This window comes from Pseudomonas caspiana, assembly GCF_002158995.1.
GTDB lineage: Bacteria > Pseudomonadota > Gammaproteobacteria > Pseudomonadales > Pseudomonadaceae > Aquipseudomonas > Aquipseudomonas caspiana.
In genome coordinates this window covers 293,421-399,612 of the sequence record NZ_LOHF01000003.1, presented here as the reverse complement: position 1 = coordinate 399,612, position 106,192 = coordinate 293,421, and the positions used below count along the sequence as shown (strand labels likewise).

General features: G+C 57.6%; 96 protein-coding genes, 1 tRNA gene and 1 pseudogene. 42 read left to right on the top strand and 56 right to left on the bottom strand.

All coding sequences use genetic code 11. The features are described 5' to 3' along the window. Positions 1 to 251: 251 nt before the first annotated feature. Positions 252 to 608 carry a 6-carboxytetrahydropterin synthase QueD gene (queD, locus tag AUC60_RS06605; protein ID WP_080238016.1) on the bottom strand — a complete coding sequence of 119 codons (357 nt, stop codon included), beginning with the start codon at positions 606 to 608 and terminating at the stop codon, positions 252 to 254. Between the two features lie 198 nt (positions 609 to 806). Between queD and AUC60_RS06600 the strand changes: the two genes are divergently transcribed. From AUC60_RS06600 to AUC60_RS06575, 7 genes and pseudogenes are all read left to right on the top strand, one after another. Further along, positions 807 to 1,115, top strand: coding sequence for a PepSY domain-containing protein (locus AUC60_RS06600; protein ID WP_087265274.1), 309 nt, complete (start codon positions 807 to 809; stop codon positions 1,113 to 1,115). Further along, positions 1,115 to 1,420, top strand: a complete 306-nt coding sequence (locus AUC60_RS06595; RefSeq protein ID WP_087265273.1) for a PepSY domain-containing protein — start codon at positions 1,115 to 1,117, stop codon at positions 1,418 to 1,420. Before AUC60_RS06600 ends, AUC60_RS06595 begins: the two co-directional genes overlap by 1 nt. After that, positions 1,420 to 2,091 carry a response regulator transcription factor gene (locus AUC60_RS06590; protein WP_087265272.1) on the top strand — a complete coding sequence of 224 codons (672 nt, stop codon included), beginning with the start codon at positions 1,420 to 1,422 and terminating at the stop codon, positions 2,089 to 2,091. The genes AUC60_RS06595 and AUC60_RS06590 overlap by 1 nt, the downstream gene beginning before the upstream one ends. Next, the gene (locus AUC60_RS06585) at positions 2,088 to 3,425 is read left to right on the top strand and encodes a sensor histidine kinase (protein ID WP_087265271.1); all 1,338 of its coding nucleotides are present in this window, start codon (positions 2,088 to 2,090) and stop codon (positions 3,423 to 3,425) included. Before AUC60_RS06590 ends, AUC60_RS06585 begins: the two co-directional genes overlap by 4 nt. A gap of 153 nt (positions 3,426 to 3,578) precedes the next feature. Next, positions 3,579 to 4,400, top strand: a pseudogene (locus tag AUC60_RS28450) (cache domain-containing protein); the annotation flags it as partial. Between the two features lie 36 nt (positions 4,401 to 4,436). Beyond that, the gene (locus tag AUC60_RS28445) at positions 4,437 to 5,258 is read left to right on the top strand and encodes a methyl-accepting chemotaxis protein (RefSeq protein ID WP_405623128.1); all 822 of its coding nucleotides are present in this window, start codon (positions 4,437 to 4,439) and stop codon (positions 5,256 to 5,258) included. Between the two features lie 296 nt (positions 5,259 to 5,554). Beyond that, positions 5,555 to 6,619, top strand: a complete 1,065-nt coding sequence (locus tag AUC60_RS06575; protein WP_087265269.1) for an AI-2E family transporter — start codon at positions 5,555 to 5,557, stop codon at positions 6,617 to 6,619. A gap of 77 nt (positions 6,620 to 6,696) precedes the next feature. On the opposite strand, the gene nuoN is transcribed toward AUC60_RS06575, so the two are convergent. The 23 genes from nuoN to cspD all read right to left on the bottom strand — a co-directional run bounded on the left by nuoN (position 6,697) and on the right by cspD (position 33,438). Then, complete coding sequence (gene nuoN / locus AUC60_RS06570; RefSeq protein WP_087265268.1) at positions 6,697 to 8,160, bottom strand: NADH-quinone oxidoreductase subunit NuoN; 1,464 nt, start codon at positions 8,158 to 8,160, stop codon at positions 6,697 to 6,699. A 7-nt stretch (positions 8,161 to 8,167) separates the two neighbouring features. Then, positions 8,168 to 9,700, bottom strand: a complete 1,533-nt coding sequence (gene nuoM / locus AUC60_RS06565) for an NADH-quinone oxidoreductase subunit M (RefSeq protein WP_087265267.1) — start codon at positions 9,698 to 9,700, stop codon at positions 8,168 to 8,170. A 39-nt stretch (positions 9,701 to 9,739) separates the two neighbouring features. Further along, positions 9,740 to 11,593: an NADH-quinone oxidoreductase subunit L gene (gene nuoL / locus AUC60_RS06560; protein WP_087265266.1), complete on the bottom strand. Its 1,854-nt coding sequence runs from the start codon at positions 11,591 to 11,593 to the stop codon at positions 9,740 to 9,742. Beyond that, positions 11,590 to 11,898: an NADH-quinone oxidoreductase subunit NuoK gene (gene nuoK, locus AUC60_RS06555; protein ID WP_087265265.1), complete on the bottom strand. Its 309-nt coding sequence runs from the start codon at positions 11,896 to 11,898 to the stop codon at positions 11,590 to 11,592. The genes nuoL and nuoK overlap by 4 nt, the downstream gene beginning before the upstream one ends. Further along, positions 11,895 to 12,404, bottom strand: a complete 510-nt coding sequence (nuoJ, locus tag AUC60_RS06550; protein WP_087265264.1) for an NADH-quinone oxidoreductase subunit J — start codon at positions 12,402 to 12,404, stop codon at positions 11,895 to 11,897. Before nuoJ ends, nuoK begins: the two co-directional genes overlap by 4 nt. Positions 12,405 to 12,414: 10 nt before the next feature. Beyond that, complete coding sequence (gene nuoI, locus AUC60_RS06545) at positions 12,415 to 12,963, bottom strand: NADH-quinone oxidoreductase subunit NuoI (protein WP_017123831.1); 549 nt, start codon at positions 12,961 to 12,963, stop codon at positions 12,415 to 12,417. A gap of 11 nt (positions 12,964 to 12,974) precedes the next feature. Next, positions 12,975 to 13,982, bottom strand: coding sequence for an NADH-quinone oxidoreductase subunit NuoH (gene nuoH, locus AUC60_RS06540; protein ID WP_087265263.1), 1,008 nt, complete (start codon positions 13,980 to 13,982; stop codon positions 12,975 to 12,977). Beyond that, positions 13,979 to 16,693 carry an NADH-quinone oxidoreductase subunit NuoG gene (nuoG, locus tag AUC60_RS06535; protein ID WP_087265262.1) on the bottom strand — a complete coding sequence of 905 codons (2,715 nt, stop codon included), beginning with the start codon at positions 16,691 to 16,693 and terminating at the stop codon, positions 13,979 to 13,981. Before nuoG ends, nuoH begins: the two co-directional genes overlap by 4 nt. Positions 16,694 to 16,825: 132 nt before the next feature. Then, the gene (gene nuoF, locus AUC60_RS06530) at positions 16,826 to 18,181 is read right to left on the bottom strand and encodes an NADH-quinone oxidoreductase subunit NuoF (RefSeq protein WP_087265261.1); all 1,356 of its coding nucleotides are present in this window, start codon (positions 18,179 to 18,181) and stop codon (positions 16,826 to 16,828) included. Beyond that, positions 18,178 to 18,675: an NADH-quinone oxidoreductase subunit NuoE gene (nuoE, locus tag AUC60_RS06525; protein ID WP_027899395.1), complete on the bottom strand. Its 498-nt coding sequence runs from the start codon at positions 18,673 to 18,675 to the stop codon at positions 18,178 to 18,180. Before nuoE ends, nuoF begins: the two co-directional genes overlap by 4 nt. Positions 18,676 to 18,683: 8 nt before the next feature. Further along, complete coding sequence (nuoC, locus tag AUC60_RS06520) at positions 18,684 to 20,465, bottom strand: NADH-quinone oxidoreductase subunit C/D (RefSeq protein WP_087265297.1); 1,782 nt, start codon at positions 20,463 to 20,465, stop codon at positions 18,684 to 18,686. Positions 20,466 to 20,538: 73 nt separating this feature from the next. Further along, a complete protein-coding gene (locus AUC60_RS06515) occupies positions 20,539 to 21,213 on the bottom strand; it encodes a NuoB/complex I 20 kDa subunit family protein (RefSeq protein WP_087265260.1) in 675 nt (224 codons plus the stop codon). A gap of 10 nt (positions 21,214 to 21,223) precedes the next feature. Next, complete coding sequence (locus AUC60_RS06510; protein ID WP_027899398.1) at positions 21,224 to 21,637, bottom strand: NADH-quinone oxidoreductase subunit A; 414 nt, start codon at positions 21,635 to 21,637, stop codon at positions 21,224 to 21,226. Between the two features lie 528 nt (positions 21,638 to 22,165). Then, the gene (aceA, locus tag AUC60_RS06505) at positions 22,166 to 23,491 is read right to left on the bottom strand and encodes an isocitrate lyase (RefSeq protein WP_027899399.1); all 1,326 of its coding nucleotides are present in this window, start codon (positions 23,489 to 23,491) and stop codon (positions 22,166 to 22,168) included. Between the two features lie 518 nt (positions 23,492 to 24,009). Next, the gene (locus AUC60_RS06500) at positions 24,010 to 24,750 is read right to left on the bottom strand and encodes a secretin N-terminal domain-containing protein (RefSeq protein WP_087265259.1); all 741 of its coding nucleotides are present in this window, start codon (positions 24,748 to 24,750) and stop codon (positions 24,010 to 24,012) included. Positions 24,751 to 24,903: 153 nt separating this feature from the next. Further along, positions 24,904 to 25,329 (bottom strand): GNAT family N-acetyltransferase, encoded by a 426-nt coding sequence (locus AUC60_RS06495; RefSeq protein ID WP_087265258.1) that lies wholly within the window; start codon positions 25,327 to 25,329, stop codon positions 24,904 to 24,906. Beyond that, complete coding sequence (locus AUC60_RS06490) at positions 25,322 to 26,488, bottom strand: ribosomal protein uL16 3-hydroxylase (RefSeq protein ID WP_087265257.1); 1,167 nt, start codon at positions 26,486 to 26,488, stop codon at positions 25,322 to 25,324. Before AUC60_RS06490 ends, AUC60_RS06495 begins: the two co-directional genes overlap by 8 nt. Positions 26,489 to 26,572: 84 nt before the next feature. Further along, positions 26,573 to 27,943 carry an adenylosuccinate lyase gene (purB, locus tag AUC60_RS06485; protein ID WP_027899403.1) on the bottom strand — a complete coding sequence of 457 codons (1,371 nt, stop codon included), beginning with the start codon at positions 27,941 to 27,943 and terminating at the stop codon, positions 26,573 to 26,575. 130 nt (positions 27,944 to 28,073) lie between these two features. Then, on the bottom strand, positions 28,074 to 28,694 hold the full coding sequence (gene hflD, locus AUC60_RS06480) for a high frequency lysogenization protein HflD (protein ID WP_087265256.1): 621 nt from the start codon (positions 28,692 to 28,694) through the stop codon (positions 28,074 to 28,076). Next, on the bottom strand, positions 28,694 to 29,824 hold the full coding sequence (mnmA, locus tag AUC60_RS06475) for a tRNA 2-thiouridine(34) synthase MnmA (protein ID WP_087265255.1): 1,131 nt from the start codon (positions 29,822 to 29,824) through the stop codon (positions 28,694 to 28,696). The genes hflD and mnmA overlap by 1 nt, the downstream gene beginning before the upstream one ends. Before the next feature lie 60 nt (positions 29,825 to 29,884). After that, on the bottom strand, positions 29,885 to 30,331 hold the full coding sequence (locus AUC60_RS06470) for an NUDIX hydrolase (protein WP_087265254.1): 447 nt from the start codon (positions 30,329 to 30,331) through the stop codon (positions 29,885 to 29,887). Between the two features lie 184 nt (positions 30,332 to 30,515). Beyond that, a complete protein-coding gene (locus AUC60_RS06465; RefSeq protein WP_087265296.1) occupies positions 30,516 to 32,744 on the bottom strand; it encodes an NADP-dependent isocitrate dehydrogenase in 2,229 nt (742 codons plus the stop codon). Positions 32,745 to 33,165: 421 nt separating this feature from the next. Then, on the bottom strand, positions 33,166 to 33,438 hold the full coding sequence (cspD, locus tag AUC60_RS06460; protein ID WP_087265253.1) for a cold shock domain-containing protein CspD: 273 nt from the start codon (positions 33,436 to 33,438) through the stop codon (positions 33,166 to 33,168). Positions 33,439 to 33,658: 220 nt separating this feature from the next. Between cspD and clpS the strand changes: the two genes are divergently transcribed. Both clpS and clpA read left to right on the top strand, forming a co-directional pair. Beyond that, positions 33,659 to 34,021: an ATP-dependent Clp protease adapter ClpS gene (gene clpS / locus AUC60_RS06455; protein WP_087265252.1), complete on the top strand. Its 363-nt coding sequence runs from the start codon at positions 33,659 to 33,661 to the stop codon at positions 34,019 to 34,021. Between the two features lie 30 nt (positions 34,022 to 34,051). Beyond that, positions 34,052 to 36,322, top strand: a complete 2,271-nt coding sequence (gene clpA / locus AUC60_RS06450; RefSeq protein WP_087265251.1) for an ATP-dependent Clp protease ATP-binding subunit ClpA — start codon at positions 34,052 to 34,054, stop codon at positions 36,320 to 36,322. Between the two features lie 263 nt (positions 36,323 to 36,585). On the opposite strand, the gene infA is transcribed toward clpA, so the two are convergent. The 3 genes from infA to aat all read right to left on the bottom strand — a co-directional run bounded on the left by infA (position 36,586) and on the right by aat (position 38,354). After that, positions 36,586 to 36,804 (bottom strand): translation initiation factor IF-1, encoded by a 219-nt coding sequence (gene infA, locus AUC60_RS06445; RefSeq protein ID WP_002553999.1) that lies wholly within the window; start codon positions 36,802 to 36,804, stop codon positions 36,586 to 36,588. Between the two features lie 100 nt (positions 36,805 to 36,904). Further along, complete coding sequence (locus AUC60_RS06440; protein WP_087265250.1) at positions 36,905 to 37,612, bottom strand: arginyltransferase; 708 nt, start codon at positions 37,610 to 37,612, stop codon at positions 36,905 to 36,907. Positions 37,613 to 37,643: 31 nt separating this feature from the next. Beyond that, a complete protein-coding gene (aat, locus tag AUC60_RS06435; RefSeq protein ID WP_087265249.1) occupies positions 37,644 to 38,354 on the bottom strand; it encodes a leucyl/phenylalanyl-tRNA--protein transferase in 711 nt (236 codons plus the stop codon). Between the two features lie 537 nt (positions 38,355 to 38,891). Between aat and ftsK the strand changes: the two genes are divergently transcribed. From ftsK to cysG, 6 genes are all read left to right on the top strand, one after another. Continuing rightward, a complete protein-coding gene (gene ftsK, locus AUC60_RS06430) occupies positions 38,892 to 41,294 on the top strand; it encodes a DNA translocase FtsK (protein ID WP_087265248.1) in 2,403 nt (800 codons plus the stop codon). 73 nt (positions 41,295 to 41,367) lie between these two features. After that, complete coding sequence (gene lolA, locus AUC60_RS06425; RefSeq protein ID WP_087265247.1) at positions 41,368 to 41,991, top strand: outer membrane lipoprotein periplasmic chaperone LolA; 624 nt, start codon at positions 41,368 to 41,370, stop codon at positions 41,989 to 41,991. 19 nt (positions 41,992 to 42,010) lie between these two features. Further along, positions 42,011 to 43,333 carry a replication-associated recombination protein A gene (locus AUC60_RS06420; protein WP_087265246.1) on the top strand — a complete coding sequence of 441 codons (1,323 nt, stop codon included), beginning with the start codon at positions 42,011 to 42,013 and terminating at the stop codon, positions 43,331 to 43,333. After that, positions 43,333 to 43,707: a fluoride efflux transporter CrcB gene (crcB, locus tag AUC60_RS06415; RefSeq protein ID WP_027899218.1), complete on the top strand. Its 375-nt coding sequence runs from the start codon at positions 43,333 to 43,335 to the stop codon at positions 43,705 to 43,707. Before AUC60_RS06420 ends, crcB begins: the two co-directional genes overlap by 1 nt. A 16-nt stretch (positions 43,708 to 43,723) precedes the next feature. Beyond that, a complete protein-coding gene (serS, locus tag AUC60_RS06410) occupies positions 43,724 to 45,004 on the top strand; it encodes a serine--tRNA ligase (protein ID WP_087265245.1) in 1,281 nt (426 codons plus the stop codon). Continuing rightward, complete coding sequence (gene cysG, locus AUC60_RS06405) at positions 45,005 to 46,399, top strand: siroheme synthase CysG (RefSeq protein WP_087265244.1); 1,395 nt, start codon at positions 45,005 to 45,007, stop codon at positions 46,397 to 46,399. Between the two features lie 227 nt (positions 46,400 to 46,626). Here the strand turns inward: cysG and AUC60_RS06400 are convergent, their stop codons facing one another. The 7 genes from AUC60_RS06400 to AUC60_RS06370 all read right to left on the bottom strand — a co-directional run bounded on the left by AUC60_RS06400 (position 46,627) and on the right by AUC60_RS06370 (position 50,886). Further along, positions 46,627 to 47,634 carry a glutathione S-transferase family protein gene (locus AUC60_RS06400; RefSeq protein WP_087265243.1) on the bottom strand — a complete coding sequence of 336 codons (1,008 nt, stop codon included), beginning with the start codon at positions 47,632 to 47,634 and terminating at the stop codon, positions 46,627 to 46,629. Between the two features lie 94 nt (positions 47,635 to 47,728). After that, the gene (locus AUC60_RS06395; protein ID WP_087265242.1) at positions 47,729 to 48,730 is read right to left on the bottom strand and encodes a glycosyl transferase family protein; all 1,002 of its coding nucleotides are present in this window, start codon (positions 48,728 to 48,730) and stop codon (positions 47,729 to 47,731) included. Further along, positions 48,727 to 49,062: a TusE/DsrC/DsvC family sulfur relay protein gene (locus AUC60_RS06390; protein WP_087265241.1), complete on the bottom strand. Its 336-nt coding sequence runs from the start codon at positions 49,060 to 49,062 to the stop codon at positions 48,727 to 48,729. Before AUC60_RS06390 ends, AUC60_RS06395 begins: the two co-directional genes overlap by 4 nt. Beyond that, positions 49,059 to 49,355 carry a sulfurtransferase complex subunit TusB gene (gene tusB / locus AUC60_RS06385; protein WP_087265240.1) on the bottom strand — a complete coding sequence of 99 codons (297 nt, stop codon included), beginning with the start codon at positions 49,353 to 49,355 and terminating at the stop codon, positions 49,059 to 49,061. Before tusB ends, AUC60_RS06390 begins: the two co-directional genes overlap by 4 nt. Further along, positions 49,355 to 49,717: a sulfurtransferase complex subunit TusC gene (gene tusC / locus AUC60_RS06380; protein ID WP_087265239.1), complete on the bottom strand. Its 363-nt coding sequence runs from the start codon at positions 49,715 to 49,717 to the stop codon at positions 49,355 to 49,357. Before tusC ends, tusB begins: the two co-directional genes overlap by 1 nt. A gap of 1 nt (position 49,718) precedes the next feature. Continuing rightward, positions 49,719 to 50,111 carry a sulfurtransferase complex subunit TusD gene (gene tusD, locus AUC60_RS06375; protein WP_087265238.1) on the bottom strand — a complete coding sequence of 131 codons (393 nt, stop codon included), beginning with the start codon at positions 50,109 to 50,111 and terminating at the stop codon, positions 49,719 to 49,721. A 103-nt stretch (positions 50,112 to 50,214) separates the two neighbouring features. Then, a complete protein-coding gene (locus tag AUC60_RS06370; RefSeq protein ID WP_087265237.1) occupies positions 50,215 to 50,886 on the bottom strand; it encodes a Bax inhibitor-1/YccA family protein in 672 nt (223 codons plus the stop codon). A gap of 122 nt (positions 50,887 to 51,008) precedes the next feature. On the opposite strand from AUC60_RS06370, the gene AUC60_RS06365 reads away from it, so the two are divergent. Beyond that, positions 51,009 to 51,096, top strand: a tRNA-Ser gene (locus tag AUC60_RS06365). 112 nt (positions 51,097 to 51,208) lie between these two features. On the opposite strand, the gene AUC60_RS06360 is transcribed toward AUC60_RS06365, so the two are convergent. Next, on the bottom strand, positions 51,209 to 53,605 hold the full coding sequence (locus AUC60_RS06360; RefSeq protein WP_087265236.1) for a membrane-bound PQQ-dependent dehydrogenase, glucose/quinate/shikimate family: 2,397 nt from the start codon (positions 53,603 to 53,605) through the stop codon (positions 51,209 to 51,211). Between the two features lie 240 nt (positions 53,606 to 53,845). Next, positions 53,846 to 54,715 carry a hypothetical protein gene (locus AUC60_RS06355; RefSeq protein ID WP_144443235.1) on the bottom strand — a complete coding sequence of 290 codons (870 nt, stop codon included), beginning with the start codon at positions 54,713 to 54,715 and terminating at the stop codon, positions 53,846 to 53,848. Positions 54,716 to 54,856: 141 nt separating this feature from the next. On the opposite strand from AUC60_RS06355, the gene AUC60_RS06350 reads away from it, so the two are divergent. The 5 genes from AUC60_RS06350 to AUC60_RS06330 all read left to right on the top strand — a co-directional run bounded on the left by AUC60_RS06350 (position 54,857) and on the right by AUC60_RS06330 (position 60,885). Continuing rightward, positions 54,857 to 55,825: a 5'-nucleotidase gene (locus tag AUC60_RS06350; RefSeq protein ID WP_087265234.1), complete on the top strand. Its 969-nt coding sequence runs from the start codon at positions 54,857 to 54,859 to the stop codon at positions 55,823 to 55,825. Positions 55,826 to 56,193: 368 nt separating this feature from the next. After that, complete coding sequence (locus tag AUC60_RS06345) at positions 56,194 to 57,801, top strand: ABC transporter permease (protein WP_405623125.1); 1,608 nt, start codon at positions 56,194 to 56,196, stop codon at positions 57,799 to 57,801. Positions 57,802 to 57,811: 10 nt separating this feature from the next. After that, positions 57,812 to 59,116: an ABC transporter ATP-binding protein gene (locus AUC60_RS06340; protein WP_087265295.1), complete on the top strand. Its 1,305-nt coding sequence runs from the start codon at positions 57,812 to 57,814 to the stop codon at positions 59,114 to 59,116. A 73-nt stretch (positions 59,117 to 59,189) separates the two neighbouring features. Continuing rightward, on the top strand, positions 59,190 to 60,260 hold the full coding sequence (locus tag AUC60_RS06335) for a sensor histidine kinase (RefSeq protein ID WP_087265294.1): 1,071 nt from the start codon (positions 59,190 to 59,192) through the stop codon (positions 60,258 to 60,260). Continuing rightward, positions 60,253 to 60,885, top strand: coding sequence for a response regulator transcription factor (locus AUC60_RS06330; protein ID WP_087265232.1), 633 nt, complete (start codon positions 60,253 to 60,255; stop codon positions 60,883 to 60,885). Before AUC60_RS06335 ends, AUC60_RS06330 begins: the two co-directional genes overlap by 8 nt. A gap of 42 nt (positions 60,886 to 60,927) precedes the next feature. Here AUC60_RS06330 and AUC60_RS06325 read toward each other — a convergent pair whose 3' ends face one another. Beyond that, positions 60,928 to 62,040, bottom strand: a complete 1,113-nt coding sequence (locus tag AUC60_RS06325; RefSeq protein WP_087265231.1) for an endonuclease/exonuclease/phosphatase family protein — start codon at positions 62,038 to 62,040, stop codon at positions 60,928 to 60,930. A 440-nt stretch (positions 62,041 to 62,480) separates the two neighbouring features. On the opposite strand from AUC60_RS06325, the gene AUC60_RS06320 reads away from it, so the two are divergent. Further along, positions 62,481 to 62,975, top strand: coding sequence for an NUDIX hydrolase (locus AUC60_RS06320; RefSeq protein WP_238599523.1), 495 nt, complete (start codon positions 62,481 to 62,483; stop codon positions 62,973 to 62,975). 13 nt (positions 62,976 to 62,988) lie between these two features. Here the strand turns inward: AUC60_RS06320 and AUC60_RS06315 are convergent, their stop codons facing one another. Together AUC60_RS06315 and AUC60_RS06310 are read right to left on the bottom strand one after the other, a co-directional pair. Continuing rightward, on the bottom strand, positions 62,989 to 64,692 hold the full coding sequence (locus tag AUC60_RS06315) for an amidase (RefSeq protein ID WP_087265229.1): 1,704 nt from the start codon (positions 64,690 to 64,692) through the stop codon (positions 62,989 to 62,991). Positions 64,693 to 64,703: 11 nt separating this feature from the next. Then, entirely contained in the window at positions 64,704 to 65,267 is a 564-nt protein-coding gene (locus AUC60_RS06310; protein ID WP_238599522.1) for a TetR/AcrR family transcriptional regulator, read from the bottom strand. Between the two features lie 130 nt (positions 65,268 to 65,397). Here AUC60_RS06310 and AUC60_RS06305 point away from each other — a divergent pair, with 130 nt between their 5' ends. Beyond that, a complete protein-coding gene (locus AUC60_RS06305) occupies positions 65,398 to 65,988 on the top strand; it encodes an NAD(P)H-dependent oxidoreductase (protein WP_087265228.1) in 591 nt (196 codons plus the stop codon). 26 nt (positions 65,989 to 66,014) lie between these two features. On the opposite strand, the gene AUC60_RS06300 is transcribed toward AUC60_RS06305, so the two are convergent. Both AUC60_RS06300 and AUC60_RS06295 read right to left on the bottom strand, forming a co-directional pair. Next, entirely contained in the window at positions 66,015 to 66,884 is an 870-nt protein-coding gene (locus AUC60_RS06300) for an isocitrate lyase/PEP mutase family protein (protein ID WP_087265227.1), read from the bottom strand. A 457-nt stretch (positions 66,885 to 67,341) separates the two neighbouring features. Then, positions 67,342 to 68,733: an aldehyde dehydrogenase family protein gene (locus AUC60_RS06295; RefSeq protein ID WP_087265226.1), complete on the bottom strand. Its 1,392-nt coding sequence runs from the start codon at positions 68,731 to 68,733 to the stop codon at positions 67,342 to 67,344. Positions 68,734 to 68,833: 100 nt separating this feature from the next. Between AUC60_RS06295 and ptrR the strand changes: the two genes are divergently transcribed. Together ptrR and AUC60_RS06285 are read left to right on the top strand one after the other, a co-directional pair. After that, complete coding sequence (gene ptrR / locus AUC60_RS06290) at positions 68,834 to 69,709, top strand: putrescine utilization regulator PtrR (RefSeq protein WP_087265225.1); 876 nt, start codon at positions 68,834 to 68,836, stop codon at positions 69,707 to 69,709. Positions 69,710 to 69,936: 227 nt separating this feature from the next. Next, on the top strand, positions 69,937 to 70,278 hold the full coding sequence (locus AUC60_RS06285) for a hypothetical protein (RefSeq protein ID WP_087265224.1): 342 nt from the start codon (positions 69,937 to 69,939) through the stop codon (positions 70,276 to 70,278). A gap of 215 nt (positions 70,279 to 70,493) precedes the next feature. On the opposite strand, the gene AUC60_RS06280 is transcribed toward AUC60_RS06285, so the two are convergent. Continuing rightward, a complete protein-coding gene (locus AUC60_RS06280) occupies positions 70,494 to 71,393 on the bottom strand; it encodes an AEC family transporter (RefSeq protein ID WP_087265223.1) in 900 nt (299 codons plus the stop codon). A gap of 329 nt (positions 71,394 to 71,722) precedes the next feature. On the opposite strand from AUC60_RS06280, the gene AUC60_RS06275 reads away from it, so the two are divergent. The 8 genes from AUC60_RS06275 (at position 71,723) to AUC60_RS06240 (ending at position 81,470) form a co-directional block, all read left to right on the top strand. Further along, a complete protein-coding gene (locus AUC60_RS06275) occupies positions 71,723 to 72,643 on the top strand; it encodes a LysR substrate-binding domain-containing protein (protein WP_087265222.1) in 921 nt (306 codons plus the stop codon). Between the two features lie 121 nt (positions 72,644 to 72,764). After that, positions 72,765 to 73,691, top strand: coding sequence for an N-carbamoyl-D-amino-acid hydrolase (locus AUC60_RS06270; RefSeq protein ID WP_087265221.1), 927 nt, complete (start codon positions 72,765 to 72,767; stop codon positions 73,689 to 73,691). A gap of 155 nt (positions 73,692 to 73,846) precedes the next feature. Beyond that, positions 73,847 to 74,701 (top strand): D-amino-acid transaminase, encoded by an 855-nt coding sequence (locus tag AUC60_RS06265; RefSeq protein ID WP_087265220.1) that lies wholly within the window; start codon positions 73,847 to 73,849, stop codon positions 74,699 to 74,701. 165 nt (positions 74,702 to 74,866) lie between these two features. Beyond that, positions 74,867 to 76,453 carry an ABC transporter substrate-binding protein gene (locus tag AUC60_RS06260; protein ID WP_202973066.1) on the top strand — a complete coding sequence of 529 codons (1,587 nt, stop codon included), beginning with the start codon at positions 74,867 to 74,869 and terminating at the stop codon, positions 76,451 to 76,453. A 113-nt stretch (positions 76,454 to 76,566) separates the two neighbouring features. Beyond that, positions 76,567 to 77,508, top strand: coding sequence for an ABC transporter permease (locus AUC60_RS06255; RefSeq protein ID WP_087265218.1), 942 nt, complete (start codon positions 76,567 to 76,569; stop codon positions 77,506 to 77,508). A 10-nt stretch (positions 77,509 to 77,518) separates the two neighbouring features. Next, the gene (locus tag AUC60_RS06250) at positions 77,519 to 78,394 is read left to right on the top strand and encodes an ABC transporter permease (RefSeq protein ID WP_087265217.1); all 876 of its coding nucleotides are present in this window, start codon (positions 77,519 to 77,521) and stop codon (positions 78,392 to 78,394) included. Further along, a complete protein-coding gene (locus AUC60_RS06245; protein ID WP_087265216.1) occupies positions 78,391 to 80,025 on the top strand; it encodes an ABC transporter ATP-binding protein in 1,635 nt (544 codons plus the stop codon). Before AUC60_RS06250 ends, AUC60_RS06245 begins: the two co-directional genes overlap by 4 nt. Further along, on the top strand, positions 80,022 to 81,470 hold the full coding sequence (locus tag AUC60_RS06240; RefSeq protein ID WP_087265215.1) for an N-acyl-D-amino-acid deacylase family protein: 1,449 nt from the start codon (positions 80,022 to 80,024) through the stop codon (positions 81,468 to 81,470). The genes AUC60_RS06245 and AUC60_RS06240 overlap by 4 nt, the downstream gene beginning before the upstream one ends. Here the strand turns inward: AUC60_RS06240 and AUC60_RS06235 are convergent. After that, a complete protein-coding gene (locus tag AUC60_RS06235) occupies positions 81,467 to 81,820 on the bottom strand; it encodes a RidA family protein (RefSeq protein ID WP_087265214.1) in 354 nt (117 codons plus the stop codon). The two genes, AUC60_RS06240 and AUC60_RS06235, sit on opposite strands and share 4 nt — an antisense overlap. 116 nt (positions 81,821 to 81,936) lie before the next feature. On the opposite strand from AUC60_RS06235, the gene AUC60_RS06230 reads away from it, so the two are divergent. The 3 genes from AUC60_RS06230 to AUC60_RS06220 all read left to right on the top strand — a co-directional run bounded on the left by AUC60_RS06230 (position 81,937) and on the right by AUC60_RS06220 (position 86,250). Next, positions 81,937 to 83,184 carry a D-amino acid dehydrogenase gene (locus AUC60_RS06230; protein ID WP_087265213.1) on the top strand — a complete coding sequence of 416 codons (1,248 nt, stop codon included), beginning with the start codon at positions 81,937 to 81,939 and terminating at the stop codon, positions 83,182 to 83,184. Positions 83,185 to 83,609: 425 nt separating this feature from the next. After that, the gene (locus AUC60_RS06225; protein ID WP_087265212.1) at positions 83,610 to 84,917 is read left to right on the top strand and encodes an LLM class flavin-dependent oxidoreductase; all 1,308 of its coding nucleotides are present in this window, start codon (positions 83,610 to 83,612) and stop codon (positions 84,915 to 84,917) included. Positions 84,918 to 85,299: 382 nt separating this feature from the next. Next, positions 85,300 to 86,250, top strand: coding sequence for a D-isomer specific 2-hydroxyacid dehydrogenase family protein (locus AUC60_RS06220; RefSeq protein ID WP_087265211.1), 951 nt, complete (start codon positions 85,300 to 85,302; stop codon positions 86,248 to 86,250). A 143-nt stretch (positions 86,251 to 86,393) separates the two neighbouring features. Here AUC60_RS06220 and AUC60_RS06215 read toward each other — a convergent pair whose 3' ends face one another. Both AUC60_RS06215 and AUC60_RS06210 read right to left on the bottom strand, forming a co-directional pair. Then, positions 86,394 to 87,080: a peroxiredoxin-like family protein gene (locus tag AUC60_RS06215; RefSeq protein WP_087265210.1), complete on the bottom strand. Its 687-nt coding sequence runs from the start codon at positions 87,078 to 87,080 to the stop codon at positions 86,394 to 86,396. 217 nt (positions 87,081 to 87,297) lie between these two features. Further along, entirely contained in the window at positions 87,298 to 88,194 is an 897-nt protein-coding gene (locus AUC60_RS06210) for a TauD/TfdA dioxygenase family protein (protein ID WP_087265209.1), read from the bottom strand. 308 nt (positions 88,195 to 88,502) lie between these two features. Here AUC60_RS06210 and AUC60_RS06205 point away from each other — a divergent pair, with 308 nt between their 5' ends. From AUC60_RS06205 to AUC60_RS06195, 3 genes are all read left to right on the top strand, one after another. Further along, on the top strand, positions 88,503 to 89,312 hold the full coding sequence (locus AUC60_RS06205) for a class II aldolase/adducin family protein (RefSeq protein ID WP_087265208.1): 810 nt from the start codon (positions 88,503 to 88,505) through the stop codon (positions 89,310 to 89,312). 186 nt (positions 89,313 to 89,498) lie between these two features. After that, positions 89,499 to 90,359 (top strand): ABC transporter permease, encoded by an 861-nt coding sequence (locus AUC60_RS06200; protein ID WP_087265207.1) that lies wholly within the window; start codon positions 89,499 to 89,501, stop codon positions 90,357 to 90,359. Positions 90,360 to 90,361: 2 nt separating this feature from the next. Next, entirely contained in the window at positions 90,362 to 91,177 is an 816-nt protein-coding gene (locus AUC60_RS06195) for an ABC transporter ATP-binding protein (RefSeq protein WP_087265206.1), read from the top strand. 234 nt (positions 91,178 to 91,411) lie between these two features. On the opposite strand, the gene AUC60_RS06190 is transcribed toward AUC60_RS06195, so the two are convergent. The 6 genes from AUC60_RS06190 to AUC60_RS06165 form a co-directional block, all read right to left on the bottom strand. Next, the gene (locus tag AUC60_RS06190) at positions 91,412 to 92,125 is read right to left on the bottom strand and encodes an ABC transporter ATP-binding protein (RefSeq protein ID WP_087265205.1); all 714 of its coding nucleotides are present in this window, start codon (positions 92,123 to 92,125) and stop codon (positions 91,412 to 91,414) included. A gap of 2 nt (positions 92,126 to 92,127) precedes the next feature. Further along, a complete protein-coding gene (locus AUC60_RS06185) occupies positions 92,128 to 92,961 on the bottom strand; it encodes an ABC transporter permease (RefSeq protein ID WP_144443234.1) in 834 nt (277 codons plus the stop codon). A gap of 160 nt (positions 92,962 to 93,121) precedes the next feature. Further along, the gene (locus AUC60_RS06180; protein WP_087265204.1) at positions 93,122 to 94,117 is read right to left on the bottom strand and encodes an aliphatic sulfonate ABC transporter substrate-binding protein; all 996 of its coding nucleotides are present in this window, start codon (positions 94,115 to 94,117) and stop codon (positions 93,122 to 93,124) included. Positions 94,118 to 94,519: 402 nt separating this feature from the next. Then, positions 94,520 to 95,437 (bottom strand): aliphatic sulfonate ABC transporter substrate-binding protein, encoded by a 918-nt coding sequence (locus AUC60_RS06175; RefSeq protein WP_238599527.1) that lies wholly within the window; start codon positions 95,435 to 95,437, stop codon positions 94,520 to 94,522. Positions 95,438 to 95,567: 130 nt separating this feature from the next. Further along, positions 95,568 to 96,656 (bottom strand): LLM class flavin-dependent oxidoreductase, encoded by a 1,089-nt coding sequence (locus AUC60_RS06170; RefSeq protein ID WP_087265202.1) that lies wholly within the window; start codon positions 96,654 to 96,656, stop codon positions 95,568 to 95,570. A 196-nt stretch (positions 96,657 to 96,852) separates the two neighbouring features. Beyond that, complete coding sequence (locus AUC60_RS06165) at positions 96,853 to 98,019, bottom strand: alpha-hydroxy acid oxidase (RefSeq protein WP_202973065.1); 1,167 nt, start codon at positions 98,017 to 98,019, stop codon at positions 96,853 to 96,855. Between the two features lie 403 nt (positions 98,020 to 98,422). Between AUC60_RS06165 and AUC60_RS06160 the strand changes: the two genes are divergently transcribed. The 3 genes from AUC60_RS06160 (at position 98,423) to AUC60_RS06150 (ending at position 101,416) form a co-directional block, all read left to right on the top strand. Further along, the gene (locus AUC60_RS06160) at positions 98,423 to 99,739 is read left to right on the top strand and encodes an OprD family porin (RefSeq protein WP_087265200.1); all 1,317 of its coding nucleotides are present in this window, start codon (positions 98,423 to 98,425) and stop codon (positions 99,737 to 99,739) included. Positions 99,740 to 99,758: 19 nt separating this feature from the next. Beyond that, a complete protein-coding gene (locus AUC60_RS06155) occupies positions 99,759 to 100,577 on the top strand; it encodes a transporter substrate-binding domain-containing protein (protein ID WP_087265199.1) in 819 nt (272 codons plus the stop codon). 167 nt (positions 100,578 to 100,744) lie between these two features. Beyond that, the gene (locus AUC60_RS06150; protein ID WP_087265198.1) at positions 100,745 to 101,416 is read left to right on the top strand and encodes an RraA family protein; all 672 of its coding nucleotides are present in this window, start codon (positions 100,745 to 100,747) and stop codon (positions 101,414 to 101,416) included. A 1-nt stretch (position 101,417) separates the two neighbouring features. Here the strand turns inward: AUC60_RS06150 and tauD are convergent, their stop codons facing one another. The 5 genes from tauD to AUC60_RS06125 all read right to left on the bottom strand — a co-directional run bounded on the left by tauD (position 101,418) and on the right by AUC60_RS06125 (position 106,103). After that, entirely contained in the window at positions 101,418 to 102,251 is an 834-nt protein-coding gene (gene tauD / locus AUC60_RS06145; protein ID WP_087265197.1) for a taurine dioxygenase, read from the bottom strand. Positions 102,252 to 102,409: 158 nt separating this feature from the next. Next, positions 102,410 to 103,246 carry a taurine ABC transporter permease TauC gene (gene tauC / locus AUC60_RS06140; RefSeq protein ID WP_087265196.1) on the bottom strand — a complete coding sequence of 279 codons (837 nt, stop codon included), beginning with the start codon at positions 103,244 to 103,246 and terminating at the stop codon, positions 102,410 to 102,412. Beyond that, positions 103,243 to 104,034, bottom strand: a complete 792-nt coding sequence (tauB, locus tag AUC60_RS06135; protein ID WP_087265195.1) for a taurine ABC transporter ATP-binding subunit — start codon at positions 104,032 to 104,034, stop codon at positions 103,243 to 103,245. The genes tauC and tauB overlap by 4 nt, the downstream gene beginning before the upstream one ends. A 14-nt stretch (positions 104,035 to 104,048) precedes the next feature. After that, positions 104,049 to 105,026, bottom strand: a complete 978-nt coding sequence (gene tauA, locus AUC60_RS06130) for a taurine ABC transporter substrate-binding protein (RefSeq protein ID WP_087265194.1) — start codon at positions 105,024 to 105,026, stop codon at positions 104,049 to 104,051. Between the two features lie 147 nt (positions 105,027 to 105,173). Further along, positions 105,174 to 106,103: a sulfonate ABC transporter substrate-binding protein gene (locus AUC60_RS06125; RefSeq protein WP_087265193.1), complete on the bottom strand. Its 930-nt coding sequence runs from the start codon at positions 106,101 to 106,103 to the stop codon at positions 105,174 to 105,176. Positions 106,104 to 106,192: the final 89 nt, after the last annotated feature.

Here is a 106,192-nt window from a genome sequence, read left to right as displayed (position 1 = left end):
GTAGGCTCACGCGTTCCGGCGCATACACCGTTTCGCAGCCTTCGGCAGCTCCTACAAGTTCTCCGCGATTCAGGGGGAGCGAATTTATTCGCGAAGAGGCCGGTACCAACGCCGCATGTCTATCGGCCGATACACCTTCCCGGATAAATCCGGTCCCTCAGCTTTCAGTGTGTAGCTATACAGCGCAGATTCCACCAGCCACAAAAAAGCCCCCCTTGCGAACAAGGAGGGCTTTTTTTCAGTATCAGCGACTATTCACCGCGATAGATACAACCACTGGTGCAAGTCTCATGAATGCGAATAGCTGACAACTCTGGCAGTAGCGGCTTGAGCTCAGCAAAGATCCATTTCGCCAGGTTTTCGCTGGTTGGGTTTTCGAGTCCCGGAATGTCATTCAAATAGTGGTGATCAAGGCGTTCATAGAGCGGCTTGAAGATCGCTTTGATTTCAGAGAAGTCACGGATCCAGCCGATATGTGGATCGACCTCACCTTCGAGATGGATGGCGATGCGGAAGGAGTGGCCATGCAGGCGTCCGCATTTATGTCCCTCAGGAACATGAGGTAGGAAGTGGGCTGACTCGAACGTAAATTCTTTAAAAATTTCCACAATCTTCAACTCTAAAAATGGCGATCGTCGCAGCGACGCATGCAGGCCGAGAGTTTATCAGCATTGGTTTGTGCTTGGCGCTAAAACCAGGTAGTTCGTATGCACTGATGGCATCTAGCCAGACTAATTCAGCTTGAGTTAAGTTCGGTTGTTTATCCTCGGTCTGTAGGAAATAAAAACTCTCAACGGAGATTGATAGTGAACACTCTGACTGCGCTTGCTGCCTCTGCTCTTCTATTGCTCACCAGTGGCGTAGTCAGCGCTCGCGACATTTCCCTCGACGAAGCTGCTACATTGCGCGCCGCAGGCATTATTCAAAGTTCAGAGCGGCTTGATGCCATCGCCTTGGCGATACACCCCGGTGCAACCATCAACGATACCGAGCTTGATGAAAGGTACGGCAAACATATTTACCAGGTTGAGCTTACGGATACTCACGATATTGAATGGGACGTGGATATCGATGCGGCAACTGGTAAGGTTCTCAAGAACCATCAGGACCGATAATGAAGTTACGTAAGCGTCGTGGCACTCTTCTATGCCTTGTGTTGGTATGCGTCACTGTGCAGGCGAGAGACCTTGATCAGGATGAAGCGCTGAGCTTGCGCCAGTCAGGCACTATTCTTCCCCTTGAGCAATTGATGGAGATGGCATTGGCTCGACATCCGGGTGCCAGGCTACTCGAGGCAGAACTTGAGGAGAAGCATGGTGTGTACGTTTATGAGTTTGAGATTTTGACCCCGGAGGGTGTCGTTCGAGAGTTGAAGTATGACGCTCGGGACAGTCGATTATTGAAGGATGAGGAAGACTGATGCGCCTGCTATTGGTAGAGGACCATGTCCCGCTGGCGGATGAATTACTTGCCGGTCTTGGCAGGCAGGGCTATGCAGTCGACTGGCTTGCAGACGGGCGTGATGCGGTACACCAAGGCGTTACCGAGCCTTATGACTTGATAATTCTCGACTTGGGCTTGCCGGGCCTTCCTGGATTGCAAGTATTGGAGCAATGGCGCGCCGGGGGCTTGGCAACGCCGGTCCTTGTACTGACCGCGCGAGGTTCGTGGTCCGAGCGCATCGAAGGACTCAAGGCCGGCGCTGACGACTACCTGACCAAGCCTTTTCACCCTGAGGAATTGCAACTGCGCATTCAGGCGCTACTGCGCCGCTCCAAGGGGCTCGCTAACCAGCCACGTCTTGAGTCTGCAGGTTTGCATCTGGATGAGGGGCGTCAATGCGTCACTCAGAATGGTGTTGATATTCAGCTCACCTCCGCAGAATTCAGGCTGTTGCGATATTTCATGCTGCATCCTGAACAAATTCTTTCAAAGAGCCATTTGGCTGAGCACCTATACGACGGAGAAAATGAGCGGGATTCCAACGTCATTGAAGTGCACGTGAATCACCTCAGGCGCAAGCTGGGTAAAACTGTTGTCGAAACCCGGCGCGGTCAGGGTTATCGCTTTGGCGGGGAGCCCGCTGCTTGAGATCTATACAGCGGCGCCTGAGCCTGGGGCTCATCAGCGTCATGGTTCTGGTATGCGTGGTCCTGGCCCAAACCAGCCTGTGGCTGTTTGAGCTGGGTTTACAGCGTTATCTGGAAGCAGGGCTGCGCAACGAAAGTGAAAGCCTGCTGATCGCGCTGGTTCGCGGGCAGAATGGTTTGCAACTGGATGAGCATCGTTTGTCGCCGGCCTACCAGCGGCCTTACTCCGGGCACTACTTCCGCATTGATTTTCCTGAAGGGCATTGGCGCTCCAGATCACTGTGGGATCTGGAAATTCCCGATCCCGGTTCGGGCGGGTTACACGCCAGCTATGAGCTGGGCCAGACAGGACAGTCCTTGCTACTGCTAAAGGCGGATTACCGAAAGTTTGGTCAGGACATCTCGATAACGGTTGCGCAGGACTACACCCCCGTCAGAGCAAGTTTTCTTCGCGTTCAACAAATTGGTCTCGGCCTGGGACTCGCGGCTCTTTTACTTATCCTGGCTCTGCAGAGAGTGACGGTGCGTCGTGCGCTGCGACCATTGGACCGTGCCCGGGAACAGCTGGTCCAGCTCCAGCAAGGGAAGCGTTCCCAGCTCGATGAACAAGTGCCGGTAGAGCTGGAGCCTCTTGTTTCGCAGATCAACCATCTGCTGGAGCATACCGAGGACAGCCTGAGGCGCTCGCGTAACGCGCTAGGCAACCTCGGGCACGCGCTGAAAACGCCACTGGCGGTTCTCTTCAGTGCTATCGCCGGCCCCCAGTTTGATGCTCATCCCGCGTTGCGAAATATTCTTCGCGAGCAACTGGAACAGATCCAGCAACGTCTGACGCGTGAACTCAATCGCGCGCGACTGTCGGGTGACGCGTTGCCCGGTGCGCATTTCGACTGCGATGCCGAGTTGACTGGATTGTTTGCCACGTTGCGGATGATCCACGGTGGGCATCTAAATCTTGAGATGCAGGTCCAGCCGGGTTTGTCTCTCCCTTGGGATCGTGAAGATATTCTGGAGCTGCTGGGCAACTTGCTGGATAACGCATGCAAATGGGCAGACAGCGAAGTACTGCTGATTATGAATCGGCAAGAGACCCGGTTCTGTATTGTTGTAGAAGACGATGGGCCCGGTATTCCGGAAGCCAGACGCGAAGAAGTGTTCGGTCGTGGCGCGCGTCTTGATGAACAAATTACCGGCCACGGATTGGGTCTCGGCATTGTGCGAGATATTGTCCAGGCGTGGGGCGGCAACCTGCAATTGGAGGCTAGCCACTCAGGTGGGCTTAGAGTATGTATCGACCTGCCTGACCGATCAGTAAGTGAGCAGACTATCAACTAAGCCGCTTTTGTTTACGCATTTCTTATTCGTGTCCGGCTTTACTTGCAAGCGCTCGGGACGCTCGCAACATCCCTTACTCAACTTTTCAGCCAAATTGCCGTTATAGAGCCAAGATCGGAATTCAAAAACAACAATTCGATACCCTGGGGTTCTATGCGCATTAGCCTGAAAGCCAAAGTACTCTCACTGGCGATTCTGCCGGTGCTGATATTCGCGCTTATCATTAGCGTGACCACCGTAATCATGCTGCGCGAGCAGGCCAAACGAGAGGTCAGCGAGACGCGCGAGCGTCTCTTGCAAGAAGCCAAGACCACGCTTAAAGATCAGGTGTCCATTGCCCTGACGACCATTAAGCCGATATACGACGCCGCGGCTCCCGGCGATGATGCGCCTCGTGCCCAAGTCATAAAGCTGCTCTCCAGCATCAGCTTTGGCAAAGACGGCTATTTCTTCGGCTACGACTCCCAGGTTATTCGTCTGTTTCGCTCCACCAATCCCGACGGCGTAGGCAAAAGCTTCAAGGATGCCAAAGACCCGAACGGAGTGATGGTCAATACCGAACTGGTTGCTGTTGCCAAGGCCGGTACTCACTTCCTGCTTTACTCCTCGACGCTGCCGGGCAAGACCGAGTTGGTTCCTAAACTGGGCTACACCGAATACCTGCCCAAATGGGACCTGGCGTTTGGTACAGCGGTGAATATTGACGGCATTGACGCGCAGGTCGCTGCGCTCCAGCAAAGTGTCGAGGCCCGCCTGGAAGAAATGCTGCTCAGCATCATTGGTGTCGCGCTTCTGGTGTTGATATTGATCAGTATCATTGGCGTAGTGCTGGCCGGTACGTTGCTTCGTCCGTTACGCCTGATGAAAGACAACCTTGATGATATTGCCGCCGGTGAAGGTGATTTGACCCGTCGCCTGGCTGTGACCAGTCAGGATGAGTTGGGTGATCTGGCCATATCGTTCAACCGTTTTGTCGACAAGATCCATAGCCTGGTCACCCAGATATCGGGTATGACCGGGCAACTGACCGGCCTGGTCGGCGAAGTCTCAAGTCAGGCGCAACGCTCCGAGCAAGCTATGGAGCGTCAGCGTCACGAGACGGATCAGGTGGCTACCGCCATCAACGAGATGTCCGCCGCTGCTCAGGAAGTGGCGAAGAGTGCTCAAGGTGCTTCGGTCGCTGCACAGAGGACGGACGAAGAGGGCCAGTCGGCCAAGCGCGTCGTTGACGGCAGTATCAAGCAGATCCACGCGCTGGTGGATGACATCCGTAACAGTGGGGCGTCTCTGGATAGCCTGCAGCAGGACGTATCCTCAATTGTCAGTGTGCTGGGGGTGATTCGCTCCATTGCTGAACAAACCAACCTGTTGGCGCTCAACGCTGCTATCGAAGCTGCGCGTGCAGGAGAGGCCGGTCGTGGGTTTGCGGTAGTGGCCGATGAGGTGCGTGCGCTGGCCAGTCGGACCCAACAGAGTACCCAGGAAATTCAAGGCATGATCGACCGCCTGCAAAAAGGTACCCAGACTGCAGTGGATGCCATGCGTCGCTCCAGCGAGGCGGGCGATGGTACTTCTGAACAGGCCAATCAGGCAGGTTCTTCACTGGATGCCATTGGCGAGCTGATCACGACCATCAATACCATGAACGCGCAGATCGCCAGCGCCGCAGAAGAACAAACGGCTGTTGCTGAGGAGATCAACCGCAGCGTGCATCAGATTGCTTCTGCTGTAGATACGGTCGCCGATGAAACCCGCCAGAGCGCACAGACCACCCGGAGCTTGAATGATCTCGGCCAGCGCCTCGGTGCATTGGTTGGGCAGTTCCGGGTTTAACTCATGTGAGGGATTGACCTGTAGGAGCTGCCGAAGGCTGCGATGCATTTATCCTGATACACCGCGATCGCAGCCTTCGGCAGCTCCTACAGGTTTTCCAATGTTTGCTGTGAGAAGCTGCTGTGTCATCGACACTGTGCAGTTTCCTGCAACCCTACGGCCAGACGCATTTTCTGCTGTACTTCCCTTTCCAGAGCCTTCATTTGCCTGACAAGCAGAATGATGGCACTCGTCCGTTGATTGGCTGACTAAGGATCAGGTCAAGCGAGTTGCTTGCCTACTGACATGGAAAGGACATGAACGAAACTACGCTGCAATACAAAACCCTGATCCTGCTGTTGGTGTTGGTGACCATCGCGTTCATATGGATCCTGTTGCCGTTCTACGGCGCGGTGTTCTGGGCGGTGATTCTCGGCATCATCTTTGCGCCGGTACAGCGTCGCTTGCTGCTGAAATTTGGCTGGCAGCGAAATCTGACGTCGCTTTGCACCTTGATGATCTGTCTGGTGATCGCGATTCTACCGGTCATTGTCATCAGCGCCTTGCTGGTTCAGGAAGGTGCCACGCTCTACAAGAACGTCGAAAGCGGGCAGCTCGATATCGCCAGCTATCTGGCCGAGTTTAAAGGCTTGTTGCCGCATTACGTTCAGGGCTGGCTGGACAGACTGGGGATGGGCGATCTCGATGGTCTGCGCGACAAGATCGCCAAAGGCGCGATGCAGGGAAGTCAGTACCTGGCAACGCAGGCATTCAGCTTCGGTCAGGGCACCTTCGACTTCGTCGTGGGTTTTTTCATCATGTTGTACCTGCTGTTCTTCTTCCTGCGTGATGGTCAGGAACTGGTGCGCAAGATGCGTATTGCTGTGCCTCTGGCTGAACCCCAGAAGCGTCGCCTGCAACTGAAGTTCACTCGTGTCGTGCGTGCCACCGTCAAAGGCAACGTTGTCGTCGCGATCACCCAAGGTGCTCTCGGTGGCTTCATCTTCTGGTGTCTCGACATTCCCAGCGCTCTGCTATGGGCGGTCATCATGGCGTTTCTGTCGCTGCTGCCAGCGGTAGGGGCGGGGATTGTCTGGGCACCAGTCGCGGTTTACTTCCTGTTGAGCGGGATGATCTGGCAGGGCGTAGTGCTAGCGCTGTTCGGCGTGTTCGTGATTGGGCTGGTCGACAACGTGCTGCGACCTATTCTGGTCGGCAAAGATACCAAAATGCCTGACTACCTGATTTTGATCTCGACCCTGGGCGGCATGTCGGTATTCGGCCTGAACGGTTTCGTGATCGGGCCGATGGTTGCTGCGCTGTTCATGTCCACCTGGGGCTTGTTCGTCAGTGCCAAGAAGACGGTACGTTTGCCGGGTTGAGATTCTCCAGGCGAAAAAAAACCTGCTCAATCGAGCAGGTTTTTTTATGCGTCTCGTCGTGTCTGATCCTTGAGAGATCAGCCCATCAGACCTGCATGCTGGACCAGATCCAGCAGAGGCTGCGGATAGACACCCAGTACGAAAGTCAGAATGGCGATGGCCAACAGCATCACGCCACCAGTACGTTGCGCCCAGTTGAAGGCCGCGTCGTGGCGTGGCAGCTTGGAGTCCACCAGGTACAGGGTCACCATCACGCGCAGGTAATAGAACACACCGATAGCGCTACCGATGATCAACGCACCAATCAACCACCACAGCTTCGACTCGACACCGGTCGCGATGATGTAGAACTTGCCGATGAAGCCAGCGGTGAGCGGGATGCCCGCCAAAGACAGCATCATCAGGGTCATCACAGCTGTCAGGTACGGACGACGCCAGAACAGGCCGCGGTACTCGAACATCGCATCGGTATCACGGCCGCTGTACGGCGACGACATCATGGTGATCACACCGAAGCTGCCCAGGCTGGTCAGTACATAGGTGACCAGATACACGCCGATAGCTTCAACGGCCATGCCTTCGCTCGCCACCAGGGCGATCATCAGGTAGCCGAAGTGCGCGATGGACGAGTAACCCAGCAGACGCTTCAAGTTGTTCTGCATCAGTGCCAGCAGGTTGCCAACGAGGATCGACGCGACGGCGATGACCGCCAGTACGTCATGCAGTACACCGCTGCTGGCAGCCGGGGAAATCTGGAACAGCCGCACCAGCACCGCGAACACCGCAACCTTGCTGGCGGTGGCCAGAAAAGCCGCTACCGGGGCAGGGGCGCCCTCGTAAACGTCCGGAGTCCACAGGTGGAAAGGCACCAGCGACAGTTTGAACGCCAGACCTACCAGCATCATGCCCAGACCCAGGCTGGCAATCGGGCTTGGCAGACCGCTTGCAGCCAGTGCCTTGCCAATACCATCGAAGCTGAGCGAGCCCGCTTCGGCATACAGCAGCGCCATACCGAACAGCAGGAACGCCGAACCGGCTGCCGACAGCACCATGTACTTGATACCGGCTTCCAGCGAGCGCTTGTTGAAGAACGCATAGGCAACCAGACCATAGACCGGCACCGACAGCAGCTCCAGACCGATGAACAGGCCTGCCAGGTGCTGAGCGCTGACCAGTACCAGACCGCCAGCTGCCGCCAGCAGGATCAACAAGTAAAGTTCTTCACGATTGCCGGGGTAGCCCGCCTTGCCATCGCCGAGATAGGCGTGAGCCATGGTTACACAAGCCAGAGTCGACGCCAGGATCAGCGCCATGTAAAGGCAAGCGAAGCTGTCGATCTGCAACAGTGGAGTCACTACCAGAGGAGCGACTTTCAATGCCGGGTAGATCGACAGCAGGGCGAGGTTAAGCCCCGCCACGCTGAGCAGGAAGGTTTGCGAGTGATTGCGGCGCCATGCGATTGCCAACATCACCACAACAATGGTGAGGCTGGTAATCAGCAGTGGGGCAAGCGCAATAAAGTGTTGAATCGTCAGGTCCATAGCGCTCTTACCGGGCCGAAGCGAGTTGAGTGAAGGCAGTGCCGAGCCATTGCTGCACGCCGTGCATGGTCGCTGCGGACGTATCGAGGAATGGTTGCGGGTAAACCCCGACCAGTACCAACAACACGGCCAGGCCGAGCACCATAATCATTTCTCGTCCATCCATGCCCTTGAGCGGCTCGTCGGATTTGGACGGGCCGAAGTAGGCGCGGTGGATCATGATCAGCGAGTAGACAGAGCCAAACACCAGACCGGACGTGGCGATTGCAGTGATCCATGGCGCGCTGACAAAGCTGCCCAGCAGGATCAGGAACTCACCTACAAAGTTACCGGTACCCGGCAGACCCAGCGAGGCCGCCGCGAAGAACAGGCTGATCGCTGGCAGGTAGGCGATACGCGACCACAAACCACCCATTTCACGCATGTCACGCGTATGCAGACGCTCGTACAACTGACCGCTGAGGATAAACAGCGCAGCAGCCGACAGACCGTGAGCAATCATTTGAATCACGACGCCTTGCAGCGCTTGCTGGCTGCCGGAGTAGATACCGATCAGCACGAAGCCCATGTGCGAGACGCTGGAGAAGGCGATCAGACGCTTGATGTCGGTCTGCGCGAACGCCAGGAAGGCACCGTAGAAAATACCGATCAGGCCCAGAACCATGGCGATAGGCGCGAACTCGGCCGAAGCGTTCGGAAACAGCGGCAGAGCAAAACGCAGCAGACCGTAAGCAGCGGTTTTCAGCAGAATACCCGCAAGGTCAACCGAGCCCGCTGTTGGCGCCTGGGCGTGAGCATCCGGCAGCCAGGAGTGGAATGGCACCACTGGCAGCTTCACCGCAAAGGCAATGAAGAAGCCCAGCATCAGGATGTATTCGGTGCCCGGTGCCAGTTGCGTCTTCAACAGTGTGGCGTAATCGAATGTGATCACTCCGGTCTGATTGAAGTTGACCAGTACCAGACCGAGGATCGCCACCAACATGATCAGACCGCTGGCCTGAGTGAAGATGAAGAACTTGGTCGCGGCATAGATTCGTGTCTTCTTGCCGTCTGCCGAGCTGTGACCCCAGAGCGCGATGAGGAAATACATCGGCACCAGCATCATTTCCCAGAAGAAGAAGAACATGAACAGGTCGATGGCCAGGAACACGCCAATCACGCCACCGAGGATCCACATCAGGTTGAGATGGAAGAAACCAACGTTACGCTGGATCTCTTTCCACGAACACAACACCGACAGCACACCGAGCAGGCCGGTCAGCAGGATCATCAGCAACGAAAGACCATCGAGGGCCAGGTGGACGCTGATGCCGAAGCGGGCGATCCACATGTGCTTGAATTCGATAGCCCAGGTTGGGTCGACGCCGGGCGCTGGTGCGTAACTGTAGTTGCCAGTACTCCACAACCAGAGGCCCAGGGCCAGTTCGAGGGACATGGTCAGCAGCGCGATCCAGCGTGGCAGGGTAGGGCCGAAGCGCTCACCTTGCCAGCACAGCAGGCCACCGATAAAGGGGATCAGGATTAGCCAAGGCAGAATCATGACGGGCTCAATTCCTTTCGCAAATTCGCAAGGTTCATGTCAGACCGCAACCACAACGACGGCGCCGAGTACCAGCACGGCACCTACAGCGATCGAAGCGGCATACCAGCGCAGTTGACCGGTTTCGGTACGGGTCATGCTGCCATGACCTGCCTTGACCAGACGTGGGATCAAACCAATGGTGTGGTCCAGCGGGTCGCTACGCAGCAACTGGCAGATAGCCAGATACGGCTTGACGAACAGCTTGTCGTACACCCAATCGAAGCCCCACGCCGCGAACCACCAGGCCGACAGGAAACGACCCGGTGCACTGTTGGCGATGGAGGTGACGAAGCGGCGCTTGCCGAGGAACAGCAAGGCAGCCAGCAGGATACCGGCCAGAGCGATAGCACCCGAGGCGATTTCCAGACTGTGCTTGGCATCGCCACCGGCGTGGCCGACGCTTTGCGGCAGCACACCCGCCAGTGGCGGAGTGATCAGCGCGCCGATGAAGGTCGACAGCACGATCAGCACACTCAATGGCAGCCAGTGGGCGATACCGTGACCTGCGTGGGCTTCAGTCTTGGCTTCACCGTGGAAGGTGATGAAGATCAAGCGGAAGGTGTATAGCGAAGTCATGAACGCGCCGACCAGACCTGCGTACAGCAGACCTTGATTGCCGCTGGCGAACGCCTCCCAGAGGATTTCGTCCTTGGAGTAGAAGCCCGCCGTCAGCAATGGCAAGGCCGCAAGTGCTGCGCCGCCGACAATGAAGCTGGCATAGGCCAGAGGCAGTTTCTTCCAGAGGCCGCCCATCTTGAAAATGTTCTGCTCGTGGTGGCAGGCAACGATCACCGCACCGGATGCAAGGAACAGCAGCGCTTTGAAGAAGGCGTGAGTCATCAAGTGGAAGATCGCGCCTTCCCAGGCACCGACGCCCAGCGCCAGGAACATGTAACCGATCTGGCTCATGGTCGAGTAGGCGAGGATACGTTTGATGTCGGTTTGCACCAGTGCCGCGAAACCGGCCAGAACCAGTGTCACGCCGCCGACGATGCCTACCAGATGCAGGATGTCCGGCGCCAGGGCAAACAGGCCGTGGGTACGGGCAATCAGGTAAACACCTGCGGTTACCATGGTTGCGGCGTGGATCAGTGCCGAAACCGGCGTCGGACCCGCCATCGCATCGGCCAGCCAGGTTTGCAGCGGCAGTTGCGCGGATTTACCGACAGCACCACCGAGCAGCAGCAGCGTAGCCAGCACAATCCAGAAGTCACCGACCTTGAAGTGCTCAGGGGCACGCACCAGCAATTCCTGAACATTCAGCGTACCCAGTTGCTGGAACAGGATGAACAGGCCGATGGCCATGAACACGTCGCCGATACGGGTCACGATAAAGGCTTTGAGTGCGGCGTTACCGTTGTTGCGGTTGCTGTAGTAGAAACCGATCAACAGATAGCTGCACAGGCCTACGCCTTCCCAACCGAAGTACAGGAACAACAGGTTATCGCCGAGTACCAGGAACAGCATGCTGGCGATAAACAGGTTGGTGTACGCGAAGAAGCGCGAGTAACCGGCTTCGCCACGCATGTACCAGGAAGCGAACAGGTGGATCAGGAAGCCGACGCCAACCACCACGCCCAGCATCGTTACGGACAGGCCGTCCAGATACAGTGCGAAGTTAGGCTCGAAACCGTCCACGGCCATCCAGCGCCACAACACCTGGGTGTAATGACCCCCTTCAGGCGGTGCGACGTTGAATTGCCAGATGACCCAGGCGGTGACAATGGCCGATAGGCCGATAGAGCCAACGCCGATCAGTGCCGCGAGATTTTCCGAGATGCGTCCACGAGAGAACGACAGCAGCAGAAAACCGATCAGGGGAAATACGAAAGTCAGAAAGAGTAGGTTCATCCGCGCATCTCACTGGCAGCGTCGATATCGAGCGTGTGGAAGCGGCGATACAGCTGCATCAGGATCGCCAGGCCAATACTGGCCTCGGCAGCAGCCAGGGTGATCACCAGAATGAACATGACCTGTCCATCCGGCTGAGCCCAGCGGCTACCGGCAACGACGAACGCCAGAGCCGATGCGTTCATCATGATCTCCAGGCTCATCAACACAAAAAGAATGTTACGGCGCACCATCAGACCTACGAGGCCGAGAACGAACAGGACTCCGGCAACCGCCAGACCGTGCTCCAGAGGGATAGCATTCATTGGCTTGGCTCCTTCGCTTCGTTGCGGCCCAGATGGAATGCCGTCACTGCTGCTGCAAGCAGAAGCATCGAGGCCAGCTCGACGACCAGCAGGTAAGGCCCGAAGAGGCTGATGCCGACTGCCTTGGCGTCGACGGTGGTGTGGCCGATAGCGGCGCCTGTCTGATTGGCGAACAGCACATACAGCAGTTCAGCCAACAGCAGTGCACCGAGAATCACCGGGCCGACCCATATACCGGGTTTCAGCCAGGTGCGTTCCTGCTGAACCGAGGCCGGGCCAAGGTTGAGCATCATCACCACGAAAACGAACAGGACCATGATCGCGCCAGCGTAAGCGATAACTTCCAGTACCCCTGCGAATGGAGCGCCAAGGCTAAAGAACGTCATCGCCACAGCGATCAGCGAAATGATCAGGTAGAGCAGGGCGTGCACCGGGTTCGTGTTGGTGATCACCCGCAGGGTGGACACTACAGCGATGCCGGATGCGAAATAGAAAGCGAATTCCATCTTTACTTCCTTAAGGCAGCAAGCTCTTGACGTTGATCGGCTCGGCTTCGTTCTGTGCAGAGCCCTTGGGCTTGCCAGCGACGGCCATACCGGCGACGCGATAGAAGTTGTAGTCAGGGTTCTTGCCGGGGCCGGAGATCAACAGATCTTCTTTCTCGTAAACCAGGTCCTGACGCTTGAACTCGGCCATTTCGAAATCCGGTGTCAACTGGATCGCGGTGGTCGGGCAGGCTTCTTCGCACAGGCCGCAAAAAATGCAACGCGAGAAGTTGATGCGGAAGAACTCTGGATACCAACGGCCGTCATCGGTTTCGGCTTTCTGCAGCGAGATGCAGCCGACCGGGCAGGCCACGGCGCACAGGTTGCAGGCTACGCAACGCTCTTCACCATCAGGGTCGCGGGTCAGCACGATACGACCGCGATAGCGCGGCGGCAGGTACACCGCTTCTTCCGGGTACTGCAGGGTGTCGCGTTTGCGGAAGCCGTGACCGAATACCATCACTAGGCTTCGCAATTGGGTACCAGTACCCTTAACGATGTCGCCAATATATTTGAACATGGGTCAAATCCTCACTGAACCGAGCCGGCTGGTGTGTTCAACAGCACAACCGCAGCAGTCACCAGCAAATTGATCAGGGTCAGCGGCAGACAGAATTTCCAGCTGAAATCCATGACCTGGTCATAGCGTGGGCGCGGGATGGATGCACGCAGCAGGATGAACAGCATGATGAAGAATGCAGTCTTGATGGCGAACCAGAAGAACGACAGCGAAGGCAGGATATCGAACGGGCCGTGCCAGCCACCGAAGAACAGCGTCACCAGCAGTGCCGAGATCAGAATGATCCCGATATATTCGCCAACGAAGAACATGCCCCACTTCATGCCTGCATATTCAATGTGGTAACCGTCAGCCAGTTCCTGCTCCGCTTCCGGCTGGTCGAACGGGTGACGGTGAGTCACGGCGACACCAGCAATGAAGAAGGTACAGAAGCCGAAGAACTGCGGAATGATGAACCACAGGTTCTGCGCCTGGTATTCAACGATGTCGCGCATGTTGAACGAGCCAACCTGAACCACGATGCCCATCAACGCCAGGCCCATGAACACTTCGTAGGACACGGTTTGTGCCGACGCACGCAGCGCACCGAGCAGGGCGAACTTGTTGTTGCTCGACCAACCGGCGAACAACACCGCGTACACCGAAAGACCGGCCATGGCGAAGAAGAACAGCAGACCGATGTTCAGATCCGCCACGCCCCAGCTTGGGGTGATCGGGATAATCGAGAACGCGATCAGCAGGGCGCTCATGGCAACCACCGGGGCCAGGGTGAAGATCACCTTGTCGGCAAACGGCGGGGTCCAGTCTTCCTTGAAGAACATTTTCAGCATGTCGGCAGCAATCTGGAACATGCCGAACGGGCCAACGCGGTTCGGACCGTAACGGTCCTGCCACCAGCCCAGCAGACGACGTTCCACAAAGCTCAGCAGTGCGCCGCAGACCACAATGGCCAGCAGCACAACGATTGCCTTGACGACAGCAATGATCGCGTCGATCACATCAGGGGTGAACCAACTCATTGCGCTGCCTCCTGCAGACCGTCAACGGACTTGCCGAAAATCGCGGGCGGGATACCGGCCAGACCGGCAGGCAACGCCACCAGACCTGCGCCCAGTTCTTCGTTGATGCGCAACGGCAGACGCAAGGTCTGACCCGCAACGTTCAAGGAGAGCAGTGCGCCTTCGTTGACACCCAGGCGATCGGCTTCCGATTTGGCCAGAGCAACGTAAGGGGCAGGAATGCGTTCTTGAACCGGACCGGCTTTCGAAGAATTCTCTTCGCTGCCGAACAGGTGATAGAACGGCACTACTTGCCAGGTCCCTTGAGCCGGGGAGAAGGCGCGAGGTGCGCTGGTAAACCAGCTCAGGTTATCGCCCTGGGTTTCGATCAGACGGGTACCTGGATCACCGGCACGCAAGTGACCGCCGACTTCGTCCTGGAACTTGTTCCACGCTTGTGGCGAGTTCCAGCCCGGAGACCAGGCGAAAGGCACTTGTTGGCGTGGTTCAACCGAGCCCGAGTAACCTTCCATGGAGAAGGCGAACGCGGTGTCGTTGTCCTGAGAGGTACGCGGTTCATGTACGCTGATGTTGGCGCGCATTGCCGTACGGCCGCTGTAGCGCAGTGGTTCGCGAGCCAGTTTCAGACCTTTGATACGGAACGCAGCCGATGGCGCGGCGTTGACGATGGCGGCCAGTTGCGGGTTGCTTGCAGCGCAGGCAGCCGTCACGTGGTCGAGCAATGTCCAGTCCACCGGCTTGTTCAGCAGGGTCGCGCGCAGGGCGTGTAGCCAGCGCCAGCCTTCATGAACCAGGATGCTTGCATCCAGATAAGTCGGGTCGAACACCTGGAAGAAGCGCTGAGCACGGCCTTCCTGGCTGACCAGAGTACCGTCGCCTTCAGCAAAGCTCGCAGCAGGCAGCACCAAGTGAGCACGGTCACCGGTCGGGGTTTTCTGATGATCAGCCACGATCACGACTTTCGCCGCGCTCAGAGCTGCATCGACCTTGGCGGCGTCAGTACGGGTGTATAGATCGTTTTCCAGCACCACAATGGCATCGGCCTTGCCGTCGATTACTGCTTGCAGCGCGGCATCGACAGAGTCGCCACCCAGCAGGGCCAGACCGAGGCTGTTGGCTTCCGGCACGATCAGACTGATGGAGCCTTCTTTTTCGCGCAGCTTCAGGGCTTTCGCAATGTTGGCGGCGGCTTCTATCAGCGCTTTGGAACCCAGCGAAGTACCGGCGATGATCAGTGGACGCTTGGCAGCCAGCAGGGCATCGGCAATACGTTGTGCCAATTCCAGCGCCTCAGTCTCAAGGCCTTCAACGGCTGGCGCACTGGCGTCCAGCGCGTGGGCGACCGCGAAGCCGATACGCGCCAGGTCGTCTGGAGCGGCATGCACGCATTCTTCGGCAACGTCATCGAGCTTGGTCTCGGCCAGGCTGGCGATGAACAGCGGGTTCAGCTCGTGCTGACCGATGTTCTTCACTGCTGCGTCGAGCCATGGCTGGACTTTCATTGCTGCGGCCATGTCTTCGGCCTTGCCTTTCACCGCTTGACGCAGGCCCAAAGCCAGACGTGCAGCGGTCTGGGTCAGGTCTTCACCTAGGACGAAAATGGCGTCGTGATCTTCGATGTCACGCAGGGTCGGGATTGGCAGCGGGCTGTTTTTCAACACCTGGGCCACCAGACGGATGCGCTCCAGCTCGGAGGCTTCGATACCCGAATAGAAGTGTTCTGCGCCGACCAGCTCGCGCAGCGCGTAGTTGCTTTCCAGGCTCGCGCGTGGCGAACCGATACCGACGATGTTGCGACCGCGCAGCAGATCCGCAGCATTATCCAGCGCCTGATCCAGGCTCAGTTTGCTGCCATCAGCCAGGTGCGGCTGACGTGGACGGTCTTCGCGGTTGGTGTAGCCATAACCGAAGCGGCCACGGTCGCACAGGAAATACTGGTTCACCGAACCGTTGTAGCGGTTCTCGATGCGACGGATTTCACCATAACGCTCGCCCGGGCTGATGTTGCAACCGCTGGAGCAGCCATGGCAGATGCTCGGCGAGAATTGCATGTCCCACTTACGGTTGTAGCGCTCGGAGTGCGTCTTGTCGGTGAACACGCCGGTCGGGCAGACCTCGGTGAGGTTGCCGGAGAACTCGCTTTCCAGAACGCCGTCTTCAACGCGACCGAAGTACACGTTATCGTGGGCGCCGAAAACACCGAGGTCAGTGCCGCCTGCGTAGTCTTTATAGAAACGTACGCAACGGTAGCAGGCGATGCAGCGGTTCATCTCGTGAGCGATGAACGGGCCGAGTTCCTGATTCTGGTGAGTCCGTTTGGTGAAGCGATAACGACGCTCGTTGTGGCCGGTCATTACCGTCATGTCTTGCAGGTGGCAATGACCGCCTTCCTCACAGACCGGGCAGTCGTGGGGGTGGTTGGTCATCAGCCACTCGACAACACTGGCCCGGAAGGCCTTGGATTCTTCATCTTCGATGGAAATCCAGGTGTTATCGGTGGCTGGAGTCATGCAGGACATGACGATACGACCACGGGTGTCGTTCTCGTCCGTGTACTGCTTGACCGCACATTGGCGACAGGCGCCAACGCTGCCGAGGGCGGGGTGCCAGCAGAAATACGGGATGTCGAGGCCTAGCGACAGACATGCCTGTAACAGGTTGTCTGCCCCATCGACTTCGAGCGCTTTGCCGTCTACGTGGATAGTGGCCATGGTTCAAAGGTCTTCGTTGGCCCGGTGTCAGCGGGCGTGGCTAATGGAATCTTGTTATTCGCGCGACTCTAAACAGCCTTCAGGGCGTCATCACGCGATGGACCGGAGGCATTCCCCCGGCCTTGCAAACGGTTATGCGCCGACGATGATCGGTCTTGCCAGAGGCGGGACGGCTGCGCTGGTGGGCGCGATACCGGCCTCGAACTCCGGGCGGAAATATTTGATCGCACTGCCCAACGGCTCCACGGCACCCGGCGCGTGAGCACAGAAGGTCTTGCCCGGGCCAAGGAAGCCCACGAGTCCCAGCAGGGTTTCGATATCTCCCGCCTGACCATGGCCTTTTTCCAGGGCGCGCAGAATCTTCACGCTCCATGGCAAACCGTCACGGCAGGGGGTACAGAAACCGCAAGATTCCTGAGCGAAGAACTCTTCCATGTTGCGCAGCAGCGAGACCATGTTGACCTTGTCGTCAACGGCCATGGCCAGCCCGGTACCCATCCGCGTACCGACCTTGGCGATGCCACCGGCATACATTTGTGCATCGAGGTGTTCCGGCAACAGGAAGCCGGTACCGGCGCCGCCTGGCTGCCAGCACTTGAGCTTGTAGCCGTCGCGCATGCCACCTGCGTAGTCTTCGAACAACTCACGGGCCTGCACACCGAAAGGCAGTTCCCACAGGCCAGGGTTTTTCACCTTGCCGGAGAAACCCATCAGCTTGGTGCCGTGGTCTTCGCTGCCTTCGCGGGCGATGGATTTGTACCAGTCGTTACCGTTACCAACGATGGCCGGTACGTTGCACAGCGTCTCTACGTTGTTCACGCACGTCGGCTTGCCCCACACGCCCACAGCGGCAGGGAAGGGCGGCTTGGAACGCGGGTTGGCGCGACGGCCTTCCAGGGAGTTGATCAGTGCGGTTTCTTCACCGCAGATGTAACGCCCGGCACCGGTGTGTACGAACAGTTCGAAATCGAAGCCGGTACCCAGAATGTTCTTGCCCAGCAGGCCAGCTGCCTTGGCTTCTGCGACGGCACGGTTAAGGTGCTTGGCCGCCGTAACGTACTCGCCGCGCAGGAAGATGTAACCGCGGTAGGCTTTCAGTGCACGAGCACTGATCAGCATGCCTTCCACCAACAGGTGTGGCAGCTGCTCCATCAGCATCCGGTCTTTCCAGGTATTGGGTTCCATTTCATCCGCGTTGCACAGCAGGTAGCGGATGTTCATGGATTCGTCTTTGGGCATCAGGCCCCACTTCACGCCAGTGGGGAAGCCTGCACCGCCGCGGCCTTTAAGGCCGGAATCTTTCACGGACTGGACGATGTCGTCAGGCGATTGCTGGGTGAGCGCCTTGCGCGCCGCCGCATAACCGTCTTTGGCCTGATACTCGTCAAGCCATACCGGCTCGCCGTCATCGCGCAGACGCCAGGTCAGCGGATGGGTTTCAGCCGTGCGCGCAATGCGGTTGGCAGGGCCGAAGGAAGTGATGGTCATGGGTAACCCTCCAGCATCTTGGCCACAGTGCCGGGTTGCACGTCGCCAAAGGTGTCATCGTCGACCATCACGGCCGGGGCTTTGTCGCAGTTGCCCAGGCAGCAGACCGGCAGCAGGGTGAAACGCCCGTCGGCCGTGGTCTGGCCAGGAGCGATGCCCAGCGAATTCTGGATCTCTTCGACAACCGATTCGTGACCGGCGATGAAGCAGACCATGCTGTTGCAGACGCGAATGATGTGACGGCCGACCGGCTGACGGAAGATCTGACTGTAGAACGTTGCTACACCTTCTACGTCACTGGCAGGAATGCCGATCAGCTCGCCGATGGCGTAGATCGCACCGTCCGGCACCCAGCCGCGTTCTTTCTGAACGATCTTCAGGGCTTCGATGGACGCCGCGCGCGGGTCCTCGTAGTGATGCAGCTCGTGCTCGATGGCCGAGCGCTCGGTTTCGCTCAGGGCGAAACGGTCTGTCTGGATAAGCGTGCTGTTCATGCTCATGCTTAGCGGTCCACGTCGGCCATAACGAAATCGATACTACCCAGGTACGCGATCAAGTCCGCGACCATGCTGCCTTTGATCACCGAAGGGATCTGTTGCAGGTGCGGGAAGCTTGGGGTGCGGATCCGGGTACGGTAGCTCATGGTGCCGCCGTCGCTCGTCAGGTAATAACTGTTGATGCCCTTGGTCGCTTCAATCATCTGGAAGGATTCGTTGGCCGGCATGACCGGGCCCCACGAAACTTGCAGGAAATGCGTGATCAAGGTCTCGATGTGCTGCAGCGTGCGCTCTTTCGGCGGCGGCGTTGTTAGTGGGTGATCCGCCTTGTACGGGCCTTCCGGCATGTTGCGCATGCACTGGTCGATGATCTTGATGCTCTGGCGCATCTCTTCGACGCGAACCATGCAGCGGTCGTAGGCATCACCATTGGCGGCCAGCGGGACTTCAAATTCGAAGTTCTCGTAACCGGAGTAAGGACGCGCTTTACGCAGGTCGAAATCGCAACCGGTGGAACGCAGGCCTGCACCGGTGACACCCCATTCCAGGGCTTCCTTGGTGTTGTAGGCAGCGACACCGATGGTCCGGCCTTTCAGGATGCTGTTTTGCAGCGCCGCTTTGGTGTACTCGTCGAGACGCTTCGGCAACCAGTCAACGAAGTCCTTGACCAGTTTTTCCCAACCGCGTGGCAGGTCGTGGGCAACACCACCGATGCGATACCAGGCCGGGTGCAGACGGAAACCGGTGATGGCTTCGATCACGGTGTAAGCGCGCTGACGGTCGGTGAAGGTGAAGAACACCGGGGTCATGGCGCCGACGTCCTGGATGTAAGTACCCAGGAACAGCAGGTGGCTGGTGATCCGGAAGAACTCGGCCATCATGATGCGGATGGTGTCGACCTTCTCCGGCACCTTGATGCCCGCCAGCTTCTCGACCGAGAGCACGTACGGAAGGTTGTTCATCACGCCGCCCAGATAATCAATCCGGTCGGTGTATGGAATGAAGCTGTGCCACGACTGACGCTCGGCCATCTTCTCGGCACCACGGTGGTGGTAGCCGATGTCCGGAACGCAATCGACGATCTCTTCACCGTCCAGTTGCAGAATGATGCGGAACGCACCGTGGGCCGAAGGGTGGTTCGGACCCAGGTTGAGGAACATGTAGTCTTCGTTGGTCCCGGAACGCTTCATGCCCCAGTCTTCCGGATTGAAGCGCGCGGCTTCTTCTTCCAGTTGCTGCTTGGCCAGGGTCAGGCTGAATGGATCGAACTCGGTAGCGCGCGCCGGGAAGTCCTTGCGCAGCGGGTGACCTTCCCAGGTCGGCGGCATCATGATGCGGCTCAGGTGCGGGTGACCGCGGAAGTCGATACCGAACATGTCCCAGACTTCACGCTCGTACCAGTTGGCGTTGGGCCAGATGCTGGTCACGGACGGCAGGCTGAGGTCACTTTCGGACAGCGCTACCTTGATCATGACGTCGCTGTTACGTTCAATCGACAGCAAGTGGTAGAACACGCTGAAGTCAGCACCTGGCAAGCCGTGGCGCTTGGTGCGCAGACGCTCGTCCACACCATGCAGGTCGTACAGCATGACGTAAGGTTTAGGCAGCTGACGCAGGAAGGTCAGCACCTCGATCAGGCGCGCACGCTCGACCCAAAGCACCGGCATGCCAGTGCGGGTCGATTGGGCGGTGAACGCCTCGGCGCCAAAACGGTTGTTCAATTCTACGACGACGTCTTGGTCGTCTGCCTTGTAAGGCGGGATGTACAGAGCACTGCCTGTAGTCATGGTTTTTTTATCGCTTTCGGTCAACGTAAAGAATGAAGCCAGCTATTCGTTCTTTAAAGAGAACAGTTCTGGATCAGACTTCGTCGGGGCTGCGCAGATTGGTGACTGCAATTCGCTGTTCGCGGCGCTGTTCCTTTTGCGACGGCATTTCGGCGCGGTACACGCCTTGATCGCCGACGACCCAGGAAAGAGGGCGACGCTCCTGGCCGATGGATTCCTGCAACAGCATCAAGCCTTGCAGGAACGCTTCGGGGCGGGGCGGGCAGCCGGGCACATAGACATCCACAGGAAGGAACTTGTCCACGCCCTGAACCACGGAATAAATGTCGTACATACCACCGGAGTTGGCACACGAACCCATGGAGATAACCCATTTAGGTTCGAGCATTTGCTCGTAGAGACGCTGAATGATCGGCGCCATCTTGATGAAGCAAGTACCGGCAATAACCATGAAATCCGCCTGTCGCGGCGATGCCCGGATAACCTCGGCGCCGAAGCGGGCGATGTCGTGGGGCGCCGTGAAGGCGGTTGTCATTTCCACATAGCAGCACGACAAGCCGAAGTTGTATGGCCACAGGGAGTTTTTACGTCCCCAGTTGACCGCACCACTCAGCACGTCTTCCAGCTTGCCCATGTAGATGTTTTTGTGGACTTGATCTTCTAGCGGGTCGGAAACAGTTTCCCGTTTGCCGATTGGATACTCTTCATTAGGAGCATCCGGGTCGATCCTGGTGAGATTGTATTGCATCGCCAAAGCCTCATTGTTTTAGCTTCGCTTGCCGATTACGGCGACCTTCAGGAGCCCAATCCAGCGCTCCAACCCGCCATAGGTAGACAAGACCTGCCAACAGAATTGCTATGAAAACGAGTGCTTCGACGAATCCGGTCCAGCCGCTTTCACGGACGGACACAGACCAGGCAAAGAGATAGAGGGCTTCAATGTCGAAGATCACGAAGAGCATCGCGACCAGATAGAATTTTGCCGAAAGGCGAAGGCGGGCGCTGCCGGTAGGCAGCATGCCGGATTCAAACGGTTCGTTTTTGCTGCGGCCCCAGGCTTTGCTGCCCAGAAGGCTGGAAACACCGAGCATGAAGGCGCACAGGCCGACTACACCCAAAAGGAAGATGGCGAAGCCCCAGTTGTGGGCAATCAAACCTGTCGATTCGGACATGCTGGCATTCCTTGACAGAGATCAATGGTCTCTGAGCTTGAAAATAGTATATGCAGCGACGATATGTCGCAGCGAAATCAATTTCGGTGATTTTATGTGCAAAAACAGGGCAAGTAAATTTTCTATATCAAATTAATTTGTGCAATTAATCACTTACGGGCCTGGGGTGAGGGTTTGGAGCAGGCAGGGCGGGGGTTGGCGGGGTTTAAGCTAATTATGTTTCGTTCTAAAAAGTTACGGAAGAAGGACTGTTTTCTAAATGATAATAAGTATCATTTGTTGTTGAGGGTAGTTAGTTGGGGTGTTTTGCGATTTACCTATAGATTTCCGTTAATACCTAAGTCATAGGCGTTCTGCTGTGACTCCATGAATGTGGGTCTTGCTGTGACCAGAATGACGCCATCGCGAGCAAGCTCACTCCTACAGTTGTAATGCCAGTAACTGTAGGAGTGAGCTTGCTCGCGATGGCAATTTGTCAGGCGAAACAGGCCGCCCAATGTCGGCGGCCTGATGAGGTCGGCGCGGATCTTAATGAAACTGCTCTTCCTCAGTAGATCCCGTCAGCGCCGTTACCGAAGACACGCCACCTTGAATCACGGTCGTCACGTCATCGAAGTAGCCGGTGCCCACTTCCTGCTGGTGCGCCACAAAGGTGTACCCCTTGGCGGCATCGGCGAACTCCTGCTCCTGCAGCTTCACATACGCAGTCATGTCGTTGCGGGCGTAGTCGTGCGCCAGGTTGAACATGCTGTGCCACATGTTATGGATACCGGCCAGGGTAATGAACTGATGCTTGTAGCCCATGGCCGAAAGCTCGCGCTGGAATTTGGCGATGGTCGCGTCGTCCAGATTCTTCTTCCAGTTGAAGGACGGTGAGCAATTGTACGAGAGCAACTGATCCGGGTATTCCTTCTTGATTGCCTCGGCAAAACGGCGAGCTTCGTCCAGATCGGGTTTGGCGGTTTCGCACCAGATCAGGTCGGCATAAGGCGCGTAGGCCAGGCCGCGAGCAATGGCTTGATCAAGCCCGGCACGGACCTTGTAGAAACCTTCGTGCGTGCGGGTGCCGGTTACGAACGGTTTGTCATACGGATCGCAGTCAGACGTCAGCAGGTCAGCAGCGTTGGCGTCGGTACGCGCCAGAATGATCGTCGGTACACCGGCAACGTCTGCCGCCAGGCGAGCGGCCACCAGTTTTTGTACGGCTTCCTGGGTGGGCACCAGGACCTTGCCGCCCATGTGACCGCATTTCTTGACCGATGCCAGTTGATCCTCGAAGTGAACGCCAGCGGCGCCTGCTTCGATCATGCTTTTCATCAGTTCGTAGGCGTTGAGTACACCGCCAAAACCGGCCTCGGCGTCCGCTACGATGGGCGCGAAGTAATCGATGTAGCCTTCGTCGCCCGGACCTTTCCCGGCTTTCCACTGAATCTGGTCGGCACGGCGGAACGAGTTATTGATGCGCTTGACCACGGTCGGCACAGAGTCCACCGGGTACAGCGACTGGTCGGGGTACATCGACTCGGCCGAGTTATTGTCGGCGGCCACCTGCCAGCCAGACAGATAAATCGCCTGAATACCGGCTTTGACCTGTTGCACTGCCTGTCCGCCGGTGAGGGCGCCCATGCAGTTGACGAAGTCTTTGTCAGGACGGAAGGAAGGCTTGGCACCTTGAGTGACCAGATTCCAGAGCTTTTCCGCGCCATTCCTGGCGAATGTGTGTTCAGGTTGAACCGAGCCACGCAGGCGGACGACATCAGCGGCGGAATACGTACGGGTCACATTTTTCCAGCGCGGATTTTCAGCCCAGTCTTTCTCGAGCGCTGCTATTTGTTGTTCGCGTGTCAGTGCCATGAGCGAAACCCCTTTCACATAGGTTTTGTTGGAATGTCCTGCTCCGCCAAAACGCCCCGGATATCGAAGGCACATGGATGGCTGCTCGCTGATCAGATGTCTGGTTATGAGCCTGATTTGCGCGGTGGCGGTGAAAGGAGGTCGTTCGAGGCGGGAAGAGCGAGTTCAAGGCGTAGCTGTGGCGTGCAGTCGGGCACTCAAGGGCCTGTCGCGTCACTTGGCAGCTTTGCCGATGGACCGTAATACGCTTCCGTCCCTCAGGACAACTTCGTTCCAGTCGCAACCTCGTCAAACTGCCTTGTGGGCGATACAGACACGAATCGGCTCGTAGGATTTGAGCGCGACCCGAAGGCTCTTTTCAGGGCCTCTGATTAGCGGGAGCGAGGCAATCATGCCTCGCCATTTTTGACCCGTCAAACGTTTTGTAGTGCTTTTCTGTTGTCACTACATTTTGGCTCTGTCGCGACCAGTCAGTCAGTTAAAGGCCCTTTGGTACCCGATTTTGCTTGAGCCTTTGTTCAGTCGAGGGTTTGCACCATTACGCGCAATGTCATGTCTTCTCGACCCTGAGTCGAATACTGCCGCGTATTGCCTTGGCGGTCAGCAACTGACTGATCGCTCACGCCCGCCAGAGTGATCCATTCGCCGAGGCGGCCGCTGACCTGACTGTCGGTACTTTGTACTTTGAAGGTGTCGGACCGTTCCTGGCTCACTCGATCCCGATTGGTGCTGATGTTCAAGTGCACAATGTCACCGGTAATACTGGCTGTGACGTAAAAGCCTTGGGTCACGTTGCGGTATTCGGTGTTGCTCTGGGCGTAGCCATAGTTATCAGTTCGGGTGGTGGTGACCGGCACGCTCTGGCCGACTTGTATCAGCGCTGGCGCGCCTTCACTGGCTTGCACCTGTTGTACGCCACCTTCGCGGCTGGCAGTGCCGTAGTTGATGACGCGGCTCTGGTTTACGCCAATGCTGCTGCGTGACGCGCTATCACTGGTGTCGACGCTGATCAGCAGACGCTTGGGCGCTGTGTCGAGTTGCGAGAGCAGGGCGCGCAGTTCTTCGATCTTGCGCGGCTCGGCATTGACGATCAGCTGGTTGTTGTAAGCACTGACCGAACCGTCCGGTCCGAGGAAGGATTTAGCCACTGGCAGCAGGTCCTCACTGGTCCGGTAATTAAGGGGAACCACTTCGGTAGCGGCCATGGCGCCGACACTACATATCAGCAGCAGCGAGGTGAGCAGGGTGCGCAGGAACATAGATCCAATCTCCTGGAACATCTAAAAGAGCTGAGTTTGCCAGTTTGTCGGCCTGCAGACGCGCAAGTTGAATCGTCGAATGCAAAACGCCCTGCCAGCCTGTACCAGCATAGACAAGCTGGAGCAGGCGGGCAGGGCGTTTAATCGGGCGTTTCAGCCTGAATGGCGGGTCATGTTCACGTGAGGCAAGCCTGCCTCAAGAAACTCTTCACTGACCACGGTAAAGCCGAAGCGCTCGTAGAACTCGACGGCTTGTACCTGACCGCTGAGTTTCTGTTGCTTGAGGTCGCGTCGCTCGGCTTCGTTGATGACGGCACTGAGCAGTGCTTCACCGACTTTCATGCCGCGCCAGTCCTTGAGTACCGACAGTCGACCTATTTCACCATCTGGCAGCAGGCGGGCTGTGCCAATTGCAAAATCACCCTCCAGGGCCAGGAAGTGAATGGCGTCGATGTCTTCAGCGTCCCATTCCAGCTCTGGCGGCACCGACTGCTCGGCGACAAACACAGCATCGCGTACGCGACGGATGTCAGCATTGTCTTTGTGCCAGTCGGCGACACGCACGTTGGTTCTATTCATCGGCAAACCCCAGGCTTCCTTGTTTTACCAGCTCACAGAGCAGGTTGCGTCCTTCTTCATCGGCCAACCACTGGCCGAGGTTGTCACTGTGCAGGGCATCGGCAGCGCAGATCATTTTCAGCAGTTCGCGCAGGCTACCCGGCAGCAGACGGCTCTGACCACTGGCAAACAGTAGCAGGTCGTCGTCGACTTCGGACCATGCCAGACGTGCGCTTGGGTTGCGAATGAGAACTGCGCCCTGTTCCAGGCTGCTCAGCAGGTCTTCTTCCTCCAGTTCCGGGCCTGTCACCAGTTCCGGATAGCGTGGCTCGGTCATGAACTGGCCAAACCAGGTCAGCAGCAGGCGCTCGTCGCCCATGTGTTCGGCCAGCAAGGCTTTCAGACGGTCGAGGGCGTCGTGCTGGATCTGATGCGGATCGTTGGCCGGTTGCGCGTCGGCATCGGTATAACGCTCTTCATCAGGGGTGAACTGGCTGAGGAAGTCGGTGAAGTGGGTCAGCACTTCGGCAGCGCTTGGGGCGCGGAAGCCGACCGAGTATGTCAGGCAGTCATCAACGGCGACGCCGCAGTGGGCCAGGCGCGGCGGCAGGTAGAGCATGTCGCCGGGTTCCAGGGTCCACTCTTCGGTCATCTGGAAGTCAGAGAGGATGCGCAGATCGGCGTGTTGCAGCAGCGGGCTGTCGGAGTCGCACATCTGACCGATCTGCCAGTGGCGCTTGCCGTGACCTTGCAGCAGGAACACGTCGTAGTTGTCGAAATGCGGGCCGACACCGCCACCCGGGGCGGCGTAGCTGACCATCACGTCATCGATGCGCCAGCTCGGCAGGAAGCGGAAGTTCTCCAACAGTTCACCGACTTCCGGTACGAACTGGTCAACGGCCTGAACCAGCAGAGTCCAGTCCTTTTCCGGCAGCTTGCTGAACTCGTCTTCCGCGAACGGACCGCGACGAAGTTCCCATGGGCGCTCGCCATTCTCGATGACCAGTCGCGATTCGACTTCTTCTTCCAGGGCCAGGCCAGCCAGCTCGTCCGGGTCGATCGGGCTCTGAAAGTCCGGCAGGGCCTGACGGATCAGCAGTGGCTTTTTCTGCCAGTAGTCACGCAGGAAGACGCGCGCACTGATGCCGCCCAGAAGTTGAAGAGGAATATCAGGATTCATGTGTAACCTATTGAAAAATTGTCTTTTCGGGACTGCAATAAAAACGCCCGGCACTGCCGGGCGTGTGCAATGGTGTTATGCAGCTCAGATGCGCTTGGCTTGCGCCACTGCATTGCCGATGTAGTTGGCCGGGGTGAGTTTGTTCAACTCGGCCTTGGCTTCGGCAGGCATATCCAGAGTATCGATGAAGGTCTGCAGTGCTTCAGGGCTGATGCCCTTGCCGCGTGTCAGTTCTTTCAGCTTCTCATATGGGTTTTCGATGTTGTAGCGACGCATGACGGTCTGAATCGGCTCAGCCAGGACTTCCCAGCACGCGTCCAGATCGGCGGCGATTTTCTGCTCGTTGAGCTCCAGCTTGCTGATGCCCTTGAGGGTGGCTTCATAAGCAATAACGCTGTGAGCGAAGCCGACGCCCAGGTTGCGCAGCACGGTTGAGTCAGTCAGGTCCCGCTGCCAGCGTGAGATCGGCAGCTTGCTCGCCAGATGCTGGAACAGTGCGTTGGCGATACCCAGGTTGCCTTCGGAGTTTTCGAAGTCGATCGGGTTGACCTTGTGCGGCATGGTCGACGAACCGATTTCGCCAGCAATAGTGCGCTGCTTGAAATAGCCCAGGGAGATGTAGCCCCAGATATCGCGGTCGAAATCGATCAGGATGGTGTTGAAGCGTGCGATGGCGTCGAACAGTTCGGCGATGTAGTCGTGCGGCTCGATCTGCGTGGTGTAAGGGTTGAAGCCCAGACCCAGCTCGTCTTCGATGAAAGCGCGAGCGTTGGCTTCCCAGTCGATGGACGGGTACGCGGAGATGTGTGCGTTGTAGTTGCCGACTGCACCGTTGATCTTGCCCAGCAGTGGCACTGCAGCGATCTGGGCGATCTGACGCTCCAGACGATAAACGACGTTCGCCAGTTCTTTACCCAGAGTAGTCGGGGAGGCTGGTTGACCGTGGGTGCGCGACAACATCGGAACGTCAGCGAAGCGGATGGCCAGTTCGCGGATCGAGTCAGCGATCTTGCGCATCAATGGCAGCATCACGTTATCGCGGCCTTCGCGCAGCATCAGGGCGTGGGACAGGTTGTTGATGTCCTCGCTGGTGCAGGCGAAGTGGATGAACTCGCTGACCTTGTCCAGCTCAGGCAGCTTGGCAGCCTGTTCCTTGAGCAGGTACTCCACGGCCTTGACGTCGTGGTTGGTGGTGCGCTCGATTTCCTTCACGCGCTCGGCGTGAGTGATCGAGAAGTCTTCCGCCAGGGTGTTGAGAATGGCGTTGGCTTCGGCTGAAAACGCTGGAACTTCAGTGATTTCAGGGTGTGCGGCCAGACGCTGGAGCCAGCGTACTTCAACCATGACGCGAAAACGGATCAGACCGTATTCGCTAAAAATTGGGCGCAAGGCCTCGGTTTTACCGGCGTAGCGGCCGTCAACAGGGGAAACCGCAGTGAGCGAAGAAAGCTGCATGGGGTGCTCTCGGACAGTCAGGCAACGAAAAGGGGCGCATATCATACATGAAAACCAGGTCGAACCGGGGCGGCCTGACCAGCGTATGTCACGCGGTGTTTGTCAGCAGTGTCTGCAAATGCCTGGCAAGTCAGCCATGCATCAATGGATACAGTTCTTTCAATAACTTGCGACGGCTTACGACCAGTTGCCAGCGATGGCCGCCATTTTGTCGCCACAGGCGAGCAGAGCGAATACCGGCCAACAGCAGGGCGCGGATTTTCGAGGCGTTGCTCGGCTGTTGCAGGTTGCGCATGTCGCCATGCACCTGAATGCGTTGGCGCAGGGTGCTCAGGGTGTCCTGATACAGCGCGCCACAGGCTGCGATGACGTTTTCGTGGGCGATGCCGAAGTGTTCAACCTGTGACTGGATTTGCGGCAGGCGATTGCCCACGGTTTCCAGCATGTCGTCGCGTTTGGCCAGTTGTCGTTCCAGACCGAGCATCGACAGAGCGTAGCGCAGCGGCTCGCGCTGCAGCGTCGATGGATCGCGTTCCAAAGCGCTGGCCAGCGCGCGGTAGCCTTCGCGCAGGTTCAAATCGTCGCCACCGTAAACGTCCAGCGTGTCTTTGGGGTCCTGCACCAGCAGGCTGCCGAGCATACAGCCCAGCACTGCTTCGCTGCTCTGGCCGGTCTTGGCGATACGGTCTACCAGTACGGCGGCCTGAAATACGCCAGCCAGTGCGACCAATTGCTCCTGAATCGGGGTCATCAACGCTTGTCCTTGCTGTGCCAGGCTTCGGCGATTTCGATCACGCCGCCGCCCAGGCAGATTTCGCCATCGTAGAACACCACGGACTGGCCGGGAGTGACGGCGCGTTGCGGTTCGTCGAAGGTGGCGCGATAGCCGTCGGCGGTCTGCTCCAGCGTGCAGAGCTGATCGCTTTGGCGATAGCGCACTTTAGCGGTCAGGCGACGCGGTGTGCTCAGGTCGATGGGGTTGACCCAATAGATCTGTGAAGCCACCAGGGCGCGGGAGAACAGCCAGGGATGGTCGTTGCCCTGACCCACGATCAGTTCGTTGTTCTCAAGGTCCTTGACCAGCACGTACCACGGATCATCGCTGGCGTCTTTCAGGCCGCCAATGCCCAGGCCCTGGCGTTGGCCGATGGTGTGGTACATCAAGCCGCTGTGGCGACCGATGACTTCCCCCTCGGTGGTCTTGATCTCGCCGGGCTGAGCGGGCAGATACTGGCGCAGGAAGTCGGTGAAACGACGCTCGCCAATGAAGCAGATGCCCGTGGAGTCTTTTTTCTTGGCGGTCGCCAGGCCGTGCTTCTCGGCAATAGCTCTTACTTCGGGCTTTTCCAGTTCGCCGACCGGGAACAGTGTCCGGGCGATCTGATCGCCACCGACGGCGTGCAGGAAGTAGCTCTGGTCCTTGTTCGGGTCCAGGCCCTTGAGCAACTCTGTGCGTCCGTCGATATCCCGGCGGCGCACATAGTGACCGGTGGCAATCAGGTCGGCGCCGAGCATCAGGGCGTAGTCGAGGAACGCCTTGAATTTGATTTCGCGGTTGCAGAGGATGTCCGGGTTCGGCGTGCGACCGGCCTTGTATTCGGCCAGGAAGTGCTCGAACACGTTGTCCCAGTATTCAGCGGCGAAGTTCGCGGTATGCAGTTTGATACCAATCTTGTCGCACACGGCCTGGGCGTCGGCCAGGTCTTCACGAGCGGTGCAGTATTCCGTTCCATCGTCTTCTTCCCAGTTCTTCATGAACAGGCCTTCCACCTGATAGCCCTGCTCCATGAGCAGAACGGCAGAAACCGAAGAGTCTACGCCGCCGGACATGCCGACGATGACGCGCTTCTGTGCAGTATCGGAAAGGGTTGAATCAGGCATAGGAATTCAATGGGTAGCTTCGAAAAGGACGCGATTCTAACAGGCCCGGCCGCGCGAGTCTCACGCCTTGTCGCGTAGCAGGTCGAGACTGAAGTGTTCACCGTTGAGGTAATCGTCCACGCAACGCAGTACCAGCTCGCTGCGCCAGCGGTCCTGTTGGGCCACGAGTTCATCACGAGTGAGCCACAGCGGGCCGATAATCCCGTCGTCCAGTTGATAGTCGGCATGGTGGCGCAGGGCTTTGGCGGCGAAGCAGATGCGCTGATAGGTCACACCATTGCTCGGTGCTGTGTAGAGATAAATGCCGATGACACTGGTCAGCTCAACATCCCAGCCGGTTTCTTCGAGGGTTTCACGCACGGCGGCGCGTTGCAGGGATTCATCTGGGTCAAGATGCCCGGCAGGTTGGTTGAGTACCGCTTTGCCGCCCTTGAGTTCTTCTACGAAAAGGAATTTGCCTTGATCTTCGACGATCGTGGCAACGGTGACGTGGGCTTGCCAGTTCATAAGGGAAGTGCTCGGTAGGTTGGGCGCGCAATCCCCTGTAGGAGCTGCCGAAGGCTGCGAATGGCGTGGTGTCAGGCACAATGCTATCGCAGCCTTCGGCAGCTCCTACAGAAAACCGCTTCATGCATGAAGTGCAGGTGCACAAACCCCGGCGCAAGGCCGGGGTTTGTGTGCAGCCAAAACCTTAGTTCAGCGAAGCGATCGCTGCGTTCAGGGTTGCGCTTGGGCGCATGACTTTGCTGGTCAGCTCAGGGTTCGGGTAGTAGTAACCGCCGATTTCCGCTGGCTTGCCTTGTACGGCGTTCAGTTCGGCAACGATTTTGGCTTCGTTGTCGGTCAGGGTTTTCGCCAGTGGGGTGAACTGTGCCTTGAGAGCCGCGTCGTCATTCTGGGCAGCCAGAGCCTGAGCCCAGAACAGTGCCAGATAGAAGTGGCTGCCACGGTTGTCGATGTTGCCGACTTTGCGTGATGGCGACTTGTTGCGGTCCAGGAACTCACCGGTAGCCTGATCCAGAGTCTTGGACAGGACCAGCGCTTTCGGGTTGTTGTAGGTGTTGCCCAGGTGCTCCAGAGAAGCGGCCAAGGCCAGGAACTCACCCAGGGAATCCCAACGCAGGAAGTTTTCTTCGACCAGTTGCTGGACGTGCTTCGGAGCCGAGCCACCTGCGCCGGTTTCGAACAGGCCGCCGCCGTTCATCAGGGGCACGATGGACAGCATCTTGGCGCTAGTGCCCAGTTCCATGATCGGGAACAGGTCAGTCAGGTAGTCGCGCAGTACGTTGCCGGTGACCGAGATGGTGTCCTTGCCAGCGCGAGTACGCTCCAGAGTGAACGCCATGGCTTCAACCGGCGACATAACGCGGATGTCCAGGCCTGCAGTGTCGTGATCGCCTAGGTACTTCTGGACTTTCTTGATCATCTCGGCGTCGTGAGCGCGAGCCGGGTCCAGCCAGAACACAGCTGGGGTATCACTGGCGCGAGCACGGTTGACGGCCAGTTTGACCCAGTCCTGGATCGGCGCGTCTTTGGCCTGGCACATGCGCCAGATATCGCCTTCTTCGACGTTCTGTTCCATCAGCACTTTGCCATCGCTGCCGGTCACGCGGACAACGCCTGGAGTAGTGATCTGGAAAGTCTTGTCGTGGGAGCCGTACTCTTCAGCTTTTTGCGCCATCAGGCCAACGTTCGGCACGCTGCCCATCGTGGTCGGATCGAAAGCGCCATGTTTCTTGCAGTCTTCGATCACAGCTTGATAGATGGTCGCGTAGCAACGATCAGGGATCACGGCCTTGGTGTCCTGCAGTTCGCCAGCAGCGTTCCACATTTTGCCCGAGTCGCGGATCATGGCCGGCATCGATGCGTCGACGATCACGTCGCTTGGCACGTGCAGGTTGGTGATGCCTTTGTCCGAGTTGACCATCGCCAGCGGGGCGCGAACAGCGTAGACAGCCTGGATGTCAGCCTTGATTTCAGCCTGTTTGTCGGCTGGCAGGGCGCTGATACGGTCGTACAGGTCGCCGATGCCGTTGTTCAGGTTGAAGCCGACTTGCTTGAGCGCATCAGCGTGCTTGGTCAGCGCGTCCTTGTAGTACTCGGCAACGATCTGGCCGAACATGATCGGGTCGGAGACTTTCATCATGGTGGCTTTCAAGTGGACTGAAAGCAGCACGCCTTGAGCCTTGGCGTCTTCGATGGCCGATGCGATGAAGCTGCGCAGGGCTTTGGTGCTCATGACCGAGGAATCGATGATCTCGCCTTCTTTGACGGCGGTCTTTTCTTTCAGAACGGTGGCTGTGCCGTCTTGAGCGATCAGTTCGATTTTTACGTTATCGGCAGCGCCGATCAGTGCGGCTTTTTCGCTGCCGTAGAAATCGCCATTGCTCATGTGGGCAATGTGGGATTTCGAGTCAGCAGCCCAGGCGCCCATTTTGTGCGGGTGCTTGCGAGCGTAATTCTTGACTGACAATGGTGCGCGACGGTCGGAGTTGCCTTCACGCAGAACCGGGTTCACGGCGCTGCCTTTGGTCTTGTCGTAGCGAGCGCGGACGTCTTTTTCCGCGTCAGTGCTCGGCGACTCAGGGTAGTCAGGAATCTTGAAGCCCAGATCTTGCAGCTCTTTGATGGTCGCCTTGAGTTGCGGGACCGAGGCGCTGATGTTCGGCAGCTTGATGATGTTGGCTTCTGGTGTTGTGGCCAGCTTGCCCAGCTCGGCGAGGTGGTCGCCGATTTGCTGATCAGCGCTCAGGGATTCAGGGAAGCTGGAAAGAATGCGGCCCGCCAGAGAGATGTCTCGCGTTTCAACGTCGATATCAGAGGAGGCAGTGAAGGCTTCGATGATAGGAAGAAGCGAGTAGGTGGCGAGTGCTGGAGCTTCGTCGGTGAAGGTGTAGATGATCTTCGAACGGTTGGACATTTCGTATGAACTCTCTGTTTTGCTGAGCATGCACAAAATCTCGATACGCGCAGCGTATGCACTTTGCTCGCAGTCTCTTTAGTGAGCCTGAGTCGAGGTTTATTCGCGATGATGATGGTGGGTGCATCAGTCGAGCGTCAAGCAACGCATACAAGGGCGCAGAGTCTCTTTCCAGACTGGTCGGCCCCTATGACCCATTAGTCACGCCGGGAGTATATCAAACCCATCGCGCTAAGCATTAATGCTAAGCGTTCCAAGTCGTCGAGGGTATTGGCCGTTGGTCGAGGTTTGCAGGCGGGCGGGGTGGATAACGAAGGGTCGGAATGTCTGGCAAGCAGTCTTGTACAAACGAAGACGGCCGGTTCAGATGACTGAGCCGGCCGTTTCTTCAAGGTTGGCGCATTGTAGCGGAGCGTTCTGGTCAGGCCGTTACATCCTCGGGCTTGCCCGCAGTAGCCTTGGTAGACTCATTTGGCGAATGTGTGTTGCCTGCGGCCGCGCTGATATTTACAGCATGCAGGCCTTTAGGCCCTTGGATGATTTCAAAGGTCACCGGCTGACCTGCCTTGAGGGTTTTGTAGCCGTCCATTTTGATAGCAGAAAAATGAGCGAACAGGTCCTCGGTTTTCCCATCTTCCAGGATAAAGCCATAACCTTTTGCATTATTGAACCACTTGACCTTACCACTGAGCATAGTCACATCCCTCTGCAAAGGACTCCGTTGGGAGTATCATCCACCTCATCCGCCGGACCGAAAAAAATTTTGGTTGACTGCGCGGACCCTTTTTACCCAATGTGGGTTCTATTGTTTGTAACACCGTTTAGCCGATAGTCAAGGTCACGCGGCGGTCCATTTGAAAACCGGTCAGACTGCGACTCATTATTCAATCCGCCCTCAACGAACCATTCTTTCCATGCATGCAATGAACAAGATTCGACTAACATCAAATCAGGACAGTCCGGATTCCCATGAGGATGACGCGGCTGGCACCGCGGTTCAGGATGCCAAACCGACGTTGCAGGCGCCGCCGATGTACAAGGTGGTTTTATTTAACGATGATTACACACCGATGGATTTCGTTGTCGAAGTGCTCGAGGTGTTCTTCAACCTGAATCGTGAGCTGGCGACCAAGGTCATGCTGGCCGTCCATACAGAGGGACGTGCAGTATGTGGATTGTTTACCCGCGACATCGCCGAGACCAAGGCAATGCAGGTCAACCAATACGCCAGGGAAAGCCAGCATCCGCTACTCTGTGAGATCGAGAAGGACGGTTAAACGCCGACCACTTGGGTATGAGGTGAAGCTATGTTAAACCGTGAGCTCGAAGTCACCCTCAATCTGGCCTTCAAGGAGGCTCGTTCGAAACGTCATGAATTCATGACTGTCGAGCACCTTCTGTTGGCTTTATTGGACAATGAGGCTGCCGCCACTGTTCTGCGTGCCTGCGGCGCAAACCTCGATAAGCTCAAGCATGATTTGCAGGAGTTTATCGACTCCACCACGCCGCTGATCCCTGTTCATGACGAGGATCGCGAGACCCAGCCAACCCTGGGCTTTCAACGTGTCCTGCAGCGTGCTGTGTTCCATGTACAGAGCTCGGGCAAACGTGAAGTTACCGGCGCCAACGTGCTGGTGGCCATTTTCAGTGAGCAGGAAAGCCAGGCAGTGTTTCTGCTCAAACAGCAGAGCGTGGCGCGCATAGATGTCGTCAACTACATCGCTCACGGCATATCTAAAGTGCCTGGGCACGGCGATCACTCTGAAGGTGAGCAAGATATGCAGGACGACGAGGGTGGTGAGTCTTCTGCTTCAGGCAATCCGCTGGACGCTTATGCCAGCAATCTCAACGAACTGGCTCGTCAGGGCCGTATAGACCCGCTGGTCGGGCGCGAGATGGAAGTAGAGCGCGTTGCGCAGATTCTGGCGCGTCGTCGCAAAAACAATCCGTTGCTGGTGGGGGAGGCGGGTGTTGGCAAAACCGCCATCGCTGAAGGCCTCGCCAAGCGTATTGTCGATAGTCAGGTGCCTGATCTGCTGGCCAACAGTGTTGTTTACTCCCTGGATCTCGGGGCGTTGCTGGCGGGCACAAAATACCGCGGTGATTTCGAGAAGCGCTTCAAAGCGTTGCTCAATGAGCTGAAAAAACGCCCTCATGCGATTCTGTTCATCGATGAAATCCACACCATTATTGGTGCCGGTGCTGCGTCTGGCGGTGTCATGGATGCGTCGAATCTGCTCAAGCCGCTGCTGTCTTCGGGTGATATTCGTTGCATCGGCTCGACAACCTTCCAGGAATTCCGCGGCATCTTCGAGAAGGATCGTGCGCTGGCTCGGCGTTTCCAGAAAGTGGATGTGTCTGAACCATCGGTTGAAGACACAATCGGCATCCTGCGTGGCCTCAAAGGTCGTTTCGAGGCTCATCACAGCATCGAGTACAGCGACGAGGCTTTGCGTGCCGCTGCGGAGCTGGCATCGCGTTATATCAATGACCGGCACATGCCGGACAAGGCCATTGATGTGATAGACGAGGCTGGCGCTTATCAGCGTCTGCAGCCCGTCGAGAAACGCGTTAAACGCATTGATGTGGCGCAAGTTGAAGACATCGTAGCGAAAATCGCACGGATTCCGCCTAAGCACGTCAACAGTTCCGACAAGGAGCTGCTGCGCAATCTTGAGCGTGACCTGAAACTGACAGTGTTTGGTCAGGATGCGGCGATTGATTCTCTGTCCACTGCGATCAAATTGTCGCGTGCTGGTCTGAAGTCGCCTGACAAACCCGTAGGTTCGTTCCTGTTCGCCGGTCCGACCGGGGTCGGTAAAACCGAGGCTGCTCGTCAGTTGGCCAAGGCTTTGGGTATCGAACTGGTCCGTTTCGACATGTCCGAATACATGGAACGCCATACCGTTTCACGTCTGATCGGTGCGCCGCCAGGTTACGTCGGGTTCGATCAGGGCGGTCTGCTGACCGAAGCAATCACCAAACAACCGCATTGCGTATTGTTGCTCGATGAAATCGAGAAGGCGCATCCGGAAGTCTTTAACCTGTTGTTGCAGGTGATGGACCACGGCACGCTGACCGATAACAACGGGCGCAAAGCGGACTTCCGCAATGTGATCGTGATCATGACCACCAATGCCGGTGCTGAAACTGCGGCGCGTGCTTCGATCGGCTTCACTCATCAGGACCACTCGTCTGATGCCATGGAAGTCATCAAGAAGAGCTTCACGCCTGAGTTCCGTAACCGTCTGGACACCATTATCCAGTTTGGTCGCCTCAGTCATGAGGTGATCAAAAGCGTGGTGGACAAGTTCCTCACCGAACTTCAGGCGCAGCTGGAAGACAAGCGTGTACTGCTGGAGGTGACCGATGCTGCCAGAAGTTATCTGGCGGAAGGTGGTTACGACGCTGCGATGGGAGCCCGTCCTATGGCGCGCTTGATTCAAGACAAGATCAAGCGTCCGTTGGCTGAAGAGATCCTGTTCGGCGAGTTGTCCGAACATGGCGGTGTGGTGCACATCGATTTCAGGGATGGTGAAATCACCTTCGATTTCGAAACCACGGCCGAAATGGCGTAAGTCTCAAACGTCATGAAAAGCCCCGCATCTCGCAAGAGGTGCGGGGCTTTTTGCTGTGTACAGATTGGCGGTGTCAATGGCGCTGTGTTGCATCAAAGGTAGAGCTGTAGGAGCGCACGAGCATCGCGAGGCCGCGATAGCGGTGTATCAGACAGGCCGCCATCGCTGCCTCGCGATGCTCGTGAGCTACTACAGAAAGAATTTAAAAAAACCAGGCACACAAAAACGCCCGGCAGATGCCGGGCGTTTTTGTTAAGACCTGTTTATCGGGCGCGGTAAGTAATGCGCCCTTTGCTCAAGTCGTAGGGCGTCAGTTCAACACGCACCTTGTCACCGGTAAGAATACGGATGTAGTTCTTGCGCATCTTGCCGGAGATATGCGCGGTTACGACGTGCCCGTTTTCCAACTCCACACGAAACATGGTGTTGGGCAGGGTGTCGACGACAGTGCCTTCCATTTCGAAGCTGTCTTCTTTCGACATGCAGTAAAGCCCTCGGTATCTAATGAGTGGCCCGGTGCAAGTGGCGCCAGGCAAAAGCGGCGTGCATTGTGCCCGAAAAATGCTGCTTAAGCCAAGGTCTTCAATAAAGAGTGATCCATCTCTGGTTTGTCAGCAGCTCTATAGGGCGATATTGGGTCTTGTAATTCATCTTCTGGCAGTTCTTGATCCAGTAGCCCAAGTACACCGCGTGGAGCTGCAAACGGGCTGCTTCGGCGATTTGCCACAAAATGGCGTAACGCCCCAGACTGCGGCGCTCTTCGGTAGGTTCGTAGAAGGTATAAACCGCTGATAATCCGTTGGGTAGCATGTCTGTAACGGCGACCGCCAGCAGGCGTTGGTCCACGCGAAATTCGTAGAATCTGCAGAAGGGAAGGTCGCGAACCAGAAAAGTCGAAAATTGATCGCGGCTGGGGGGAAACATGTCGCCATCGGCATGTCTTTGCTCGATATAGCGCTGATAAAGATCGAAATATTCTTCGGTGAAGCGCGGTTTGGTGCTGCGCACTTCGATGTCTGAGTTGCGTTTGAAAATGCGCTTCTGCTGCCGGTTCGGCACAAACAGGTCGACAGGAATGCGCGCGGGCACGCAAGCACTGCAATTTTGACAGTGAGGTCGATACAGATGGTCGCCGCTACGGCGAAACCCCATATCCGAAAGATCGGCGTAAACCTGTACATCCATCGGCTGGCTGGGGTCCAGAAACAGCGTGGTCGCCTGTTCTTCCGGCAAATAGCTGCATGAGTGGGGTTGAGTGGCATAAAACTTCAGCCGCGCCAGCTCTGTCATGATTGCCCCCGCCGCAAAAAATAAATCGATATCAAGAGTGTATGTCAGCCTGCTGAACTCGCCTAGGCAGCCAGTCGGCGTTATTTGGCTGATCCAGGTGTTGACGCAAATACTCGGAAAACTCTTTGCGGGGAATAGGGCGAGCGCCAAAGCTCTGCAGGTGATTTGTGTGCATCTGGCAGTCGATCAATACAAAACCCCAGGCCTCAAGGCGTTCCACCAGCGTCGCGAAACCTACCTTGGAGGCGTTGTCGGCGTGACTGAACATCGACTCGCCAAAGAAAAGCTGTCCCATGGCCAGTCCGTAAAGACCGCCCACTAATGTGTCGTCGTCCCAGACTTCAACGCTGTGGGCATAGCCCCGTTGGTGCAGTTCCAGATAGGCGGCCTGAATGGAGCCGGTAATCCAGGTGCCGTCAGCATAGGCCCGAGGCCCCGCGCAGGCGCGGATCACTGCTGCGAAATCCTGATCGAAGGTCACCCGGTATCGTTTCTGTCGTATCACTTTGGCGAGGCTGCGCGATACGTGCAGCTCCTCGGGGAAGATAACGGTCCGTGGATCGGGCGACCACCAGAGAATAGGCTGTCCATCCTGAAACCACGGGAAGCAGCCATGGCGGTAAGCTTCAACCAGTCGGTCCGGAGACAGATCGCCTCCGGCAGCGAGCAGGCCGTCGGGCTCGCGCATGGCTTTTTCCAGAGGAGGGAAAATCAGGTTGGATCGGTTAAGCCAGGTCAGCATAGAGGCAGCACTTTGCGGAAGGGGAGGGCGGGCGACGCCGGACTGTTGCAACTCCATGCAGTCGTCGTGGTCATAATCGGTCGTCCGTTACAGGCGAGCGTCCTGCCAGGATATGAAAGATGGTGTTCCATGTTGCAGGCCTGTGTACTGGTTATGCCCGGAAGGCTCTCAAGAATTGATCGTTCGGTTAAAAAGTGCGGCATAAGTCTTTGTCACGAAAGAAAATGCATGCTCAAATTGACCGTTTGCGACGGTGCTTGAAGATGGGCAGCCGCCAAGCCAGACTAGTATTCCATCACTTTGACCCGGCTGACTGTAGCCAAACGTAATCTCCGTCCTGCTACCCGGATCGAAATTACCCGGCTAACAGGCTGTTTACAAGGCAGGACGCTATCGTGGCATCAGGCGTACAAACCCGTACAATGCCCGCTTTGCAGTCTGCGGTCCAAGCTGTATGGCCTGGCAATTGTTTTGCAGATTCAGTCGTTGGTAGTCAATCACCAGATGTTCGCGCTCTAGCGCAGGAATAAAAGCGTTTTGAAGAAATCCACCGCAGTACCCAGCCCCGTTCCGCTCTGGCGGCAGCAATTGCACTACCGGCTCAAGGAAGGTGCATTGATCGCCTTTGGCGCGCTGTGCCTGTATTTGATGATGGCGTTGCTGACCTATGACCAGAACGATCCAGGCTGGAGTCATACCAGTAGTTCGGTCGAGGTTCAGAATGCTGCTGGCCGTGCTGGCGCCTTCTGCGCCGATATTCTGTTCATGGTGCTGGGCTACTTCGCCTATATTTTTCCGCTGTTGCTGGCAGTCAAGGCCTGGCAGGTCTTTCGTCATCGTCATGAGCCGTGGCAGTGGAGTGGCTGGTTGTTCTCCTGGCGGCTGATCGGTCTGGTGTTTCTGGTACTTGCCGGCGCTGCGCTGGCGCATATCCATTTTCACTTTGCCGCGGGTTTTCCTGGCTCGGCGGGTGGTGTGCTGGGTGAAATTCTCGGGGACATGGCCAAGAAGGCCCTGAATATTCAGGGCAGTACGTTGTTGTTCATTGCCTTGTTCCTGTTTGGCCTCACGGTTTTTACCGATCTGTCGTGGTTCAAGGTCATGGACGTGACCGGCAAGATCACCCTGGATCTTTTCGAACTGTTCTATGACGCGGTCAACAACTGGTGGACAGCGCGTAACGAGCGCAAGCAGATGGTCGCGCAACTGCGTGAGGTGGATGACCGCGTCAACGAGGTGGTTGCGCCCGCTACGTCTGATCGTCGCGAGCAAGCCAAGGCCAAGGAGCGTCTGATCGAGCGTGAGAAGGCGTTAAGCACGCACATGACCGCTCGGGAAACTCACATTCCGGCCGTCATCGCTCCTGCACCTCCCAAGGCTTCAGAACCAAGCAAGCGCGTGATGAAGGAAAAACAGGCGCCGTTGTTTGTGGACAGCGCCGTGGAAGGCACCTTGCCGCCCATCTCGATTCTTGATCCGGCGGAAAAGAAGCAGCTCAATTACTCGCCCGAGTCTCTGGCGGCGGTTGGTCACTTGCTGGAAATCAAGCTCAAGGAGTTCGGCGTCGAAGTGTCGGTGGATTCGATCCATCCCGGCCCGGTCATTACCCGCTATGAAATTCAGCCAGCAGCAGGGGTCAAGGTCAGCCGTATTGCCAACCTGGCCAAGGACTTGGCGCGTTCGCTTGCGGTAACCAGCGTTCGAGTCGTTGAAGTTATCCCGGGCAAGACCACCGTCGGTATCGAGATCCCCAACGAAGACCGGCAGATCGTGCGTTTCTCCGAAGTGCTGTCGACCCCCGAGTACGACAATGCCAAGTCACCGGTTACGCTGGCGCTGGGGCATGACATCGGCGGTAAGCCGGTGATCACTGACCTGGCGAAAATGCCTCACTTGTTGGTGGCCGGTACGACCGGTTCCGGTAAGTCTGTGGGCGTGAACGCGATGATCCTGTCGATTCTGTTCAAGTCCGGCCCGGAAGACGCCAAACTGATCATGATCGACCCGAAAATGCTTGAGCTGTCGATCTACGAAGGCATTCCACATCTGCTTTGCCCGGTTGTGACCGACATGAAGGACGCCGCCAACGCCTTGCGCTGGAGCGTTGCCGAGATGGAGCGTCGCTACAAACTGATGGCGAAGATGGGCGTGCGTAACCTGTCCGGCTTCAACCAGAAGGTCAAAGAGGCTCAGGACGCTGGCACGCCGCTCGCTGATCCTCTGTACAAGCGCGAAAGTATTCATGACGAAGCGCCGCTGCTGACCAAGCTGCCAACTATCGTGGTAGTCGTGGACGAATTTGCCGACATGATGATGATCGTCGGCAAGAAGGTCGAAGAGCTGATTGCGCGTATTGCCCAGAAGGCTCGTGCGGCGGGTATCCACCTGATTCTCGCGACACAGCGTCCCTCGGTTGACGTGATCACCGGTCTGATCAAGGCGAACATCCCGACACGTATGGCGTTCCAGGTATCGAGCAAGATCGACTCGCGGACCATCATCGACCAGGGCGGTGCCGAGCAATTGCTGGGTCACGGTGACATGCTGTACATGCCTCCTGGTACCAGCTTGCCGATTCGTGTGCATGGCGCGTTTGTTTCCGATGACGAAGTACACCGTGTAGTGGAAGCCTGGAAGTTGCGTGGCACACCGGATTACAACGATGACATTCTTGCGGGTGTCGAAGAAGCCGGCAGTGGCTTCGACGGTGGCAGCGGTGAAGGCGGCGAAGACAGCGAAAGCGATGCTCTCTATGACGAGGCAGTCAAATTCGTACTGGAAAGCCGTCGGGCTTCGATTTCTGCGGTACAGCGCAAGCTCAAGATTGGTTACAACCGCGCCGCCCGAATGATCGAGGCGATGGAAATGGCTGGCGTCGTGACCTCCATGAATACCAACGGCTCGCGTGAAGTGATCGCGCCAGGCCCGATGCGCGACTGATCGCACACGTCCATAAATGACTCGCCAGCATTTGAATGCTGGCGAGACTCCACCGAACTCAATGAGGATTCCCATGCGTCTTATCCGCATGCTGTTGGTAACTGCACTGACTTTCTCCGCGATTCCGGCGCACGCCGACAGTAAAGACGTCGCACGTCTGACTCAGTTGCTGGAGACGTCCAAAACCCTGACTGCGCGTTTTTCCCAGTTGACTCTGGACGGCGGTGGTACTCAGTTGCAGGAAACGTCGGGCGAAATGGCCCTGCAGCGTCCAGGTCTGTTCAACTGGCACACCGATGCACCGCAAGAGCAACTGATGGTCTCCGACGGCAAGAAGGTTTCCCTGTGGGACCCGGACCTGGAGCAGGTCACCATCAAGACCCTCGACCAGCGCCTGACTCAGACCCCTGCATTGCTGTTGTCCGGTGACGTTTCGAAGATCAGCGAAAGCTTTGATATCACGGCCAAGGAAGCGGGCGGCGTGATTGACTTCACTCTCAAGCCGAAAACCAAGGACACCCTGTTCGACAGCTTGCGTCTGTCGTTCCGTAACGGCGTGATCAATGACATGCAGTTGATCGACAGTGTCGGCCAGCGTACCAATATCCTGTTCACCGGGGTGAAAGCCAATGAGGCGATCCCGGCGAGCAAATTCCAGTTCCAGATTCCGAAAGGCGCTGACGTCATTCAGGAATAAGAGGTTTTAACGGTTGTCCATGGACCTGTTTCGAAGTGAGCCGATCGCTCAACCCTTGGCCGCACGTCTGCGTGCGACCAATCTGGACGAGTATGTCGGTCAAGAGCATCTATTGGCTCACGGCAAGCCTCTGCGCGAGGCGCTGGAGCAGGGTGCTCTGCATTCGATGATTTTTTGGGGGCCGCCCGGTGTCGGTAAAACCACGCTGGCCCGGTTGCTGGCGAAAGTATCAGATGCGCACTTCGAGACGGTTTCTGCCGTGCTGGCCGGGGTCAAAGAGATTCGTCAGGCAGTAGAGGTTGCCAAGCAGCAAGCCGGGCAATACGGCCGTCGGACTATTTTGTTCGTGGACGAGGTACACCGCTTCAACAAGTCCCAACAGGATGCCTTCCTGCCTTACGTCGAAGATGGCACGCTGATTTTCATCGGCGCGACCACTGAAAATCCTTCGTTTGAGCTCAACAACGCGTTGCTGTCCCGTGCCAGGGTGTATGTCCTCAAGAGCCTTGATGAAGCCGCGCTGCGCAAGCTGGTCAATCGCGCGCTGACCGAAGAGCGTGGCCTGGGCCAACATCAGTTGAGCCTGAGCGATGAAGGATTTGCCATGCTCATGGCCGCTGCCGACGGTGACGGTCGGCGCATGCTGAATCTGCTGGAGAACGCGTCAGACCTGGCTGAAGATGGCTCGGAAATCAGTCTGGAGCTGCTGCAAAGCCTGATGGGCGACAGCCGCCGACGTTTCGATAAGGGCGGCGAAGCTTTTTATGACCAGATTTCTGCGCTGCATAAATCCATTCGTGGCTCTAACCCGGATGCAGCCTTGTACTGGTTTGCACGAATGATCGATGGCGGATGCGACCCGTTGTATCTGGCGCGCCGCGTGGTGCGCATGGCCAGTGAAGACATTGGTAATGCCGATCCGCGCGCGTTGCCGTTGTGCATGTCGGCGTGGGATGTTCAGGAACGTCTGGGCAGCCCGGAAGGCGAGTTGGCTGTCGCACAGGCCATTGTTTATCTGGCTTGCGCGCCGAAAAGCAACGCGGTGTACATGGGCTTCAAGGCTGCGATGCGTGAAGCCACCGAGCACGGCTCGCTGGAAGTCCCGCTGCATTTGCGCAATGCGCCGACCAAATTGATGAAGCAACTGGGCTATGGCGAAGAGTACCGCTACGCCCACGACGAGCCGGATGCCTATGCGGCGGGTGAAGACTACTTCCCTGACGACCTTGAACCGCGTCAATATTACCAGCCAGTGCCCCGTGGCCTGGAGCTGAAAATCGGTGAAAAGCTCAAGCATCTGGCCGCGCTGGACGCTGCCAGTCCTCGTCAGCGGAGAAAGTAGTGCTCAAAACCATTCTTGCGGTGTCGATTGCCGGTATCGCTGGTACATTATTGCGCTTCGCTGCTGGCACTTGGGTCAGCGCGAACTGGCCAAAGCATTTTTACGCGGCAACCCTGGCGGTTAACATCGTCGGTTGCCTGATTATCGGTGTGCTCTACGGGCTTTTTCTGTTGCGCCCGGAAGTACCGATAGAGATTCGTGCCGGCTTGATCGTCGGCTTTGTTGGCGGTCTTACGACCTTTTCATCCTTTTCACTGGATACGTTGCGCCTGCTCGAAAGCGGGCAAATGCCGTTAGCCCTTGGCTATGCCGGTATCAGCGTGTTCGGCGGGCTGCTCGCGACGTGGGTTGGCCTGTCCCTGACCAGACTTTGATAAACGAGAGAACGATATGCTCGATTCCAAACTGTTACGTACCCAACTTCAGGACGTAGCGGATCGCCTGGCTTCCCGTGGCTTTACACTGGACGTTGCCCGCATCGAAGCGCTGGAGGCCCAGCGCAAGACCGTTCAGACCCGCACTGAACAGCTTCAGGCCGAGCGTAATGCCCGTTCCAAATCCATCGGTCAGGCCAAGCAGCGCGGTGAAGACATCGCACCGCTGATGGCCGACATCGATCGCATGGCCGAAGAGCTGAATACCGGCAAGAAAGAGCTGGACGGCATTCAGGCCGAACTGGATTCGATGCTCCTGAGCATGCCGAATATCCCTCACGAATCCGTACCGGTGGGCGCTGACGAAGACGGTAATGTTGAAGTCCGCACCTGGGGCACTCCAGCCTCGTTCGACTTCCAGGTTCAGGACCACGTCGCGCTGGGCGAGAAATACGGCTGGCTGGATTTTGAAACCGCCGCCAAGCTGTCCGGCGCCCGTTTCGCGTTGCTGCGTGGCCCGATCGCACGCCTGCACCGCGCACTCGCGCAGTTCATGATCAATCTGCACATCAACGAGCACGGCTATGAAGAGGCTTACACGCCTTATCTGGTCCAGGCGCCAGCGTTGCAGGGCACCGGTCAGTTGCCGAAGTTTGAAGAAGACCTGTTCAAGATATCCCGCGAGGGCGAGGCGGACCTGTATCTGATCCCGACTGCGGAAGTCTCGCTGACCAACATCGTGTCCGGCGAAATCATCGACGCCAAGCAACTACCGTTGAAGTTCGTGGCTCACACGCCATGCTTCCGCAGCGAAGCGGGCGCATCGGGTCGAGACACTCGCGGCATGATCCGTCAGCACCAGTTTGACAAGGTCGAGATGGTACAAATCGTCGAGCCTGAAAAATCCATGGAAGCCCTTGAAGGCCTGACAGCTAACGCCGAACGCGTCCTGCAATTGCTGGAGCTGCCTTATCGCGTTCTGGCACTGTGCACTGGCGATATGGGCTTCAGCGCAGTTAAAACCTACGACCTGGAAGTGTGGATTCCGAGTCAGGATAAATTCCGCGAGATTTCGTCTTGCTCCAACTGTGGTGATTTCCAGGCGCGTCGTATGCAGGCTCGCTGGCGCAACCCGGAAACCGGCAAGCCAGAACTGGTTCATACCCTGAACGGTTCGGGTCTGGCGGTTGGGCGTACCCTGGTTGCTGTGCTGGAAAACTACCAGCAAGCCGACGGCTCGATTCGTGTGCCGGAAGTGCTCAAACCTTACATGGGTGGGCTTGAGGTCATCGGTTAAATGGAATTCCTGCCGCTGTTCCATAACCTGCGTGGCAGCCAAGTGCTGGTCGTGGGCGGTGGCGAGATTGCATTGCGCAAATCCCGCCTCATCGCCGAGGCCGGCGCCGTCATTCGGGTGGTCGCTCCAGAGATCGAGCCACAACTGCGCGAGCTGGTTGAGCGCAGTGGCGGACAGTTGATTCTGCGTGGCTACAACGTCAATGATCTGGACGGTTGCGTGCTGATCATTGCCGCCACCGATGACGAGCCGCTCAACGCTCAGGTGTCTCATGACGCCAGACAGCGCTGTGTACCGGTCAATGTGGTGGACGCACCTGCGCTGTGCAGCGTGATTTTCCCGGCCATCGTCGACCGTTCGCCATTGGTCATCGCCGTTTCCAGTGGAGGCGACGCTCCGGTGCTGGCGCGGTTGATTCGCGCCAAGCTGGAAACCTGGATTCCATCGACTTACGGTCAGTTGGCCGGTCTGGCCGCGCGTTTCCGTAGTCAGGTAAAGAATCTGTTTCCGGACGTAACCCAGCGCCGAACCTTCTGGGAAGAAGTTTTTCAGGGGCCGATTGCTGACCGGCAACTGGCCGGACAGGGCGCTGAAGCAGAGCGCTTGCTGATCGCCAAGATTGCAGGTGATGCGCCACATGCTCCCGGTGAGGTTTATCTGGTAGGTGCTGGGCCGGGTGATCCGGACCTGCTGACCTTCCGGGCATTGCGTCTGATGCAACAGGCCGACGTGGTGTTGTACGACCGTCTTGTGGCTCCGGCGATTCTGGATTTGTGCCGGCGTGACGCCGAGCGGGTCTATGTGGGCAAGCGTCGTGCTGATCACGCCGTGCCGCAAGACGAGATTAACAAGCAGCTGGTTGATCTGGCCAGGCAGGGCAAGCGCGTCCTACGGTTGAAGGGCGGTGATCCGTTCATCTTTGGCCGTGGCGGCGAAGAGATCGAGGAACTGGCGGCCCACGGAATTCCATTTCAGGTCGTACCGGGTATCACGGCAGCCAGCGGTTGCGCAGCCTATGCGGGTATTCCACTGACTCACCGTGACCATGCGCAGTCGGTGCGTTTCATTACCGGGCACTTGAAGAACGGCACCAGTGATTTGCCCTGGAGTGATTTGGTAGCGCCCGCACAGACCCTGGTTTTCTACATGGGGCTGATCGGATTACCAATCATCTGTGAGCAACTGATCAAGCACGGTCGATCCGCTGATACTCCGGCTGCGCTGATCCAGCAGGGTACTACCTCCAGCCAGCGAGTATTTACAGGAACTTTGGCCGATCTGCCACGAATGGTCGCGGAGCATGAAGTCCATGCACCGACGTTGGTGATCGTGGGTGAAGTGGTCCAGTTACGCGAAAAACTCGCCTGGTTCGAAGGGGCTCAGGCTACGGTCTGATCTGAAGTAGCGCGTTGTGTAGGGGCTGACTGCCTCGGTGTCCATCACACCACTCCGTCTCCCGTAACACGGCAGAACTGTAGGAGCGCACGAGCACCGCGAGGCCGCGAGGCCGCGATAGCGGTTTATTAGAATGACCGCCATCGCGGCCTCGCGGTGCTCGTGCGCTCCTACAGTGATTTCATCCAGAGTGGCGCGCAATGCTTATACAGCGGTAGGCGCCAAGGTTAAACGCCTGTCTTGCCCCAGATTCCACGCCCTGTCAGCCGCTCACGATCATGCGCTCTGCCCAGATCCTGCAGCGGGCCTTTAGGCACAACAGCTGTTGGATTGATAGTGCCGTGGCTCTCGTAGTAGTGATGCTTGATGTGCGTGAAGTCCACCGTTTCGGTGATGCCCGGCCACTGGTACAGCTCCAGCATCCAGTTGCTCAGGTTCGGATAGTCCGAAATCCGCCGCAGGTTGCACTTGAAGTGCCCGTGATAGACAGCGTCGAAGCGCACAACAGTGGTGAACAGGCGCACGTCGGCTTCAGTCAGGTAGTCGCCAGTCAGGTAGCGTTTCTCGGCCAGCAGCTTTTCCAGAACATCCAGTTCGGCGAAGACATCATCAAAGGCCTCTTCATAAGCGCCTTGAGAGGTTGCAAAGCCCGCGCGGTACACGCCGTTATTCACAGCCGGATAAATGCGCTCATTCAACTCATTGATCGGCGATTGCAAGGCGTCTGGATACAGATCAAGTCGATTACCGGTCAGATCGTCAAAGGCGCTGTTGAACATGCGGATGATTTCCGCGGATTCGTTGCTGACGATGCGCTGCAGTTTCTTATCCCAGAGCAGAGGCACGGTCACACGACCGGTATAGTCTGCCGTGTCAGCCAGATAGCGCTGATAAAGAAATTCATGGTTGTCGAGTGGGTCGCCGGTCGAGCCTTTTTCGGTATCGAAAGTCCAGCCGTGCTCGCGCATCAGCCAACTGACCACGGATACGTCGATCAGGCTTTCCAGCCCTTTGAGCTTGCGATAGATGAGCGTGCGATGGGCCCAGGGGCAGGCCAGTGATACGTACAGATGATAGCGCCCGGCCTCGGCTTTGAAGCCGCCTTCGCCTGAAGGTCCTGGTCGACCATCAGCGGTGATCCAGTTGCGACGTTGCGCTTGCTCGCGCTGAAATGCCCCATCTTTGCTGCTTTCGTACCACTGGTCTTGCCAGCGTCCTTCAACGAGAAGGCCCATATCAAACTCCAAAGTGTGTGCTTATGTGCTTTGGAGATGAGTTTAAGCCGATTCGTTCGAACAAATAGCGCAAAGGTTGGGGGGTAATGATCGGTTAGATCGATGTATTCCTGTTCTTCCAGAAAAGCTCAGCTTGGGCGAACGCTTCCGTACGGGGCAATCCCAAGCCGCGTAAAGCCAGCGCCATCGTTGAAATCAACGCCAGTTGCGGATAGCTGTCTTCGATCTCACCTTTCCACAGCGCGACGAGTTGCTGCGGATCCAGGGTTGCCGGTTTCACATGGCGACGATCCGACAGAGCCGGCCACTCCTCATCCCATGGTTGGCCCGCTGTGGTGCCGTACAAGTGGCTAATGGTGTCGGGATTGATCTCCACTTCACCGCCATCACCCTTGATAACGATGGTGTGATTGCCGAGCAAGCCGCTGGCGTCGCGATGAACGCCCTGATAGCCAGGGTGAAAAATGCTTTGCAGGCCGCAACGTGCATCCAGTGGGTTGAGGATCCGCGCCAGTGAATGAATTGGCGAGCGCAGCCCGAGGGTATTACGCAGGTCAATCATGCGCTGCAATTGCGGAGCCCAGTCGCCCAGCGGGAAGAATGCCAGGTTGTGCTGTTGTAACGCTTGGTCCACGGCTTGCCAGTTGCGGCACAGCGGAATGCCCAGCAGACCCAGCAATTGTTCGGTGTAGAGTCGGCCGGCCGTATGCGCGCCGCCGCCGTGCATCAAGATACGTACCCCGTTCTGAGCCAGGCATTTGGCCGCCAGCAAGTACCAAGGCAAATGTCGCTTCTTGCCGGCATAGGTAGGCCAGTCAATATCGACCTGAAGTGGCGGGGCGTTCAATCGCTCGCGCAACGCTTCAGTGAAGCCCGCCAACTCCTCCGCGCTTTCTTCCTTGTGGCGCAGCAGCATCAGAAACGCACCCAACTGGCTTTCTTCGACCTTTTCGTCGAGGAGCATGCCCATGGCCTCCCGGGCTTCTTCACGGGTCAGATTGCGCGCTCCACGTTTGCCTTTGCCCAGGATACGGACGAACTGGGCAAAGGGATGTTCGGCAGGTGTTTCAAGGACGAGTGGGGCGTAGTCGTTCATATGCAATTAGTCGGCTTGGGCAGGCCCGCCAGCTTGGCGGCGAGTTTGGCGGGAGTGCCGTTGAACAGGCGGTTAAGGTGCATGCTGTTGCCTTTTTCCGGACCGAGCTTCAGAGCTGTGTATTTGATCAACGGCCGAGTCGCGGGTGACAACTGGAATTCTGCGTAGAAATCCCTTAGCAACAGCAACACCTCGATGTGTTCGGGGCTCAGCGCAATACCTTCCCGGCCGGATAGCGCGTTCGCAACATCCATCGACCAGTCATCAAGGTTTTGCAGAAAGCCGTCTTTATCCAGAGCGATGATCTGCCCGGCCACGTTCAACTCGTTCATAGCCACGTGTTGACCTTGTCGAAGCGAATCGAGAGTTTGACGAAGCCTGGGTAGTCGACAACTGTTGCCCAGTCTGGCGCCGCCATGCTCCGCGCTTGAATATCCTCCTCAAGCACAAAAACTTCGGTGTCGCTTAGCGCTTGCAGTGCCTGGAGTGGTGCTGTCGAGTCGGTCAGCGCGTAAGTGGCGTCGCCGCACAGCAGCACGCCATCAGCCGGGCCGAGAAGGCGCAGACAACTGGTCAGGCGGCTGTCGGTGAAGGGAGAATGAGATAAAACGTGCAGGGTCGACATCAGATTGTGATCACGTGGTCGTAGCGGTCAATAAGTGCGGTGATTTCCGCGGATTGCGGCAATTGAATGATTTCCTCATCCACTGCTTCCCGCAGGATGCCGCGCTCGGCAAGGCTGGTGCCACAGGCATAAATTTCTTCGACGCCGAACATCGACAGCGCCTTGAGGTTGGCGGTCAGGTCTTTCTGTTGCAGAGCCTTGGCGTTCTGCTCCGGCAACAACTGAAAGACACCATCATCCAGAAACAACAGGCCCACGGGCAAATCATAAGCACCACCGGCCAGCACGATATCCAGCGCCTCTCGCGCACCCGGCCCGGACCATGGCGCCTGACGGCTGATAATCAACATTGATTTAGCCACTTCAAGGCCCTCCGAAACAGATCACACGATCAGCGGTTTGCGCCGCGTCGTGTAACTGGCCTAACCCGGATAATTCCCAAGGGGCCAGCAGGTTGGCTGCTGGCCGCTGATAGCGCTGAGCTTCTTCATCATTTAGAACCCCGCGGCGCAGGGCGGCGGCGATGCACACTACACCGTCCAGTTGGTGCTGAGTGATGAAGTCTCGCCATTGCGAGGGCAGGTCGTGTTCGTCCTGAGGCGTCACGACATTGGCCGAAGCGCTGTGGACACCATCCTGATAGAAGAACAGCCGCACAATCTCATGCCCACCCGCCAGCGCTGCCTGAGCAAACAGCAGGGCGCGGCGCGAGGAGGGCGCATGGGCAGCGCTGAAAAGATTGATCGCGAACTTCATGACAGGCCCTGAGCAGAAAACTTGGCCAATGATAAAGAATTCACGAGCACTAGACAGCAAAAAGCCCGCTAGGCGGGCTTTTTGATGAAGCAGGACAGCTGAATCAGTCGTCGCGGCTCATGATGCCGAAGATCTGCAACAGGCTGACGAACAGGTTGTAGATCGAAACATACAGGCTGATGGTCGCCATGATGTAGTTACGCTCGCCACCCTGAATGATCGCGCTGGTCTGGAACAGAATGCAGGCCGACGAGAACAGGACGAAGCCAGCGCTGATCGCCAACTGCAGACCGCTGATCTGGAAGAAAATGCTTGCCAGTACCGCCGCCAGCAGGACGAAGAAGCCAGCGGTGATGAAACCACCGAGGAAGCTCATGTCCTTGCGGGTGATCAACACGTAAGCCGACAGACCACCGAATACCAGTGCAGTCATGGCGAATGCCGAGCTGACAACTTCAGCGCCGCCTTGCATGCCCAGGTAACGGTTGAGGATCGGGCCAAGGATGAAGCCCATGAAACCGGTCAAGGCGAATGCCGACACCAGACCCCACGCCGAATCGCGCAGTTTGTTGGTGAGGAAAAACAGGCCGTAGAAACCGATCAGTACAACGAAAATGTTCGGGTAGCCAACGCGCATCTGCTGCGCTACAAAAGCCATGACACCACTGAAAGCAAGGGTCAGAGCCAGAAGACCGTATGTGTTGCGCAGGACGCGGCTAACCTCTAGCTGATCGGCCTGCACGCCGTTATTAACTGCGTAATCCTGTTCGCGCATGGCGAAACTCCTAGTGGTTGAAATGTTGAGTTGCAAAGATCATAACAGACGACCTGAAATCAGCCACCTAGAGAGTTTGACAGCGTGTTTCATTCCGGTATTATGGCGCCCGCAATGCAAACGGAAGTATGGCCGAGTGGTTTAAGGCAGCAGTCTTGAAAACTGCCGACTGTAACAGGTCCTAGAGTTCGAATCTCTATGCTTCCGCCATCTTAGATACGTCAAAGCCCTGATTATTCAGGGCTTTTTCGTTTTTGGGTTCTGAGAAGCCCATTTGGAAGTCACGATCGTTTCTGCGATTTTAGGATCGTTCCTGCGATTTTCAGTTCAGCCTGAAAGCAATCACGCTGTCGCCCAGTCTCGTACCAAGGGAGCCGTGACCGCCAGCAGCAATGACTACATATTGTTTGCCATCACTTCCCATGTAGGTCGACGGAGTCGCTTGGCCGCCCGCTGGTAATTCGGTTTGCCAAAGAGTTTCTCCAGTATTGATGTCGTAGGCGCGGATGAAACCATCTGCGGTTGCGCCGTGGAACACCAATCCTCCTGCTGTGATCAATGGCCCGCCGTGCGCCACCATGCCCATTGGGAAGCCAATCGGGAAGCTTCCTGACAGGAAGCTGGTCTTCAGGTTTTTGGAGGTGCCGATGCGGCGCATCCACTCCGTTTTACCGGTGTTAAGGTCAACTCCAGCCATGCGGCCCCAAGGTGGAGCGATACAGGGGATACCCAGATCAGAGGCAAATTGCTGAATCCTGATCGCATAGTCGCCTTTGAAATTTTCATTCCAGTAGGGCTTACCTTCTTCGGTAAACAGCCGTTTCTCTTCGGTTTCCGGCGTTCGTTTGATCAGCGTGTATTTGTAAGCCAGGCGTACGGGGGCGCCAATCAGGATTTGCCGTTCCGGGTCAACCGCCACCGAGCCCCAGTTAAAGGCGCCGATGTTTCCCGGAAACACCAGCGTTCCGGATTCGGTGCTTGGCGTCCATGGGTTGCCGTCGTACCGAAGCTTCTTGAAGCTGGTACGACAGGACATTTGGTCAAACGGTGTCAGGCCCCACATGGATTTTTCGGTCAGCGGCTCAGGAATGAAGTTGAGCCTTGAGACCGGCTGATTTGTCGCGAAACGCTCACCGGCAACACCGCCGTCAGCCGACGCCTTGGCCTGGTCGACAGGAATGATCGGCTCACCAGTCAATCGGTTGAGAACGAAAATATTACCTACCTTCGTCGGCAGCACCACCGCGGGCTGCTTCTTGTCGTCCTTGCCGAGTTCGATGAGTGAAGGTTGCGAAGGGTTGTCGCGATCCCACAGATCGTTATGAGAGGTCTGGAATTTCCATTTGAACGCACCCGTTTTCAGGTCCAGAGCAACCAGGGTGTCGCGGAATTTCTCGGTATTGCTGGCAGGATCGCGTCGAATACCGAGTTCATCGGGAGAAGCATTACCAAAGGGTACGTACACCAACCCGTTCTGCAGGTCGGCACTCAGAGTGCCCCAGGCCACGGGTGTGTCTTGTGGGTAGTCTTGACCAGCAGCAATGGGCTGGGTGAATTCAGGCGTGGCAGGATCGAAATTCCAGACCAGTTTGCCGCTGAGGACGTCATAAGCCCTGATCACTCCGGACGGATTACCGGCGTTGTAGCCATTGTCCATTACTGAGCCACCGACGATGATCAGATCACCGGCCACCAGCGGGGCGGCGGTTTGCATGAGTGCGTGAGGGCGGATCTTGCCCATGTTGTCGCTCAGGTTGACCACGCCGTTATTACCGAATTCGCTACAGGCCTTGCCCGTATCGGCGTCCAGTGCGACCAGCCTCGCATCCGCTGTCGCAGTGATGATGCGCTTGTCACAGAGCGCTGGAGCGTTCGTAGAGGAGACTGACAGGTCGCCGCTCCGAGTGCCGGAGGACGCAGGAGAGTAATAGCTGACCCCTCGACATGTCTGATGTTGCTGCAGGTATGAACGGTCTTTCTGAGGCTCGAATTTCCACTCCAGCATTCCCGTCTCGGGATTTAACGCGTGCACCTCATTGTGCGCAGTACAGACATAAACCCGATTGTTTACTTTTAACGGAGTGGCTTCAAACGTGTACTCGCTGGCGTCTTTTGCAGGATCACGCAGGTCGCCAGTGTGATACTCCCAGGCGACCGTGAGCTTTTTAACATTTCCCGCGTCGATTTGATCAAGCGTGGAGAATCGCTGCCCGTCGTTGGTGCCGCCATAAGCAACCCAATCCTCTGCCGCACCACTGGCACCTTTTGCAGAAATTGGGTTAGTGATCTCGCCCTTAACAGGGTAGGGGTCGTAGAACATGATGCCCACAACGATCACGATCATCACCGCCACCGTGCCGCCAAGGAACGGGTGAAAGCTTCGTGACTCTGCCGGCGTCTGCGCGACATACAAACGGCGCACGACCCATGGCAGTGCCAGCCAGAACCCCATCAACGCGAACAGATCGCCACGTGGAATCCACTGCCATTTGTCGAAGCCCACTTCGTAGATGATCCAGATCAGAATCGCCCACATGAGTAACGCATAGAGCGTGAGTGCCGAATTTTTCCTGAGAAACAACAACACTGCGGTGATCAGCACGCCAAGCCCGATCACTGCATAGGCAGGACTCCCTCCAGCGGCAACCAAAGCGCCGCCCATGTATAAAATGGCGGCAGCCACTACCGCCATGACGATACTTGTTATTTTCAGCACCATGATTCACCTGCCATCGATTCAAGCTCCTAATGACAACCAGACCTGAATACAACGCGAATCGTTCGGTGTGCAGAGAAGCGGGGGGCTCACATAGCTGATGATCCAGGGCAGCGCCGCATTCGATCAGTTCGCCTTGGACCACTGATGCCTGGCAACGTCTGTCCGGATATCTGCCGCTCGGTGCTCGGCAAAAACCGCGAGTGTTTACCGCCATAGGCCAGGACTGAATTCATGCGGGCTTTACCCCTCTCTGTCTGAACCGGGTACTGAGCACGCTACGCGCTTGAAAGTGTACGTTTGCGTCGGGTCTGGGAGAGCGATCACAGCCTTGTCATCATCCAGTAGGGCTACCTTCGAATTTGCGGGTTGATTCACAAGTCCACACTTATCGGGGCTTACATGAAAGGACGAGTAGACCAATAAGACCTTTATTCGCTTATTGGACAGGTCGCGCGATAGTTCGCTGAACGCATTGAGGTAGATAACGAATGTGTACGCGATGCCGACGAGGGCGACCACTGACAGTGTTGACGCTCGCGTGTTGCTGGTTGTTTTGAAGAGGGTGTGGAAACCTATGAACAGGAACACGAACATGGTCACGATCATTCCGATTAGCGACCAGCAATAAATAACCGCCACCAGATTTAAAGTTTTCTGCGCTGCCGGAAATTTATCTGCGTTCACACCTGTTAAATCGGTGATTGAACTGTCTACGAGCGGTGCCGTGAAAATGGCAAAGCATGCAGTGGCGAGGCCCGCACTGATATTCAGTACGCTGGAGAATCGTGCGTACTTGGTCGTTACGTTGTAGTACATGGATATCAGTGCAAGGGTGCATAAACACGTCCATGCCAGCAATAACCATCGATAGTATTTGGGTAGATCGAAACCTAGTTTTATGAAGCACGCAACGTAGACCAGCAACAGAATGTTAAAGGCAGTCAAGGCCGCGAGGTATTCGGAGGCGCCCCAGTCTGTCGGTCTGTAGTTGAATGTGAGCGTTGGACGTAAGCTAAATAGCGGTTTGCGTTTGAATGCGTTGCCCAGCACGCAATAAATGACCAGTGTGGCAAGAAACACTATGAGTATGGGTATTATCGGATTAGGCACGAGGTATCTCTTCAGGCCAAACAGCAATGATCTGCTGAAGTTTTTGGCCCTTCATGCTAGATTTTTTTCCATTCCCGATCCACCGTCTGCTCCAGATGTCATCGGCCAGCCCCGCCGCCGAGCCCACCAAAGAGAACCCCAATGCCCTACGAACTGGACAATCGCTTAGTCATCGGCGTCGCCTCCAGCGCCGTTTTTGATCTGCTGGACTCGGACGCGGTGTTTCGCAGCCAGGGTGAAGAGGAGTATCGGAAATTTCAGGAAAAGAACCTGAACAATCCGCTGCCCAAGGGGATTGCCTTTCCTTTTATCAAGCGTCTGCTGTCGCTGAATGACTTGAGCGAAGACCCGTCTGATCCGCTGGTCGAGGTGGTGCTGTTATCCCGAAATGACCCGGACACGGGCCTGAGGGTGATGAAGACCATTGAGCATTACGGGCTGGGGATGACCCGCGCTATTTTCATGCAGGGTCGGTCGCCATACGAATACATTCCGGCCTTGAACATTGCGCTGTTTCTGTCGGGTAACAAGGCTGATGTGGAGGCTGCGATCAATGCCGGGCATCCGGCCGGGCAGGTCCTGGATTCACAGTTCGATGACGATGAAGACGACAAGACCCTGCGTATTGCGTTCGACTTTGATGGCGTACTGGCAGGTGATGAGGCTGAGACGGTCATGCAGTCGTCCGGTCTGGTGGAGTTTCATGCACACGAAGTGAAGAACGTGATGGAGCCGCATAACCCTGGCCCGCTGAAAGAGTTCATGGTCCGGATGGCAAAGATCCAGTCCGTTGAAGAGCAATACAAGAAGCTCAATCCAGATTATGAAAACCGGATCAGGGTTTCCATCGTCACAGCCCGAAGCGCACCTTCACACGAGCGTGCGCTGAACACCCTGAAGAGTTGGGGGGTGATGGTCAACGACGCGTTTTTCCTGGGCGGTATCGAGAAGGGCAAGGTGCTTGCCGTACTGAAGCCACATATCTTCTTCGATGACCAGTCGGGGCATCTGAAGTCCGCGAGTGCGGTGGCGCCGTCGGTTCATATTCCGTTCGGTATTACCAATCAGAAGCCGGTTGAGTTGCCCGTAACGGTTGGCGACGTACCTTGATTCGCCATATCTTCAATATGCGACTCACAACAAGTTAGTTGTCAGCACACTCACCTCATATACCAACGTATATTTTGACGTCCTTAGTTTCTGTCGATCCGATCAACCTCAGTCCTTATGCTTTACCCAAGTAAAGCAAACTGATTAACGGATCGAAGTGCTTCATGCGTTTGCTCCACCTGACCGGTGGATGCCTGACGTTTGAGACGCACGACAGAGGCTATCTTATGCGTTTCTCCCTGCCTTTATCCCTGAGAAGCCCGGTAAACAACACGGCGCAACCTCGCTCAGCATCCTTACTCGCCGAGGGCGCGCTGGTCGCCGCCATCGCTTTGCTGGCGCTGTTTGTTTTTTACAGTGCCGGGCAAATGAATCAGCCACTCAGTGCCCTTGATTCTGCGCCTGTGTCACTCGATCTGGTGCAATTGCCCGCCTATACACTGCGCACCACTTTGCGCATGTTTGCCGCGTTGTTCGTGTCGTTCGTGTTTTCGATTGTTATCGCCACACTGGCCGCTAAAAGCCGCAGGGCTGCGATGGTTATTTTGCCGGCGCTGGACATTCTTCAATCGGTACCGGTGCTGGGTTTCCTGACGTTTACCGTGGTGTTCTTCATGAGCATTTTTCCGGGGCGGCAGTGGGGGCTGGAATGCGCTGCGGTATTTGCCATTTTCACCAGCCAGGTCTGGAACATGACCTTCAGCTTTTATCAGTCGCTGAGGACCGTACCTGACGATCTTTACGATGTGAGTCGGCAATTCTCGTTTTCGTCGTGGCAGCGGTTTATCAAGGTCGAACTGCCGTTCGGAATGCCGGGGCTGGTGTGGAACATGATGATGTCCATGTCGGGCGGCTGGTTTTTTGTCGTGGCCTCCGAGTCCATCACGGTCGGAGACAGCACCGTCAATTTGCCGGGTATCGGTTCATGGCTGGCTCTCGCGATTCAGCAGAAGGATATCGCTGCGATCAGTTGGGCTGTGTTGGCCATGGTCGGAGTAATCGTTCTGTACGACGTGTTGTTTTTCCGGCCCATTGTGGCGTGGGCGGACAAGTTTCGATTTGAACAGACCGCTTCCCACAAGCGTCCCCGGTCACGGGTCTACGACCTGCTCAGGTCCTCACGAATTGTCCCTTTGTTGTTTGCGTCGCTGCGCAGCGTGAGCGACTGGATGCCAACAGTGTGTATACCCAAACTGGCGCTCACGGGCTTCACGGTCAATAGCCGGTGGCAGCGTTACATCGATCTGGCGTGGATAGTCCTGATCGTTACGGCGTGCATGACCGGCATTTATCAATTGGTGTGCTTTATCGGCAGCACGTTGGGCGTGGAGGAGGTGATCAATGCGTTTGGTCTGGGGCTCGCCACTTTGGCGCGTGTGGCGGTGCTTATCGTCCTGGCCAGTCTTGTCTGGGTGCCCATCGGTGTCTGGATCGGCCTGAATCCGCGCTGGGCAGAACGTTTGCAACCCGTCGCGCAATTACTGGCAGCGTTCCCGGCAAACATTCTGTTCCCGTTCGCCGTGGTCACCATCGTCGCCTTGAAGCTGAACCCGGATGTATGGCTGTCGCCGCTGATGATCCTGGGGACACAGTGGTACATCCTTTTTAACGTGATCGCCGGTGCCAGCGCCTTGCCGACCGACTTGCTCGAAGCATCACGGGTGTTTCGCGTGCGGGGTTGGCAATGGTGGCGCAAAGTCGTGCTGCCGGGTGTTTTCCCTTATTACGTGACCGGCGCTTTGACGGCTGCCGGTGGCTCCTGGAACGCCAGCATCGTCGCCGAGGCGGTGTCATGGGGCAGCGATCATCGGTATGCGTCGGGGCTGGGATCGTTCATTGCCCAGGCCACGACGGCGGGTGATTTCCAGCGGGTGGCGCTGGGCATTGTCGTCATGTCCGTATTCGTGGTCGGTTTCAACAGCCTTCTATGGCGTCCGCTGTACCGCTATGCCGAACGTCGGCTTCGAATTGAGTGAGGGTATTCCAATGGAAGTTATCGACAAGCGTTGCCTGGTGGATGTGCAAGGGCTCGGTCATGTTTACGGCACGGCGGGCGGCACCCAACGCGTGGTGCTGGATGATGTCGCCATGCGTCTCAACGACGGCGAGGTCATTGGGCTGCTGGGGCGTTCGGGTTCGGGGAAATCCACGTTGTTGCGCTCCATCGCAGGGCTGGTGTCGCCCACCACGGGGGTGGTTGCCTTTCCGGCGAACGCGTCGGGTGTGTCGACTTCAGTGCGGATGGTGTTCCAGAGCTTCGCCCTTTTCCCGTGGTTAACCGTGCTGCAGAACGTGGAAGTCGGTCTTGAGGCATTGAGCGTGGCAGCGCCCGAGCGGCGCCGACGGGCCCTGGCGGCTATCGATATGATCGGCCTCGACGGGTTTGAAAGTGCCTACCCCAAAGAGTTGTCCGGGGGCATGCGCCAGCGTGTCGGTCTGGCCCGTGCATTGGTGGTCGACCCCGATATCCTGCTGATGGACGAACCGTTTTCCGCGCTGGACGTGTTGACCGCGGAAACACTGCGCACTGATTTGCTCGACCTCTGGAGCGAAGGCCGGATGCCGATCAAGTCAATTCTGATGGTCACCCATAACATCGAAGAAGCGGTGTTGATGTGTGATCGCATCCTGATTCTTTCCTCCAATCCGGGGAGGATCATGTGCGAAGTCAACGTCGATCTCGCCCAGCCGCGCAACCGTACAGACCCTGCTTTTCAGGCGCTGGTGGAAAGCATTTACGTGCACATGGCGGGCGGTAGCGCCGTGCATTCGCCACGTGAAAGCCTGTTTGCAGGAAACGGCATCGGTATGGTCTTGCCACTGACTTCCACCAACGCGTTGGCGGGGCTGATCGAGGCGGTAGACAACTCTCCCTATGACGGTCAGGCCGATTTGCGCGAGTTGGCTACGGCATTGCGCTCCACCTCCGAGGATCTTTTTTCGTTGGCGGAAGTGCTGCAACTGATGCGATTTGCCCAAATGCAGGAGGGCGATATCACGCTTCTTCCCGCCGGACGGCGTTATGCCCAGTCAGATGTGGATGAGCGCAAGCAGTTGTTTGCGCAGCACTTGCTGAGGTACGTGCCGCTGGTCAGCCATATCCGTCGGGTGCTGGATGATCGTCCAGGCCGAACCGCACCCGCGAGACGCTTCCGGGATGAGCTGGAAGACTTCATGTCGCAAAGTGATGCGGCCGTTACGCTGGACTGCGTGACACAGTGGGGTCGCTATGCTGAGCTTTTCGCCTACGACGATGTGGCTGATCAGTTCAGCCTGGACAACCCTTGCTGAGCAGACTGAGGTTTCCAGTGAACAGGCCACGCTGGCCGCTATACACTCTGCGTTTGCAATCCTGATAGTGGTGATGCGCGATGGTGATCCAGTGAGACGGACTCGGTTAACGCTTCGTTTGGTCCTGTTGTTGGCGTTGGCATTGGGGATTGCTGCGATCGACACGGTCACTGATCTTGAAATTGCGGTTGGGGTCTTTCAAGTGATCGTGGTGCTGATCGCCGCCAGGTTCCTGCCGGCGCGGGCGGTGGTGGGCGTGTCCATCGTTTGTATGCTGCTGACGATTCTGAGTTACCGCTTCACGCGTTTTGGCGATACAGAGTCGGGGCTGGTGAATGTCCTGATCAGCCTCGCGGCCATCGCCTGTACGACCTGGCTGGCGTTGCGTTTGTCGGCTGCCATTCGTGCAGTGCATCAGACCCGAGCGCACCTGGAGCATGTCGCGCGGGTCAATGTGCTGGGCGAACTGGCTGCTTCGATTGCCCATGAGTTGAATCAGCCGCTGGCTGCCACGGCCACCAGCGGCAGTGCCTGTCTGCGCTGGATTGCCGCCGATCCTCCCAACTTGCCTAAGGCCCGGCAGGCTGTGGAGCGCATCATCGAAGACTCGCATCGTGCCAGTGACATCATCGCCCGGTTGCGCAGCCTTGCGAGGCATCAGGCACCGACCAAGCAATGGCTGAACGTCGAAGATACGGTCAAGGGCGCGCTCCGGCTGATCGCCGGAGAATTGGCCGAACAAGAAATTGCGCTGCACGTGCAGATTGAAGAAGGCTTGCCTCCGCTGCTGGCTGACGAGGTGCAGATTCAGCAAGTCATCCTCAATCTGGCGATGAATGCGGTCGACGCGATGCGCGAGGTAAGCCCCGAGCGGCGAACGCTGGACTGTCATGTAGAACTTGAGTCGCCGCAACAGTTACGTTTCTCTATTACCGATCAAGGCAACGGTCTGTTGCCGCGCGATTGCGAGCGGGTGTTCGATGCCTTCTATACGACCCGGCCTGAAGGCATGGGAATGGGGTTGCCGATCAGCCGTTCTATTATCGAAGCCCATGACGGTCGAATCTGGGCCTCGAACAACTCACCCTTCGGCGCTACCTTTCACTTCACGATGCCTGCGACTGCAAGAGAATCCGATGCCTGAAACAGTTACTGAAAGCACTGCCGACAGGGTTTATATCGTCGATGACGACCGCTCGGTGCGTGAATCCCTGGCAGACCTCATGGCGTCGGTCGGTCTGGCGTGCATGACGTTCGGTTCCGCTCGCGAGTTCATGGATGCCACATTGCCCGATGTGCCCGGCTGTCTGGTGCTGGATGTGCGTATGCCGGGCATGAGCGGGCTGGATTTCCAGCGGGAAATGGGCAGTCGGGGAATTACGCTTCCGGTGGTTTTCATCACGGGTCATGGCGATATCCCCATGTCTGTGAAAGCCATGAAGGCGGGCGCTATCGAATTTCTGACCAAGCCGTTCCGTGAGCAGGATCTGCTTGATGCCATCAGTCAGGGTTTGAGTCAGGACAAGCAAACCCGTGAAGCAGCGGCCCGGATCAATCAGTTGAGACAGTGTCACGCCAGCCTGACTGACGGTGAACGAGAGGTCATGGAACTGGTGGTTCAAGGGTTGCTCAACAAGCAAGTAGCTGCCCGATTGGGTGTCAGCGAAATAACCGTGAAGGTAAGGCGTGGCGCGTTGATGCGCAAAATGAACGCAGATTCGCTGGCGACGCTGGTCAAGATGTCAGAGCGTTTGAATCTCGAAAGTTGATTGAACAAGTATTGCCGCGTTGCCCCTCAAATAGCCCTAAGGCTAAATATCCAGATCAACCCAGACCGCCGCATGATCAGAGCCTGCGCTCTCTTTGCGGGTGAGCTCGGGGTACGTTTCCCAGCGTACGGGTCTGGCGCCCGGCCACATGCCCTTGCGGAAAACCCCGCCAGCACTGACTTTTTTGAACAGTTCCGGGGACAGCAGCAGGTAATCGATTTTGTTGGAGGCGTTGCACGAGCCGTACGTTCCGGGATAGCCGCCGTCGTTGAAGTGCTCGTGGGTAAACGCATCCCTCAGGGGCGTGTCCTGGAGCAGCGGTTTCAATGCGTCGCTGTCTGGCGTGTCGTTGAAGTCGCCTACCACGGCGACGTACTGTTCGCCTTGCTCAATGAGCGAGTTGTAGATTTCTTTCACTCTGTTGGCTTGGGCGAGTCTTCTTTTGGCCGAGTCGGCGAGGCTGCCGTAGCCTTTGCTTTTCAGGTGATTGACGAGTAGCACGAGTCGCGCGCCTGAGGGCGTGGACAGGTAAAACTCCGGGCAATCCCTCGAGAAAATCAGCTGGCCTCGGTCATCGCTGTCGTCAACGTGGCTGCGCATGAGACCGATGGGGAATCCTGCCCGGCTTGTAACGCCAACATCGATCCCGCGCTCGTCGTTCCCGTCGATCAACATGACATGGCTGAACACATCGCCGCCGAGCCCGCTGATGATTTCGGCATTGAAGTCACGAAGGGCTGGCCTGCTTTCTGCCTCTACCACCGCCAGCACATCTGCTTGCAGATCAATCATTACCCGGGCGGTGTTCCGCATGGCTTCTTCGTCAACCGGGGCCTGAATCAGTTCAAGCGACCCGGTCCAGTCCGCGCGACCATTGGCAACGATTGTCATGTCCCCGTTGCGGGGTCGCTTGACCAGATTGCCACGGTTTTGCCGAAGCATTACGAATGGGCCACGGTCGGAGCGGTTGAGACCTAGCTCAGCCAGCAATTTGACCATGGCTGTCTTGTCGGCTACGGAATAGGTTTCCTGTCCCAGTAGCGCGTTGAGTTTCGCGAAGCGCTCCAGTGTTGGCTTGCCTTCCGCCCAGCCATCAAGGCTCATCGCCTTGGCGCGATTGAACAGGTTCTCAACATTGTAGGAGGCGAGTCTCATGGGCATACCTCAGGAATGGAACGATAGCGTTCAGCGTTGCATAGCGCAGTGACAGTGAGATGAATGCCGCTCGGCACACGAGGGGCCTGTAGGAGCGCACGAGCACCGCGAGGCCGCGATAGCGTTCTGCCTGACACACCGTCATCGCGGCCTCGCATTGCTCGTGCGCTCCTACAATTACGGGGTGAGCTCGGAGCATCGTATCCCGCCCTGAAGTTGCATGGCGCAGTGACAGTGAGATGAATGCCGCTCGGCATACAAGGAGCCTGTAGGAGTGCACGAGCACCGCGAGGCCGCGATAGCGTTCTGCCTGACACACCGTCATCGCGGCCTCGCATTGCTCGTGCGCTCCTACAATTACGGGGTGAGCTCAGAGCATCGCATCCCGCCCTGGAGCTGAACTTCCCGCCGAGCTCTGTGGTCATCATATCGACACAAGCATGGCGCACTGTCGTCGAAGAGCATTCGCCGGATTGGCTTTAGATAAACGTTTTGAAGGAACGCACATGGGTGCAACGGAAGCTGCAACCTCCGGGCATAAAAGCCTGAAAAGACGCGCCACCGTGATCTGCCGTCATCAAGGCGAGATCCTGTTCGTTCGCAAGCGCAACGCCAAATGGAACCTGCCAGGTGGCCGCGTCGAGCAGGGTGAGACACCGCTGCAGGCTGCCATGCGTGAAATGGCAGAAGAGACCGGATTGACCTTCGATCAGCTTGCCTACGTTTCGGAATACCAGGACGACAAAGCCGTTCATTTCCTCTTCGAGGCTCAGCGCGCAGAGCACCAGAAGCCGCGAGCGTCCAACGAGATTGATGACTGCCGCTGGTTTAAAGCAAAAGAATTGGACAAGCGTAATGTTCGCGGCTCAATCAAAGCCTTGCTCAAACATTGCGCAGCCAATATGGAAAAGAGCTCAGCCCGTCTCGCGAGCTGAGCTCTAAATACCGTCACTTCAGTGTCGGCGTTCTTGGCGGAATCAGCCGCTTGTTGCCAATCGACTCAAACGCCGACGCAAAACGCAGCAGGTTCGAGTCGTCGTACGCACGTCCTGCGAACGTCAGCCCTACCGGCATGCCTATGTCGGCCATCACGCCCATGGGTACGGTAACGGTCGGCACGCCCAAGTGGCGAATGGCGAGATTACCGTTGGCCACCCACACGCCATTGCTCCAGGCGATATCGGCCGATTGCAGGTCGACATCGGCATTGGCCGGACCCACATCGGCAACGGTCGGGAACAGCACGGCATCAAGGCCCAGGCCTTCCATCCAGTCTTCCAGATCGATGCGACGCGTCTGCTCCAGCCCGCGAAGGCCGTCCGGCAGAGTAGGGATCTCATTCCACGGCGTGATCCCGCGCTCTGCCATGCGCACATACTCATCCATACCGGCAGCCAGATCGTCTTCACGGTTGGGCAGGGTGCCTGGGTCGTGGGGGAAGATTTTCGCCCCGTCGACGTCGGCCAGACGATTCAGTGCCGGGTCGCCATTGGCGCGCAGGAATTCATCAAAGGCCCAGGCCGACAAATCCCACAGTTCGTGATGCAGGAACTCTTTCGAGACCAGCCCGCGGGTAAACACCGTCGGCGCACCGGGACGATCACCCTCGCAGTTCGACACCAGCGGGAAATCCACTTCAATTACTTCAGCCCCGGCGGCTTCGAGCGCCTTACGCGCCTCTTGCCACAAATCAATGACGGACGGGCGAGTGATGATGCGCTGGCCAGTCGGACCGCCAATGCCCGGTTTTTCTGCGGTGCCTGCCAGCGGATCGGCGTTGATGTACATACGCGGCACACCGAAGCGCTTGCCCGCGAGCGTCTGTGAACTCGCTGCAAGTTCGCCATAAGAAGCTGGGCGCACCGAAGCCACACTCGGAAGCGCTACCCACGGCTGCAACCGCCAGAGATCGCCTCGGGTGTCGGGATCTTCTGCGACGATCACATCGAGCACTTCAAGCAGGTCAGCCATGGTTCTGGCGTAGGGCACCACAACATCCATGGTCGGCGTCAGCGGCCAGTTGCCACGCACCGATATGACCCCGCGCGATGGGGTATAGGCACACAGGCCGTTGTTGGAAGCAGGGCCTCGGCCGCTTGACCAGGTTTCCTCAGCCATGCCGAACGCGGCAAAGCTGGCGGCGGTGGCGGTGCCAGCGCCATTCGATGAGCCTGATGCAAACGGGGCAGTCAGGTAGTCCGCGTTGTAGGGGCTCTCGGCGCGACCATAGACCCCGCGCTGCATGCCGCCGTTCGCCATCGGCGGCATATTGGTTTTACCCAGACAGATCGCTCCGGCAGCGCGAAGGCGTCCGATGGTAAAGGCGTCGTGCTGAGCAATCAGGTCGACAAATGCAGGGCTTCCCGACGCTGCGGTAAGGCCTTTGACCAGATAACTGTCTTTAGCTGTGTAAGGGATTCCGTCCAGCGGGCCAAGGGTCTGGCCGTTGGCGCGACGCGCGTCAGACGCCTGCGCTTCTGCAAGGGCTTGAGGGTTGCGAACCACCACTGCGTTCAGCGCGCTCGATGTATCCGGGCCATCGTAAGCGTCGATTCGGGCCAGATAAGCCTCGACCAGCTCCACGGCTGTGGTCTGGCCCGACTCCAGCGCGGCACGCAGGTCGGCGATGGAAACTTCTGTGACGTTGATCATTGGGTTCTCACTTAATGAGCTCTTTCAGTCATGGCCAGAATAATTTCATAAAGCTCGGACTTCGCCTCGGCTGCGGAGATTTCATTCACTGCGGCGGCATTGGAAAGTGCATCCGCCGCGCCGAGCATGGCGCGTAACTGGGCATTTGAAATCTGACTCGGTTTACTGTGACTTCCCAGTGCTGCTCGACATTTGTCCATGAAGATCAGCTCGTAATCACGTTTGATTTTCTCCAGCTCAGGAGAGCTGCTCAGTGCTGCGATCACGCCAGGGATTTCCCGGCCTTGCAGCAGCACACAATCGACGTAGGAGTCGGCAATGACTCTCGCTCGCGCCTGTACGGTCGCATCGCTGTTGCGCAACGCTTCGTCCAGGCGAGAGGTTTGTCGAACATCGAAATCTGCATAGAGTTTGGCCAACAGCAGTGGGCGAGTGGGGAAGTGGTCATACACGACAGGTTTGGTAACCCCGGCGATTTGCGCCAGATGCCCCAGCGTCAGGCTTTCTGTGCCTTCCTCGCGAACAATTTGCCATGCCACCTCCATTAACTGGCTGAGGCGACCTTCCCGAGACATGCGTTGGCGCGGCTTTGCGTTTGGAGACTGGCTTGACACGCTTATATACCAAAGGTAAATTAAAATTAATGTACGAAAAGTATATAGCTGTGAACATCCATCAGCAATCATCCAGCGTCGGAGCTTTACCATGCACGCACTCATCGTCGTCAGCCATCACGATTCCAACTCCCTCACTCACGGTATTGCCAGGCGCATCGCAGAAGGCATCAGCGATGCAAGCGAGGCCAACACGGTCGAATTGGTCGACCTGGCTGCTTCGGGGTTCGATCCACGGTTTACCGCTGCTGATATCGCAGTCCATCGAAAAGAAGGGCCGTTTCCGGCGGACGTGGCAGCCGAGCAGGCTCGCATTGATCGCGCAGATGCTTTGATTATCGTGTATCCGGTTTACTGGTGGTCCATGCCTGCGCTACTCAAGGGATGGATAGACCGGGTCTTTTCCAATGGCTGGGCGTTTGACTTCAGCGCTGAAGCGACCCTGATCAAGAAGCTCACAGACCTTGAGGTGCATCTGGTAGGCATCGGCGGTGCAGATGCTGGAACCTATGAGCGTCACGGCTATGCGTCGGCCATGAAAACGCAGATAGATCACGGCATCTTTGATTACTGTGGGGCCAGAGTAATCACGTCCGAGCTGATGCTCGATTCAGAAACGCAGGAGCCTGCTGTTCATCTGAACGCTGCCTACAAGAAAGGCAGCGTCATTTTTCCCTTGTAAGCGCCAGCCGCAACCTGGCGCCGTGATTACTCTTTGACGTCCATGAACTCTTTGGCCCAGGCCACATAGTTCTCAGGCAGGGTGTAGGTGTGGGTCAACTCGGTAGCGCTGAGGTTCGACGTGCTGTGTGTAACCTGGCGCTGGGCGCGCAGTGAGTCGTAAGTCGCCTTGATCGCTGCGAAGTAGGCGCCGTGGCCCTTGACGATGATGCGCACACCCAGGCTGGCCAGGCGTTGCGAATCGTTGAGCTTCGGATTCCCGTAGGTCACCAGCATCAGTGGCACGCTGAGGTGTTCCGATATCTGCTCAAGGTGTTCGAAGTCATTGATGCCTACGATGCAGATGCCGTCAGCACCGGCTTTTTCGTAGCCCTTGGTACGTTCAATAATGTCTTTGACTGGCAACACGCCAGCATTCGTCCGGGCGATGATCGACAGTTCAGGATCGATGCGTGCTTCCAGAGCGGCTTTGACTTTGCCGATGCCTTCTTCGATGGTAATCAGGTCGGTCGATTTGCGACCAAACTGCGCAGGCAGCAGCGTGTCTTCAATCGTCAATGCCGCTACGCCAGCGCGCTCAAGCTCTTCAACGGTACGCATCACGTTCAGGGCATTGCCATAACCGTGGTCGGCGTCGGCGATGACAGGCAGCTGTGCAACGCGGCCGATTCGGGTGGCCTGTTCAGCAAACTCACTCAGGGTAATCAGCGCAAAGTCTGGAGCTGCCAATACCTGCAGCGATGCCACTGAACCTCCCAGGATGCCTACCTCAAAACCCAGGTCCGCGGCGATTCGTGCAGACATCGGATCGAAGACAGAGGCGGTTTCAAAGCAGGTTTGTGAAGCAAGTAGCGCGCGAAAATTCTGGCGCAGCGCCAAGTGGGAAATTCTGGGCATGACGTTTCCTGATTCTAGGCATCTTCTATTCGTAGTGGCGCGAGACTACCACGCACAAAAATATAGGGTTATGACGTTTGAGAATGGCCCATGCACAAAGTGTATGATCGCCGTCTGGCAGGGGGTTGTGCTTGAGCTGAAACGATTTTCATTGCGTATATTCGCGCAACGGGATTTTTATCAGAGAACTGCAAACCAGAACGCTGGTTCTTTCTTTCGATAGCCTTATTAAATGCTATCGCGAGCAAGGTGGAGCGCCACCCCGGTTACTCCCACAGGACTCACTGACGTGGGACCGGCTTTAGCCGGGAAGAGGCCGGGACATCCGCTGAATATGTGGCATCTGACAGGCAGCTTTCCCGACTAAAGCCGGTCCCACGTCAGTGAATCCTGTGTAAAAGCCCTGCCCACAGGACACACTGATGAGGGCAGGGAAGCAGAAATTGTCACCTGACGCTTAACGACGATCCAGCCACACGGTCTGCGCATTGCAGAATTCCCTGAGACCGAAGTGCGACAGCTCGCGGCCGAAACCGCTTTTCTTTACGCCACCAAAGCTGACCCTTGGATCGCTGCCACTGTAACCGTTGATGAACACGCCTCCGGTTTCCAGTTCGTCGGCCATTTTGCGAGCCTGATCAACGTTGCGGGTGTAGACAGTGGCGGTAAGGCCAAACTCGCTATCATTCGCCAATGCCAGGGCATGCTCGGCGTCCCGGGCCGTGATGATCGAGGCAACCGGACCAAATAACTCTTCCTTGAACGAGGTCATCTGGTCGGTAACGCTGGCGAAAACCGTTGGCTCATAGAAGTTGCCGGAGCCTTCTGTTTTTCTCCCGCCGAGCAACAGCGTTGCGCCTTCTTTCAGGGTGGCTTGCACCTGACCATCCAGCTCATCACGCAGATCAAAACGGGCCATCGGGCCGACGTAAGTGTCTGCCAGTAATGGATCGCCGACCGAGAGCTGGCGAGTTGCCTCGACGAACTTGCGGGTGAACTCTTCGACCACACCTTCTTCGACAATCAGCCGTTTGGCCGCTGCGCAGACTTGGCCGCTGTTCTGGAAGCGGCCGATCAACGCGGCCTGTACCGCGTCGTCCAGGTCAGCATCATTGAGCACGATGAATGGGTCGGAGCCGCCCAGTTCCAGTACGCATTTCTTCAGCGCTGCACCCGCCTGGGCGCCAATCGCCATGCCGGCACGAACGCTGCCGGTCAGGGTGACAGCTGCGATGCGTGGGTCGGCGATCGCTTTGGAAACGCCATCAGGCGTGACGTTGATGACTTCGAAAACACCGTCGATAAAACCTGCGCGCTTGAACGCGTCCAGCAACAGATAAGCACTGCCCATCACGTTTGGCGCGTGTTTGAGAACGTAAGTGTTACCGGCGAGTAGTACTGGAACTGCGCCGCGCAGCACCTGCCAGATCGGGAAGTTCCACGGCATCACTGCCAGGATCGGCCCGAGAGGGCGATATTCGATTTGCGCTTTGCCGCCTTCAACCAGTGTCGGCTCGGCATCGAGCATGGCCGGGCCGTGCTCGGCGTACCACTCGCAGAGTTGTGCGCATTTTTCGATTTCGCTTCGGGCCTGAGTAATCGGCTTGCCCATTTCCTGAGTGACCATGTTCGCCATATTAGCGGCGTTGTCCCGCAGCGCATTGGCTAACGCAATCATCAGTTGTGCGCGTTCAGTCACCGGCGTTTTACGCCATGTGGCAAATCCGCTGGATGCGCGCTTCAAGGCTGAGTCCAGAGCCAGTTCTGGTTCAAATGCGTAGTGGCCGATCTGTTCGCCATTGGCGGGGTTGATCGAAATAGCATGGGTAACGCTGGAGATAGTAGTCATTGCACCGTCCTGTCGGGTGGGATTGGGTTCAGATTACGGTGGTATTGTTTTTATGAAAACTGAATAATGCTGAGCGTATCTTTCACGAAAGGAGAATGGTGTGGATCTGGTTCAGCTGGAAATGTTCAAGGCGGTGGCCGAGCAGGGCAGCATCAGCGCAGCGGCGCAGCATATTCATCGCGTGCCTTCAAACCTGACCACGCGGATCAAACAGCTGGAACAGGATCTGGGCGTGGACCTGTTTATCCGCGAAAAAAGCCGTCTGCGTCTTTCGCCAGCAGGCTGGAGTTTTCTCGATTACGCCCGGCGCATTCTTGATCTGGTAGGGGAGGCTCGCGCCACGGTTGCTGGTGAAGAACCTCAGGGATCATTTGCCCTTGGTTCACTTGAGAGCACAGCGGCGGTGCGGATTCCCGAACTCTTGGCGGCCTATAACCAGCAATACTCCAAGGTTGAACTGGATCTTTCCACCGGCCCTTCTGGAACCATGATCGACGCCGTACTGGCCGGTCGGCTGGTGGCGGCTTTTGTCGACGGTCCGGTTTTGCACCCGGCACTTGAAGGTGTACCCGCGTTCGAGGAGGAGATGGTGCTGATTGCGCCGCTCAACCATGCGCCGATTGGTCGAGCGCTGGATGTCAGCGGCGAAAACATTTACGCCTTTCGCTCCAACTGCTCTTACCGGCACCACTTCGAGCAGTGGTTCGCCAACGACTCAGCAGTGCCCGGCAAGATCTTCGAAATGGAGTCGTATCACGGCATGCTGGCGTGTGTCAGCGCCGGTGCTGGTCTGGCGCTCATGCCGCGCAGCATGTTGCAGAGCATGCCGGGTTGTACCACCGTCAGCGTCTGGCCGATGGCAGAGGCGTTCCGGTTTTTGCGCACCTGGCTGGTATGGCGCAAAGGCACCGTGTCGAGAAGTTTGACCATGTTTGTGCGCATGCTGGAAGAGCGGGGCGTGGTCCAGCAAAAATGATCAAGCACCTGATCAGTAAAAGCCAACTTGTTGGCGAGACGTCGAATCTACACAGTTACATGTTCCGTCTCGCCAATAAGTTGGCTTTTAACAGGTCTGTTTCAAACTATCGTTCTAAACAATATTCATCATCACGACTTAAAACTTCTGTTTCCTGAATAAATCCGGAGAATACCCTGCATTGCAAACCCTGCCCCTTGGCAGATCCATTGTTCAGGATTTTCTTCATGCGTTTCTCTCTTCTCTGTACTTCTGTAATTGCCGTCTCTCTTCTCGCCGGTTGCGCCTCTGCGCCCAATCAGCCGACCCGTGTCTTGCAGACGGCGAAATCGCCAGAGCAATACACAGATTGCCTGGTGCCCAAGTTGCAGGAGCGTAAGTTCACGCCGACGTTGTCACAAAGTCAGCGCCACTACCGGATTGTCGTCTCCAGCGCTATCGCGGCAGACAATGTAATTGAGGCGTATAAGGCCCCGGCGGGAGGGAAGGTATTCTTGTATGAGCGCCGCCCGTTGGCTTCCAGTTTCACGCCTTCCAGTTTCGAACAGGCAGCGCAGGAGTGCCTGTAACGGCCTGACTCAGTGCAGCCCGCTGCGCTGACGCGTCGCCCTGCCTGTGACTGATCCTCACGCCTTCATTTTTTTTTGACTAGCGGTTCGATTTAGTCGCAGCCGCTCAAGCGCAATGGTTTGCGGAGTCCGGAGCGATCAATGTGTTGCTGGGGGGTAGCTTCCCCGGCGCGCGCTATCTCCAGACGCATCCCGGTCAAGCCTTCTCCCTCGAATCACACCCAGCTTTCGACCCACATCCACATCGGCATGGTCACCGCCGATACCAGCGTCGACAGGCAAATGGCCGAGCTGGTTTTCTGCACGTCTTCCTGCGTTCGTGAGAAGCCCAATACATTCAGGCCGCAAGGCGTCGCTGCCATCAGCATCAAAACCGCACGTGGCGTGCCGCTGATCCCGATAATCTTGCAGGTCACCAATACCAGCACGGGCATGATCAGCAGTTTTGCAAAGGTAATACCAACTGCCTCGATACTGGGGCGCAGACGATAACCTGCAAGATTGCCGCCGAGCACGATCAAGGCGCAGGGCAGGGCGGCCTGAGCCAGCCAGGTCGTCAGATGATCGGCCCACAACGGCATCGTCAGGCCCGAGAGATTAAGCAACACGCCGAGCAACAGGCCGATGATCATCGGGTTGGCCAGGCTGCCGACCAGGGTTTTGGCACTGAAAGGCTCATCACCGGCGAAGCTGTTGTAAAGGCTCTGGAAGCTGAACAGCAACAGGCTGTGCACCGCCAGAATAGTGAACAGCAGGACCAGGCCGGGATTGCCGAACAGGCTGGCAACCAGCGCAATGCCCATTAACCCGTTATTGCCAAAGGCAGCGGTCAGACCAAAAGGTGTCGGGTGACCGATGCGCCAATGGGCAACCAGATTGACCCCGGCAAAGATGATCAACGCGGGAATGAAGTAGGCCGCCAGAATCGTTGTGTTCAGGCCCTCATGCAGCGGTGCTTTGGCCATGCCGATGAACAGCACCATGGGCATGAATAGCTTGAACGCCAGTTCGCCAAAGGCTTTGTTGCTCTCCGCGGTCAGCGTGCCGCGACGACGCAGAAAGTAGCCCAGAACAATCAACAGAAAGATCGGCAAAATAGCTTGCGGCACGGCCACGGCATGAGGCTCCGGAAAAAATGTGCGGGCATTATTACCGTGGATGAAACGATCTGTCAGTGTTTTTTTCAGGCTAATTAATGGCTTGGCATACTAATTGCTATACCTGATTAACCTTATGTTATGCGTTTGCTGCAATGACGAGTGTTTTCCAGGCGGGTGAGTTGCAACTGTAGGACCGCTTCAGTCGGGAGGCCTACATTCCTGACAAATAATTCAGCGCATGTAACGACGCCCCCCTGCTGAAGCCGGTACTACGGTCGCTGGCGAACACGACATCTCGCACGGAAAAACGGTTTTCACGAAAAAAGCAAGGAGAGAGCTACACAATGCAATCTCTGAACCTGCGACAGATTGAAGTGTTTCGCGCAGTGATGATCACGGGCTCGATCAACGGCGCTGCCCAGTTGCTGCTGGTGTCCCAGCCGGCGGTGAGCCGTATGTTGTCCCATACCGAAGCACGGATTGGCTTTCGCTTGTTCGAACGGGTCAAGGGGCGGCTTTATCCTTCTCCTGAGGCGAGGCGGCTGTTTACTGATGTCGAGTCGGTGTATCGCAATATCCAGCGGGTCAATACCACCTTGCTGGACCTGGTTCAGCAGCGCCATGGAGTGTTGCGTATCGCCAGCAGCCCGAGCATGGGGCATCAAATGGTGCCGGACGCCGTGGCTGCTTTCCGGCGTAGCAACGACGATATCCGGGTCAGCCTGGAATGCCTGCGCCATGTGCTGTTGCGTGATCGATTGCTGGATCAGCAGGCCGACCTTGGCGTTTCACTGTTTCCCATCGATCACCCCAATCTGCGCGCCATCCCTTTGAGTGACATTCGCGTATTGGTGATCTGTCCCGCAGGGCATGACCTGGAGAGGGTTCCGGCCGAGCTATTGCCGGAGGCGCTGCTGGGCACCCCATTTATCGGCTATCCCTCCGATACGCCTTTTTTCAATATCATGAAGCCCGCATTCGAGCAGGCCGGACTGGCCTATCGACCGAACATCGAAGTGGATTCACCGCACCACGCCTGTGCACTGGTCAAAAATGGTTCAGGGTTTTCCGTGGTTGACGAGATTTCCTGGCGCGCCTCGGGCGTGCAGCACATGGCTGTTCTGCCATTTCTTCAGCAAGAGCGTCTGACAGTCAGTCTGGTGCATTTGCGCCGTGAGCCGTTGGCGCAACTCGCGCAAACGTTCGTTGAGCACCTGCGTGAAACCCTGCGTGCCAGTGGCTTCAAGTTGTTCGATGCGCCATAGCCCGCTGCGTCATAACAAAGAGTTAAGGATTGACGACGTATTGGCATACGACAACCCTCGCAGACTTTTTCACAATGGCCCCAGACACGGCGTAAGGGTGCGTCGGCAGGGGAGATTCGCAATGCGTGAGATAGTCATCGGCGGTGCACAACTGGGTGCAATCCAGAAGAGCGACAGTAGAGAAAGCGTCGTCCAGCGCATGCTTGCACTGCTTGAGCAGGCGCGGCAGCAGGGTTGCGAACTGGTGGTTTTCCCCGAGTTGGCCCTGACTACCTTTTTCCCGCGCTGGTACATGGAAGATCAGGCTGAGGTCGATACCTGGTTCGAGCGCGAGATGCCCAGCGCCGTGACTCAACCACTGTTCGATTACTCCCGGGAGCATGCAATTGCCCTGTCGTTCGGTTACGCCGAGCTGACTGCCGAAGGCCGTCATTTCAATACCTCCATCCTCACTGATCGCCAGGGAAACATCGTCGGCAAATACCGCAAGGTGCATTTGCCGGGGCACGTCGAGTTCGATACCGACCGCGATTTTCAGCACCTGGAGAAGCGCTATTTCGAACCCGGCGACCTGGGTTTCCCGACATGGTCAAGTCAGGACGCGGTAATGGGTATGTGCATCTGTAATGACCGTCGCTGGCCGGAGACCTATCGTGTCATGGGCCTGCAAGGTGTCGAGCTGGTGATGCTGGGGTACAACACGCCCTCGATCAACTCGCAGAACCGTAGTGAAGGTGAAGAGCAGCGGCTGTTTCACTCCGAGCTGGTCATGCAGGCCGGTGCTTACCAGAACGCTACCTGGGTAGTGGGTGTCGCCAAGGGCGGTGTCGAGGATGGCTTCCCGTTAATGGGGGGCAGCGTCATCATCGATCCCAATGGCTTTGTCGTTGCGAGGGCGAAAGGGCAGGGTGACGAACTCATAACGCACCGTTGCGACATGGACCTGTGCAACTTCGGCAAAACCACGATTTTCGACTTTGCCCGCCATCGGCGTATCGAGCACTACGGCATCATCACCAGCCAGACGGGTGTGAAACGCTCGGCGTAAAAAGCGTGTAGGGGCGAGGCTTGCCCGCGATAAGGCTGAACGCGATGGAGCTCATACCTGTGACGCCCTTATCGTGGGTAAGCCCCGCTCCCACACAAGCTGCGCTCCCATAAGAGTGCACGTTCACAGGTTATGAGTTTTACAGAGGACGATCCATGCGTACGGTGTACCTCAACGGCCAGTTTATTCCCGAAAACCAGGCCAGCATCTCGATCTTTGATCGGGGCTTCATGTTTGCCGATGGTATTTACGAGGTGACCGCGGTGTTGCGCGGCAAGCTGGTGGATTTCGATCTGCATCACGCACGCTTGCGCCGCTCTCTGGGCGAATTGAACTTGCGTCTGGATCTGAGCCGCGATGAGTTGCTGGCAATCCACCGGCAACTGATCGAACACAATGAGCTGGACGAGGGCCTTGTCTACATGCAGGTCAGCCGTGGCGCACAGGATCGCAATTTCCTGTACCCGGCCGAGGGCCATCCGCTGACGGTTGTGTTGTACACCCAGGCCAAGGTGATCGTTGACAGCCCGCTGGCGGCTCGTGGGATGAACATCGTCGGTCTGCCGGACCTGCGCTGGGGGCGCAGCGATATCAAGACCACGCAGCTGTTGTATGCCTGCATGGCCAAGGAACAGGCAAAGGGCATGGGCGCTTACGATGCCTGGCTGGTAAAGGACGGCATGATCACCGAAGGCACCTCCAACAACGCGTTCATCATCACGAGGGAAGGCGTTGTCGTGACTCGTGAATTGTCCAGCGCCTTGCTGCCCGGCATTACGCGCGCAGCCATGATTGCATTGCTCAGTGAAACCGGCTTGCGTCTCGAAGAGCGCGCTTATTCGCTGGATGATGCCAAACAGGCTGCCGAGGCCTTCGTCACCTCATCTACCTCGTTCGTCTATCCCGTGGTCACCATTGATGGTCAGGCCATCGGCGACGGCACGCCGGGCAAGCTCACCCGGCGCTTTCGCCAGCTCTACATAGATCACGCGTTAGAGGTGCTGATGTAGTGCCTCTTGTGGATACAGCCCGGACCAGGCTCCGCTCCCGCTTACTCAAGATTTTCATGACCGGATAACTCGCCAGGGCACCCGCAGAGGCGCTCGGCTCTACACCATTGCTCACACAGGAATTCTGCCGCCCACGACCTTCGCTCTCTGTAAGGAATGTTGCGCATGAAATTATCCCGATCCCTGGTCTCCCGTCTGTTGTTGCCGGTTGGGCTTATGGCCGCTCTGCATGTTCCCTTTGCCCTGTCGGCCGAGAAAACCCTGCACGCTGTGATGTCGTCTTCGCTGCGTGTACTCGATCCGATTGCCACCACGGCACAGATCACTCGCAACCATGGCTACATGATCTACGACACGCTGATCTCCATGGACGAGCATTTCGTGCCTAGGCCGCAAATGGCCGAATGGACCCTGTCGCCGGACGGTCTGGTCTATACCTTCAAACTGCGCGACGGTCTGCTCTGGCACGATGGCAAGCCGGTGACCGCTGCGGATTGCGTGGCCTCCCTGAAACGTTGGGCGCATTACGACGTGGGCGGAAAGTTGATGATGCAGTACACCGCCAGTCTGGTGGCCAGTGACGAGCACACCATCGTTCTGACGCTGGCCAAACCCTTCGGCTACGTGCTGCCGCTGATTGCCAAACCGTCCTCGGTGGCAGCCTTCATGATGCCCGAGCGGGTTGCCAACACCCCGGAAGGCAAGATGATCACCGACTACACCGGCTCCGGACCGTACCGGTTTGTCGCCAGCGAGTTCGATCCCGGCAACCGCGTGGTTTACGAAAAATTCAAAGAGTATGTACCGCGCAAAGAAGCACCAAGCGGTACGGCCGGTGGCAAGGTCGTTAACGTGGACCGGGTCGAGTGGATCAACATGCCCGATCGCATGACCGCGATCAACGCACTGTCTTCCGGCGATATCGACTTCATCGAGCAATTGCCCATCGACCTGCTGCCCATGGTCGAAGCAGACGACAACCTTAAGACCGGCGTACTCGGCGATCTGGGGTCGATGACCGGCGGGCGCATGAACTTTCTATACCCTCCATTCGACAACCCGGACATCCGCCGCGCCGCCATGCTGGCACTGAACCAGAAAGACGTGCTCGATGCGCTGGTGGGCAATCCCAAGTATTTCCGTCAGTGCGCGTCAGTCTTCGCCTGTGGCACAGAGCTTGAAACCGAGGCAGGCGGTGAGTCGCTGCTCAACGGTGGCAATCCTGAAGAGGCCAAGGCCTTGCTCAAGAAAGCCGGTTATGACGGCACGCCGGTGGTGATCATGCAGCCCACCGACGTACCTAGCCAGGCACCGCAACCGGTGGTCGCGGCCCAGGCTTTGCGTAACGTCGGCTTCAAGGTCGACCTGCAACCGATGGACTGGCAGACCCTGGTGTCACGCCGCGCCAATCAGAACCCGCCCGCTCAGGGCGGCTGGAATCTGTTCTTCACCTATTGGAACGTGCAGACCATCTGGAACCCGGTGGTCAACCCGATGCTAGACGGGGGCGGTAAGCGCGCCTGGTTCGGCTGGCCGACCGATCCGCAGATGGACGAGTTGCGCGTGGCGTTCGCGACGGCTACTGAGCCGGTCAAGCAGAAAGAAATTGCTGTGCAAATCCAGAAGCGTGCCATGGATCAAGTGAGCTACATCCCGCTTGGCCAGTACCACGACGTATCGGCCTGGAATGCCCGTGTCAACGGCCTGCTGCCAGGGCCATCGACGGTGTTCTGGAATGTGAAGAAGGATTGAAGGCTGAACTCGGGGCAAGCCTCGCTCCTACAGAACCTGCGCAGTCCCGCAGGACCGGCTAAAGCCGTTCCTGCGAATTTTCATGTTTGTGTACCAGACAACGGATCAAGCCCATGCTCAGTTACTTCTTTCGCCGCATTCTGGCGGCGATCCCGGTCATGTTGGTGGTAGCGCTGTTCGTCTTCCTGTTGCTGCGGCTGTCGCCGGGGGATCCGGCAGCGATCATTGCCGGTGACATGGCAACCCCGGAGCAACTGGCGGCCATTCGCGAAAGCCTGGGTCTGAACCAGCCGCTGTACCGGCAATTCTTCGTCTGGATAGCGCAACTGCTGCAGGGCGACTTCAGTACTTCGCTGATGGCCCATACCCCGGTGCTGGATATGATCGGTCAACGGGTAGAGCCGACCCTCAGCCTCGCGCTGGTATCGATCATGTTCACTATCCTGATTTCCGTGCCGCTGGGCGTACTGGCAGCCTGGAAACACGGTAGCTGGATCGACAATCTGGTCATGTCCACCTCCGTGCTCGGTTTTTCAGTGCCGGTGTTCGTGATTGGTTACGTGCTGATCACGGTATTCGCCATCGAACTGAAATGGCTTCCAGTCCAAGGGTTTCGCAGCATCAGTGACGGCATCGGGCCCTTTGCCCAGCGCATCGTTTTGCCTGCGTTGACCTTGTCGTCGGTGTATATCGCACTGGTGGCGCGCATGACCCGGGCGAGCATGCTCGAAGTGCTCGGCGAAGACTACATTCGCACCGCCCGTGCCAAGGGCTTGTCCGAAGTGCATGTGCTGTTTCGCCATGCGTTGCGCAACGCCATGATCCCGATTCTCACCGTGATCGGCACCGGCTTCGCCATGATGATCTCCGGCGTCGTAGTGACCGAAAGTGTCTTCAACATACCGGGACTGGGGCGCTTGATCGTCGATGCAGTGCTGGCCCGTGACTATCCGGTGATCCAGGGCATGATCCTGCTGACCAGCGGTGTGTATGTCGTTATCAATCTACTGATCGATCTGTCGTACGCGATCAGCGATCCACGCATCCGTTACTGAGGGCCTGACTGTGAGCAAATCCGCTTCTCTGACCCTGCCCGGACCCCGGCGACGCCTGATCGGCCTGCCACGGGTGCCGCTGGTTTCGGCGATATCACTGGTGGTTCTGGTGTTGATCATTGCCATGGCGATTTTTGCGCCGTGGGTGGCCAACCACGACCCTGTTGCCTTGTCACCGGCCAATCGACTCAAACCGCCCAGCGCCGATTTCTGGCTGGGCACCGATGCTTACGGTCGCGATTTGTTTTCGCGGATTGTCTACGGCGCACAGGTTTCGCTGATGGTCGGTATCGGCGTGACCGTCCTGAGCATTCTGATCGGGTTGCCGTTGGGTTTGCTGGCGGGTTATTTCCGTGGCCTGGACGCGGTGTTGATGCGCGTCATGGATGGCCTGATGGCGATCCCCGGCGTGCTGCTGGCGATTGCCATCGTGTCCCTGAGCAGCGCCGGAATCTGGACTGTGATGATCGCCATCATGATTCCGGAAATTCCTCAGGTCGTACGTCTGGTGCGTTCCCGGGTGCTGTCGGCACGGGAAGAACCTTACGTCGAAGCCGCCGTGCTGATGGGCACGTCGACCGTCAGGATTCTGCTGCGTCACTTGATGCCCACGACCCTCGCGCCGCTGATCGTGCAGGGCACCTATATCTGCGCCTCGGCGATTTTGACCGAAGCGATCCTGTCGTTTCTCGGCGCCGGCATCGGTACTGAAATTCCGAGTTGGGGCAACATTATTTCCGAGGGCCGGGTGTACTTCCAGCTCAAGCCATCACTGGTGTTGTGGGCTGGCCTGGCGCTGTCGCTGTGCATTCTGTCGATCAACCTGTTGGGTGACTCGGTGCGCGATGCCCTGGACCCACGGATGAAAAAGAGGGGAGCGGCATGAGTGAAGTTCTGCGCGTTGAACAGCTCTGCGTGAGCACAGCCGAAGGCAAGCCGATCCTGCACAACATTTCGTTCGAGATCGCCGCAGGGGAAACCTTGTGCCTGGTGGGCGAGAGTGGTTCGGGAAAATCAGTGACCTCTCTGGCTACCCTGGGGCTGCTGCCCAAAGGCGCGCTTCTGGCTGAAAGCGGACGTATCCTGCTCGAAGGTGAAGACGTTCTGGCCGTCAGCAATAGTCGCCTCAAGGCGTTGCGCGGCAATAGCATGGCGATGATTTTTCAGGAACCGATGACCGCCCTGAATCCCGTCCTCAGTGTCGGGCGGCAAATCGACGAAGTCCTGCAAACTCACACCAGCCTGGGGGCTGCCCAGCGTCGGGCGAAAGTCATGGATGCCTTGTCTCAGGTGCATCTGCCGGAGATCGAGCGCATCCACGATGCCTATCCGCATCAACTGAGCGGTGGTCAGCGCCAGAGGATCATGATTGCTATGGCGCTGGTCCTGGAGCCGCGTCTGTTGATTGCCGATGAACCGACGACAGCGCTGGACGTCACCACCCAGCAGCAGATTCTCAAACTGATCCGCGAGCTCCAGCAAAAGCATGGCACCGCCGTGCTGTTCATTACCCACGACATGGGCGTGGTGGTGGACATCGCCGACCGGGTTTGCGTAATGCGCCATGGTGAAATCGTCGAATCCGGCACTGTCGACGACGTGCTGTCCCGGCCTCGTGAGCCATACACTCAGGCGCTGTTGGCGGCCGTGCCAGCCCTGAAGCCTCGTCCGTCGCGGCTGGAGTCCAGCCCGCAGGTGGTGCTGGATGTCAGTGAACTGGGTAAGGTCTACCCGGCGGCCGGCGGTGTGCTCAGCTGGTTTGGCAAGCAGCGCCAGGGCACGCGGGCGGTGCATGAAGTGTCGTTCCTGCTCAAGCGTGGACGTACGCTGGGGATTGTGGGCGAAAGTGGTTCCGGAAAATCCACGGTGGCGCGCTGCGTGATGCGCTTGCTGACGCCTACGCATGGCGCGGTGCGAGTCACCGGCAAGGACATTTCCGAGCTGTCGCCGGCCGGGCTCAAGCCTCATCGCAAACGTATCCAGATGATTTTCCAGGACCCGAACCGCTCGTTGAACCCGCGCATGACCGTCGGCAAAAGCCTGATCGAAGGTCCGATGAACTACGGCGTGAGTTTCGTCGAGGCCTGGCAGCGCGGTCAGCAGCTGCTGGAGTTGGTGGGGCTACCGGCGGACGCCATTGAGCGTTTCCCTCATCAGTTTTCCGGTGGTCAACGCCAACGCATCGCCATCGCACGCGCCCTGGCCATGGAGCCGGATGTGATCGTCGCCGATGAGGCGGTTTCAGCGCTGGACGTTTCCGTGCAGGCTCAGGTCCTGAAACTGCTCGACGATATCCAGCAACGTCTGGGCGTGGCCATTTTGTTTATCACCCACGACCTGCGGGTCGCGGCGCAACTGTGTGATGACGTACTGGTAATGCAGCACGGTCAGCTCATCGAATACGGTCCTGCCGGACAGGTGCTGGGTAACCCGCAACACACCTACACCCGACAGTTGATGGATGCCGTGCCGGGTAAGGGCTGGGATTTTGCTACTGGCCAGAGGGCGTGCGTATGACCTTTGATTTGTTGTTTCGGCAGGTCACCGTCGTCGATGGCACCGGTGCCGAGCCTTACGTGGCCGATGTTGCAACCTGCGCTGATCGCATCATTGCTATCGGTGATCTTGCCGGGCACTCGGCAGAACGTGTCATTGACGGCAATGGACGTTGCCTGATGCCGGGCTTTATCGATGTTCACACTCATGACGACACCAATGTGATTCGCACGCCGGACATGCTCGCCAAAATATCTCAGGGCGTGACCACTGTCATTGTTGGTAATTGCGGTATCAGCGCCTCGCCGGTCACGCTGCCCGGCGTGCCGCCAGACCCGATGAACCTGCTGGGCGGTCGTGAGGCTTTTATTTATCCGACGTTCCAGGCCTATGTGGCTGCGGTCGAACAGGCCCGGCCTGCCGTCAACGTCGCGGCACTAGTGGGCCACACCGCGTTGCGCAGCAATGTCATGCCCGGTTTTGATCGCCCGGCCAATCGGGATGAGCTGCAACACATGTGCAGCGCCTTGCAGGGTGCGCTTGACGCCGGGGCCATCGGCCTCAGCTCCGGGCTGGCTTACACCAACGCGAAGCAGGCACCGGGCAGTGAGGTGCAGGCGCTAGTGGATATTGTCGGTGCCGAAGGTGCGTTGTACACCACCCACATGCGCGACGAGCACGCAGGTTTGCTGGACTCTCTGGAGGAGTCGTTCAGTACCGCACGCAAGGCCGGTGCCGATCTGGTGATCTCGCACCTGAAATGCGCCGGGGCCGGTAACTGGGGCCGCGCACCGCTGGCCCTGGCCGCGCTGGAACAAGCCGCCGCCGGACAACCCTGTAACTGTGATTGCTATCCCTATGCAGCCAGTTCCACCACCCTGGATGCGTGGCGGGTGGACGGCAAAATGGAGATTTACATCACTTGGTCCGACCCGCATCCGGAGATGGCCAGACAGACACTTAAAGACATTGCCGCGCAGTGGGATGTGTCGCAGCTGGAAGCCACCGAGCGCTTGCGTCCGGCCGGGGCGATCTACCACATGATGAGCGAAGACGACGTACGCCAGATTCTCGCGCACCCGTTGTCGATGATTGGTTCCGACGGTTTGCCCAATGACCCCAATCCGCATCCGCGCCTGTGGGGCACTTTTCCACGGGTGCTGGCGCATTATTGCCGGGATCTGAAGCTGTTTGATCTGGCCGAAGCGGTACGCAAGATGACCGGGCTGTCCGCGAAACGCTTTCGCTTGCAGGATCGTGGTGAACTGCGCGAAGGCGGTTTTGCCGATCTGGTGCTGGTAGACATGCAGCGCATCGAGGATGTTGCGACTTACAGTGACCCGTGTCGTCAGGCGCCGGGGATTGATCTGGTAGTGGTCAATGGCGTGCCGAGCTATGAAGGCGGCCAGGTTACTCGGCGGCAGGGACGTTTGTTGAAACGCCAGCCTGCCGCTGCGCGTGGTTAGCTGATGGCAGCCGTCAGCATGATTTCCACTCGTACATCCGGCGAGGCCAGGTCGGCTTTGATGGTGGCGCGGGCCGGTGCTGCGCCTTCAGGCAGCCATTCGCTCCAGACTTCGTTCATGGCGGCGAAATCAGCGTCGATGTCCTTGAGCCAGATCTGCGCGCTGAGCAGTTTTGATTTGTCGCTGCCAGCCTGGGCGAGCAGGGCGTCGATCTTGGCCAGCACCTGGCGAGTCTGTCCGGCGCAATCCTGGCTGCGGTCGTCTGGCACCTGGCCGGACAACCAGGCCAGGCCATTGTGGACAACGGCGCCTGCAAGGCGTGGGGTGACGGAAATTCTCTGGATGCTCATGGCGACTCCTGGCGGGATAAGTGAATCAGGGAAACTAGCCAACTCCAACCTTCAGCGCCAGTACCGATTTGACGGTCAACCATAACCCCGTGCTAATCAACCAAAGGAGAGATAGCGTGCAGGTAATCGTGATAGGTGCCGGTGTCGTCGGGCTGACCAGCGCCTGGTATCTGGCTAGCCAAGGAGTTCAGGTGACCCTGGTGGACCGCCATCAGGAGGTCGCTCAGGAAACCAGTTTCGCCAATGGCGGGCAGCTCAGCTACAGCTATGTCGCGCCCTTGGCTGATCCTTCGGTGATCAGCAAGTTGCCGCAATGGCTGCTGCGTGCCGACTCGCCCTTGCGCTTCCGTCCGCGTCTTGATCCCGCGCAATGGCGCTGGTGTACGGAATTTCTCGCCAGTTGCACGACCTCGGCGGTACGCCGGACCATTGGTGACATGCTCAGCCTCTCGTACCTGAGCCGCGATTCGCTGGATGAGCTGTTGAGCCAGCACGCGTTTCAATTCGACCTGTTGCGCAGCGGCAAACTGGTGATCTATCGCGATGCCAAGGCCTTGGTGGGCGCTGAACCCATGGTTGACTGGCAGCGCTCGTTGGGCGCTGATCAAAAAATCCTCGACGGTGCGGCGTGCGTCGCGCTGGAACCTACTTTGCGTGGTATCGGCCATGAGCTCGCCGGAGGCATCTACACCCCCGGTGAAGCGACGGCCGACTGCGCGGGGTTTTGCATGGGCCTGCGCGGTTTACTGGAGCAAATGCCCAACGTAACTCTGGCACTGGGAACCCAGGTGCGCGAACTGGTGCATGAGGGGCATCGGGTTGTGGCGGTGCGCACCGATAAGGGGGACCTGGAAGCCGATTCGGTAGTGGTCGCCGCGGGGATGTTCAGCGTGCCGTTGCTGCGTCCATTGGGTGTAAAACTCCCGCTGTATGGTTTGCGCGGCTACAGCCTGAGCGTGCCCATGGCGGCGGGCAGCGAAGCGCCGAGCCTGAGCGTGACCGATGCCTCACGCAAAGTGGTCTATGCACCGCTGGGTGAGCGTCTGCGTATCGCGGCGATGGTAGACATGGGCGTGGATCGCGCCGAAGTCGACCCGGCCCGGATTGCGTTGCTCAAGCAGCAGGTCGCCGAAACCTTCCCGCAGCTGGATCTTGCTCAAGCCCGGACCTGGGCCGGTCTGCGCCCTAGCACCCCGCACAGCAAACCGATCATTGATCGGGCAGGACGTTTCAGCAACCTGTGGTTGAACGTCGGGCAAGGGGCTCTGGGCTTCACCCTGGCACTGGGCAGCGCCAGACTCCTCGCCGCGCAAATGCTGGGCCAGCCGTCGCCGATTGATTCAGCGCCGTTTCGGTTGGGTTGATGCATTTATGCCGGAGCGTACGAGTACCTACAGATTCTGTCTTGCTCCAGACAGACTTTACCCGGTGGGAGCCAACGTGTTGGTGATGCGTTGTGTCGGCCACTGATTTTTCAGAACAGTGGCCTCTCGCGAACACGTCCCCACAGAGACTGCGTTATCCCGTAGGACCAGTTTTAGCCGGGAGGACGTCGCATTGTAATGCGGCGGTAGAAGCTGATGGCGGCCCGTGGGCAACAAAACATGGACAGCCAGGATCATTTATTTTTATTATGAAAATAGTTAGATATATTATTTATTTATATCAATTCGTTCTATGGTTACAACCGTTTCCATATCCCGATTTTTTATCCATTACTTCACCAGGACCCATCGAGTGCCAACCCGACACATGAAGGTTGCCGTTCATTCCGTTATCGAGTCGACCCATGAGCAAGCTTGATCGACACATGCGCCTGGGCCTGTTCATTCAGGCCGCAGGTCATCATTCCGCAGGCTGGCGTTACCCTGGCGCCCAGGCAGGTAGCGAGAACTTCCCGCTGATCCGCCAACTGACCCTGGCTGCCGAACAGGCCAAATTCGACATGGTGTTCTTCGGCGACAAACTGGTCACCAATGGCAAGGAACATCCATCGATGATCGTTCGCCTTGAGCCGGTAGCACTGCTCGGCGCACTGGCGTCCATCACCGAAAAAATCGGCTTGGCCGCGACGGCATCTACTACCTATAGCGAGCCGTACACCATCGCCCGACAGTTCGCCACGCTGGATCATCTGTCCGCGGGGCGGGCGGCCTGGAATGTGGTGACCACCGGTTATGACAGCGCCGCCAACTTCACCCGCGCTACCCATCCTGACCATGCCCAGCGCTACGCGGTCGCCGAAGAGTTCGTTGATGTGGTGCGTGGTCTGTGGGACAGCTGGGAAGATGATGCCTATGTACAAGACCCGGATTCCGGCGTCTTTCTCGACCCGGCCAAGCTGCATGGGCTGGATCATAAAGGCGAGTTTTTTTCTATCGCCGGACCGTTGAACGTCACCCGTGGGCCGCAAGGTCATCCGGTATTGATCCAGGCCGGATCGTCGGGGCCGGGCATGGCATTGGCCGCGCGAATCGGCGAAGTGGTGTTCACCGCTCAGCAGGGCCTGGCCGAGGCTCAGGAATTTTATCGTGACCTCAAAGGCCAGGTCGTCGCTCAGGGCCGCAAACCGGAACATTGTCTGGTAATGCCGGGCGTTATGCCGATCCTTGGCGCAACAGCCGCCGAGGCGCAGGCGCGCTTTGATCAACTGCAAAGCTGGAACGATCAGGAAGCCGCGTTATTGATGGTCGCCGACCGTCTTGGCCACGATTTGTCCGGGTTCGATCTGGATCAGCCGCTGCCTGACTTGCCACTGCCGCAAAACATGAAAAGCCGTGCTCAGTTACTGCTGGACCTGTCCCATCGGGATGGCCTGACCCTGAGGCAGATCTGCAACCTGGCAGCGGGTGCCCGAGGCCACAAAATTGTCATCGGTACGCCACAAACCGTGGCCGACGAATTGATCGCCTGGTTTGAGGGGGAGGCCGCTGACGGTTTCAACCTGATGCCAGCTTACTTCCCGGAAGGCCTGAATCACTTCATCGATGGCGTGCTGCCCATCCTGCGCAAGCACAAGTTGTTCCGCGAGGATTACACCGGCACGACGTTGCGCGAACACCTTGGCTTGCCCGTTCCGGCTAATCGGCACGGGTAGCCTTCAAGGCTGAGTCCGATTCTGTAGGAGTCCGCGAGCTCTCATCAGATATGAAATAACTATCCGGCATGGGATGGTTTTCAGCTGTAGGAGCGCGCTTGCCCGCGATTGCATCGGGTCAGGCAACACATTTTCGCTGACGCACAGGATCGCGAGCAAGCTCACTCCTACAGGACCGGGCTCATCTCGGAAGATGCGTATTCATGCCATGTGCTGATGTAAAAAAATAAAGTGATAACAAAAAATAATATTAGGTTAGATCGCATTGGCATTTCACAGGCCTGTATTCAACGCTTATGTTCATGCTCAATCCGGCCTCATGGCCGTCGACCATGAACGGGTTGCCTTGCGTGCCGTCCCGCGTTCTAGCCACGAGGTTTTCATGACACAGATTGTAATCGCCACACAGCATGACGAAGAGGTCAACGAGCTGCTGCGCCAGCGTTTGCCTGAGTACACATTTGTGCAGGTTGGCACCGGTACGCCGAGCTCGATTCCTGCCGAGGCGACTATTTTGCTGGCGCGACCGGTGTTCCGCGCGGGCAGCGGTGAGAAACCGCCACGTCCAGAAGGCTGGCCGTTCAACCTGCAATGGATTTACCTGTCTTCTTCCGGCATCGATACTTACCCGGAGTGGTTGTTTGAAGTGCCGCAGGTCACGTCAGCCCGTGGCACGTCTGCGGTAGCTGTGGCGGAGTTTGCATTGGCGGCGATTCTTGCCAGCGCCAAGCGTTTTCCCGAGGTCTGGATATCCGAAGCTGCGCAGTGGCAGCGGCATTCCTTGCAACTGGTCAGTGGCAGCGTGTTGGGAATCGTAGGGTTTGGAGCGATAGGCAGTGCCTTGGCGATTCGCGCGCAAGCACTGGGCGTGAGGGTGATCGCCACTAACCATTCCGGCAAGCCGTTTTACGTGCCGGGGGTTGAGCGGGCGAAGAACGTGCAGGCGCTGTTTGCGGAGTCTGACCATGTGGTCGTCGCGGCCCCGGCGACGGAGGAGACGCGGCATCTGGTCAACGCAGAGCTGCTGAGTCACGCCAAGCCGGGTTTGCACTTGATCAATATCGCGCGGGGTAGTCTGGTGGATGAGGACGCACTGGTTGCAGCGCTGGATGCAGGGCAGTTGAGCCGTGCAACGCTGGATGTCGCCCAGAAAGAGCCATCGCCCGCCGACCATCCGTTCTACAGCCACCCGAAAATCCGCCTGTCGCCACACGTTTCTCCGGCTACCGGCGACCTGTGGGGCAATGTCGTCGACCAGTTCGTGAGCAACCTGCTGCGCTTCCACAAGGGCGAGCCGCTCGCTGAGCTGGTGGACTTCAAGCGCGGGTATTGAGGCGAGCACAGTCCCTGGAGGAGCTCACCGAGGTTACGAGGCCAGCGATGACGGAGTGTCAGACGAACCGTTATCGCTGGCCTCGTAACCTCGGCGAGCTCCTACAGGGACAGCGTTTTCTACAAACAGAATCGCATTCCATTTCAAACCGCGATCTGCACCGCGCGCTCACCCAGCGCTTCGCTGACCACTTGCACAATCACCTGCGCCTCGGTCCGCACCAGCCAGTCCGGGCTGACTTCAGCAAAGATCACTTCGCCGTGCTGACCGATCACTACCACTGCCGGTTGCGGCAATTCCCAGGTGCCGGTGCCGGTGACTTCACCGATACCGCCGCCACCTTTGCTTAGTGCCGCCTTGCGCGACGCTTCGTCGAAGCTGTAGAGAATGCCCAACTGCCGCGCCAGAGTGTTGTCCTTGTCGGTCGCAACCTGAAACCGCAAGTCATGACGCTGTTTGATCTCGATCAGCCGCTCCGGTACTTGCGGACTGACCGCCACCAGCGGCACACCCAGTGCCTGCAACTTGGGGAACAGCTGGCGTTGGTAGTAAGGCAGGGCAATGTTGCACGCCGGGCAGCCCGCAAAACGGAAGAAAATCAGCACTGCGGGGCCGTAAGCCGTGAGTTTTTCACGCGTCAGCGTGCCGCCTTCGACGTTGAGCAACTGGAAATCCGGGATTGGATCGCCGCTCTGTACAAAGCGTGCATGTTGCGCGGCATCCACCAGGGTCTGGCGCTGATTGATATTGACCTGCAAGGCTTCCGGCGCCCAGGTAGTCAGGCGTTCGGCATGCAGGTCTGCCAACAGTTGGTTTAATGATTCACTCATGGTTGATGCTCCTGATGTGAGTTTTTCTACCGAGGAAGGGGTTTGCTTTTATGCATGACAGCGGCTTACTTGGGGCATGCAGGTGTTTCTTGCGCTCACTTCTGTGGGAGCATGGCTTGCCAGCGATAAGTTCACCGCGGTCTGAAGTGAATCGCGTCCAGCCTTATCGCCGGCAAGCCGCGCTCCCACAGGTAGTCACTTGGCTAGAATGTCTGGTTCAGGCGTCAGCCGGACGCCGCACCCGATGCGGAATATCGTCGTCGGCGATCAGCACACGCTCCATGCGTCGCGGATAGTCGCCGTAGTTGTAGACCGGGTAGTGCAGGGTGGAGCGGTTGTCCCAGAAGGCGATGGAGTGCTCGCGCCATTTGAAGCGAACGTGGTGTTCCGGCTTGTTGAATTCCTGAAGCAGGCGCTCGATCAGCCGCTTGCTGCGCTCCGGCTCCCAGCCGATCACCGACGGGTTTTGCGAGAAGTTGATGAACAGGCTGTCTTCGCCGGTTTCCGGGTGTGTGCGCACCAGTGGATGGGCCAGGATCGGGTAGTCGTAGCCCACCGCATCCAGGGATTTTTTGAAGTCATGGACTACAAACAGCGTGTCGATTTCTTCGCGCAGTTGATCCGGCAGCGCCCTATACACCGCACCAGCGTCGGCCCAGACGGTATCGCCGCCAACTTCCGGCAGGTCCACGGCCCTCAGGATCGCGCCGAAAGTGGGCTTCAATAGCCAACTGGTGTCGGTGTGCCAACGCCCGGTGGTTTTGGGGCCGTACAACTCACGTGCATCCTGGGCCTGAATCAAGTGCGCATAGGGTTTGCTGGTGTCGTTCTTTTGCGTGGTGGGGTGTTCGTACAGTTCGCCGAAGGCCTTGGCGAAGGCGATCTGTTGCTCGGTGTTGATGTTCTGGTCGCGGAAGAAAATCACTTTGTGCTCCAGCAACAATGCGCGGATCTCGTCGCGTTGTGCTGCGGTGAGCGGCCGGGTCAGGTCGACTCCGGCAATTTCCGCGCCGATGGTGGGTTCCAGGCGAGTGACTTTCAGGGATCTGACAATCTGCAGCGGAGGTTGCTGATGAGTATCGACTTGGGTCTGCTGTTCGAGAATCGCGGACATGGCGGGTGACACCTCTGTTTTTTTGTTAAGGGTTAACCTCCGCCTGGAGAAGGGGTCGGGTAGGGACGCTGACTTGCTGTTGGATATATAAGCATAATGATTTGGTTAACTATGCGAATTTTTCATGATTAACATAGAACAAAAATGCATGTGCTGATTCCATCTGACTAACCCTGTGCACATTTCAAGATCATTAAATTTAATAATTATCTTAGATTAAAATGTGCTTTTTAAATGTTTTCTTATGCGTTTAGGCTGCTCCGACACGTACCGCATCTGTCGGTCCTGAATATCTACGGAGCAGCCCCATGAGCAATGTCAGTTCCCTGCCTCTTCAATCCCAGCCGACTGGCTCCGGCAGTGTCCGCGAGCGCGTATCGCCAGAAGAATGGGAGGTAAGGGTCAAACTGGCGGCGGCTTACCGTCTGGCGGCACAGAAACGCTGGACTGACCACATTTACACGCACTTTTCGGCGCGCGTGCCGGGTAAGGAGGAGCACTTCCTGATCAACGCTTTCGGTTTGCTGTTTGATGAAATCAGCGCGTCGAATCTGGTCAAGGTCGATCTCGACGGCACCATCGTTGATGACCCGACAGGGCTGGGCATCAACTACGCAGGCTATGTCATCCATAGCGCTATTCACGCCGCCCGCCACGATCTGGTGGCTGTGCTGCACACCCATACCCGCGATGGCATCGCCGTTTCAGCGCAAAAAGGCGGCCTGCTGCCGATCTCCCAGCACTCGCTGGGCTTCTCGGGTCGTATCGCTTATCACGGCTACGAAGGTGTGGCACTGGACCTCGACGAGCGCGAAAGGCTGGTGGCCGATCTGGGCGACAAGAGCGTGATGATCCTGCGCAATCATGGGTTGTTGACTGGCGGTGTCAGCGTCGAACACGCATTCCAGCAACTGCATCGACTGGAATACGCCTGCAATATTCAGGTGGCCGCTCAATCAGCCGGCAATGACGAGCTGATCTATCCCCCGGCTGAAGTCGTGGCCCGGGTTGAAGAGCAGGCCAAGGTCTTCGCTGATGGTCATGGTCCGGGTGTTGCTCGTCATTGGAACGCACTGATTCGTGAGCTGGAACGCAGCGATACCTCTTACAAGGAGTGATGCGTTTCTGTAGGAGATCGCGCGCTATCTCTCGGCAAATATAGAACCTGCAGGAGCTGCCGGAGGCTGCGATCGCGGTACGTCAGGATGACTACTTCGCAGCCTTCGGCAGCTCCTACAGGGTCTGTGTTTCAAATCCGCACTTGATGTGATGTTTGATGTAACGCTCCTCTCAGGAAGAAAACCATGTCCGAAAAAGCCCTTGATTCACACACTTCGGAAGGCGGTTTTCTGATCGTCGATAAAGCTCCTTCAACCGCGACTTCTGCACGTCGGGAGCGCTGGAAAGCGCCGGATTTTGCAGTGCGTCTGCTGAGCCCCATCGCCTTGCTATTGCTCTGGGAGCTGGCTTCGCAACTCGGTTTGCTGCCCAGCCGGGTAATCGCTGCACCGTCGCAAATCGGTGGCACCTTGTGGGCGATGATCGAGTCCGGTGAATTAGGGACCCACTTATGGGTTTCCCTGCACCGGGCACTGCTGGGACTGGGTATAGGTGTGTTCATCGGCGTAGTAGCCGCGTTGATTACCGGCCTGTCGAAGAAAGGAGAGGTGATCCTCGACTCGCCCATGCAGATGCTGCGCACCATTCCCTCGCTGGCATTGGTGCCGCTGTTCATCCTCTGGTTCGGCATCGGCGAGTTCACCAAGATCGCGCTGATCGTCACCGGAACCACGTTTCCGGTGTACCTCAATCTGTACTCCGGCATTCGCAACATCGACCCCAAGCTGATTGAAGCGGCCAACACCTTGGGCCTGAATCGTCGCCAGTTGATCTGGCACGTGATCCTGCCAGGTTCCTTGCCATCGTTTTTCGTCGGCCTGCGTTACTCCTTGGGGATTTCCTGGCTGGCGCTGGTGTTCGTCGAACAGATCAACACCACTGCAGGTATCGGCTATCTGGCCAGTGATGCCCGAGACTTCATGCGCACCGATGTGATCGTTATCTGCCTGCTGATCTACAGCGTGCTGGGGCTGGTCATCGATGCAATTATCCGCACGCTGGAGCGCTATGCGCTGGCCTGGCGTCCCACTTTCGCGAGGAATTGAACATGGCTGCTCTGGATATTTTGCACTCCCATTCGAACCCCTCGTCGTTAGCAGAACCTGCGCCGGTGCAACTGCGCAATGTGGTGCGTCAGTTCGGTCAGCAAAAGGTGATTGATGAGTTGAATCTGGATATCGCGCCGGGTGAGTTCGTCGCCTTGCTGGGCGCCAGTGGCTCGGGGAAAACCACTTTGCTGCGCGCACTGGCAGGGCTGGACTCTATCGACAGCGGGCAATTACGGGTGCCGTTGGCGCGCGCAGCGGTGTATCAGGAGCCACGCTTGATGCCGTGGAAAAGCGCCTGGAAAAACGTCGTGCTCGGTCTGGACATTAAAAACCCGCATGGACGTGCCCTTGAGGCATTGAGCGAGGTGGGGCTGGCTCATCGGGTCAATGCATATCCGGCGACCTTGTCAGGCGGGGAAGCGCAGCGTGTCGCCCTGGCCCGAGGGCTGGTACGTGAACCCAAGTTGCTGTTGCTCGATGAACCGTTCGCCGCGCTGGATGCGCTGACCCGGATTCGCATGCATCAGTTGATCATCGAGCTCTGGCGCAAACACAATCCGGCGGTGTTGTTGGTGACCCACGACGTGGACGAAGCGATCCTGCTGGCGGACCGGGTTATCGTGCTGGAGCAGGGCAAGATTGCCGCTGAGGTGCGTATTGATCTGCCACGCCAACGCAGCACCGGGCAGGCCGGATTTCAGGCGATTCGTACGCGGTTGCTGGGTTTTTTGGGTGTAGAGAGCGCGGCGGTTCATGAGGCTGTTGAGGCCCCTGCGGTGCAGGATAATTTGCGCCGGTTTGCGAATGTCCGGTGAGCTGATCTTGTGATACAGGAGTCACTGACGACGTGGGACCGGCTTTAGCCGGGAAGAGGCCGGATTAGACGCTGAATTTTCACCAGCAGAAATACCGCCTTCCCGGCTAAAGCCGGTCCTACGAGGCTGTGCAGGTTCTGTGGGAGCGAGGCTTGCCCGCGATAATCTGTAAACCCGATCGCGGGCAAGCCTCGCCCCCACACATAATTGAATTTCAGGGTGACACCGCATTCATCAAATCACATGCGCCTGCTGCAACTCGGTTAACGACAGCGCTTTGAGGCTCGCCAATACGGCATCCCGCCGATCCCTCGGATGAGTCAGCTCCACGGCCAGCTCCTGACGAATATTGCTCGGCCGGTTGCCCATCACCAACACCCGATCACTCAGATACAGCGCCTCATCCACGTCATGGGTTACCAGCAACAAGGCGATGGCATGCCGCTGGGCGAGTTGCAGCAGCAAGTCCTGCAGCTTCATGCGGGTAAAAGCATCCACCGCGCTGAATGGCTCGTCCAGCAGCAGGACTTTGGGGTGCGAGTAAAGCCCGCGAGCAATAGCCACACGTTGCGCCATGCCGCCCGACAGCGATTTGGGCAGCGCGTCGGCAAATCCCGTCAAACCGACTTCTTCGATCAGCTGAGTGACCCAGGCTTTGTCGTAATGCTTGTCGTCGCTGAAACCGATGTTCTGTTCCACCGTCAGCCACGGCATCAGACGCGGCTCCTGAAACACGAAGGCTATTTCATCAGCGGTTCGGTTCAACTCACCTTGATAGTCTTTTTCCAGCCCGGCGACGATCCGTAGCAACGTGCTTTTGCCGCAACCGCTTGGCCCCAGCAGGCTGATGACTTCCCGATCGTGCAGTCGCACATGCACGTTGTGCAGCACGGTGGTGGTGCCGAACGACTTGCGCTGGACGTTGATATCCAAAAGGACTTCGCTCATCTCTACTCTCCTGTGCCCTGGCCACTAAACGTGTCGCGCCAGGCCAGAAAGCGTTTTTCCAGACCGGCCAAAATACCGTCACTGATTTTGCCGAGCACGGCCAAGACGATGATGGCTGCCAGCACGATGTCTGGCCGCGAGGTTTCCCGACCGTCACTGAGCAGATAGCCCAGGCCTTTGGTGGCAGCGATCAATTCTGCTGCCACGAGAAACATCCACGCCAGGCTCATGCCGCTGCGCAAGCCGGTAAACAGGCCGGGCAGGGCGGCGGGTAAGAGGATTCGACGAGTCAGGCGACCCCGGCTGAAGCCATACATCTGGCCGACTTCCACCAGTTTGCGATCGATATTACGAATCGCTGCCACGCCGTTGAGGTACACCGGAAAGAACGCGCCGATCGCGATCAGGACAATTTTCGAGGTCTCGTCGATGCCCAGCCATAACAGCAGCAGCGGCACCCAGGCCAGACTCGGGATCGAACGCAGGCCCGCGAACGTCGGTTCCAGATAGGCTTCGGCCTCACGGCTCAGGCCGACCCAGGCAGCGAAAATCAATGCGAGGCTGGTGCCGATGGCGAACCCGATCAACACCCGCAACAGGCTGGCGCTGATGTGTTTCCACAGCGGCCCGTCAGCGAGATCGCCAAGAGTCAGGGCGATCTCGCTGGGCGCGGGCATCTGATACGACGGCAGCCAGCCGATGCGCACGATGATCTCCAGAAAAACGATGATCAGTAGCGGCAGCACCAAGCCCTTGCCGCGTCGCTTCCATGCAGCTCCGGATGACGGAATGGGCAGCGCGAGAGGCGCTGTCAGGTCTTTGCTTTTGCTGTTCATGGGTTATCTCATCAGGCAGCGCATAGCTATTTGAATCATGGAGATCGTTGTAGGAGTTGGGCTTGCCTTCGATAAGGCTGGACGCGATTCACATTAGATCGTGTCCAGCCTTATCGCGGGCAAGCCCGGCTCCCACAAGGGGAATGAAGCAGCTCTGGGTTTACTTACTCGCCGTCAAGGTCTTGCTGAAGGCAGGATCGATCAGTTGATCAATAACCTGGTCAACATTGACGCCACGACGCACCAGTTCTTCAGAAACCAGAATCGGCGCTGCGCCCTTGGAGGACGCGACATCTTTAGCGCTCAACTGCGGGGTGCTCAGGTCGGTGCGGGTCAGTTGCAGCTTGGCAACGTCCAGCGGCAAACCGGATTCCTTGGCCAGCAGTTCAGCCAGTTCGTCCGGGTGCTTTACCGACCATTCGCGGGCTTTTTCGTAAGCGCTCAGCACGGTTTCGATGGTCTGTGGGTGTTCCTTGGCGAACTTCTCGGTAACGCTCAGCACGCCATAGCTGTTGAAATCCTTGTTGCGGTACAGCAGGCGCGAACCGGCCTGAACTTCGCTGGCGGCCATATGTGGGTCAAGACCGGCCCACGCGTCGACATCACCTTTCTCCAGCGCGGTGCGGCCATCCGGATGCTGCAAGTGCACCAGCTCAACATCGTCCTTTTTCAGACCCGCCTGTTGCAGGGCGCGCAAGGTGAACAGGTAAGGATCAGTGCCCTTGGTGGCGGCGATTTTCTTGCCTTTAAGGTCAGCGATGGTTTTGTACGGTGAATCCTTGCGTACCAGCAACGCAGTCCATTCGGCGCGGCTGTAGACATACACCGACTTGATAGGGCTGCCGTTGGCGCGACTGAGCACGGCTGCCAGGCTGGCCGAGGACGCGAAGTCGACGCCGCCGCTGTTCAGGTACTCCAGCGAGCGGTTGCTGCCCTGGCTCAACACCCAGCCCACTTTGCTGTCGGGCAGGGCTTTTTCCAGCCAGCCGAAATGTTTGAGCACCAGGCTCACCGGCGAGTAGTAGGCGTAATCCAGCTTCACTTCCGCTGGTGCTGTTTCTGCCGCAAAGGCCAGCGGGTTCATGCCCAGAGCCAGCACGCTGGCGCCGATCAACAACTTCACACGGGTAAAAGAAAACAGGGTTTTAGCGTTCATTTGGAACAGCTCCAGGCAAGGCGATATCAGAAGTTTTTCTTATTCGCAAAAATGGCAGTCGGCTGGTTGCCTACCTGCTTAAAAGGAATATTGCAGGCTCTGTGCCAGATATCCGGGAGTGGAAATACAGGGGCCGGGAAGGGATGGGGAAGAGGTTTACTGTCGACAGGCGAACAGTCTGTTGAGCGACTGTTGCTGGGGCAACAGTCGCGGTGATGACGGACGCTGGCCATTTGTCTGTCATGCATTTTCTGGAGGAGCGCCCCGGTGTCCATGGCACCGCGCTGTCCCGCAGTAACCACAGAATCTGTAGAAGCGCACGAGCACCGCGAGGCCGCGATAGCGTCCGTCCTGACCCCACCGCCATCGCAGCCTTCGGCAGCTCCTACTGGTCTGGTGGTGTTACGGCTTCCAGATTTCCACATCCTTGGCATCCACAGCCTTGGGCAGTAAGCCCGCAGCAAAGAACGCGTCGGCGATTTTCTGTTGTTCGCCCAGTTGGTCAGCTTTCACCGGGCGTACTTCATACGTGCGATGGCTGTTGGCGATTTCTACCGTGGCCGGATCAAGGTTGCCCCACAGCGGGCCGAGCAGCGCAGCGGCTTCTTTCGGGTTGCCTTTGACCCAGTGACCGGCTTTCTGCAATTGCTCGAACACCAGTTTGAGCACTTCCGGATGCGCTTTGGCGTAAGGCGTGCTGGTCAGGTAATAGCGCTTGTAGCTGGCCAGGCCGGTGCCGTCGGCCAGGGTGCGGGTGGGCAATTGGCGCTGCACGCTGGTCAGGAAGGGTTCCCAGGTCACCCAGGCATCAACCTTGTTGTTTTCGAACGCGGCTCGGCCATCGGCAGGCGTCAGGTAGGCAGGCTGGATGTCCGAGAACTTCAGACCTCCTTTGGCCAGAGCCGCGATCAGCAAATAGTGAGTACCGGCAGCTTTGGTCACGGCGACTTTCCTGCCCTTGAGATCCGACAGTTCCTTGATGGGCGAATCCTTGGGCACCACGATGGCCTGAGCAGAGGGCGACGGGGTTTCTTCGGCGAAGTAGGTCAGTCTGGCCTGTGCAGCCTGGGCGAAGATCGGCACGGTATCGGCAACATCCGCGCTGATGTCGACGTTGCCGATGTTCAGCGATTCGAGCAACGGTAAGCCGCTGGGAAACTCATGCCAGCTGACGTCGATGTTCGCCTCGTTCAAGGCCTTTTCCAGGGTGCCCTGGGTTTTCAGCACGGTGATCAGGGTCGAAGACTTCTGATAGCCGATGCGTACAGTTTCTCTGGCCTGAGCTGGCAGCATCAGCGCCCATGCGGCAACAATGGCCATGCTGGCAAGTAGCGGGCGACGCAGGCGAAAACTCAGTAACGTTTTTGACATGGCATTCTCGAAAACAGATGGGTGTGTGCAAACGAAGAAGAGGGCGCAAAAGCGCCCCCGGAAAGCTGGGTCAGTTTGGTCAGGCGACTTTTTCCTGAGCTTCCCGCTCGCGCTTGGCCACCAGTTCGCGGGTCAGCGGAATGAGTTTCTTGCCGTAGTCGATGGCGTCGTCCAGCGGATCGAAACCGCGTATCAGGAAGGTGGTGATGCCAAGGTCGTAGTAATCCAGCAGGGCTTCGGCGACTTGCTCGGGCGTGCCGACCAGCGAAGTCGAATTGCCTTGCGCTCCCAGCAGCCCGGCGATGCCTGTCCACAGGCGTTTGTCCAGACGCGACCCCTGTGCAGCGGCAGCCAGCAAGCGGCGTGAGCCTTCGTTCGGTGGTTCGCGACGTACAAAACCGTTGTTTTCGGCGATGGCTTTGGCGCGTTCGAGAATGCTGTCGGCACGGGCCCAGGCTTTCTCTTCGGTTTCCGCCAGGATTGGTCGCAACGACAGACTGAAACGCACTGTCCGGCCATGCTTGGCCGCTTCAGCGCGAACTTCTTTGACGACCGCCCGGACCTGCTCGTAAGTCTCGCCCCACAACGCGTACACATCCGCGTGCTTGCCCGCTACAGCGATGGCGGCAGGCGAGGAGCCGCCGAAATACACCGGGATATGTGGCTGTTGCGGGGACTTCACCAACGAGTGCGCGCCTTCGAACTGGTAATACTCGCCCTTATGGTCGAACGGTTTTTCGCTGGTCCATTCCTGACGCACGATGCCCAGGTATTCGTCGGTGCGGGCATAGCGCTCGTCTTTACCGATGTGACTGCCGTCGGCACGCAGCTCCTTGTCGTCACCACCGGTGATGATGTGAATCGCCGTGCGCCCGCCGTTGAACACGTCAAGGGTCGCAAACTGACGCGCCGCCACCGTGGGCGAGATAAAGCCAGGGCGGTGAGCGATGAGGAATTTGAGTTTTGTCGTGACGCTCGATGCGTGAGCTGCAACGAAGGCACTGTCCGGGCTGTTGGAATGGTAAGCCACCAACGCACGATCAAAACCAGCGTCTTCATGGGCTTTGGCGACTTTCGCCACGTACTCGGGCTGTATGGTCGGGCCGCTGCGCGGGTGGATTTCCGAGCCAGGCTGAGTGGCGATGTAGCCGATGAATTCGATGCTCATGAACAGCTCCTTCTTGTAGTCATACCGTATAAGGGGGAGGTGTCGGGGATGGATCATTCCGAAACCTGAATCCGTGCCTGCAACATATGGCTATAGAAGCGAGCTGTGAAATTCTATTTTGACCTAAGGTTATTATAAAGATATTGCATGTATACATCGCTTCATGATCAGTGTTCAGAATTTTTTATGAGGGGGATCAAATCGCCGTGAAACCTGACGCCTGTTTGCGAAGCAACAGGTGTGGTCCGATTTCCGGAATCGAGCAGACCCCGAGCATGGCCATGTCTCGTGATACCTCATCATGGAGCAGCTTGATCGCATGTTCTACACCGGATTGCCCGGCCACCGATCCGGCGAAGGCAAACGGCCGACCGACAAAGACGAAACGCGCACCCAGCGCCAGCGCCTTGATTACATCGGTACCGCGTCTCACGCCACTGTCGAACATCACTGGAATGCCCGGGCAGGCTTCGACGATGTCCGGCAAAACGTGCAAAGGCGAGATGGCACCGTCCAGCTGACGACCGCCGTGGTTGGAGACAATGATGCCGTCTGCACCGTACTCAAGGGCCTTGATCGCATCCCCTTTGTGCAGAATGCCCTTGATGATCAGCGTGCCGGGCCACTGCTTGCGGATCAGTTTGAAATGTTCCCAGTTCAAATGACCGCGCGGTGCGAAATCCCGAGCCACATTTGACGAAACAATCGGCACGCCGCGATGGGCGTAGTTGTTTTCAAAGTGCGGCATGCCGTGTTTGAGCAGTGTCTTGAAGAATGTGCCGAACAGCCATTTGGGGTGACTGATTCCGTCCCAGGCCAAACGTAAGCCTGGTCGCAATGGAGTGGAAAAACCCGCACGCAGATTGTTTTCGCGATTGGCCGGCGCCGGCACATCAACCGTGATTACCAGGGTTTTGAAACCAGCTTTTTCGACTCGCTGCACCAGGGCGATGATGTTGGCTTCGTCTCCCGGCAGGTAGGCTTGAAACCAGGCATGCGGATTGGCTTTGGCCACATCTTCCAGCGGTATCAATGACGAGCCGCTCATGATCATTGGCACATTCGTGGCGGCAGCTGCCTGAGTCAGGATCAGATCGCCGCGATAGGCGTATAGCGCGCTGATGCCCATGGGTGCAATGCCGAACGGCGCGGCATAGCGGTGGCCGAACAGTTCTGTCGTCAACGTGCGTCGTGAAATGTCCACCAGCGCACGGGGTACGAAGCCATAGTCTTGAAACGCCGCCCGGTTCCACTTCAGCGAAACGTTGTCTTCAACGGCACCTGCTACATAGCCGAAGATCGGTCGGGGCAGATGTTTCTGTGCTGCCGCTTCGAAGTCATCCAGACGCAGCAGCTTCTTCATTGCATTGCCTGGGTGGGCTGGCGCGGAGCGTGAGGGGGCTGTGGCGTTTGGCAGGGTCGACATGGTGTTTATTGTCCAGATCACTTGAAAGAGGCAACTCACTCATCTTTGCAAACATCATACGGTTATCCGCAAGTGAACTTATATTACCGATCTGCAGGGATATATCACGCTTGTTAATCAATTAAATGATTTAAGTTTTGGCGTGTATTGCGCAGTCCAAGGTTTTACTACTTATAGGCGTTTGGCAGAAGCTTATAACGGGTTGAGTTATAGGCTTATGTGATCTGAGTATTTCGTTTTACAAGGTTGGATGATTAGCGTGCGGGGCCTCTAGGTCGGGGTGTACAGGCTGTTTGTCTGAGGCCGATCCTGAAGTGTCTGGTTAATCAAGGATTGTTAAATGTTCAAGTCAACACTGACGGCCGCTGTGGCGGCGGGTCTGTTTGCACAACAGGCAGCTGCGGCAGGTTTTATTGAAGGCAGTAAGGCGACGGTGACGGCCCGCAACTATTATTTCAATGGTGATAATCGGGACGGGACGGCCGAACCGTCAAAACAGGAGGAGTGGGGACAGGGCTTTATTATTGATTACACCTCAGGCTTTACTCAGGGTGTTGTCGGCGTGGGTGTCGATGCGTTAGGGCTGGTCGGCATAAAACTGGATTCGGGGAAAGGCACAGCTTACAACTCTGGCAGTGCTTCCGGTGGCGCAGTGTTCCCGAGTGACAGCGATAATCGTGCGGTCGATCAGTTTGGCAGTCTGGGGTTGACGGGCAAGATTCGTGTGTCGAAAACCGAATTGCGCCTGGGTACTTTGCAACCCAAGTTGCCGGTCGTGACCTACAACGACGGTCGCCTGCTACCACAGACTTTCGAAGGCGGGCAGATCACCAGCAAGGAATTCACCAATCTGACGTTGATCGGCGGCAAGCTTGAACACGCCAAAGGTCGGAATTCCACCAGTGCAGATTCGCTGTCCATTTCCGGCGCCAATAGCCGCAGCGGTCAGCGCAGCAATGCGTTCTATTACGGTGGCGCGGATTACCGGATCAGCAAGGACCTGCTGGCGCAGTATTACTACGGCAATCTGCAAGACTTCTACACCCAGCACTTCTTCGGCCTGACCCACAACCTAGAGTTGCCAGCGGGCAAATTGAAAACCGATCTGCGTTACTTCCTCAGTGATTCGGACGGCAAGAACGCCAGTCAGGAAGGACGACTGGCGGGTTATCGCGCTTCCGGGCGGCCCGGCACCTCGGGTGAAGTAGATAACCGCACCTGGAGCGCGTTGTTCACTTATAGCCTGGGAGGGCATGCACTCAGTGCGGGCTATCAGCAGGTCAACGGCAACAGTGATTTCCCTTTCCTCAATCAGGGCGACGGCGCGACGGCGTATCTGATTACCAACAAGCAGATCGGCAAATTCCAGCGCGCCGGTGAACAAACCTGGGTCAGTCAATACGGCTACGACTTTGCTGAAATTGGTGTGCCGGGCCTGAAGAGTTCTATTTCATATCTGCGTGGCAGCAACATCAAAGCGGCAGGCGCGGGGCACGAGTGGGAACGTGACCTGAGCGTCAGCTATGTGGTGCCGACCGGTACGTTCAAGGGTCTGGGCCTTACCTGGCGCAACGCAGCCTTGCGCTCGGGCGTCGACGCTCAGCGCGATCAGGACCAGAACCGCTTCATCGTCAGCTATTCCCTGGCGTTGTTTTAATCCCTTGAGGTGACCTGTCATGTACAAAAAAACCGTTACTTCATTGTTGATCGGTGCCGCGTTCCTGGCGGGCGTCAGTGTCGCTCACGCCGATGCGACGCTGGACAAGATTCAGCAGCGCCATGTCATCAGCGTCGGGATCATGGTCAGCGGTTTGCCCTTCGGCACTCTGGACCCTGCCACCGGCGAACCGAAGGGCTACAACGTCGAACTGGCCCAAGGCGTCGCCGACGGCCTGGGTGTGAAAGTGGACATGGTCCCGGTGTTGGCGCCCAGCCGTGTGCAGTTCCTGCAGCAGGGCAAGGTCGACATCCTGATCGCCAACATGAACCTCACCCCGGATCGGGCCAAAATGCTTGATTACGTACCGACTCCTTATGAGGAAATTGCCGCCGTTGCCTTGATGCGCAAGGACGCGGGCATCAAGCGATGGGAAGACTTGCGTGGCAAGCCGGTGTGCGTGTCTCAGGGGAGCAATTTCATCAACTGGCTGCGCGGCACCTATGGCGCTGAAATCAAGGCGTTCCGCAGTCAGTCCGAATCGCTGCTGTCCTTGCGTGGCAATGGCTGCGTGGCGGCGGTGCATGTCAGCCCGACCTTGCAGGCGTTGTTGGCCAACCCGGAGTGGGCCGACTACGAAATCCCGCTGCCGGCAGACCGTGATCCACTGCAATCGGTTATCTGGGTGCGCAAGGGTGAACACGATGTTCAGGGCAAAATCGACGCCATCGTTCGTGAATGGCATCGCAGCGGCTGGCTGATCGAAACCGGCAAACGCAACGGCATGATCCCCTCACAAGGGCTGCTGGCGTTGCATGAGAAGTATCGCGATGAATAAATCTTCAGCTACTGAATAGACACGATTCTGTAAGCGCTACCGAAGGCTGCGAAAGCATTCCGCAACCGCGATCGCAGCCTGCGGCAGCTCCTGCAACGATTCTGTTTGCTGCGCGATAGCGTGGTGTCAGGGGCGCACTGGTAGAAAAAAGAACAGGAATATTCAACATGCCCATAGGCTTCAGAGTTCTCACCCGCCAGTGTGCGGTGACGGCGGAGCAGGTCGAGCGTTACCGGAATCTGCCGGTGGCCAATATCAGTGATTCCATGCAGCGCATGACGGCGGGTGGTGCGGGGTTAAGGCCTTATCATCGCGGCGGGGCGCTGCTCGGGGTTGCACTGACGGTCAAGTGTCGGCCTGGCGACAACCTGATGCTGCATTACGCGCTGAACATCGCCGAGCCCGGCGATGTCATCGTGGTCGATAGCGGTGGGGATCTGACCAACGCATTGATCGGCGAGTTGATGCTCGCCTTCGCTCAGAAAAAGCAATTGGCCGGAGTCGTCATCAACGGCGCTGTGCGTGATACGGCGAGCATCGCCGCCAGCGACTTTCCGGTGTATGCCCGTGGTGTGACTCATCGAGGGCCGTACAAGAATGGCCCGGGCGAAATCAACGTGCCGATTGCCATCGACGGCATGGTGATTGAGCCCGGAGACCTGATTGTTGGCGACCCGGACGGGGTGCTGTGCGTGCCGTTCGATCAGGTCGATGCCGTGTATGAACTGGCCAGTGCCAGACACCTGGCTGAGCAGTCAAAACTGCAATCCATCGCCGAAGAGCGTAACGACCGCAGCTGGGTGCTGAATGCTTTATTGGCTGCCGGTTGCGACCTCTGAGTCAAACCGGCACGTCGCCCAGAATCGTCGCCCGGTGCATGACTCTGCGCTGCGGCCGGTAGTCGTCCACGGCGTAATGCTGAGTGACGCGGTTGTCCCAGAAGGCCACGTCATCGGCCTGCCAGCGCCAACGAATGGTGAACTCCGGCCGGGTCGCGTGGCTGAACAGGAAGGCCAGAAGCGCCGCACTTTCTGTCTCGCTCAGCTCGTTGATACGGGATGTGAAGCCGTCGTTGACGAACAGCGATTTGCGGCCACTGACCGGATGCGTGCGAATCACCGGGTGCGAGATCGGCGGATATTGGCGGCGGGTCTGTTCCCAACGGGCAATGTCTTCAGGTGTGGTGCCGAAGCGCGCCAACGGAAATGAGCGGGTGAAATCGTGCGTCGCGGTCAGCCCTTCGAGCAGCGTTTTCAAGGGCAGTGACAACGCCTCGTAGGCGGCGATGCCGCTGGCCCACAACGTGTCGCCACCGTACTCGGGCAAATGTTTTGCACTGAGCACCGCGCCCAGCGCGGGGGTTGGCAGGAACGTGACGTCGGTGTGCCAGATGGCGTTATCGCGTACATCGGTAACGGCGGTATCGAGGATCAGTACCTCGGGTTGTTCTGGCACATTCGGGTAGATCGGGTGAATGTGCAGATCCCCAAAACTGGCGGCAAACCGGGCTTGTTGTCGGGGTGTCAGTGGCTGATTGCGAAAGAACAGCACCTGATGCTTGAGCAACGCCTGCTCGATGGCACCGCGTTGTTCGTGAGTCAGTTCCTGGCTCAAATCAACGCCGCTTATCTGAGCGCCGAGGGCAGGGCTTAGGGGGGAGATCTGGATAGGCATGTTGGTATTTCCAAGTTTTTGCTGGTGCACAAACCCTGTGGGAGCGGTGCTTGGTCTCGGCGGCATTCCGACGATGCATGAGATGCGGATTGAAGGCACACCGCGTTATCGTTTATCGCTGGCAAGCACCGCACAAAGCATCATTGTCGCTATGGGTCTCAATGACTCTGCCCATGCCACGGCACCAGCTTGCGTTGCAGCGCGCGCAAGCCCATCTCCATGGCAAAGGCGATCAGAGCGATGACGAGGATTCCCAACACCACGACATCGGTCACTAGAAACTGTGCTGCGGACTGAACCATGAAGCCCAAGCCGCTGGTCGCCGCGATCAGTTCGGCGGCGACCAACGTGGACCAGCCGACACCCAGCCCGATACGTACGCCGGTGAGGATTTCCGGCAGGGCGCTGGGCAGGATCACGTGGCGAATCAGCTGCCAGCGAGTCGCACCCAAGGATTGCGCGGCGCGCAGTCTGGTCGGGTCAACGGTGCGCACGCCCGTCGCGGTGGAGATGGCGATGGGGGCGAAAATCGCCAGGTAAATCAGCAGCACCTTGGAGAACTCGCCGATGCCGCACCAGATCACGATCAGCGGCAAATAAGCCAGCGGCGGGATAGGGCGGTAGAACTCGATCAGCGGGTCGAAGATGCCACGGGCGATGCGGTTGCGGCCAATGGCGATACCCACCGGAATGGCCGTGAGTACGGCGACCAACAGCGCCAGGCCGATGCGTTGCAAACTCGCCCCCAAGTGCTGCCAGAGCGTGGAGTCCATGTAGCCGGTGGTCATCAATAGCCAGGCTTTTTCCAGCACAGCCGAGGGCGGCGGAAGAAACAATGGTTCGATAAACGCCGCAGCCGTTACTGCCCACCACGCGACCAACAGCACAACCAGCGTCAGCACGCTGATTGCGCGGGTGCTGAGGCTCCAGCGCACAGGCGCGGCGACAGCTTTAACGGCGTCGGTCGTGGTGTTCTGTAATTCGTAACTGCTCATGCGTGTTGCTCCCGGGAAACGCCGCGTTGGGAAAACACGCTGGCCAGTACCTGTTCCCGGGTGTCGATGAACCTTGGGTCAGACTTGATCGCGCGGGCCGACTCTCCAGCGGCATAACGTTGCCCGAAGTCCAGCTGCAGACGTTCGGCAATATGCCCCGGATTCGGTGCCAGCAGAATCAGGTCGGTGGCGAGGAACACGGCTTCTTCGATGTCGTGGGTGATCAGGAACACCGGCTTGGCCGTGCGCTGCCAGACTTGCAGCAGCAGTTCCTGCATCTGTTCGCGAGTGAACGCATCCAGTGCGCCAAACGGCTCATCCATCAGCAGCACACGGGGATCAGCCGCCAGCGCACGCGCCAGGCCAACCCGCTGCTTCTGGCCGCCAGAGAGCTGCCAGATTTGGCGTTGGTCGAAACCGGCGAGGTCCACCAGTGCGAGCATTTCTCTGGCCTTGGCTTCGCGCTGATCACGCGGCACACCGGCCAGTTGCAGGCCGAACGCGACGTTGGTCAATACGTCCTGCCAGGGCAGCAATGCATCGTCCTGAAACACCACGCCGCGCTGGGCACTCGGCCCGTTTACTGGCGTGCCGTCGAGGCTGATGCTGCCAGCACTGGGCGGCACGAAACCGGCAATCAGATTCAGCAGCGAGGTTTTGCCGCTGCCCGACGGACCCAGTGCCACCAGCAATTGCCGGGGGCCGAGGCTGAGGGAAATATCCGCCAGCACCGGCTCGGTCGCGCCGGGATACTGTGCGCTGATGCGCTCCAGTTTGAGCAAAGCCATTGTCTGAACTCCGCTTATTGGGTAATGAATTTGTCGCTGACGTAAGGCGCGTAATCAGCCAGTACTGCATCGACCTTGCCTTGCTCCTTGAGGAACGCTGCGGTCTTGGTCACAGCGTCGATGGTCGGTGCGCCGAGCAGGGCGCTTTGGTCTGCGGCCAGCGGGTAGACGTTGCCTTGCAGCAGGCCTGGGATGTCCGAGGTTTTCGCGCCGGATAGCTTCACCAGCTTGTCGACGTTGCTGGACTTGGCCAGCCAGGCGGTCGGGTCCTTGCGGTAGTCGGCGTAGGCGTCGAGGGTGACTTTGGCAAAGGATTTGACGATTTCAGGGTGCTTGTCGGCGAAGTCCTTGCGCACGATCCATGCGTCGAACGTCGGTGCGCCAACCTTGGCCAGTTCACCGGAAGTGATCAGCACTTTGCCGGTTTCCTTGGCAACACCCAGCGCCGGGTCCCAAACGTAGGTGGCGTCGATGTCACCGCGTTTCCAGGCGGCGGCGATGGCCGGTGGTGCGAGGTTGAGAATGGTGACTTTCGACGGGTCGATATTCCAGTGTTTCAGCGCGGCCAGCAGGCTGTAGTGACCCGTTGAAACGAACGGCACGGCGATTTTTTTGCCGATCAGATCCTGAGGTGAGTTGATCCCCGAACCATTGCGCGCAACCAGCGCCTCGGCTGCACCGATCTGTGTCGCGATCAGGAAGGTTTCAACCGGCAGCTTGCGGGTCGCAGCAGCGGTGAAAGGACTGGAGCCGAGGTAGCCAATCTGCACATCGCCGGACGCAATGGCCGTGATGACGTCGGCGCCGTTTTCGAATTTACGCCAGGAGATTTTCGAGTCGGTGGCTTTTTCATACACGCTATCGGCCTGGGCGACTTTGGCCGGATCAACGGTGGTCTGATAGGCGACGGTGAAGTCCGCAGCTTGGGCCAGATATGAAGCGCCAGTCAGCGACAGCGCCACCAGAAGGCGAAGAGGGAAGTGCAGTTTCATCATGAAGCTCCGAATCAGGCTGGCCGGGGACTGGCTGAGATTGGAGACTAAATGATCTAAGAAACTCTAAATAAATAACCTTTTTGCATTAGCTTATGAGCGATTTCGCTGAGGGATCGCTCATATGCCGCCCCGCAAATACGAACGTTATTTCCAGACAGCTTCTTCGACGTTGATCTTTTTCGGCAGCAATTTGTTCTGGAAAAACAGATCGGCAGTCGCCTGTTGCGCCGCGATGATTTTGGCGTCTACCGGCAGGATTGGCGATGGTGGCCGGTTGTCCAGGTAGCGGGTAATCACCGGCTCCGGCAGACCCATGGAGCCGGTCAGAATGTCGATGCTCTGTTGACGCTGGCTGCGGGTCAGGGCTTCGGCGGCGGTGAGTTCTTCCAGCACGGCGTGAACAAAGTCTGCGTACTGATTGGCGTAGTCGCGACGTGTGCTGTAGATCGGGCCAGACAAACCCAATCCTGTGCCGTCGGCCAGCAGACGGCTGTGGCCTTCGATCAGGGCCAGCGAGGCGTAAGGGTCCCAGATTGCCCAGGCATCGACACTGCCTTGCTCAAAGGCGGCGCGAGCATCGGCGGGGGTGAGGTAGATCGGCTGGATATCCTTGAAGCTCAACCCGGCTTTGTTCAGTGCTCGCAACAAGACGTTGTTGGAACTGGAGCCTTTCTGGAAGGCGACTTTCTTGCCCTTCAGGTCGGCCACGCTTTGCAGCGGACTGTCCTTGCGGACCAGGATGGTTTCTGCGGCGGGCTTGGCAGGCTCGGCACCGACGTAGACCAGATCAGCGCCGGCCGCCTGGGCGAACAGTGGCGGGATATCGCCGGTGGAGCCCAGGTCCAGCGCGCCGATGTTCAGCGCTTCAAGCATCTGCGGACCGGCGGGAAATTCGATCCACTGGATTTTGGTGTCGGCAAAGCGTTTTTCCAGCAGGCCTTTTTCCTTGGCGATCACCAGGGCGATGGAGCCTTTCTGATAGCCTACGCGCAGAGTTTGCGGGTCGGCCGCCAAGGCAGAGTGGGCCGATGCAAGGCCAAGGAGGCTTGCGAAGAGGAGTGCTATGGATTTCATTGAGACTCGCTAGATAAACAATGGAATGAGGTGCTGTCGCGCTGCAAACACGGACCCTGTAGGAGCGCACGAGCACCGCGAGGCCGCGA

Excerpts from the sequence above, each read along its gene's own strand:
- AUC60_RS06595 (WP_087265273.1), top strand. The coding sequence starts at position 1,115 with ATGAAGTTACGTAAGCGTCGTGGCACTCTTCTATGCCTTGTGTTGGTA.
- AUC60_RS06590 (WP_087265272.1), top strand. The coding sequence starts at position 1,420 with ATGCGCCTGCTATTGGTAGAGGACCATGTCCCGCTGGCGGATGAATTA.
- AUC60_RS28445 (WP_405623128.1), top strand. The coding sequence starts at position 4,437 with ATGACCGGGCAACTGACCGGCCTGGTCGGCGAAGTCTCAAGTCAGGCG.
- AUC60_RS06575 (WP_087265269.1), top strand. The coding sequence starts at position 5,555 with ATGAACGAAACTACGCTGCAATACAAAACCCTGATCCTGCTGTTGGTG.
- nuoN (WP_087265268.1), bottom strand. The coding sequence starts at position 8,160 with ATGGACCTGACGATTCAACACTTTATTGCGCTTGCCCCACTGCTGATT.
- nuoM (WP_087265267.1), bottom strand. The coding sequence starts at position 9,700 with ATGATTCTGCCTTGGCTAATCCTGATCCCCTTTATCGGTGGCCTGCTG.
- nuoL (WP_087265266.1), bottom strand. The coding sequence starts at position 11,593 with ATGAACCTACTCTTTCTGACTTTCGTATTTCCCCTGATCGGTTTTCTG.
- nuoK (WP_087265265.1), bottom strand. The coding sequence starts at position 11,898 with ATGAATGCTATCCCTCTGGAGCACGGTCTGGCGGTTGCCGGAGTCCTG.
- nuoJ (WP_087265264.1), bottom strand. The coding sequence starts at position 12,404 with ATGGAATTCGCTTTCTATTTCGCATCCGGCATCGCTGTAGTGTCCACC.
- nuoI (WP_017123831.1), bottom strand. The coding sequence starts at position 12,963 with ATGTTCAAATATATTGGCGACATCGTTAAGGGTACTGGTACCCAATTG.
- nuoH (WP_087265263.1), bottom strand. The coding sequence starts at position 13,982 with ATGAGTTGGTTCACCCCTGATGTGATCGACGCGATCATTGCTGTCGTC.
- nuoG (WP_087265262.1), bottom strand. The coding sequence starts at position 16,693 with ATGGCCACTATCCACGTAGACGGCAAAGCGCTCGAAGTCGATGGGGCA.
- nuoF (WP_087265261.1), bottom strand. The coding sequence starts at position 18,181 with ATGACCATCACTTCCTTCGGCCCTGCCAACCGCATTGCGCGCACGGCT.
- nuoE (WP_027899395.1), bottom strand. The coding sequence starts at position 18,675 with ATGAACAGCACGCTTATCCAGACAGACCGTTTCGCCCTGAGCGAAACC.
- nuoC (WP_087265297.1), bottom strand. The coding sequence starts at position 20,465 with ATGACTACAGGCAGTGCTCTGTACATCCCGCCTTACAAGGCAGACGAC.
- AUC60_RS06515 (WP_087265260.1), bottom strand. The coding sequence starts at position 21,213 with ATGCAATACAATCTCACCAGGATCGACCCGGATGCTCCTAATGAAGAG.
- AUC60_RS06510 (WP_027899398.1), bottom strand. The coding sequence starts at position 21,637 with ATGTCCGAATCGACAGGTTTGATTGCCCACAACTGGGGCTTCGCCATC.
- aceA (WP_027899399.1), bottom strand. The coding sequence starts at position 23,491 with ATGGCACTGACACGCGAACAACAAATAGCAGCGCTCGAGAAAGACTGG.
- AUC60_RS06500 (WP_087265259.1), bottom strand. The coding sequence starts at position 24,750 with ATGTTCCTGCGCACCCTGCTCACCTCGCTGCTGCTGATATGTAGTGTC.
- AUC60_RS06495 (WP_087265258.1), bottom strand. The coding sequence starts at position 25,329 with ATGAATAGAACCAACGTGCGTGTCGCCGACTGGCACAAAGACAATGCT.
- AUC60_RS06490 (WP_087265257.1), bottom strand. The coding sequence starts at position 26,488 with ATGAATCCTGATATTCCTCTTCAACTTCTGGGCGGCATCAGTGCGCGC.
- purB (WP_027899403.1), bottom strand. The coding sequence starts at position 27,943 with ATGCAGCTTTCTTCGCTCACTGCGGTTTCCCCTGTTGACGGCCGCTAC.
- hflD (WP_087265256.1), bottom strand. The coding sequence starts at position 28,694 with ATGACCCCGATTCAGGAGCAATTGGTCGCACTGGCTGGCGTATTTCAG.
- mnmA (WP_087265255.1), bottom strand. The coding sequence starts at position 29,824 with ATGCCTGATTCAACCCTTTCCGATACTGCACAGAAGCGCGTCATCGTC.
- AUC60_RS06470 (WP_087265254.1), bottom strand. The coding sequence starts at position 30,331 with ATGAACTGGCAAGCCCACGTCACCGTTGCCACGATCGTCGAAGATCAA.
- AUC60_RS06465 (WP_087265296.1), bottom strand. The coding sequence starts at position 32,744 with ATGTCCAACCGTTCGAAGATCATCTACACCTTCACCGACGAAGCTCCA.
- cspD (WP_087265253.1), bottom strand. The coding sequence starts at position 33,438 with ATGCTCAGTGGTAAGGTCAAGTGGTTCAATAATGCAAAAGGTTATGGC.
- clpS (WP_087265252.1), top strand. The coding sequence starts at position 33,659 with ATGCATGCAATGAACAAGATTCGACTAACATCAAATCAGGACAGTCCG.
- clpA (WP_087265251.1), top strand. The coding sequence starts at position 34,052 with ATGTTAAACCGTGAGCTCGAAGTCACCCTCAATCTGGCCTTCAAGGAG.
- infA (WP_002553999.1), bottom strand. The coding sequence starts at position 36,804 with ATGTCGAAAGAAGACAGCTTCGAAATGGAAGGCACTGTCGTCGACACC.
- AUC60_RS06440 (WP_087265250.1), bottom strand. The coding sequence starts at position 37,612 with ATGACAGAGCTGGCGCGGCTGAAGTTTTATGCCACTCAACCCCACTCA.
- aat (WP_087265249.1), bottom strand. The coding sequence starts at position 38,354 with ATGCTGACCTGGCTTAACCGATCCAACCTGATTTTCCCTCCTCTGGAA.
- lolA (WP_087265247.1), top strand. The coding sequence starts at position 41,368 with ATGCGTCTTATCCGCATGCTGTTGGTAACTGCACTGACTTTCTCCGCG.
- AUC60_RS06420 (WP_087265246.1), top strand. The coding sequence starts at position 42,011 with ATGGACCTGTTTCGAAGTGAGCCGATCGCTCAACCCTTGGCCGCACGT.
- serS (WP_087265245.1), top strand. The coding sequence starts at position 43,724 with ATGCTCGATTCCAAACTGTTACGTACCCAACTTCAGGACGTAGCGGAT.
- cysG (WP_087265244.1), top strand. The coding sequence starts at position 45,005 with ATGGAATTCCTGCCGCTGTTCCATAACCTGCGTGGCAGCCAAGTGCTG.
- AUC60_RS06400 (WP_087265243.1), bottom strand. The coding sequence starts at position 47,634 with ATGGGCCTTCTCGTTGAAGGACGCTGGCAAGACCAGTGGTACGAAAGC.
- AUC60_RS06395 (WP_087265242.1), bottom strand. The coding sequence starts at position 48,730 with ATGAACGACTACGCCCCACTCGTCCTTGAAACACCTGCCGAACATCCC.
- AUC60_RS06390 (WP_087265241.1), bottom strand. The coding sequence starts at position 49,062 with ATGAACGAGTTGAACGTGGCCGGGCAGATCATCGCTCTGGATAAAGAC.
- tusB (WP_087265240.1), bottom strand. The coding sequence starts at position 49,355 with ATGTCGACCCTGCACGTTTTATCTCATTCTCCCTTCACCGACAGCCGC.
- tusD (WP_087265238.1), bottom strand. The coding sequence starts at position 50,111 with ATGAAGTTCGCGATCAATCTTTTCAGCGCTGCCCATGCGCCCTCCTCG.
- AUC60_RS06370 (WP_087265237.1), bottom strand. The coding sequence starts at position 50,886 with ATGCGCGAACAGGATTACGCAGTTAATAACGGCGTGCAGGCCGATCAG.
- AUC60_RS06360 (WP_087265236.1), bottom strand. The coding sequence starts at position 53,605 with ATGGTGCTGAAAATAACAAGTATCGTCATGGCGGTAGTGGCTGCCGCC.
- AUC60_RS06350 (WP_087265234.1), top strand. The coding sequence starts at position 54,857 with ATGCCCTACGAACTGGACAATCGCTTAGTCATCGGCGTCGCCTCCAGC.
- AUC60_RS06345 (WP_405623125.1), top strand. The coding sequence starts at position 56,194 with ATGAATCAGCCACTCAGTGCCCTTGATTCTGCGCCTGTGTCACTCGAT.
- AUC60_RS06340 (WP_087265295.1), top strand. The coding sequence starts at position 57,812 with ATGGAAGTTATCGACAAGCGTTGCCTGGTGGATGTGCAAGGGCTCGGT.
- AUC60_RS06335 (WP_087265294.1), top strand. The coding sequence starts at position 59,190 with ATGCGCGATGGTGATCCAGTGAGACGGACTCGGTTAACGCTTCGTTTG.
- AUC60_RS06330 (WP_087265232.1), top strand. The coding sequence starts at position 60,253 with ATGCCTGAAACAGTTACTGAAAGCACTGCCGACAGGGTTTATATCGTC.
- AUC60_RS06325 (WP_087265231.1), bottom strand. The coding sequence starts at position 62,040 with ATGAGACTCGCCTCCTACAATGTTGAGAACCTGTTCAATCGCGCCAAG.
- AUC60_RS06320 (WP_238599523.1), top strand. The coding sequence starts at position 62,481 with ATGGCGCACTGTCGTCGAAGAGCATTCGCCGGATTGGCTTTAGATAAA.
- AUC60_RS06315 (WP_087265229.1), bottom strand. The coding sequence starts at position 64,692 with ATGATCAACGTCACAGAAGTTTCCATCGCCGACCTGCGTGCCGCGCTG.
- AUC60_RS06310 (WP_238599522.1), bottom strand. The coding sequence starts at position 65,267 with ATGTCTCGGGAAGGTCGCCTCAGCCAGTTAATGGAGGTGGCATGGCAA.
- AUC60_RS06305 (WP_087265228.1), top strand. The coding sequence starts at position 65,398 with ATGCACGCACTCATCGTCGTCAGCCATCACGATTCCAACTCCCTCACT.
- AUC60_RS06300 (WP_087265227.1), bottom strand. The coding sequence starts at position 66,884 with ATGCCCAGAATTTCCCACTTGGCGCTGCGCCAGAATTTTCGCGCGCTA.
- AUC60_RS06295 (WP_087265226.1), bottom strand. The coding sequence starts at position 68,733 with ATGACTACTATCTCCAGCGTTACCCATGCTATTTCGATCAACCCCGCC.
- AUC60_RS06285 (WP_087265224.1), top strand. The coding sequence starts at position 69,937 with ATGCGTTTCTCTCTTCTCTGTACTTCTGTAATTGCCGTCTCTCTTCTC.
- AUC60_RS06275 (WP_087265222.1), top strand. The coding sequence starts at position 71,723 with ATGCAATCTCTGAACCTGCGACAGATTGAAGTGTTTCGCGCAGTGATG.
- AUC60_RS06270 (WP_087265221.1), top strand. The coding sequence starts at position 72,765 with ATGCGTGAGATAGTCATCGGCGGTGCACAACTGGGTGCAATCCAGAAG.
- AUC60_RS06265 (WP_087265220.1), top strand. The coding sequence starts at position 73,847 with ATGCGTACGGTGTACCTCAACGGCCAGTTTATTCCCGAAAACCAGGCC.
- AUC60_RS06260 (WP_202973066.1), top strand. The coding sequence starts at position 74,867 with ATGAAATTATCCCGATCCCTGGTCTCCCGTCTGTTGTTGCCGGTTGGG.
- AUC60_RS06255 (WP_087265218.1), top strand. The coding sequence starts at position 76,567 with ATGCTCAGTTACTTCTTTCGCCGCATTCTGGCGGCGATCCCGGTCATG.
- AUC60_RS06245 (WP_087265216.1), top strand. The coding sequence starts at position 78,391 with ATGAGTGAAGTTCTGCGCGTTGAACAGCTCTGCGTGAGCACAGCCGAA.
- AUC60_RS06240 (WP_087265215.1), top strand. The coding sequence starts at position 80,022 with ATGACCTTTGATTTGTTGTTTCGGCAGGTCACCGTCGTCGATGGCACC.
- AUC60_RS06235 (WP_087265214.1), bottom strand. The coding sequence starts at position 81,820 with ATGAGCATCCAGAGAATTTCCGTCACCCCACGCCTTGCAGGCGCCGTT.
- AUC60_RS06225 (WP_087265212.1), top strand. The coding sequence starts at position 83,610 with ATGAGCAAGCTTGATCGACACATGCGCCTGGGCCTGTTCATTCAGGCC.
- AUC60_RS06220 (WP_087265211.1), top strand. The coding sequence starts at position 85,300 with ATGACACAGATTGTAATCGCCACACAGCATGACGAAGAGGTCAACGAG.
- AUC60_RS06215 (WP_087265210.1), bottom strand. The coding sequence starts at position 87,080 with ATGAGTGAATCATTAAACCAACTGTTGGCAGACCTGCATGCCGAACGC.
- AUC60_RS06210 (WP_087265209.1), bottom strand. The coding sequence starts at position 88,194 with ATGTCCGCGATTCTCGAACAGCAGACCCAAGTCGATACTCATCAGCAA.
- AUC60_RS06205 (WP_087265208.1), top strand. The coding sequence starts at position 88,503 with ATGAGCAATGTCAGTTCCCTGCCTCTTCAATCCCAGCCGACTGGCTCC.
- AUC60_RS06200 (WP_087265207.1), top strand. The coding sequence starts at position 89,499 with ATGTCCGAAAAAGCCCTTGATTCACACACTTCGGAAGGCGGTTTTCTG.
- AUC60_RS06195 (WP_087265206.1), top strand. The coding sequence starts at position 90,362 with ATGGCTGCTCTGGATATTTTGCACTCCCATTCGAACCCCTCGTCGTTA.
- AUC60_RS06190 (WP_087265205.1), bottom strand. The coding sequence starts at position 92,125 with ATGAGCGAAGTCCTTTTGGATATCAACGTCCAGCGCAAGTCGTTCGGC.
- AUC60_RS06185 (WP_144443234.1), bottom strand. The coding sequence starts at position 92,961 with ATGAACAGCAAAAGCAAAGACCTGACAGCGCCTCTCGCGCTGCCCATT.
- AUC60_RS06180 (WP_087265204.1), bottom strand. The coding sequence starts at position 94,117 with ATGAACGCTAAAACCCTGTTTTCTTTTACCCGTGTGAAGTTGTTGATC.
- AUC60_RS06175 (WP_238599527.1), bottom strand. The coding sequence starts at position 95,437 with ATGGCCATTGTTGCCGCATGGGCGCTGATGCTGCCAGCTCAGGCCAGA.
- AUC60_RS06170 (WP_087265202.1), bottom strand. The coding sequence starts at position 96,656 with ATGAGCATCGAATTCATCGGCTACATCGCCACTCAGCCTGGCTCGGAA.
- AUC60_RS06165 (WP_202973065.1), bottom strand. The coding sequence starts at position 98,019 with ATGAAGAAGCTGCTGCGTCTGGATGACTTCGAAGCGGCAGCACAGAAA.
- AUC60_RS06160 (WP_087265200.1), top strand. The coding sequence starts at position 98,423 with ATGTTCAAGTCAACACTGACGGCCGCTGTGGCGGCGGGTCTGTTTGCA.
- AUC60_RS06155 (WP_087265199.1), top strand. The coding sequence starts at position 99,759 with ATGTACAAAAAAACCGTTACTTCATTGTTGATCGGTGCCGCGTTCCTG.
- AUC60_RS06150 (WP_087265198.1), top strand. The coding sequence starts at position 100,745 with ATGCCCATAGGCTTCAGAGTTCTCACCCGCCAGTGTGCGGTGACGGCG.
- tauD (WP_087265197.1), bottom strand. The coding sequence starts at position 102,251 with ATGCCTATCCAGATCTCCCCCCTAAGCCCTGCCCTCGGCGCTCAGATA.
- tauC (WP_087265196.1), bottom strand. The coding sequence starts at position 103,246 with ATGAGCAGTTACGAATTACAGAACACCACGACCGACGCCGTTAAAGCT.
- tauB (WP_087265195.1), bottom strand. The coding sequence starts at position 104,034 with ATGGCTTTGCTCAAACTGGAGCGCATCAGCGCACAGTATCCCGGCGCG.
- tauA (WP_087265194.1), bottom strand. The coding sequence starts at position 105,026 with ATGAAACTGCACTTCCCTCTTCGCCTTCTGGTGGCGCTGTCGCTGACT.
- AUC60_RS06125 (WP_087265193.1), bottom strand. The coding sequence starts at position 106,103 with ATGAAATCCATAGCACTCCTCTTCGCAAGCCTCCTTGGCCTTGCATCG.